Annotated in this window: 82 protein-coding genes and 1 riboswitch (1 of these 83 cut by a window edge); of the genes, 54 read left to right on the forward strand and 28 right to left on the reverse strand. The window is 52.3% G+C overall.

What is annotated here, in order from left to right:
- The 4 genes from WBL83_RS15140 to WBL83_RS15155 all read left to right on the forward strand — a co-directional run.
- Positions 1-304 carry the 3' portion of a hypothetical protein gene (locus WBL83_RS15140; RefSeq protein ID WP_424589921.1) on the forward strand. Its footprint begins 2 nt before the window's first position, so the window shows 304 of its 306 coding nt (coding positions 3-306); only part of the start codon is in view: it crosses the left edge, with 1 base visible at position 1; the stop codon is at positions 302-304.
- Positions 305-325: 21 nt separating this feature from the next.
- Positions 326-1,507: a serine hydrolase domain-containing protein gene (locus WBL83_RS15145; RefSeq protein ID WP_424589922.1), complete on the forward strand. Its 1,182-nt coding sequence runs from the start codon at positions 326-328 to the stop codon at positions 1,505-1,507.
- Between the two features lie 151 nt (positions 1,508-1,658).
- Positions 1,659-2,042, forward strand: coding sequence for a biofilm formation regulator BssR (locus tag WBL83_RS15150; RefSeq protein WP_424589923.1), 384 nt, complete (start codon positions 1,659-1,661; stop codon positions 2,040-2,042).
- A gap of 105 nt (positions 2,043-2,147) precedes the next feature.
- Positions 2,148-3,266 (forward strand): PQQ-dependent sugar dehydrogenase, encoded by a 1,119-nt coding sequence (locus WBL83_RS15155; protein ID WP_424589924.1) that lies wholly within the window; start codon positions 2,148-2,150, stop codon positions 3,264-3,266.
- Between the two features lie 405 nt (positions 3,267-3,671).
- Here WBL83_RS15155 and WBL83_RS15160 read toward each other — a convergent pair whose 3' ends face one another.
- Positions 3,672-4,298, reverse strand: coding sequence for a glutathione S-transferase family protein (locus WBL83_RS15160; protein ID WP_424589925.1), 627 nt, complete (start codon positions 4,296-4,298; stop codon positions 3,672-3,674).
- Positions 4,299-4,547: 249 nt separating this feature from the next.
- Between WBL83_RS15160 and dacC the strand changes: the two genes are divergently transcribed.
- Entirely contained in the window at positions 4,548-5,750 is a 1,203-nt protein-coding gene (gene dacC / locus WBL83_RS15165) for a serine-type D-Ala-D-Ala carboxypeptidase (protein ID WP_424589926.1), read from the forward strand.
- Between the two features lie 134 nt (positions 5,751-5,884).
- On the opposite strand, the gene deoR is transcribed toward dacC, so the two are convergent.
- Together deoR and ybjG are read right to left on the reverse strand one after the other, a co-directional pair.
- The gene (deoR, locus tag WBL83_RS15170) at positions 5,885-6,652 is read right to left on the reverse strand and encodes a DNA-binding transcriptional repressor DeoR (RefSeq protein ID WP_424589927.1); all 768 of its coding nucleotides are present in this window, start codon (positions 6,650-6,652) and stop codon (positions 5,885-5,887) included.
- A gap of 71 nt (positions 6,653-6,723) precedes the next feature.
- Positions 6,724-7,332, reverse strand: coding sequence for an undecaprenyl-diphosphate phosphatase (ybjG, locus tag WBL83_RS15175; RefSeq protein ID WP_424589928.1), 609 nt, complete (start codon positions 7,330-7,332; stop codon positions 6,724-6,726).
- A 200-nt stretch (positions 7,333-7,532) separates the two neighbouring features.
- On the opposite strand from ybjG, the gene WBL83_RS15180 reads away from it, so the two are divergent.
- Positions 7,533-8,753: an MFS transporter gene (locus tag WBL83_RS15180; protein ID WP_424589929.1), complete on the forward strand. Its 1,221-nt coding sequence runs from the start codon at positions 7,533-7,535 to the stop codon at positions 8,751-8,753.
- 77 nt (positions 8,754-8,830) lie between these two features.
- Here the strand turns inward: WBL83_RS15180 and WBL83_RS15185 are convergent, their stop codons facing one another.
- From WBL83_RS15185 to metG, 6 genes are all read right to left on the reverse strand, one after another.
- Complete coding sequence (locus WBL83_RS15185; protein ID WP_424589930.1) at positions 8,831-9,889, reverse strand: ABC transporter ATP-binding protein; 1,059 nt, start codon at positions 9,887-9,889, stop codon at positions 8,831-8,833.
- A 3-nt stretch (positions 9,890-9,892) separates the two neighbouring features.
- Positions 9,893-10,753, reverse strand: a complete 861-nt coding sequence (locus WBL83_RS15190; RefSeq protein ID WP_424589931.1) for a carbohydrate ABC transporter permease — start codon at positions 10,751-10,753, stop codon at positions 9,893-9,895.
- A complete protein-coding gene (locus tag WBL83_RS15195; protein ID WP_424589932.1) occupies positions 10,731-11,636 on the reverse strand; it encodes a carbohydrate ABC transporter permease in 906 nt (301 codons plus the stop codon). The genes WBL83_RS15190 and WBL83_RS15195 overlap by 23 nt, the downstream gene beginning before the upstream one ends.
- 9 nt (positions 11,637-11,645) lie before the next feature.
- Positions 11,646-12,977: an ABC transporter substrate-binding protein gene (locus WBL83_RS15200; protein WP_424589933.1), complete on the reverse strand. Its 1,332-nt coding sequence runs from the start codon at positions 12,975-12,977 to the stop codon at positions 11,646-11,648.
- 22 nt (positions 12,978-12,999) lie between these two features.
- Positions 13,000-13,935: a TauD/TfdA dioxygenase family protein gene (locus WBL83_RS15205; protein WP_424589934.1), complete on the reverse strand. Its 936-nt coding sequence runs from the start codon at positions 13,933-13,935 to the stop codon at positions 13,000-13,002.
- 190 nt (positions 13,936-14,125) lie between these two features.
- Positions 14,126-16,159, reverse strand: a complete 2,034-nt coding sequence (metG, locus tag WBL83_RS15210) for a methionine--tRNA ligase (RefSeq protein ID WP_424589935.1) — start codon at positions 16,157-16,159, stop codon at positions 14,126-14,128.
- A gap of 163 nt (positions 16,160-16,322) precedes the next feature.
- Here metG and apbC point away from each other — a divergent pair, with 163 nt between their 5' ends.
- The 4 genes from apbC (at position 16,323) to WBL83_RS15230 (ending at position 20,584) form a co-directional block, all read left to right on the forward strand.
- Positions 16,323-17,435 (forward strand): iron-sulfur cluster carrier protein ApbC, encoded by a 1,113-nt coding sequence (gene apbC / locus WBL83_RS15215; RefSeq protein ID WP_424589936.1) that lies wholly within the window; start codon positions 16,323-16,325, stop codon positions 17,433-17,435.
- A gap of 198 nt (positions 17,436-17,633) precedes the next feature.
- Complete coding sequence (locus WBL83_RS15220; protein ID WP_424589937.1) at positions 17,634-19,322, forward strand: LytS/YhcK type 5TM receptor domain-containing protein; 1,689 nt, start codon at positions 17,634-17,636, stop codon at positions 19,320-19,322.
- On the forward strand, positions 19,316-20,044 hold the full coding sequence (gene btsR / locus WBL83_RS15225) for a two-component system response regulator BtsR (protein ID WP_424589938.1): 729 nt from the start codon (positions 19,316-19,318) through the stop codon (positions 20,042-20,044). The genes WBL83_RS15220 and btsR overlap by 7 nt, the downstream gene beginning before the upstream one ends.
- A gap of 69 nt (positions 20,045-20,113) precedes the next feature.
- On the forward strand, positions 20,114-20,584 hold the full coding sequence (locus tag WBL83_RS15230) for a DUF1456 family protein (RefSeq protein ID WP_064545093.1): 471 nt from the start codon (positions 20,114-20,116) through the stop codon (positions 20,582-20,584).
- An 89-nt stretch (positions 20,585-20,673) separates the two neighbouring features.
- Here WBL83_RS15230 and WBL83_RS15235 read toward each other — a convergent pair whose 3' ends face one another.
- Positions 20,674-21,642, reverse strand: coding sequence for an XdhC family protein (locus WBL83_RS15235; protein WP_424589939.1), 969 nt, complete (start codon positions 21,640-21,642; stop codon positions 20,674-20,676).
- Positions 21,629-22,219, reverse strand: a complete 591-nt coding sequence (locus WBL83_RS15240) for a nucleotidyltransferase family protein (RefSeq protein ID WP_424589940.1) — start codon at positions 22,217-22,219, stop codon at positions 21,629-21,631. Before WBL83_RS15240 ends, WBL83_RS15235 begins: the two co-directional genes overlap by 14 nt.
- A 202-nt stretch (positions 22,220-22,421) precedes the next feature.
- Here WBL83_RS15240 and WBL83_RS15245 point away from each other — a divergent pair, with 202 nt between their 5' ends.
- The 3 genes from WBL83_RS15245 to WBL83_RS15255 are packed head-to-tail and all read left to right on the forward strand — an operon-like array spanning position 22,422 to position 27,000.
- A complete protein-coding gene (locus WBL83_RS15245) occupies positions 22,422-25,211 on the forward strand; it encodes a xanthine dehydrogenase family protein molybdopterin-binding subunit (protein WP_424589941.1) in 2,790 nt (929 codons plus the stop codon).
- The gene (locus tag WBL83_RS15250) at positions 25,208-25,762 is read left to right on the forward strand and encodes a (2Fe-2S)-binding protein (RefSeq protein ID WP_424589942.1); all 555 of its coding nucleotides are present in this window, start codon (positions 25,208-25,210) and stop codon (positions 25,760-25,762) included. Before WBL83_RS15245 ends, WBL83_RS15250 begins: the two co-directional genes overlap by 4 nt.
- Positions 25,759-27,000 carry a cytochrome c gene (locus WBL83_RS15255; RefSeq protein ID WP_424589943.1) on the forward strand — a complete coding sequence of 414 codons (1,242 nt, stop codon included), beginning with the start codon at positions 25,759-25,761 and terminating at the stop codon, positions 26,998-27,000. The genes WBL83_RS15250 and WBL83_RS15255 overlap by 4 nt, the downstream gene beginning before the upstream one ends.
- Here WBL83_RS15255 and WBL83_RS15260 read toward each other — a convergent pair.
- Positions 26,989-27,219, reverse strand: coding sequence for a hypothetical protein (locus WBL83_RS15260; protein WP_424589944.1), 231 nt, complete (start codon positions 27,217-27,219; stop codon positions 26,989-26,991). The two genes, WBL83_RS15255 and WBL83_RS15260, sit on opposite strands and share 12 nt — an antisense overlap.
- A 142-nt stretch (positions 27,220-27,361) precedes the next feature.
- On the opposite strand from WBL83_RS15260, the gene WBL83_RS15265 reads away from it, so the two are divergent.
- The 3 genes from WBL83_RS15265 (at position 27,362) to WBL83_RS15275 (ending at position 30,127) form a co-directional block, all read left to right on the forward strand.
- Positions 27,362-29,161 (forward strand): carbon starvation CstA family protein, encoded by a 1,800-nt coding sequence (locus tag WBL83_RS15265; RefSeq protein ID WP_424589945.1) that lies wholly within the window; start codon positions 27,362-27,364, stop codon positions 29,159-29,161.
- A 261-nt stretch (positions 29,162-29,422) separates the two neighbouring features.
- Entirely contained in the window at positions 29,423-29,683 is a 261-nt protein-coding gene (locus WBL83_RS15270) for a hypothetical protein (RefSeq protein ID WP_424589946.1), read from the forward strand.
- A 60-nt stretch (positions 29,684-29,743) separates the two neighbouring features.
- Entirely contained in the window at positions 29,744-30,127 is a 384-nt protein-coding gene (locus WBL83_RS15275; protein WP_424589947.1) for a putative T6SS immunity periplasmic lipoprotein, read from the forward strand.
- Positions 30,128-30,183: 56 nt separating this feature from the next.
- Here the strand turns inward: WBL83_RS15275 and WBL83_RS15280 are convergent, their stop codons facing one another.
- Together WBL83_RS15280 and WBL83_RS15285 are read right to left on the reverse strand one after the other, a co-directional pair.
- Positions 30,184-30,675 carry a hypothetical protein gene (locus WBL83_RS15280; protein ID WP_424589948.1) on the reverse strand — a complete coding sequence of 164 codons (492 nt, stop codon included), beginning with the start codon at positions 30,673-30,675 and terminating at the stop codon, positions 30,184-30,186.
- A gap of 236 nt (positions 30,676-30,911) precedes the next feature.
- On the reverse strand, positions 30,912-33,335 hold the full coding sequence (locus WBL83_RS15285) for a DUF3772 domain-containing protein (RefSeq protein ID WP_424590001.1): 2,424 nt from the start codon (positions 33,333-33,335) through the stop codon (positions 30,912-30,914).
- A gap of 419 nt (positions 33,336-33,754) precedes the next feature.
- Between WBL83_RS15285 and WBL83_RS15290 the strand changes: the two genes are divergently transcribed.
- The 5 genes from WBL83_RS15290 to WBL83_RS15310 all read left to right on the forward strand — a co-directional run bounded on the left by WBL83_RS15290 (position 33,755) and on the right by WBL83_RS15310 (position 37,822).
- A complete protein-coding gene (locus WBL83_RS15290; protein WP_424589949.1) occupies positions 33,755-34,249 on the forward strand; it encodes a hypothetical protein in 495 nt (164 codons plus the stop codon).
- A 76-nt stretch (positions 34,250-34,325) separates the two neighbouring features.
- Positions 34,326-34,736 (forward strand): hypothetical protein, encoded by a 411-nt coding sequence (locus WBL83_RS15295; protein ID WP_424589950.1) that lies wholly within the window; start codon positions 34,326-34,328, stop codon positions 34,734-34,736.
- Positions 34,737-35,287: 551 nt separating this feature from the next.
- A riboswitch (TPP riboswitch) is annotated at positions 35,288-35,384 on the forward strand.
- A gap of 34 nt (positions 35,385-35,418) precedes the next feature.
- The gene (thiM, locus tag WBL83_RS15300; RefSeq protein ID WP_424590002.1) at positions 35,419-36,207 is read left to right on the forward strand and encodes a hydroxyethylthiazole kinase; all 789 of its coding nucleotides are present in this window, start codon (positions 35,419-35,421) and stop codon (positions 36,205-36,207) included.
- Positions 36,204-37,013 carry a bifunctional hydroxymethylpyrimidine kinase/phosphomethylpyrimidine kinase gene (gene thiD / locus WBL83_RS15305; RefSeq protein WP_424589951.1) on the forward strand — a complete coding sequence of 270 codons (810 nt, stop codon included), beginning with the start codon at positions 36,204-36,206 and terminating at the stop codon, positions 37,011-37,013. Before thiM ends, thiD begins: the two co-directional genes overlap by 4 nt.
- 62 nt (positions 37,014-37,075) lie before the next feature.
- Entirely contained in the window at positions 37,076-37,822 is a 747-nt protein-coding gene (locus WBL83_RS15310; RefSeq protein WP_424589952.1) for a GntR family transcriptional regulator, read from the forward strand.
- Here the strand turns inward: WBL83_RS15310 and WBL83_RS15315 are convergent.
- From WBL83_RS15315 to WBL83_RS15325, 3 genes are read right to left on the reverse strand one after another with little or no spacing between them, the layout of a single operon-like run.
- Positions 37,796-38,776 carry a PfkB family carbohydrate kinase gene (locus WBL83_RS15315; protein ID WP_424589953.1) on the reverse strand — a complete coding sequence of 327 codons (981 nt, stop codon included), beginning with the start codon at positions 38,774-38,776 and terminating at the stop codon, positions 37,796-37,798. The genes WBL83_RS15310 and WBL83_RS15315 overlap by 27 nt on opposite strands.
- Positions 38,763-39,776 carry an ADP-ribosylglycohydrolase family protein gene (locus WBL83_RS15320; RefSeq protein ID WP_424589954.1) on the reverse strand — a complete coding sequence of 338 codons (1,014 nt, stop codon included), beginning with the start codon at positions 39,774-39,776 and terminating at the stop codon, positions 38,763-38,765. Before WBL83_RS15320 ends, WBL83_RS15315 begins: the two co-directional genes overlap by 14 nt.
- 2 nt (positions 39,777-39,778) lie before the next feature.
- On the reverse strand, positions 39,779-41,056 hold the full coding sequence (locus WBL83_RS15325) for a nucleoside permease (RefSeq protein WP_424589955.1): 1,278 nt from the start codon (positions 41,054-41,056) through the stop codon (positions 39,779-39,781).
- A gap of 275 nt (positions 41,057-41,331) precedes the next feature.
- Between WBL83_RS15325 and fbaB the strand changes: the two genes are divergently transcribed.
- The 14 genes from fbaB (at position 41,332) to WBL83_RS15395 (ending at position 57,346) form a co-directional block, all read left to right on the forward strand.
- Positions 41,332-42,384 (forward strand): class I fructose-bisphosphate aldolase, encoded by a 1,053-nt coding sequence (fbaB, locus tag WBL83_RS15330; RefSeq protein WP_424589956.1) that lies wholly within the window; start codon positions 41,332-41,334, stop codon positions 42,382-42,384.
- A gap of 885 nt (positions 42,385-43,269) precedes the next feature.
- Positions 43,270-44,424, forward strand: coding sequence for a mandelate racemase family protein (locus tag WBL83_RS15335; protein WP_424589957.1), 1,155 nt, complete (start codon positions 43,270-43,272; stop codon positions 44,422-44,424).
- Positions 44,425-44,621: 197 nt separating this feature from the next.
- Positions 44,622-46,256: an ABC transporter substrate-binding protein gene (locus WBL83_RS15340; RefSeq protein ID WP_424589958.1), complete on the forward strand. Its 1,635-nt coding sequence runs from the start codon at positions 44,622-44,624 to the stop codon at positions 46,254-46,256.
- Positions 46,253-47,290 carry an ABC transporter permease gene (locus WBL83_RS15345; protein ID WP_424589959.1) on the forward strand — a complete coding sequence of 346 codons (1,038 nt, stop codon included), beginning with the start codon at positions 46,253-46,255 and terminating at the stop codon, positions 47,288-47,290. Before WBL83_RS15340 ends, WBL83_RS15345 begins: the two co-directional genes overlap by 4 nt.
- Entirely contained in the window at positions 47,287-48,192 is a 906-nt protein-coding gene (locus WBL83_RS15350) for an ABC transporter permease (RefSeq protein WP_424589960.1), read from the forward strand. The genes WBL83_RS15345 and WBL83_RS15350 overlap by 4 nt, the downstream gene beginning before the upstream one ends.
- Entirely contained in the window at positions 48,164-49,030 is an 867-nt protein-coding gene (locus tag WBL83_RS15355) for an ABC transporter ATP-binding protein (RefSeq protein WP_424589961.1), read from the forward strand. The genes WBL83_RS15350 and WBL83_RS15355 overlap by 29 nt, the downstream gene beginning before the upstream one ends.
- 20 nt (positions 49,031-49,050) lie before the next feature.
- Complete coding sequence (locus WBL83_RS15360) at positions 49,051-49,824, forward strand: ABC transporter ATP-binding protein (RefSeq protein WP_424590003.1); 774 nt, start codon at positions 49,051-49,053, stop codon at positions 49,822-49,824.
- 383 nt (positions 49,825-50,207) lie between these two features.
- Entirely contained in the window at positions 50,208-50,744 is a 537-nt protein-coding gene (locus WBL83_RS15365) for a fimbrial protein (RefSeq protein WP_424589962.1), read from the forward strand.
- Between the two features lie 24 nt (positions 50,745-50,768).
- A complete protein-coding gene (locus tag WBL83_RS15370) occupies positions 50,769-51,473 on the forward strand; it encodes a fimbrial biogenesis chaperone (protein ID WP_424589963.1) in 705 nt (234 codons plus the stop codon).
- Positions 51,474-51,496: 23 nt separating this feature from the next.
- Positions 51,497-54,016 carry a fimbria/pilus outer membrane usher protein gene (locus WBL83_RS15375; RefSeq protein WP_424589964.1) on the forward strand — a complete coding sequence of 840 codons (2,520 nt, stop codon included), beginning with the start codon at positions 51,497-51,499 and terminating at the stop codon, positions 54,014-54,016.
- A 12-nt stretch (positions 54,017-54,028) separates the two neighbouring features.
- Positions 54,029-55,375, forward strand: coding sequence for a fimbrial protein (locus tag WBL83_RS15380; protein WP_424589965.1), 1,347 nt, complete (start codon positions 54,029-54,031; stop codon positions 55,373-55,375).
- The gene (locus tag WBL83_RS15385; protein ID WP_424589966.1) at positions 55,347-56,048 is read left to right on the forward strand and encodes a fimbrial biogenesis chaperone; all 702 of its coding nucleotides are present in this window, start codon (positions 55,347-55,349) and stop codon (positions 56,046-56,048) included. The genes WBL83_RS15380 and WBL83_RS15385 overlap by 29 nt, the downstream gene beginning before the upstream one ends.
- A gap of 52 nt (positions 56,049-56,100) precedes the next feature.
- Positions 56,101-56,889 (forward strand): winged helix-turn-helix domain-containing protein, encoded by a 789-nt coding sequence (locus WBL83_RS15390; RefSeq protein ID WP_424589967.1) that lies wholly within the window; start codon positions 56,101-56,103, stop codon positions 56,887-56,889.
- Entirely contained in the window at positions 56,873-57,346 is a 474-nt protein-coding gene (locus tag WBL83_RS15395) for a hypothetical protein (protein ID WP_424589968.1), read from the forward strand. Before WBL83_RS15390 ends, WBL83_RS15395 begins: the two co-directional genes overlap by 17 nt.
- 4 nt (positions 57,347-57,350) lie before the next feature.
- On the opposite strand, the gene yegS is transcribed toward WBL83_RS15395, so the two are convergent.
- The 8 genes from yegS to WBL83_RS15435 form a co-directional block, all read right to left on the reverse strand.
- Positions 57,351-58,250 (reverse strand): lipid kinase YegS, encoded by a 900-nt coding sequence (yegS, locus tag WBL83_RS15400; protein ID WP_424589969.1) that lies wholly within the window; start codon positions 58,248-58,250, stop codon positions 57,351-57,353.
- 261 nt (positions 58,251-58,511) lie between these two features.
- Positions 58,512-59,873, reverse strand: a complete 1,362-nt coding sequence (yegQ, locus tag WBL83_RS15405; RefSeq protein WP_424589970.1) for a tRNA 5-hydroxyuridine modification protein YegQ — start codon at positions 59,871-59,873, stop codon at positions 58,512-58,514.
- A gap of 124 nt (positions 59,874-59,997) precedes the next feature.
- Positions 59,998-60,720: a two-component system response regulator BaeR gene (gene baeR, locus WBL83_RS15410; RefSeq protein ID WP_424589971.1), complete on the reverse strand. Its 723-nt coding sequence runs from the start codon at positions 60,718-60,720 to the stop codon at positions 59,998-60,000.
- Entirely contained in the window at positions 60,717-62,111 is a 1,395-nt protein-coding gene (gene baeS, locus WBL83_RS15415; protein WP_424589972.1) for a two-component system sensor histidine kinase BaeS, read from the reverse strand. Before baeS ends, baeR begins: the two co-directional genes overlap by 4 nt.
- The gene (locus tag WBL83_RS15420) at positions 62,108-63,523 is read right to left on the reverse strand and encodes an MFS transporter (protein WP_424589973.1); all 1,416 of its coding nucleotides are present in this window, start codon (positions 63,521-63,523) and stop codon (positions 62,108-62,110) included. The genes baeS and WBL83_RS15420 overlap by 4 nt, the downstream gene beginning before the upstream one ends.
- Before the next feature lie 86 nt (positions 63,524-63,609).
- Complete coding sequence (gene mdtC, locus WBL83_RS15425; RefSeq protein ID WP_424589974.1) at positions 63,610-66,690, reverse strand: multidrug efflux RND transporter permease subunit MdtC; 3,081 nt, start codon at positions 66,688-66,690, stop codon at positions 63,610-63,612.
- Positions 66,687-69,812: an MdtB/MuxB family multidrug efflux RND transporter permease subunit gene (locus tag WBL83_RS15430; protein ID WP_424589975.1), complete on the reverse strand. Its 3,126-nt coding sequence runs from the start codon at positions 69,810-69,812 to the stop codon at positions 66,687-66,689. The genes mdtC and WBL83_RS15430 overlap by 4 nt, the downstream gene beginning before the upstream one ends.
- On the reverse strand, positions 69,812-71,059 hold the full coding sequence (locus WBL83_RS15435) for an MdtA/MuxA family multidrug efflux RND transporter periplasmic adaptor subunit (RefSeq protein WP_424589976.1): 1,248 nt from the start codon (positions 71,057-71,059) through the stop codon (positions 69,812-69,814). The genes WBL83_RS15430 and WBL83_RS15435 overlap by 1 nt, the downstream gene beginning before the upstream one ends.
- Positions 71,060-71,380: 321 nt before the next feature.
- Between WBL83_RS15435 and WBL83_RS15440 the strand changes: the two genes are divergently transcribed.
- Positions 71,381-71,677, forward strand: coding sequence for a helix-turn-helix domain-containing protein (locus tag WBL83_RS15440; RefSeq protein WP_424589977.1), 297 nt, complete (start codon positions 71,381-71,383; stop codon positions 71,675-71,677).
- Between the two features lie 29 nt (positions 71,678-71,706).
- Here the strand turns inward: WBL83_RS15440 and yegD are convergent, their stop codons facing one another.
- Positions 71,707-73,065 (reverse strand): molecular chaperone, encoded by a 1,359-nt coding sequence (yegD, locus tag WBL83_RS15445; RefSeq protein ID WP_424589978.1) that lies wholly within the window; start codon positions 73,063-73,065, stop codon positions 71,707-71,709.
- 121 nt (positions 73,066-73,186) lie between these two features.
- On the opposite strand from yegD, the gene alkA reads away from it, so the two are divergent.
- The gene (alkA, locus tag WBL83_RS15450; RefSeq protein ID WP_424589979.1) at positions 73,187-74,068 is read left to right on the forward strand and encodes a DNA-3-methyladenine glycosylase 2; all 882 of its coding nucleotides are present in this window, start codon (positions 73,187-73,189) and stop codon (positions 74,066-74,068) included.
- Positions 74,069-74,081: 13 nt separating this feature from the next.
- Here the strand turns inward: alkA and WBL83_RS15455 are convergent, their stop codons facing one another.
- A complete protein-coding gene (locus WBL83_RS15455; RefSeq protein WP_424589980.1) occupies positions 74,082-77,414 on the reverse strand; it encodes a diguanylate cyclase in 3,333 nt (1,110 codons plus the stop codon).
- Between the two features lie 355 nt (positions 77,415-77,769).
- Here WBL83_RS15455 and udk point away from each other — a divergent pair, with 355 nt between their 5' ends.
- From udk to asmA, 3 genes are all read left to right on the forward strand, one after another.
- Positions 77,770-78,411 (forward strand): uridine kinase, encoded by a 642-nt coding sequence (udk, locus tag WBL83_RS15460; RefSeq protein ID WP_064545187.1) that lies wholly within the window; start codon positions 77,770-77,772, stop codon positions 78,409-78,411.
- Positions 78,412-78,560: 149 nt separating this feature from the next.
- Positions 78,561-79,142, forward strand: coding sequence for a dCTP deaminase (gene dcd / locus WBL83_RS15465; protein ID WP_424589981.1), 582 nt, complete (start codon positions 78,561-78,563; stop codon positions 79,140-79,142).
- Positions 79,143-79,165: 23 nt separating this feature from the next.
- Entirely contained in the window at positions 79,166-81,010 is a 1,845-nt protein-coding gene (gene asmA, locus WBL83_RS15470) for an outer membrane assembly protein AsmA (RefSeq protein ID WP_424589982.1), read from the forward strand.
- Positions 81,011-81,185: 175 nt separating this feature from the next.
- Here asmA and WBL83_RS15475 read toward each other — a convergent pair whose 3' ends face one another.
- Positions 81,186-82,766, reverse strand: a complete 1,581-nt coding sequence (locus tag WBL83_RS15475; protein ID WP_424589983.1) for a TerC family protein — start codon at positions 82,764-82,766, stop codon at positions 81,186-81,188.
- Positions 82,767-83,503: 737 nt separating this feature from the next.
- On the opposite strand from WBL83_RS15475, the gene WBL83_RS15480 reads away from it, so the two are divergent.
- The 14 genes from WBL83_RS15480 to cpsB all read left to right on the forward strand — a co-directional run.
- Positions 83,504-84,637: a polysaccharide export protein gene (locus WBL83_RS15480; protein ID WP_424589984.1), complete on the forward strand. Its 1,134-nt coding sequence runs from the start codon at positions 83,504-83,506 to the stop codon at positions 84,635-84,637.
- 6 nt (positions 84,638-84,643) lie between these two features.
- Positions 84,644-85,087, forward strand: coding sequence for a low molecular weight protein-tyrosine-phosphatase Wzb (wzb, locus tag WBL83_RS15485; protein WP_424589985.1), 444 nt, complete (start codon positions 84,644-84,646; stop codon positions 85,085-85,087).
- A gap of 2 nt (positions 85,088-85,089) precedes the next feature.
- Complete coding sequence (gene wzc, locus WBL83_RS15490) at positions 85,090-87,258, forward strand: tyrosine-protein kinase Wzc (RefSeq protein ID WP_424589986.1); 2,169 nt, start codon at positions 85,090-85,092, stop codon at positions 87,256-87,258.
- A gap of 183 nt (positions 87,259-87,441) precedes the next feature.
- A complete protein-coding gene (gene wcaA / locus WBL83_RS15495) occupies positions 87,442-88,278 on the forward strand; it encodes a colanic acid biosynthesis glycosyltransferase WcaA (RefSeq protein WP_424589987.1) in 837 nt (278 codons plus the stop codon).
- Between the two features lie 2 nt (positions 88,279-88,280).
- Complete coding sequence (gene wcaB, locus WBL83_RS15500) at positions 88,281-88,766, forward strand: colanic acid biosynthesis acetyltransferase WcaB (protein WP_424589988.1); 486 nt, start codon at positions 88,281-88,283, stop codon at positions 88,764-88,766.
- A complete protein-coding gene (locus tag WBL83_RS15505) occupies positions 88,763-89,980 on the forward strand; it encodes a glycosyltransferase (RefSeq protein ID WP_424589989.1) in 1,218 nt (405 codons plus the stop codon). The genes wcaB and WBL83_RS15505 overlap by 4 nt, the downstream gene beginning before the upstream one ends.
- The gene (wcaD, locus tag WBL83_RS15510; RefSeq protein WP_424589990.1) at positions 89,955-91,175 is read left to right on the forward strand and encodes a colanic acid polymerase WcaD; all 1,221 of its coding nucleotides are present in this window, start codon (positions 89,955-89,957) and stop codon (positions 91,173-91,175) included. Before WBL83_RS15505 ends, wcaD begins: the two co-directional genes overlap by 26 nt.
- Positions 91,176-91,183: 8 nt before the next feature.
- Entirely contained in the window at positions 91,184-91,936 is a 753-nt protein-coding gene (gene wcaE / locus WBL83_RS15515) for a colanic acid biosynthesis glycosyltransferase WcaE (RefSeq protein ID WP_424589991.1), read from the forward strand.
- A 70-nt stretch (positions 91,937-92,006) separates the two neighbouring features.
- Positions 92,007-92,549 carry a colanic acid biosynthesis acetyltransferase WcaF gene (wcaF, locus tag WBL83_RS15520; RefSeq protein ID WP_424589992.1) on the forward strand — a complete coding sequence of 181 codons (543 nt, stop codon included), beginning with the start codon at positions 92,007-92,009 and terminating at the stop codon, positions 92,547-92,549.
- A 112-nt stretch (positions 92,550-92,661) separates the two neighbouring features.
- Positions 92,662-93,783 (forward strand): GDP-mannose 4,6-dehydratase, encoded by a 1,122-nt coding sequence (gene gmd / locus WBL83_RS15525; protein ID WP_424589993.1) that lies wholly within the window; start codon positions 92,662-92,664, stop codon positions 93,781-93,783.
- Positions 93,784-93,785: 2 nt separating this feature from the next.
- A complete protein-coding gene (fcl, locus tag WBL83_RS15530; protein WP_424589994.1) occupies positions 93,786-94,751 on the forward strand; it encodes a GDP-L-fucose synthase in 966 nt (321 codons plus the stop codon).
- A 2-nt stretch (positions 94,752-94,753) separates the two neighbouring features.
- Positions 94,754-95,224 (forward strand): GDP-mannose mannosyl hydrolase, encoded by a 471-nt coding sequence (locus WBL83_RS15535; RefSeq protein WP_424589995.1) that lies wholly within the window; start codon positions 94,754-94,756, stop codon positions 95,222-95,224.
- Positions 95,225-95,238: 14 nt separating this feature from the next.
- Positions 95,239-96,459, forward strand: a complete 1,221-nt coding sequence (gene wcaI, locus WBL83_RS15540; protein ID WP_424589996.1) for a colanic acid biosynthesis fucosyltransferase WcaI — start codon at positions 95,239-95,241, stop codon at positions 96,457-96,459.
- A gap of 2 nt (positions 96,460-96,461) precedes the next feature.
- Positions 96,462-97,731: mannose-1-phosphate guanyltransferase (gene cpsB / locus WBL83_RS15545; RefSeq protein ID WP_424589997.1), on the forward strand; the 1,270-nt coding region annotated here is incomplete at its 3' end.

Below are 97,731 nucleotides of genomic sequence, written 5' to 3' on the forward strand. Positions count from 1 at the left end.
GCGCAAGATTTTAGCCCTTTGGGGGATGCTGACGGGTGTTCTGTTGGTATCAGCTTGTAACATCATCCCAACACCGCTCAACACGCCGCCAGCCACGGCACAGAAGTTTGTTTGCGGCGGTGAGAAACTCGCTATAGATGGCGATTATGCCTGGTACAACGGCGACCGTTATTCTTACCAACGTATGAGCGGCGGACAGGCATTTTATCGCTACCACAGCAGTAACTTCGGCCTGAAAAAAGTCGGCGAAAACCGCACGATGTTCATCGGACTCGATGCCAAACCTTGTGTGGCAGCGAACTAATTGAGGAAACTTCCCCGTGACATGAGTACGTTGCTGCTCGGTTTTACGCTGGCGGGGTGTGGCACGCTGTCTAACGTGGCCCCCGAGGCAGAAGTGCCGCAAAAAGCACAACGTGTTTGTGGCGCATCAGAATCGCGTGATATTAACCAATGGCTCCCCGCCATGGTTGAACAGCAATCTCCCGGGTTGGTAGTTGGGGTGATTGACGCCAGTAACCAACGCCACTTCTGGCAGTTGGGTGTCACCGATACAATGCACCGTCATCCCGTCAATCAACAGACGTTGTTTGCCGTCGGCTCGCTGAGTAAAGGGATGACCGCCGAAGCGACCGCGATATTAGTGGCGCAGGGGCGGTTGCACTGGTCGGATACGCTTGAAACCTTAATGCCGCCGTCGGTGCCATTAAGTGCGGATGCAAAGAAAATCACGTTGCTGCAACTGGTGACTCATACCTCAGGGTTGCCACGGCAGAATATGGATTTGCCGATGTTAACAGCCTTTATTCGTTATCTGGGCAATGGCGAGAATTTCTATGCGCATCTTGATAGTGACGATGTAGTGGCCGATCTGGCAGATTTTTCCAAACCCCACAGTACCGAGCCCCATTACTCAAACCTGGGCTATGCGGTGCTGGATTATGTTTTGCATTATCAAACCGGCCTGCGTGCCGACCAGTTGGTGCAAACGCTGATCTTCGATCCGCTTGAGATGCACAACAGCAGTTTTACTCCGCAAAAACTCAAAAGTTATCCGCTGCGTGCCATTGGTCATGCGGGCAGCCAGCCGAAGTTTATTCCCCGTGGGCAAGTCGTTCCTGACTGGCAGTTCACCGGCAACATGCTCGGAGCGGGCGGCTTGTATACCGATACCGCTGATTTGCTGACTTTTGCCGCCGCTCATCTGGAAAGCACCGGCCACGCAACGCTGGATAAAGCTATCGTTGATACGATGAAAATCTATTATCCGCGTGAAAAAGAAGCTGCCAATATTGCCTGGGTGACGGACACCTATGGCGAACAAACCATCACTTATCAGGTCGGCTACATTGGTGGGTATTCCAGCTATATTGGAATTGATCGCCAGAATCATTTCGCCGTTGTGGTGCTGCAAAACAGCTTCACCTGGCAAAACAACCTTGGTCACAGTGTGTTACGTCAAATGTTCGAGGAACAGCATCACACCGCCACTTGTCGGGCAACTTAATCAGCCTGACGCCTTGTTTCTGTGTAAATGTTAACGTTTGTAAAACTTGTTGCTGAAGATCAAAAAAGGCGCTGATAAAGCCCGGCCTGTCTAAATTTTATCCATACTTTAAGTGTGTGCTTTTAGTTCTCATCACACGGGGGGTAAATGTATGACCGGGGAGTCACTGAAACGCGAAGTCCTGAAAAAGATGATTATCGCGAAAATAGACGTAGCCGCTTATCTCTCATTGAGAAAAGCCAAAGGCTATATGTCTGTCAATGAAACCGAGCATCTGCGCGATAACTTGTTCGACTTGTCTGCTGAGTATCGTGAAAAGTGTTTAAGCCTCACATCCCGTCTTAGCTCACAAGAAATAGCGAGCCTCAATCAGGGGATCGGCGCGGTATCTGCCGCTGCGGTTTGCCTGATGAGCGGGCCTCACGATTGCCCGCAGTACATCGCAATAGATGCCGATAAGCTTGAAAACTGCTTGCGACAACTTTCTGCCAGCCTGAAAGATCTTATGGGGCACCAACTGGCGTTAGAAAGTTGAAATTCCGAGGGGAGGCGACTCCCCTCTGGTAAAGTTTTTGTAAAACTGCCAGTCCCAATTCCTGGAAAGCTAACCTTATCGGGTAGATCCGAAAAGGAGAGAGCTATGCCACGGTCGTTATTACGTTCATTCATTGCTGCGTCATTACTACTTTCAGCCAGTGTTGCCCAGGCCGCCGAGGTTAAGGTGGAAGTGCTGCAAAGTAAGCTCGATCATCCCTGGTCACTTGCGTTTCTGCCTAATAATCAGGGGTTGTTGATTACGCTGCGTGATGGTCAATTACGTCGCTGGCAGCCTGGTGAAGGGTTAGGTGATCCGATTGTTGGCGTGCCAAAAGTGTGGGCGCAAGGGCAAGGGGGCTTGCTGGATGTCGTTTTAGCACCGGACTTTGAAAAAAGCCGCCGCGTATGGCTGAGTTTTGCCGAAGCGAATAGTGATGGTGAAGCTGGCACTGCCGTCGGTTACGGTACGCTGAGCGACAATATGCAGCGTCTGGAAAACTTCAAAGTCGTTTTCCGTCAAATGCCAAAATTATCGACCGGCAACCACTTCGGCGGACGCATGGCGTTCGATAACAAGGGTTATCTGTTTATCGCGCTGGGTGAAAACAATCAGCGATCAACAGCGCAGGATCTGGACAAACTCCAGGGCAAGCTGGTGCGTCTGACGCAGAACGGCGATGTGCCTCCTGATAACCCGTTTGCTGGCAAACAGGGCGCCCGAAGTGAAATCTGGTCTTACGGTCACCGTAATCCACAAGGTCTGGCGTTTAATCCGGCGAACGGCGAGCTGTGGCTTAATGAACACGGGCCGAAGGGCGGCGACGAAATCAACGTCGCACATCCAGGTAAAAACTATGGCTGGCCACTGGCGACGTGGGGTATTAATTACAGCGGCCTGCCTATCCCTGAAGCAAAAGGGGAAATCGTGGCGGGGACTGAACAACCGCTCTATTACTGGAAAATTTCACCCGCGGTGAGCGGTATGGCGTTTTATCACGCCGACACCTTCCCACAGTGGAAAGGAAAGTTGTTTATTGGCGCATTGAAAGAGAAAAACCTGATTGAGCTGACGCTCAGTGGCGACAAAGTCACGAAACAAACGCGTTTGCTGGACGACCACGGCGAGCGAATCCGTGATGTGCGCGTCGGCCCGGACGGTTATCTGTATGTCCTGACCGACGAATCTGACGGGCAATTGTTAAAAATCAGCCCAACGAGTTAGCGCATAACTCAGTTTTGTAGGGTGGATAAGCGATAGCGTCATCCACCATTTGCGCCAGCATTGCAGGTGAACGTGTCGGAAGACGCTGCGCTTATCCGACCTACTCAGTTTTGTAGGGTGGATAAGCGATAGCGTCATCCACCATTTTCGCCAGTCATTGCAGGTGAACGTGTCGGATGACGCTGTGCTTATCCGACCTACTCAGTTTTGTAGGGTGGATAAGCGATAGCGTCATCCACCATTTGCGCCAGTCATTGCAGGTGAAGGTGTCGGATGACGCTGCGCTTATCCGACCAACTCAGTTTTGTAGGGTGGATACGCGATAGCGTCATCCACCCTTTGCGCCAGCATTACAGGTGAACGTGTCGGATGACGCTACGCTTATCCGGCCTACGGAGCGAGTCTTTAACTTAATGGAATCATAACGATTTTCTTAAACGCCGGGCGCTGGGTCATTTGCTGATACCAGCGTTGCAGGTTAGGGAAATCATTCCATTTGATATCGAGATTGAGCAGGTTGTAGATACTCGGAGCCAGCGCAATATCAGCGGTGCTAAATTCTGCGCCGCCAAGCCACGGCTGCTTCGCAAGTTCAGCATCCACCATGGCAAACAGCGCGTTACATTGCTCGATGCTGTCGGCGATGAGCTTTTCATCACGTTGCTCTGGTGCAACGCGAACCAGGCTGATAAATACACCGCGATGCGGACCCGCAAGCGAGGTCCCCGTCCAGTCCATCCATTTTTCACCGCGCGCACGTGCCGCAGGCTCTGCAATCCATAGAGAATCTTTACCGTACTGGGCCGCCAGATATCGCACGATGGTATTGGACTCCCACAACGTCAGGTCGGTGGTGTCATCGTGAATACACGGCACCAGCGCATTGGGGTTCATCGCCAGATATTCTGCATCCTGGGTTTTGCCAAATTTCCCACCAGCGGGGATTGAGTGATACGCCACGCCTAACTCTTCCAGGCACCACAACACTTTCTTCACATTTGTCGAATTGTCTCTGCCCCAAACAGTAATCATTTTGTTTCCTCATTCATGGATTTACACTTCAGTATGCCGTTTGCCGATGAAGAAAACAGCACGCAGGTTCAACGGTTGGTAAAAAACTCGTCAACGTGGCGGCAACTCGCGCAGTTATCGAATAAACTTAAAAAACTTTACCAACGTTATGTTTCTTTCGATTCTTCCGCGCGTTAGCTTACTGGCAACTTGAAACATTAAGTAACGGCGTGTGTCGTGACTTTTTTAGAATGGATACTGGGTGGTGTTATGAAAACTTTGCAAATCCCTGCTTCGCTACGAGCATTACTCGCAGGCTCGACCCTGCTGCTTCTGGCCGCGCCTGCGATGAGCGCAGAACAGACTGCTGACGCACCGCAAGTGGATGCTAAAGCCTGGATATTAATGGATTACGCCAGCGGCAAAGTGTTGGCGGAAGGAAATGCCGATCTCCAACTCGATCCGGCAAGCCTGACGAAACTGATGACCAGCTATGTGGTTGGCCAGGCCATCAAAGCAGATAAAATCAAACTGACCGATATGGTGACCATCGGCAAAGATGCCTGGGCAACCGGTAATCCGGCGCTGCGTGGTTCCTCGCTGATGTTCCTCAAACCAGGCGATAAAGTCTCGGTTGAGGATTTGAACAAAGGCGTCATCATTCAGTCAGGTAACGATGCCAGCATTGCGATTGCCGATTTTGTGGCAGGCAGCCAGGATTCGTTCGTCAGCCTGATGAACAACTACGCGCAAAAACTGAACCTCACTAACACCACCTTCAAAACCGTACACGGCCTTGATGCACCAGGGCAGTTCAGCACCGCGCGCGATATGGCGTTGCTGGGTAAAGCCTTAATTCACGACGTACCAGAAGAGTACGCCATCCACAAAGAGAAAGAGTTCACCTTTAATAACATCAAGCAGCCGAACCGCAACCGCTTGCTGTGGAGCTCCAATCTTAATGTTGATGGCATGAAAACCGGCACCACCACCGGCGCAGGTTACAACCTGGTGGCGTCAGCGACTTCGGGAGATATGCGTTTGATTTCCGTGGTTTTGGGTACCAAAACCGACCGTGTTCGATTCAATGAAAGTGAAAAATTGCTGACGTGGGGCTTCCGCTTCTTTGAAACCGTCACACCTATTAAACCGGATGCGACTTTTGTCACCCAGCGCGTGTGGTTCGGTGATAAAAGCGAAGTGAATCTTGGCGCGGGCGAAGGTGGCTCAGTCACCATTCCTCGCGGTCAACTGAAGAACCTGAAGGCAAGTTACAAACTTAACGATCCGCAACTGACCGCACCGCTGAAAAAAGGCCAGGTCGTTGGGACAATCGACTTCCAGCTTAACGGCAAATCAATCGAACAGCGTCCGCTGATGGTGATGCAGGCAGTGGAAGAGGGTGGTTTCTTTAGCCGGATGTGGGATTTTGTGATGATGAAGTTCCATTCCTGGTTCGGCAGCTGGTTCTAATCCCTCCTTCATACTTCGAGCCGCAGATGCGTTGGCTGCATTCCTGAACCCCAGTCACTTACTTATGTAAGCTCCTGGGGCTTCACGCTTTTGCCGCCTTTCTGCGACTCGAATTATTTTGGCGGACTATTTTACTATTTCCATTGAAGAGAAAGATTCTCTGATGCCGCAAACGCCACAAACTCGGCGTCGGGTTGTTGGTTGCTGATAAGCAAATCAAACGCAGAAATGGGCCCCATGCAGGCTGAACGCACTTTGCCAAATTTGCTGTCATCTACCACCAGCACGCGCTGCTGTGCCATCGCTAATGCCCAATGTTTTACCGGCAACTCATCAAGATTAAAGCAGGTCGCGCCGTGACGCATGTGAACACCCGCCGCCGAGAAAAAGGCGATATCCGGGCAGAAGTTATTCAGGCATTCCTGGAAATTAATCGGCTTGAAAATCGCATTGCTGGCGTGAAATTCGCCGCCACTCAAAATAACCCGACAGCCGGGTTTGTCCTGCAACGCCAGAAAAGTGTTTAACGAATAGCAAACCCCGGTAAATTCCATCTCGTCATCTAAGGCTTCGATGATGTATGGCGTGGTGGTGCCACAATCAAAAAATACCGTTTGATGCGGGCGCACCAATGCCGCCGCCAGACGTGCTGCATGGCGTTTTTCTTCAATACGACGGGTTTTCTGATCGCTCAACAGATAGTGATTGGCGGTGACGCTACGGGGTTCGAGAACCACATAGCCGCCTAACAGAACCACCGGCCCAGCGTCATTGCTCAGGTCACGGCGAATAGTCATTTCAGAGACACCCAGTAAAGCAGACGCTTCCTTGAGGTGAATTTTGTCGCTGCGTTTAAGCGCCTGAATCAGGCGGTTGATGCGTTCGTCGCGCCGGGTTTCCATATTGCCCTCTGAAGATGAAAAACCCGGCATCGCCGGGTTTCGATAAACGCATATTACCTTTGCAAAATCACTTAGTCACGCACCCAACCTTTGCGAATGAACGGGGCAAAACAGAAACGATAGGCTTGATGCAAGCGGGCGTATATCTGCTCGCCAGACAGGTTCCAGACCATTTGCGAAAGCAGGCAAGCACACAGCCCAACCAGCAAACCGCCGAGCATATCCAGCGGCCAGTGCACGCCGAGGTAAACGCGTGACCAGGCGATGGCGCATGCGAGAGCAAACAACACCAGGCCTGACCACACCCGGTGCCAGGCCAAAAATGCCAGTGAGAAGGTGTAAATCACCGTGCCGTGGTCGCTTGGGTAAGAGTCATCCGGCGCATGGTGCAGGAAGTTATAGCCAAACCCGCTAACAAACGGTCTGTCATGGGGAAACAGATGACCAATAATCCACGATAACGACATGCAAAGAATCAGCGCTATCGCAGTCTTGATAATCATCATGCGTTGGGCGGTCATTTGTTTGCGTTCACCCCACAACCACAAAATGGCAATCAGCAGCGGTACGATATTGATTAAATCTTTGGCGATAAAAATCGCAAATTTTATCAGCCACTCAGGTGACTGCGGCGTGGCATTAATCAGCAAAAAGAGAGCCTGATTGAGTTGTTCGATCATAACAATTTTGGTTCCTTAACCCATCATTTGGAGATGATGCCGTACACCCTGCATCGTGACTATAGGACGACAGACTACTTTGAGCTTATTAAGAAAACCTTAAACAACAGAGCAATCGACTTCGTATCAACAACAATTCACTATCTACCACGCAATCTATTTATTACAATTTGAGCGTTTTCTTCTCTCTTGAGTATCTAATGCAAAATAATAAGCGACTGGGTCGCCAGGCACTGCTATTCCCGCTGTGCCTGGTGCTCTATGAATTTTCTACCTATATCGGCAATGACATGATCCAGCCCGGCATGCTGGCGGTTGTCGAGCAATACAACGCCGGCATCGAATGGGTGCCAACCTCCATGACGGCGTATCTGGCGGGCGGGATGTTTTTACAGTGGCTGCTTGGGCCGCTGTCAGACCGTATTGGCCGTCGTCCGGTGATGTTGACGGGCGTGGTGTGGTTTATCGTCACCTGTCTTGCCACGCTGCTGGCACAGAACATTGAGCAATTTACCTTCCTGCGATTCTTACAAGGGGTCAGCCTGTGCTTTATTGGCGCGGTGGGGTATGCCGCCATCCAGGAATCCTTCGAAGAAGCGGTCTGCATTAAAATCACGGCGCTGATGGCGAACGTGGCATTGATAGCACCTTTGCTTGGCCCGCTGGTGGGTGCTGCCTGGATCCACTACGCGCCGTGGGAAACCATGTTTGTGTTGTTTGCAGCACTCGCGGCTTTTTCGTTTTACGGATTGCATCGCGCGATGCCGGAAACTGCGACGCGCCTGGGCGAGAAACTGTCGCTGCGTGATTTAGGCTATGATTACAAACTGGTGCTGAGCAACGGGCGTTTTGTCGCAGGTGCGCTGGCGATCGGTTTTGTCAGCCTGCCGCTGCTGGCGTGGATTGCACAGTCGCCGATTATCATCATCAGCGGTGAAAAACTCTCGACCTACGAATACGGTCTATTGCAGGTGCCAATCTTCGGCGCACTCATCCTCGGTAATCTGGTGCTGGCGCGTTTAACCTCTCGCCGCAGCGTGCGCTCGCTGATTATTCTTGGCGGCTGGTGGATTGTGCCGGGTCTGGTGGTGGCAGCTGTGGCAACTGTTGCCTCGACCCATGCGTATCTGTGGATGACCGCTGGACTGAGTATTTACGCCTTTGGTATTGGCCTTGCCAACGCCGGTCTGGTACGCCTGACGCTGTTCGCCAGCGACATGAGTAAAGGCACGGTATCGGCGGCGATGGGTATGTTGCAGATGCTGATTTTCACCGTTGGCATCGAGGTGAGCAAGCATGCTTATCTGCATGGTGGCAACGGTTTGTTCAGCCTGCTGAACTTACTGGGTGGCGTTCTCTGGCTCGCGTTAATGTTCGCGTTCTTAAAAGATAAGACGGTTGGTAACAGAACGGATGCGTAATCCTCTGGTGAGCTAAACGGCCACAGCAGATTCGTCACGGTTCAGGGGAAGCAGTTTTGTTCCCCTGAACGCAAACGCTAGTTAATCCGCGCGCCGCTGTGCTCATCAAACAGATGCGCCAGCTGAACGTCTGGCAGTAAGCGCATTTCACTTCCCGGTTTCGTTTGTATCCTGTCTCTGAAAACCGCAATCGCCTTTTGATTACCGATGTTGAGCGCGATCTGTGTTTCAGCACCCGTTGGCTCCACGACATTCACTTCTGCCACCACGCCTCCTTGTGCAACCTGAGAAAAATGCTCTGGCCGCACGCCGTACAAAACGCGCTGCCCCTGCACGACGTCCGGCACGTTGGCTAACGGCAGGCGTAAACCATCATCGGTGACCACCGATTCATGATCGACCTTACCGCTAAGTAAATTCATCGAAGGGGAGCCAATAAACCCGGCGACAAAGGCATTGCGCGGGCGATCGTAGAGCTCAAGTGGCGTACCGACTTGCTCGATGACACCATCCTTGAGCACCACAATCCTGTCGGCCATTGTCATCGCTTCGACCTGATCGTGAGTCACATAAACCATGGTGGCGTTGAGGCGCTGGTGTAGTGCTTTGATTTCGGTTCGCATCTCGACCCGCAGCTTGGCATCGAGGTTTGACAGCGGTTCATCAAACAGGAACACGCGCGGGTTGCGCAAAATAGCCCGCCCCATCGCCACACGCTGACGCTGGCCGCCAGATAGCTGGCCTGGTTTACGCTTGAGCAGCGAGGATAAGCCCAGTGTTTGTGCTACCTGAGCGACGCGTTCATCAATCAGCAGTTTTGCCACGCCCTGCATTTTGAGTGAAAACCCCATGTTCTCTGCCACGGTCATATGCGGGTATAACGCGTAGTTCTGGAACACCATCGCGATGTTTCTATCTTGCGGGGAAATATCGTTAACGATTTCTCCATCCAGCGCAATCTCACCGTCGGTAATGCTTTCAAGCCCGGCAATCATGCGCAACAGGGTGGATTTTCCGCAACCTGAAGGGCCAACCAGCGCGACAAATTCGCCTTCGTGAATGGTTAACTCCAGCCCGTTGATTATCACGTTATCTTCATAACGTTTATGAATATTGCTTAACGTAATCGTTGCCATGATTTAGTCCTTCAGACCGCCAGCAGTCAGGCCGTGAACGAGATAGCGGCGTACCAGCAACGTAAATGCCACCACCGGCAGCATCACCAGCGTGCCGCTGGCCGCTATTTTGCTCCACTCCCACCCCTCGTACTGGAGAAAATTAACGATAGCTACCGGTGCCGTGACAGCCTGGGTGCGAGTCAGGATCAGGGCATAGAAGAAATCGTTCCACGAAAAAATAAAACAGAGAATGGCGGTCGCCGCTAAGCCTGGCGCCACCAGCGGAAGCGTAATGGTCCAGAATGTTCGCCAGATAGAACAACCATCAAGCCAGGCCGCCTCTTCTAAAGCGCCAGGGACTGCTGCAAAAAAGGTCTGCATCAGCCAGATAACAATCGCAAGGTTAAAGGTGAGATAGACAATCGCCAGCCCAATGACCGTGTCCTGCAAACCTAACCAGCGCCAGGCGAGATAAAAGGGGATAGTGAACGCGATGGGCGGCGCCATACGGGTCACCAGGATCCAGAGTGCCACGTATCTGCGCCCGGGGAATTGCCAGCGGGTTAATACCCACGCCGCGGGAACGCCAATCGCCAGCGAAAGTCCGGTTGACAGCGTACTCACCAGCAGACTGTTACCGAACGAGTGGAGAAAATTCCCCTGCCAGAGCGCGCGAAAGGCATCAAGCGTCGGGGTAAACCACAGCGTGAGGTCAAACACCTCGATGGCCGGGCGAAATGCCATCACCACCATCCACAGGAACGGGGAAAGCACGGCCAACAGCAATAGCCAGGTCGCGACTTCCCGACTGCCTCGCAGACGAAAAGGTTTTCTGCGTCTGGTGTTACCCGACACCTGCTCAAGCGCTAGCTTTTCGCTCATCGCTCCACCCCGCTTTGCCAATGATGTAGCTCAGGACAAATACCCCGATCAGAATGACCACCGCGATAGCACTGCCATAGCCCCAGTACGAGAAATTAAACGCCTGAATGAAGCCGTAATAGTTGGTGACTTCGGTGACCGTGCCCGGTCCGCCGTCGGTTAAAATGTAAATCAGCGGGAAGGCTTTGAAGCTGTCGATAAGCCGGAATAGGGCGCAGACCACCAGCACCGGTTTAATGTACGGCAATACGATATAGCGGAAGATATTCCGCGCCGTGGCGCCGTCCAGACTTGCGGCTTCTAGCGGATCACGCGGGATCATCTGCAAAGCCGCCAGCACCATCAACATGGTAAACGGGAACCACTGCCAGATATCCGCCACCGCAATCGCCCATAAAGCCGTCGCGGGATTGGCAATCAGCGAATTGAGGGTGATCCCCCAAAGCTCTAACACTTGATGCAGCGGGCTAATGTCCGGTGTGTAAATGATTTTCCAGATAAGCGCCACGATAATCGGGGGTAGCACCATGGGGATCAAAAATAATGTCCTGGCGGTATGCAGCCACGCAGAGGTGCCATTTAATAGTAATGCTAAACCCAGCCCAATAATTACCTGGAATAACACGCTGACTAACGATAATTTTATTTGCGTAATAATAGAATTAAGAAAACGTGGGTCCTCGAGAAGTTGCCGGTAATTAATTAACGGGTCGCTAAAATTAAATGTTTCTTGAGGATTAGTCAGACTTAACGGTGTCAGGCTGGTAATGATTAATGCCATCGCCGGTAATAACGTAATCACCACCAGCAAAATAATCGACGGCATTAACCCAGCCAGCCAGGCGTTGCGCTGTTGGCTACGCCAGTTGGTTTTACCCTTCATCAAGGCTCCTTAGATTTTCGCACCCGAGCGTCTGAGATCGGCAATCGACGCGGTTTGAGCCTGCTGCATCGCCTGTTTAGCCGAAAGTTGGCCAGAAATAATCAACGCGATAGCCTTATTGAGCTGCTGGTCAACCTGAGGGTAAACATCCACAGTGCGGTATTTCATGTAGCCACCCTGGGCTGCACGTTCAATGGCACTGAGCGAAAGCTGAGACAAATCGACACCGTTGATAATTTGCTTACTGCGATAGGCCTGGGAGTCAATATCGCTACGGCGTGTTGGCGAACCGTACCCCGCCTGAACCGCCCGCTGGGTAGTTTGCTTCGAAAGCGCCCACTGAATAAATGCCCACGCTGCCTCTTTATTTTTCGAACCGGCAGGGATCCCCAGCGCGTGTACCGCCATCCCAGGGAAACGTCCCGCCGGGCCCTGTACCAGAGGACCGAAATTCACGGTTTTTAACGTGCGTGAAGATGCCGGGTCGCCAAGCTGCGCCAGGTAGGGCTGGCTTGAATCGGAGAAATTAACGCGCCCCAACTTCAGTGCCTGGGTCGATTGATCTGCGGTGTAAGTCAGGCCACCGTTCGGGCCAAACTCGCGGATAAGTCGTGCAAAATAGTCCGCTGCGGCGATAGCCTCTGGAGTATCAAGTGTCGGGAACAGATCGTCAGGGGGATTGCGGAACACGTTACCGCCAAACGCTTGCAGATAAGGAATGAACGTCCAGCCGTAATGGCTATCGGTCACGTAAGCCGCCACACGTTCCTTTTTATTGACGGCCTGGAAAACCTTAATCAGATCGTCGGTGGTATCAGGATAGTTAAGCCCGGCTTGTGTCACCAAATCAAAGCGCGAGGCGCCTGACATCATTCCTTCGACTACCCACGGAATGCCGTATAGTTTGCCGTCCCGCCCGGTTTCGGGTGCCAGTCCGCCTTGCAGGAAGTCATGCACGTCCCACTCGGCACTCGTCAGATTTGGGTTGGCGATGAATTCATCCAGCGGTGTTAACCAGCCGGAGTTGATCCAGCGGCTGGTGTAGATAAACGTTACGTTGACCACGTCGTAGGCGGAACCTTTGGTGGACAACTCGAGATCGGCTCGCTGGTTATAAACCGGAAACGCGGGCGTATCGAAGTTCACTTTCGCCCCGGTCAACGCTTCAAATTCCGGTAGCCACTGGCGCAGTAAAGTGGGGTAAGCGGTGCTAAACGTCGAGACATTCAGCGTCACGCCATCATACTTTTTGGCACCGTTAGCGCCGCGTGCAAAAGACGGTACCATCGCATAAACCCCGAAGGCCGCCATCGCTTTCAATAAATCCCGACGTTGCATCATTCTCTTCCTCTTTATTCGTGGCTTAGGCCACTTCGCTGACGGGAGATTGTTCGTCCGGGCGGCTCAAGGTGCGGCTACGGCTGCCATCAACGGCAATGGCGGCTTCGCCCTCAATGGTGACGCGGCGTACGAGGCGCGGTTGCGTACCGTAATCATTGACCGCGTAATGCTGTGTGGCACGGTTATCCCAAATCACCACGTCATCTTGCTGCCACTGCCAGCGCACGGTGTTTTCCAGTTGGATGACACGGTTTTGCAGCAACTCAAACAGGCGCGCTGATTCGCGGCTGCTGAAGCCTGATAAGCGTTTGAAGAAATGACCGAGCAACAGTGCTTTTTCGCCGCTTACCGGATGCACATGGACAACCGGATGCTCTGCCTCATAAACCGCAGAAACAAAGACTTTACGATGATGATCCAGGCGCTGCTGTTCGGCCACAATACGGTCTGCGCCATAGTCATAATCATTGCTGTGCACCGCTCGCAGGCTTTCAGCAAAGCGTTTTAACTCTTCAGGCAGGTTTTCATAAGCGGTCGCGGTATTTGCCCACACGGTATCGCCGCCGTATTCAGGAATTTTTACGCCACGCAAAATGGAAATTTTTGGGAAAGCCTCAACGAAGGTGACATCGGTATGCCAGGAATCCGCTCTGCCGCCGCCTTTAGACGCGTCCAGTTCGAAGAGTTTGGTGCCCGTAGGGGCCGGTACGGTAGGGTGCGCGACCACTTTGCCAAATCGTGCACCAAATGCCTGGTGAGATTCGTCATTTAATTGTGTCTGCTTGCGGAAAAAGAGAACTTTATATTTCACCAGTGCGGCTTCTATTTGTGAAAATATATTGTCATCAATGTCAGGTGTTATTTTGAAGTCAACAATCTCAGCGCCAATATTCCCGGATAAACGGCGAATAGTCAGGTTTTTAAATTCAACGTCAGGTTGTGAAGAATGAATTGTCATCGTGGCGGACCATTAATGGTGAAGTGAGTCCGCAGTATAAAAATTACAAATTGATAACTAAAATAACCATTCTGCATAACTTAAAAATTTGTCGATGGCAAAGCTTAGTTAATTTTTAGATATATACCCCTGGCGGGAAAAAAAATGGCTCCCGGTGATGGGAGCCATTAAAGATTTTACTGGTTGGCGATTACTTAACTGCCATACCCGCTTGCGCACCGCTATCCGGGCTTAACAGGAAGATATCTTTCCCGCCAGGACCTGCTGCCATCACCATCCCTTCAGAGATGCCGAAGCGCATTTTACGCGGTGCCAGGTTTGCCACCATAATGGTCAAACGGCCTTCAAGTGCCGCAGGATCGGGATACGCTGAACGGATACCGGAGAACACGTTACGTTTCTCGCCGCCCAGATCCAACGTCAGGCGCAGCAGCTTGTCAGAGCCTTCTACAAATTCTGCTTTTTCGATTAGCGCAACACGCAGATCCACTTTGGCGAAATCATCAAAAGCGATGGTGTCAGCAATCGGGTCATCAGCCAGTGGGCCCGTTACCGGGGTGCTGGCGACTTTCACTTCTTCTTTTGACGCTTCAACCAGCGCTTCAACCTGTTTCATTTCAATGCGGTTATACAGCGCTTTGAAAGTGTTCACTTTATGGTTCACCAGCGGGGTGTTGATGCTGTCCCAGGTCAGTTCAGTGTTCAGGAACGCTTCAGCACGTTCAGCAAGGGTAGGCAGAACCGGTTTCAGCCAGGTCATCAGCACGCGGAACAAGTTAATGCCCATGGTGCAGATGGCTTGCAGGTCTGCATCACGGCCTTCCTGTTTTGCCACAACCCACGGCGCTTGCTCATCCACATAACGGTTTGCCGCATCGGCCAGCGCCATGATTTCACGCACCGCTTTACCAAACTCGCGGCTTTCCCACGCTTCACCAATGGTTTGCGCCGCATCGGTGAAGGTTTTGTACAGGGCTGGATCGGCAATGTCTGCAGACAGCTGGCCGTCAAAACGCTTGGCAATAAAGCCTGCATTACGGGAAGCCAGGTTGACCACTTTGTTGACGATGTCGCTGTTTACGCGCTGCACGAAATCTTCCAGATTCAGGTCGATATCGTCGATGCGAGAGGACAGTTTCGCGGTGTAGTAATAACGCAGGCTATCCGCGTCGAAATGGTTCAACCAGGTGCTGGCCTTAATGAACGTGCCGCGGGATTTGGACATCTTCGCGCCGTTGACCATCACATAGCCATGAACAAACAGGTTGGTCGGCTTACGGAAGCCGCTGCCTTCCAGCATCGCTGGCCAGAACAGGCTGTGGAAGTAAACGATGTCTTTACCGATGAAGTGATACAGCTCGGTAGTGGAATCTTTCTTCCAGTATTCGTCGAAGCTCTCGGTATCGCCGCGTTTGTCACACAGGTTTTTGAACGAACCCATGTAGCCGATTGGCGCATCCAGCCAGACGTAGAAATATTTACCCGGTGCACCAGGAATTTCAAAGCCGAAGTACGGCGCATCGCGGGAGATATCCCACTGTTGCAGGCCAGACTCGAACCACTCCTGCATTTTGTTCGCCACTTGTTCTTGCAGCGCACCCGAGCGGGTCCAGGCTTGCAGCATTTCGCTAAACGATGGCAAATCAAAGAAGAAGTGCTCGGAATCACGCATTTCAGGCGTTGCGCCAGACACAACAGATTTCGGTTCGATAAGCTCGGTTGGGCTGTAAGTTGCGCCACAGACTTCGCAGTTATCACCGTATTGGTCAGGTGCTTTACATTTCGGGCAGGTGCCTTTAACGAAACGGTCTGGCAGGAACATGCCTTTTTCCGGATCGTAAAGCTGAGAAATGGTACGGTTTTTAATAAAACCATTCTCTTTCAGGCGACCATAAATCAGCGACGCCAGGTCGCGGTTTTCATCGCTATGCGTGGAGTGATAGTTATCATAGCTGATGTTAAAACCAGCAAAATCAGTCTGATGCTCCTGACTCATTTCGGCAATCATCTGCTCGGGAGTAATGCCTAACTGCTGTGCTTTCAGCATGATAGGGGTACCGTGTGCATCGTCTGCGCAGATGAAGTTAACCGTGTTTCCGCGCATTCGTTGGTAACGGACCCAGACATCAGCCTGAATGTGCTCCAGCATATGACCGAGGTGGATTGAGCCGTTAGCGTACGGAAGTGCGCACGTTACCAATAATTTCTTCGCGGTTTGAGCCATAGTAAAAATTGCATCTTCTAAATAGAAAAGGGCTTTAGATGTTAACCGAGTGCCGCCCCGGGGTAAACCACACAAGGCGCACAAGGAAATTTTTATCGCGCCTTATGGGTTCTGGTATGCTTAACACACTGCAATGTCCGATAAAAAAACATAAGGAGTCGGGATGAACTCTCAATCCCAGGCAAGCAAATCCCCCGAGCAGCTGCGCGCTATGGTCGCCGGGACTCTGGCCAATTTTCAGCACCCAACCCTCAAACATAATCTGACCGCGTTAAAGGCCCTGCATCACGTCGCGATGCTCGATGAGACCTTACATGTCGAGTTGCTGATGCCGTTCGCCTGGCGCAGTGGTTTTGAGGCTTTGCAAGAGCAATGCAGCTCAGATTTATTGCGTATCACCGGTGCCAAAGCGGTGGACTGGAAGCTTAGCCACAATATCGCCACGTTAAAGCGCGTGAAAAACCATCCAGGCATCAACGGCGTGAAGAATATTATCGCCGTCAGCTCCGGCAAAGGCGGGGTAGGGAAGTCGAGTACCGCGGTGAATCTGGCGCTGGCGCTGATTGCGGAAGGGGCAAAAGTCGGGATCCTCGATGCGGATATTTATGGCCCGTCCATTCCTACCATGCTGGGTGCAGAACATGAACGCCCAACTTCACCCGATGGCACGCACATGACGCCAATCATGGCGCACGGCCTGGCTACTAATTCGATTGGTTATCTGGTCACCGATGAAAACGCCATGGTGTGGCGCGGCCCGATGGCCAGCAAAGCGCTGATGCAAATGCTGCAAGAAACTATGTGGCCGGATTTGGATTACCTGGTGCTGGATATGCCACCGGGCACCGGCGACATTCAGTTAACGCTTGCGCAAAACATTCCGGTAACCGGCGCTGTAGTGGTCACCACGCCGCAGGATATTGCGCTCATTGATGCGCGCAAAGGCATTGTGATGTTCGAGAAAGTGGATGTGCCGGTATTGGGCATCGTTGAGAACATGAGCATGCATGTTTGCAGCAATTGCGGTCATCATGAAGCGATTTTTGGTACGGGCGGCGCGCAGAAACTGGCGGACCAGTACCACACCAAACTGCTGGGGCAGATGCCGCTGCATATTACGCTGCGTGAAGATCTTGATGCCGGTAAACCGACGGTGGTCAGCCGTCCGGAAAGCGAATTTACATCGGTGTATCGCCAGCTGGCGGGAAGTGTTGCGTCAACGCTTTACTGGCAAGGTGAAGTGATTCCAGCGGATATCGCTTTCCGCGCGGTGTAATTTAAAACCACCCTCATCCCGGCCTTCTCCCTAAGGGAGAAGGAGAAAACCGCTCTATTTTTCCCCCTCTCCTGTGGGAGAGGGCCGGGGTGAGGGCTATTTATTCACTAAATCAAAAATTATTGAATCCCTTCAAAGAAAGTTAAGCCGCATCCCTGTATGTTACGCGCCCATTAATACTTAACGGCCACGGATGCAATGTACGAGTTTAACCTGGTGTTACTGCTGCTTCAGCAGATGTGCGTCTATCTGGTTATCGCCTGGTTGATGAGTAAAACGCGCGTGTTTATCCCGCTGATGCAGGTCACCGTCCGTTTACCCCACAAACTTTTGTGCTACGTCACCTTCTCCATCTTCTGCATTATGGGCACCTATTTTGGTCTGCACATTGACGACTCCATCGCCAACACGCGCGCCATTGGCGCCGTGATGGGAGGCTTGCTCGGCGGGCCGTTAGTGGGCGGGCTGGTCGGGCTGACTGGCGGACTGCATCGTTATTCAATGGGCGGCATGACGGCGTTGAGCTGCATGTTTTCCACCATCGTCGAAGGTCTGCTCGGCGGGTTGTTACATCGTTTACTGATTCGCCGTGGGCGCAGCGATTTATTGTTTAATCCGCTGACCGCAGGCGGGATTACGCTGGTGGCTGAGATTTTCCAGATGGGCATAATTCTGCTGATCGCCCGCCCATTTGCTGACGCCCTGCATTTAGTGAAAAGTATTGCCGCGCCAATGGTGGTCACTAACACCGTGGGGGCGGCGTTATTCATGCGTATTTTGCTCGACAAACGCGCGATGCTGGAAAAGTACACCTCGGCATTTTCAGCCACCGCGCTGAAAGTCGCCGCCTCCACCGAAGGGATTTTGCGCCAGGGTTTTAACCAGGAAAACAGCATGAAAGTAGCGCAGGTGCTGCATCATGAGCTGGATATTGGGGCCGTCGCCATCACCGATAATGAAAAGCTGCTGGCGTTTACCGGCATCGGTGCGGATCACCATCTACCCGGTCGTCCTATTTCTTCTGAATATACCTGGCAGGCCATCGAGCGCGGCGAAGTGGTGTATGCCGATGGCAATGAAGTGCCGTATCGCTGCTCGCTGCATCCCCACTGCAAACTTGGCTCGACGCTGGTTATCCCGCTGTATGGCGAGAACAGCCGCGTGATTGGTACCATCAAACTCTATGAAGCGAAAAACCGCCTGTTCAGCTCCATTAACCGCACGCTGGGCGAAGGCATTGCACAACTGTTATCTGCACAAATTTTAGCGGGGCAGTACGAACGGCAAAAGCAGATGCTGACGCAGTCAGAAATCAAACTGCTGCACGCGCAGGTCAATCCACATTTCTTGTTTAACGCACTGAATACGCTGGTGGCGGTTATTCGCCGGGATAACGAACAGGCGTGTCAGCTGGTGCAATATCTCTCGACTTTCTTCCGTAAAAATTTAAAACGCCCGAGCGAGATTGTGACCCTTGCCGATGAAATCGAGCACGTGAACGCTTATCTGCAAATCGAACAGGCACGTTTTCAGTCGCGCTTAAAAGTGCAACTCAATGTCCCGACGTCTCTGGCGCAGATACGCTTACCGGCCTTCACTTTGCAGCCGATTGTCGAAAACGCGATTAAACACGGCACCTCGCAACTGCTTGGGGTCGGCGAAATCACGATTAACGCCTGTCAGACGGGCGAATATTTACACTTGTCAGTGGAAGACAATGCCGGTTTATATCAACAAAACACGCATGCCAGCGGGTTGGGCATGAGCCTGGTGGATAAGCGCCTGCGCGCCCGCTACGGCGATGACTGCGGCATTAAAGTGGATTTTGAGACTGACCGATTTACCCGCATTACCCTACGTTTACCTCTGGAGGAAACCCCATGTTAAAAGTGCTGATTGTCGACGACGAGCCGCTGGCGCGTGAAAACCTGCGTATCATGCTGCAAAACGAGCCTGACCTTGAGATTGTGGGGGAGTGTGGTAATGCGGTGGAAGCGATTGGCGCGGTGCATCGTCTGCGCCCCGATGTGGTGTTTGCAGATATCCAGATGCCGCGCATCAGCGGGCTGGAAATGGCGAGCATGCTGGATCCGGAACAGCGTCCCTACATCGTGTTTCTCACCGCTTTTGATGAGTACGCGGTGCAGGCATTCGAAGAACACGCTTTTGACTATTTGCTCAAACCGATAGAGAGCAAACGGCTGGAGAAAACCTTACACCGGTTGCGCCATGAACGCGTCGATCAGGACATGACGCTGCTCGCGCCAAACCAGGAAGACCTCAAATTTATCCCGTGCACCGGGCAGAGCCGAATTTACCTGCTACAAATGGAGGAGGTGATGTTTGCCAGTAGCAGAATGAGCGGCGTGTATGTTACCAACGCCCACGGCGCTGAAGGGTTCACGGAATTGACGTTGCGCACCCTCGAAAGCCGTACCCCGCTGGTGCGCTGCCATCGACAATATCTGGTCAATATGGCGCATCTCAAAGAGATCCGCTTTGAAGACGGAGGGCAGGCCGAACTGATGCTGCGCGATGGGCAGTCCGTTCCGGTTAGCCGTCGATATTTAAAAAGCCTGAAAGAGGCACTGGGGCTTAAAGCAATATAGTTTTAGGGTATATAGCGCTATCTCTATATACTGCCCGCTTTCCAGATTTAGAACGAGGGAACCACCACTATGATGAATAACGACGTACTGCGCAGCGTGCGCTACATGCTGAATTTGGGCAATGACGATATGGTGAAAATTTTCGCCCTGACCGACACTGCCGTGACTGCTGAGCAGATCGTAACCTGGACCAAAAAAGAAGACGAAGAGAACTTCAAACTTTGCCCGGACATTCTGATGGCAAACTTCCTTAACGGTTTGATTTACTTCAAACGCGGTAAAGATGAAAGCAAGCCTGCACCGAAAATTGAACGCAAGATGACCAATAACATCATCCTGAAAAAGCTGCGTATTGCGTTTGATTTGAAAACTGATGACGTACTTGAAATTCTGACGACCCAGGAATTCCGCATCTCTATGCCAGAAATCACGGCGATGATGCGCGCACCAGAAAACAAAAACTTCCGTGAATGTGGCGACCAGTTTCTGCGCTACTTCCTGCGTGGTTTAACCGCACGCGTGCACGTCGCGAAGAAGTAAATTTTATTGCGCTTATCCACTCTACGACTGCATTTCGTAGGTCGGATAAGCGCCAGCGTCATCCGACACAAAACCTCGAATCTCCGACGCTATCCCCGCGCTTCGTTTTTCCTTTTTACGATATCCGCCATCACTGCGAGTGCGATTTCTGCTGGTGTTTTGCTGCCAAGAGGTAAGCCAATGGGCGCATGTATGCGTTGCAACTCATCAGGGCTTAACTCCGCCAGCTTCTCTAAACGCTCAAGCCGCCGCGCGCTGTTCTTCTGCGACCCCATCGCACCAATGTAAAACGCAGGTGTATTCACCGCTTCCATCATTGTCAGGTCATCCATACGTGGATCGTGAGTCAGTGCGACAATCGCGGTATTGGCGTGGCAGGACTGCTGCTCGAGATAGTTCGCCGGGAATTGTTTCAGCAGCGTAATGTCAGTTTTAAGCTGGGCGGCAAAATTCTCCAGCGCCTCTGGCCGGTTCTCACAAACCAACACTTCAAAGCCCAGGGAACTGGCAAACTCGGCGCAAAACAGCGCGACGCTCGACAACCCGGCAATCAGCAAACGCGGGGCGGCAGCAATATGCAATGTCACCTGTTGCCCGTGGCGTTCAACCTGGGTCATATCCGCAAACTCTGTTACTTCCAGATGACGGCAAGGCTCAGGGAGCGTAAGGCGTTTTTCCAGAGCAAAATGACCATTTAATGCTTCACTCATTCTTTCGAGATACTGCACATTCCCGGGCGTTGCAGGCAGGTATTCGACCAGAATATCCAATACGCCGCCACAGGGCAGCGCGATACCCGGCTCCAGCCCGCCTTCGCCATAACGCACAATCTGGCTGGCTTGCTGATACTCACCTTGCGCGATGCGCTGCAAAAAATCCTCTTCCACACAGCCACCCGAAAGCGAGCCACAAAAACGCCGATCGGCGGTTGCAACCATTAAGGCTCCCGGTGAGCGGGGCGATGAACCATAGGTATTTAACACCGTACACAGCCAGACCGGTTGTTCGGCAAGCCAGACGCAAGCCGTGCGAATCACACTGATATCAAGATGCTGCATGATTTTTCTCACTTTGTTGTGTCAGCTGTGAAGGAAGATCGATATCGCGTTGTGAGTCGACATCGTTAACATTGATAAAATGAATGGTTTCACCGCGCAGTAATTCACGCGCACCGTTATCACCGCTTAACTGGCAAAGTTGGCGATACCAGCCGGGGGAAAACCCTACCGGATGACCCGGCTGCGCGTTTGCGCAAGGCCGCACCAGCGGGTGAGTTTCCAGAGCCTGCGCCACCTCGACAAACACCGCAGCGCTGACAAACGGCATATCCGCCAGATGAATCAGCCAGCCGTGCCAGTCTGGGGTTGCGTGAACACCGGCAGCAATTGACTCGCCCAATCCGCTACTCTCGATAAGCGTAACCGGAACCTGTTGCGCACTGCACAACGCCTGAATGTGACTGTTTTCCGGGCGAGTCACCACATGAACCGCCAGGCCCGAGGCCAGCGCATGGCGCAGTGTTTGCGCAAACACGCTTTCATCATTGAGCAACGCATCAAGTTTATTGCCTTGCCCACCGGCTTTTTTGAAGCGTTCCGCACGCCCAGCGGCGGCGATAATAATGCCTGCTTTCATATTCAGGACTGATTCCTCAGTGCTTTCTTGATGACGCAATATGATGAAACGTTTGCGCAACAATGTTTTTTTTATGAAAATGAGATGTTAATTCTCACATGATTTAGGTTAAATATATATACTTATATTCAGTGCGGAAATGTATAAGAATCACGCTTAATTGTTTGAAAAAAAGACAATAATAATTTAAACGGGACGTTTTATGAGCAATTTCAATCCATCACGGCGCCGCTTTATCAAGAGCGCCGTGGTCGCAGGTGTCGCGGTCTACCTCGCCCCTCTTTATAGCCGTGCCTATGCCGCGCTATTCGAAGAAAAAATCCTCCAGTCTCCAAACTGGGATGCAAAAAACAAACGCATTCGTTTCCGCATTGATGGCCGTTCTAAAGTCATGGGGCAAAAAGTCTTTGCGCGTGATATCCGTGCCGTCGACATGCCGCACTGGCCGCAAAAACAAGCCCATGCCTTTATCTTGCGTACGACCAAAGCTGACCGCTTGTTCAGCGGTATCGACCTCTCTTTGCTCGGCGATGACCTGAAACCTGACCGCCTGGTCACCGCCGAAGATTTAGCGCGTGATGGCCTGGCCTTCCCGGCGTTTTACGGTGACGACATGCTGTTGCCGACTGGTAAAACGCCAGCGTATCTGGGGCAAGCTGTCGCAATTCTCATCTACCACGACTTTGCCCGCTTCCGCTTTGCAAAAGACAAACTGAAATTTAAAGACGACGTCATTCAGTATGGCGCTGAAACCGGGCCGCTGGAGCGTGATCCGTGGGGAACCTTCCGCTTCGTGCGCGTCGGTGGCGAAACATCGCAAGATGACGACAAATTCTCCAGCCTGAAAGATATGCCGATTTTCCCGACGGCCATGAGAAAGCATTTGCCGGTCTGGCCTGAAGGGCGTGAAGGCGGCAAGCTGGACGAAGAAGGCATGTATTACGCGGGCATGATTGCCGATGAGCTGAAAAGCCCACCGCAAGACTGGCTGGTCATGTCGCGCCGTTACACCACTCAATCGATTGATACCGCAGCCCTTGAGCCGGATAACGCCAATGGCTGGTTCGACGAAACCACACAAACGTTGCATTTAGTCGTACCGACGCAATCTCCGCAGGAAGTGGCGGACGAAATGCCACGCATGCTGGCAAAACGCACAACACCGGTGAAACAGCTGATTCTGCATCCGTGTTACACCGTCGGTTATGGTTCCAAAGATCACTACAACTTCCCGTATTACGGCGCGGTGGCGGCGATGTATGGCGACGGGCATCCGGTGCGTCTGGCCAATGACCGCTACGAGCAGTTCCAGAGTTCGCTCAAACGTCACGCTTTTGATATGAACTACACCATCGCGGTGAACAAAAAGACCGGCATCATGCAGTCATTTTTGGGTGACATGACGGCCAACGGTGGCGGGCGCAGCAACTTTACCCCGTCGGTATCGATGGTGGGTGCTACGGCTGCACAATCTATTTATTACTTCCAGAAAAGCGATTTATCAGCGGTGGGTGTGGCTTCTCGTGCCATCGATGCTGGTTCCGCTCGCGGCTACGGCACACTGCAAAGTATGGCAGCCACTGAAATGATGGTCGATGAAATTGCCGCAGAACTGAATATCGATCCGATTGAATTCCGCATGCGCAACGCGCTGAAATCTGGCATGAAAAACACTCAGGGTGCGATTCCTGCCGGCGCGATTCGTGTGGATGAAGTGCTGGCAAAAGCCGCTAAACATGAGATGTGGCTGAAGCGTGCTGAACGTAAAGCCGAATTTGAAATGAAAAACCCGGGCAAACGCTTTGGCGTGGGCTTCGGTTGCGTACAAAAAGATTTTGGTACCGGGGCGGAAACCTCATTTGCGCGGGTGGAAGTCAGCGCCGATGGACGCGTTATTTTGTATCACAGCGGCGCGGAAATGGGCACCGGCATGTCAACGTCGCAATCGGTACTGTGCGCGCAGTGGTTGGGTAAACCAGCTGACGAATCGCATTTCTCGGTGACGGACTGGACATCGCTGCCGATTATCACCAGTGGTGACCCGTACATTATGTCGCAGGAAGAACAGGACAAACTGGCGGCGAATCCCTCCTGGTCGCCGTCTTATTGCTCGCCATCCAGCGCCAGTAACTCAGCCTATTATTTCTCTCACAGCACGCGAGAAGCCGCACGTCTGGTGTTTGAACAGGGCTTGTGGCCGGCGGCGATGTCTATCTGGACCACCGGCATTGGCGGCGGCCAGGCCGCGCCATTAGTGGTGCGCATCGAAGACGCCCGTTGGGTTGAAGGCGGTTTAACCGCGGCAGGACTGGAAATTCTCAGCCTCGAATTGTTAGCGAAAAAAGCCCATGAAATGGGGCTAATGACCGGTGCGGCGGTACACGTGTTTAACCGCTGGCAGTGGGCAGAAGCCGATTTCACCCTCAACCAACAAACCAGACGCCTGCCGATTGATGGCCTGGCGGTGCGCAATGGCAGCGGTGAATTCACCACGCTTGCACGCAGTAACGTCTATTACCCGCCTACGCAGCGTAATAACGCGTCGGTAACTTATTACAGCGCCGTCGGCACGCTGGCCGAAGTCGCTGTGAGCCTGGCGACAGGCGAAGTGGAATTGTTGAATCACCACTCGATTATGGAGTGCGGCAACTTAATCGTACCTGAGCTGGTGTCCGGACAGTTGCAAGGCGGCCTGGCGATGGGTATCGGCCACGCGCTACACGAATATTTACCACTCTATGAAGACGGACCAGGCAACGGGACATGGAACTTCAACCGTTATCACCTGCCGCGTGCCAGTGACGTTGCGGTCTGGAAACAGACTGGCGATGTACTGCCGGCGCTTTCGGAAACCGACCCGCCAAAAGGTATGGCTGAAGTCGTGATGATCCCGGTCGTCGCTGCGCTGGTTAACGCCATCGCCGATGCCACCGGCCACCGTTTCCGTGATTTGCCTGTCCGTGCTGAAAATATTCGTGAGGTATTACCATGAGCATCAAAACTAAACCTATCACCCTGACTATCAACAACAAACCGTACGGCCCGATGGATGTGCCGGAAGGGTTGATGATGATCGATTTCCTGCACGAATATGTCTATTTGACCGGTTCACGTCTGGGTTGCGGACAGGGTATTTGCCACGCCTGTGTGGCGATTGTCGATAACCCAAGCGGCACCAGCGAAGAAGTGCGCACCTGCATCACTGGCGCCCATTTCTTTAACGGCAAAAAAGTCCGCACCGTTGAAGGCCACGCCAAAGTGGATGAACAAGGCGAAGTGGTTGAGCTTTCCCCCATTCAGCAATCTTTCCTCGATCATTACAGCTTCCAGTGTGGTTACTGCACACCGGGCTTTGTGAATGCCGCGACAATTTTTGTTGAAAAGCTCAAGCGTGAACCTATCGAGCGTGACAACCTGGAAGAGGCGATTTCTCACGCGCTGGAAAACCATATCTGTCGTTGCACCGGATACGTGCGTTATTACGAAGCCGTGCGCGACGTGGTGTTGAAAACGCCGGGCCTGGTGAAGGAGGGGGCGAAATGAAAAAACGTCTCGCGCTCATTGTGCTGGCGATAATCGTCATTATTGTGGCGATCCTTTACTGGCGGGAATACCGCACCTATGACGGTCCGGTGCAGAAAGTGACGGCCAGCAAGGAGCAAATCGAGCGGGGTAGTTATCTGGCGAAAGCCGCTGACTGCGCGGCTTGTCACACTGCATCGGGTGGCGCACCGCTGGCAGGGGGGTATCCGCTGGAATCCCCATACGGTACTATTTACGGCAGCAACCTGACACCGTCAGCGGATTACGGGATCGGTCGCTGGACGAAAGATGACTTCTACAAAGCGCTGACCGAAGGCGTGACCCCGACCGGGCGTCATCTGTTCCCGGCGATGCCTTACACGTCGTACAAAAATATTACGCGTCAGGATTCCGATGACATGTATGCCTATTTGATGACGCGCCCAGCGGTTGATGTGGCAACGCCTGACAACGAAATGGCCTTCCCGTTCAACCAGCGTATCGCGCTGATTGGCTGGAATATCCTGTTCCATAGCAACGATCCTCTACCGGCGATTTCAGAAGGTAATTCCGCCGACTGGCATCGTGGCCGTTATCTGGCCGATGTGCTTGGGCACTGTGGCGAATGCCATACCGAGCGCGGATTACTCGGTCAAATGAAGCTGGATAAAGCGATGCAGGGCGGGGAATTAGGGCGCTTTATGGCACCTGATATTACGCCTAAAGCGTTGGCGCAACGTGGATGGACGCCGCAGGATGTGAGTCAATTCCTGACTACGGGTATGGCCCCGCAAGGCAGCGCGTTTAGTGAAATGCACATGGTGGTTGACCTGAGCACGCAGCACCTGACGCCTGGGGATCAGAAAGCGATGGCGACCTACCTGATGGGTGAAGCGCCTCCGGCTGCGGTTCCGGCACCACTCGGTAAAGGAAGCGAAGCAGGGCGCATGACTTATCTCGACCAGTGTGCCGGTTGTCACGCACGTGAAGGCGAGGGCAAACCGCATGTCGCGGTTTCGATGCTGAACAATGCGACGTTGCGCCAGCCAGATGCCAAAAACCTGATTGTCTCGGTGCTTGACGGACTGCCAGCGCAGAATTTCCCGAACGGGGAAAGCATGCAAAGTATGCCGGGCTTTGGCGATCGCTTGAACGATGAGCAGGTCGCTGAACTGGTGAACTATCTGCGTGTGACCTGGGGTGGTTTGCCAGGGGATGTGACGGCTGAGCAGGTGAAAGCGCTGCGTTCAGAGAAGTAAGGTAAAGCGGCGGATGACGCTACGCTTATCCGCCCTACAATTTTTGATTTCGTCGGTCGGATGGCGCTTGTGCTTATCCGCCCTGGAGTTTTTGATTTCGTCGGTAGGATGGCGCTTGCGCTTATCCGCCCTGGAGTTTTTGATTTCGTCGGTCGGATGACGCTGCGCTTGTCCGCCCGACAATTTTTGATTACGTAGGTCGGATAAGCGCAGCGTCATCCGACAATTCAGCAAACCACTCACTCCCCCTTTCTAACCGCTCACACGCTAATACAACCGCTCACGCAAACTCCCGGCTATTGCCTCTCAAACCCATGCCAGCATATCCCTGAACTTTTTACCTATGGCTCTGGAGTGGGTTATGCAACACGCACTAACTTTTGTTATCGCGACCCTGTGTATTCTTGCTATCTGCTATCGCCTTTACGGGGTGTTTTTCGTCCGTAAAGTGCTGAACGCTGATGACTCAGAAATCACACCGTCACATATTCTTGAGGACGGCAAAGACTACGTCCCGACAAAAAAATGGGTTAACTTTGGCAGCCACTTTGCGGCGATTGCTGCAGCGGGTCCTCTTGTCGGGCCGGTACTGGCGGCACAATACGGTTATCTGCCAAGTTTCTTATGGCTGTTAATTGGCTGCGTGGTAGGCGGTGCGGTACACGATACCGTGGTACTTTTCGCCTCCATGAAGCACCGTGGTAAGTCACTCTCAGAAGTGGCAAAAGCGGAGCTTGGGCCAGTCGCGGGCTGGTGTACCGGTCTGGCCATGTTATTCATCATCACCATAACCATGGCAGGTTTGTCGATGGTGGTGGTTCACGCGCTGGAACGTAACCCGTGGGGTACCTTCGCGGTGTTTATGACCATCCCCGTGGCGATTTGCGTTGGCCTGTGGGAGCGTTTCACCGGCAGTATGCGCGGTGCTACCTGGGTGGGGATTCTGGTGATCTTCGGCTGCGTCATTGCAGGGCCGTATATTCAGGAATCTGCATTCGGTGAATGGCTGAGTTTCCGTGCCTCGACCGTTAGCCTGGTGCTGCCGTTCTATGCGTTTTTTGCCACCGCACTCCCGGTGTGGATGCTACTGACGCCGCGTGGATACCTCTCAAGCTTTATGAAAATCGGCGTGTTTGGCGCGCTGGTGATTGGCGTGGTGTTCATTAACCCGGAAATTCAATTCCCGGCCGTCACCCAGTTTATCCACGGTAACGGCCCCGTGCTGGCAGGCCCGGTTTGGCCATTTATCTCGATAACCATTGCTTGCGGAGCGATTTCTGGTTTCCACGCGTTTATCGGTTCCGGCACTACGCCGAAGCAAATCGATAAATGGAACGATATTCTGCCGGTAGCTTTCGGTGCGATGCTGGCGGAATGCGTGGTCGGCGTGATGGCATTAATCGCCGCGACCGCACTACACCCTGCGGATTACTTCGCCATCAACGCCACTCCGGAAGTCTTTGCTGGCCTCGGAATGGACGTGGTAAACCTGCCGCAACTGAGTGAATCTATCGGCCTGGATTTATACGGTCGTACCGGTGGGGCAGTCACGCTGGCGGTGGGTATGGCGGATATCTTCACCCGTATCCCATGGTTTAGCCATTTAGCCTCTTACTTCTTCCAGTTCGTCATTATGTTTGAAGCGGTATTTATCCTGACGGCGGTAGATTCCGGTACCCGCGTTGCGCGCTATTTACTGCAAGATTTCCTGGGCGATATCTGGTCACCGCTCAAACGCACCAACTGGATGCCAGGCGCGATTGGTTGCAGCATCGTCGCCTGTTTACTGTGGGGCTACCTGTTGAACTCCGGCGATATCAACTCCGTGTGGGCGCTGTTTGGCGTATCAAACCAACTGATGGCCTCCATCGGCCTGATGATCGGTACCACCATTATTCTGCGTATGTCGGAAAAGCGCTGGTACGCACTGACCTGCCTGGTCCCGCTGGCGTATCTGTACGTGACGGTAAACTATGCAGCGTACTGGATGGTGAAAAACGTCTACTTCAATAGCGCAGCCAAAGGCTTCAACATCTTCAACGGTACGATTTCGATTGTGATGGTCGCACTGGGGCTGGTGATTATGGTGGCGTCGATTCAACGCTGGTTTGTACTGTGGCGCGCTCGCGGTAATGACGAGCCGATTGAATTGTTGTCCTGATAATAATCCTTCAAATGCAGAGAGTGAGTATTTAAGCACTCTCTGCATAACGACAATAATACCTCCCCCTCTATTTATTATCCTCTGTCCGAATCTAAACCCCGAAAATTGTCATTTAAATTGATTGCTCATCATTTTGGTGCTCTATTTGATGGGTTTCCATATTTAGTATGCATGTAAAGTTTATATGGTTGTTTGTGAAATATATGCATCGTCTATGGATAAATAATATCGGTGGCTTATGTATAAAGGATGATGCAGATGAAATTCAACAAAGACAGAGGTAGTGAAGGGCGTCTAAGACGGTTATCTGATGGGGAACTAAGATTGGCAAGACGTGTTTTTGGTAACACTATTGCTTATTACCGGGTCTGGGTTCATAAAGAAAGTTATCTACCCTTTTCATTGCAGGGCAATAATTACGGTATGACTCCAAATGGAGAGATGTACTTTCGTGACAAAGAATACAGTGATGATTATTCATTAGAAAGGCCAGCAAGTCAGCATTTTTTTTGTTCATGAAATGGCTCATGTTTATCAGTACCAACATGGCATGATGGTACGTTTGCGAGGGTTTCCAAAATGAAAAATATAGCTGTTATTTTAATATCAATATTATTAGCCGGTTGCCCTATGGGTGATAGATCCCCAAAGTACGCTCAAGCAGACGCTGTGGTTGTGAATGATAAAGTTTGTGTATTTATTAAAAAAGAAAATTTAGTTGCGCAGGAGAAACTTCTCAGAGTTTCAATTATGAAAGCAGGTGATGAAAAGATGAGTTATGAGAAGCAATTTTATTCCCCAGTCATCAGTATCGATTTAAAATCAGGTGAATGTATTTTAGGACTTTCTGACTTCAATTATGAAACAGGCTACTCCTACGATATCAATATACAGACGTCACATAATAATTATCAGACAGGTTTTATTTTATGGAAGTATGGGCAAAGCCTGAAGCTGAAATAGTCTTTTGGGGTTATATAGCAGAAACGAAGGCCGGTCATTCAGACCGGCCTTTTTAATTACTGGAAAACGACAGAGTTAGAATAATCCGCGCGATATTGAATCTTTACGCGCTGGCCGTTAAGTGTGTATTCGGTATACGGATAAACCTCTTTCCAGCCAGCGGCTTTCAGCTTCGCTTCTACTGCGCTGGTGGACAGGCCCATCAGATCTTTTTTCTCGAGTTTCTTCGCACTTGTCACGCTGGTGCTGCTGGCTTGTTGCAATGCGCCATGCTTACGCGATGCAGCCCATTCGCCAGTGGTTTCATTACCGCTGCGGGTGAAACTCAGGGTGTAACCTGCGCCTTTCCACTCGGCAAAATCAGGGTTATTAATGGTTCGGGTCGCTTTTTTACCATTGATGGTTACCGCGTTTTTGTTGACCACTACGTTCACTGGCTCACCTGCACCTTTCCAGCTACCGTTGGCTAAATCCAGTGCCATTGCCGCAGGCGATAACACCAATCCACCCAACATTGCTGCAACTACCACGTTTAACTTATTCATCATTAACTCTCTTATTTATTAGCATCTCTTAATTATTGCCCATCGGGAAAGTTTAAGAGTTTGAATGTCATTTTGTGGCGAAATAATGCTGCCGCGAGGGTTCGCCGTTGTTGATATAAATCAAATTGATGAATGTGTTTTCGGTAAGTATTCTTAAAAAGAATGATTGGTAGCCGGGCGGGGTTTGAAACCTTCATTTGAAGGGCCACTGGCACGAGGCGCACCAGTGGCTTTGTCGATTATGTTTCGCTAACAACCTTCGCCGCAGGTTGTTCCAGCACCATTGTTTGTGTCTGGCTGAGGCTTATTTCCGCCGCACGCAGCATTTTAAGGATCTCATAGAGCAGATCACTGCGGGTCGAACTGACCATGCGCGGGCTGTTTACGTAGCCGGTCACACTCAGCACAATCCCGGTTGGCCCCAGCTCTTTAAAGCTGACGGACGGTGGCGGGTTTTCCAGAATAGATTCATGCAAGTTATAGGCGTCGAGCAGCAAATTGCGCACTTGCTCAGGGTCGATATCGAGCGGGAAAGTCAGGGCGATGGTCGCCACACCTTGTGCATTGCCCATCGTGGCGTTACGTACGTTCTGCGAGATAAGCTGTGAATTGGGCACAATGACCGTAGATTTGTCGCCTAACTGGATTTCCGTTGCGCGCACATTAATGCGGCGAATATCACCTTCAACACCACTGATACTCACCAAATCGCCCACTTTCACCGGGCGCTCGGTTAACAGAATCAGCCCGGAGATAAAGTTCTTCACAATCTCCTGTAGACCAAAACCGATGCCCACCGACAAGGCGCTGACGATCCACGCCAGTTTGTTCCATTCAATGCCGAGCATCGACAATGTCAGCATGATAATCAGTACATAGCCGACGTTGGTAAATAGCGTTACCAGTGAGGCGCGCAGGCCGCGGTCCATATTGGTTTTTGGCAGGAAATCGTTGTCCAGCCAACGGCGTGTGGAACGCAATACATACCAGCCGACAACCAGACACAGCACCGCATTAACCGCGTGAGCAGGGATAATATTCATCCCCTCGAGGCCTTTTCCGCCCCACATCTCGGCGATTTTGATCAGCAATTCCATCGGCGTTGTGGTGCCGAAGGTACCATTCAGCAGCGCAACGGCTGCCATAATCAACAGGCTGGTTTTCCCTAAAGCGGAGAACAATGTCGCGGCAAGGGAAAGATGGCGGTCATTGAGGCTCAGCGTGCTCTTGAGGATTTTCCCGGTCTGAGTGGAAGGGGAGAAGACCGCTTCACACAAATCCACCACGAAATGAATCAGCAGATACAGGCTGCAAACCACCAGGCCAATCCACAGCAATTCGAAAGTGACGAAGCGCGCCAGCGGAATGTAACCAATCAGCAAAGCCAGCAGGATAACGAATGCCGTAAGGCTGATAACCAGATGAATTAGACCAGCAACTGTTGAGCGAGCCTCGGTTTGCTCGCCCTCGGCACTCATTTTACGACGGATCCTGTTCACCCGAATTGGCGCTATCAGGCAGTTGAGCGCGACCAGCAAAGCCGCCAGACCGTTGCCGAAAAGCGTAGCGGCAATACTCGCACCGACCAGCGCATTCAGCTGTTCGATGATGCCAAAGATAAAGATGAAGGTTGCTAACAAAATCGGGAACGAAGACAGCGTTTTCGCCAGTGGATCGGCAATACCCGGCAGGCGCCAGGACGGATGGCTATTCGATAGTAACGCGATACCCATACCGGCTATCACCGCTGAGAAATAGGTCAACTCCACTAACTGTTCAGCAAACTCCATCACCCACTGCGAGGTGTCAGGCAGTCGGGTAAAGGTGTAACACAACAACTGCATGCTGATACCCAGCGTCAGCGTGGTGCTTAACGTGGTAAAGCAGGCGAGGAAACTGCGACGAAAACGCCCTTGCGGCAACCAGCGTGGCAACACCCAGTTCAATGGTTTGTCCAGTGCGCGACGGCCAAAAAGCCCAATCCCTAACGCCAGCAGCAGATAAATGGCGCTTCCTACGCGCCAGTCGTCGCTCCATGCCTGGTGCCAGGCATCGCTAACTTGTGTTCCGAATTCATCAAAACGCACCGCATCTTTATCGCTTGGATCAAATACCGGCGACCAAAAATCCGCGCCCAGAATACTGCCGGTGTTAAGTGCGATTTGTGTTTTCAGCGCGTCACGACGCAGCCCGGAAATTTGTGATGAGAGGTTTTGTGCGCCCACGGCAATGGCTTTCGATTGCTCGATTTGCGTCGTGAGCAAGGTTTTGCTGTTGTTCAATTGCTTGCGCTGACTGACAACCTGCGGTGTTTCCGTCAGCGTACCCGGTGCCGGTGCAGGCCCAAGCACATCCAGTTGCCCCTGAACCTGCGCAAGCTGCGGAGCCAGCGCCACGGCGAGCTTATCCGCTTCGGCAGCCAGCTTTTGCGCGTCGTCATTAAGGGCGGTGAACTGTTTATCCGCTTTTGCAGCAGAGACTCGCTGTTTAAGAGAATCCAGCTGCTTTTGCAGAGCCGGCAGAGCAGTGCTGGCGTTAACCTTAACAGGCGTTTCTGTAGCAGATTGCCCGGTGGCTTCATCTGCCTGAGACAGGAAAGGGGTCATCAACAAGCAAGACAACAATGCCATCAACAGCAGCGGCACTCTTAAAGGGTTACGCATCATACGCATAGAGAAATAATTCCGGTATTTCGAAAAAAATGAAATTGAGGACAACCGGCTAAGGATACCCGTAATTCTCCGGAATCCAACCAGGGTTAGTCTGTTTATGTTGCGTTGTTCGTGTAACGCCACTCAAATTTATCGCCGCTCAGAAACACCAGCGGTTTACAGCGCTTTTTTCTTACGCCTTATCTCAACACCTCAAGCCATGCCAAAAGTTGGCGCAACTGATACCCGGTCAATACCTTGATCTCGATGCCGTGTGGGGAGCACCGAGTTAGCTCTGCTGCATGTTGATCGATGGATGCACCCATCAAAGCGTTTATTGGCTGGTATTCTCGTAAATCAGGCATTCGACCCTACTAATATTCATAGATCGGTTCTTATTTACTTTTTCTTACATAGTCTGGATTATTACCTTGTCTAAGAATGTTCTTATTTTGAGGTTGTCCATGTTAAAAAAATGCGTGCTTTGTCTTGCTGTCTGTTTTTTATCGGGATGTGCAAGAACGGCGGCACCTAACTATTTCAACGGTAACTATTACATGGCTGGGGATGATTCCTGTAAACATTTCAGGCAAATTGATTACGCAAGAATCATGTGCATGGATGATGATTATGTTGAAACTGGCTACCGAGATGCGATGACACAAGGTGACATTCAGATGTACCAGATGCAGCAAATGAATCAGCAGATGCAGATGGCACAATTAAATCAGCAGCTACAGCAAACCGGACAATCATTCCAGAATTCAGGGCAGCAGATACTACAGCAGAGCCAGTCCTACACCGCCCCGCAGGTTCAGTCGTATGGTTCATCGGGATCCACGATTTATAATCGGGTGGGGAACAATGTAATCGGGTCAGACGGCACGTCCTGTACGTATGTAGGTCAGAGTCTTATTTGTAGATAATTAAAGAAGTAGGGGATTCCACTGGCCCCCGTTTCATTCTTATTTTTAATATTCTTTCGTCACCGGGGTAATCTACATGGCGGCTATTCTTTTTATTGCGGCTTTAGTTCTTGCCTGGCCTACAGCAGGCTTGTCAATCGTTGCATATATTGCTTTCCTCGTTTTTCAAGGATACATGAAGGCCAAAACAAGAATGCATCACGCTGATAAGCTCCGGTCATCAAGAGACGTTACCTCAGGGGGAGGACGGCTTCCTTCATGGATGGGCAATCGAGACAAGATTTCTGAATTTATCTATGGAGTCGAGAAGTTAGCCGAGCGAGAAGGCGTACCGATCATTATGTCTTCCCAGCTTATGTTGCATGAGGAGTTACAGAAAAACCTAATGCGATATGCGGGGGCTATGGAAGCGCGAGGTGCGTCATTTTCGGAGCAACAAATGGCTGTAGCTGAAAAACTTGTTGAAATTCACAACAGAGGTCATTGAAAAGGGGGGACCCGTTACTGGCCCCTTTTTACTAACTGTTCATTTCTATTTTAAATACCTCTTTTTCTATTTGGAAAATCTCCGACTTCCAATAAATATTGACAGAATTATCCCCCGTTGATTCGTAAACCCACGGCCTAAATATGCGTCAACGAGAGAACGGATATTATTTTAGTCAGATCTTGGGGCTTATAATCCTTGCGCGGTTACATACAAATATTGATTGCCGTTCTCCATAATTCCATTTCCTCTCCAAAACTCGGAGGTGACTTTTTTAATAATATTACCTCTGACACATTAAGCAGCCCGACCCCCATATTTATCATGGGCAAGTTCTGAAATGATATTGCAAGCGATCCCTGGTTTAGATAACGCGCCGCTGCTGTCGCCAGGGTGAAGTCTCATGATGACACGGGACTGCTGAATGTTTGTACCCTATGCCGAAAGCTGGGACACATTGTGTTTTTATGGGGTTGTGTCTTTGACTTCCCGCTGGCATTATCGCTGAACAGCGATTAACGCATTGTTAATCGCAAGTTTTTGATTTTGAATTAAATGACTCGGGGTGCCCTTCTTTGTGAAGGCTGAGAAAAACCCGTACCACCTGATCTGGATAATGCCAGCGTAGGGAAGTCAGATGCCTGTCCGGTATCCCTTCTTCACGCCGGACAGGAGCTTTATGATGCAACCTGACCTGCTACCCGGCCATACCGCCGCGTCGATTTTACGGCAAATTCGCCGCACTTCCCCTCTTGTTCACTGCATGACTAACGATGTGGTGCAGAGTTTTACCGCCAATGTTTTGCTTGCCATCGGTGCGGCTCCGGCCATGGTGATTGAAGCGCAAGAAGCCGCGCAATTCAGCCCTGTAGCCCATGCGCTGCTGATCAATATCGGCACACTGACCCGCGAGCGCAGTCACGCCATGCTTGCGGCCATTGATGCGGCAAATGAATCTTCCACTCCCTGGGTGCTGGATCCGGTTGCTGTCGGCGGCCTGGCGTTCCGTACTCAATTCGCAAGCCAGGTGCTGGCCCTAAAACCGGCGGCCATTCGCGGGAATGCGTCGGAAATCCTGGCGCTGGCGGGCGGCCATTCCGGTGGGCGCGGCGTGGATAGCACCGACGATGCGCTTTGCGCACTCCCTGCGGCGCAGATGCTGGCGCAACGCACTGGCGCGATAGTCGCGGTAACCGGTGAGCGCGACTACATCACCGACGGAGAAAATAGCTGGAGCGTGGCGGGCGGTGGCGTTTTGATGACGCGGGTGGTCGGTACCGGTTGTGCACTATCCGCTGTGGTTGCCGCCTGTTGTTCATTGCCTGGTTCGCCGCTGGATAACGTTGCTGCGGCCTGCCAGTTTATGAAGCTTGCCGGTCAGCAGGCCATATCCGAAAGCCGTGGTCCCGGGAGTTTTATCCCGGCATTTCTCGACGCGCTTTACGGGCTGAATGCGGAGGCGCTGGCATGAAAGGCTTAAAACGTATTAATGCCCTGACCATTGCCGGGACCGACCCGAGCGGTGGCGCGGGTATCCAGGCGGACCTGAAAACTTTCTCCGCATTGGGGGCGTATGGCACCAGCGTGATCACCGCGCTGGTGGCGCAAAACACTCGCGGCGTGCAGTCGGTTTATCGCATCGAGCCCGAGTTTGTGGCGGCTCAACTGGATTCAGTACTAAGTGATGTGCGCATTGATACCATCAAAATCGGCATGTTGGCTGAAACAGATATTGTTGAAGCAGTGGCGGAGCGGCTGGCGTTTTATCACGTGCAAAATGTGGTGCTCGACACGGTGATGCTGGCGAAAAGTGGCGATCCCTTGCTTGCACCCTCGGCGGTTGACAGCCTGCGACGTAAGCTTTTACCGCAAGTGGCACTGATTACGCCGAACCTGCCGGAAGCCGCCGCTCTGCTGGATGTGCCTCATGCGCGCAATGAACATGAAATGAAACAGCAGGGCGATGCGTTATTAGGCATGGGCTGCCAGGCGGTGCTGATGAAAGGCGGTCATCTTGATGATGCTGAAAGCCCTGACTGGTTATTTACCCGCGAAGGCTCGCAGCGTTTTACCGCACCGCGTGTGCAAACCCGTCACACTCACGGAACAGGCTGCACATTATCTGCGGCACTCGCCGCACTTTATCCGCGCTTTAACAACTGGCCGCAAACCATCAGTGCGGCAAAAAGCTGGTTATCGCAGGCTTTAGAACAGGCGGATTCGCTGGAAGTGGGGACGGGGATCGGGCCGGTACATCATTTTCACGAATGGTGGTAATACCATTAAAAGACCATTGGGTTATACTGCATTTTCACCCAATCTTCCGGACACTTACGCGAATGGAACAGGTTCACACTCAGCTTATTGAACAGCTTATCCAGCGGTTTTCGCAGGCCGATAACATGCCGTTGTATTTGAAATTCGCCGAAACGGTGAAGTCGGCTGTGCGCAGCGGTATTTTGCCGCAGGGCAATATTCTGCCGGGGGAGCGTGATCTCAGCCAGTTGACCGGTGTTTCGCGCATCACGGTACGCAAAGCGATGCAGACGCTGGAAGATGATGGGGTGGTGACACGTTCGCGGGGTTACGGGACGCAGATTAACACCACCTTTGAGTATTCGCTCAAAGAGGCGCGCGGTTTTTCTCAACAGGTGGTTTTGCGCGGTAAAAAACCGAACACACTGTGGGTCAATAAACGGGTGGTGAAGTGCTCGCCGGAAGTGGCAGAACAACTGGATGTGGCGGCGGAAAGCGATGTGTTCTTGCTCAAACGTATTCGTTACGTTGATGAAGATGCGGTATCTGTAGAGGAGTCGTACGTTCCTGCGGAGTTGATCGCCGATGCGGATGACATCGGGGTTTCATTGTATGACTATTTCCGCAGCCAGAACATTATTCCACAGCGTACCCGCAGCCGTGTGAGTGCCAGAATGCCGGATAGCGAATTCCAGTCGCACATCAAACTGGAAACGCCAGTGCCGGTTCTGGTTATTAAACAAGTCGCCTTTGATCCGCAAAACCGGCCTATCGAATACAGCATCAGCTACTGCCGCAGCGATCTATACGTTTTTATTTGTGAGGAGTAGCGTTTTACTGAGTTGTTGCAAGTGCGGCGCACAGTCGCCGCCACGATGACTCACAACATAAGACGCCACCGCATTTCCCAGACAGACCGCATCTGCCAGGCTCCATCCCGCAGCCAGACCTGCAAGAGTGCCGCCCGCATGGCTATCCCCCGCACCGATGGTATCGACGACGATTGCCGGGAACGGTTCAGCAAGCCCAATGGCCGCATGTGAGCCATACCACGCGCCTTGTTTATCGAGCCGCACAATCAGCGGGGCGTCATAACGTTCAAGCCAGGTACGACAAACACCTTCAATGTCGTCGCCTGCCACCTTCAACCATTCGGCGGCAATGGCGGCTTCCTGGCGGTTAAGCGAGACAATCGGTTTACAGGCCATAATTCGTGCCAACAGTGGGGCAGGAATATCGGCAATGCGAGGGCCGAAGTCGATAAATGCGGTGACATCAGTAAGCGATTCGAGCCAGCTCACTAACATCTCCGCGCACGGGCCAGCCAGTTGATAACCCGAAAGCGAAAGCAGGGTGCCAGATGCGAGCTGTAGTTTGTCCAGCCACTGTTGATTCCACTGATGCTCGACGCCACGGAACGACATAAACGTTCGTTCACCATCCGGCTCAACCAACGCCAGACACCAGCCGTTATCGCCGCAGTCAGTGTGGATTTCGCTATGAATGCCTTGTTTATCAAGGCTTGCACGAATGATATCCGCCCAGGTTCCCTGGCCAATCGGCAGCGCATTTTTCGAGGCGATACCGAGGCGTGAAAGGGTCAGCGCGATATTCAGTGCGCAGCCACCGATATTCACGCTTTGCTGTTGCAGTTCGATATCGCACCCGCGCCATGGCAGGGAATAAGCATCGGCGATGACATCAATCACCGCCGAGCCCAGCACACAAACCGGGCGTTGGGCCACCAGTGACGGCAAGCGGGAATGTAACTCACAGGCTTTCATCGTGCGCCTCCCGCTGCTGGCGATACGCCATAAACAGGCGGCTGTAACGCGTAAAGTCGAGTTGATTTACCTCATCAAGCTGTTGTTTTAGCACGCTATCAATACTTTCCACACCGTGGAGTGCGCCGCAAATTGCCGTCGCCATTGCGCCGATGGTATCGGTATCTCCACCGAGGTTGGCGCATAAAATCGCGCAGCGATTGGGGTTAGTTTGCGCAAGTTCCACCATCGCAATCGCCGCTGCCACGGACTCAATGGTGCTGGTGCCGGTACCGACCAGTTGATAAATCTGCTCCATGCCGGACTCCATTCCGTGCGCGTTTCTGGCCACGTTCAGCGCCAGTTCGATACGTGCGCCCAGAGAGGCATTAAAGGTCGTGACGCGTTTTTCCTGGGCATGGCGAGCAACCGAGGGCAGTGCGTCGCAGATGGTTTCCCAGTTTGCCCCTTCGATGGCTTTAGAAATCGCCCAGGCAATCACTACGGCTCCGGCCAGGGCGAGATCAGATTTGTGCGTCGGGCTGGAAGCGAGTGCGACTTCATCAATAAACGCGTCAAGATTACCCGTCGGCAGCAGGCAGCCGAGTGGGGAAGCTCGCATTGCTGCACCGTTGGTTACGCCGTTGTTCTCAAGTTCGCTCACCGGCGTGCCTTGTTTAATGGCATTGAGGGCAATTTTTGATGTCGGGCCGAGAACGTTTTTGTTGAACGCATCAAAGCCTTCAGCCCAGGTTAAAATGTGGCGGCCAATAGTGTCAGCATTAATCGCGCCGTCGTGCTCGATAATCGCATCCGCCAGCGCCAGCGCCATTGAGGTGTCGTCGGTGAACTGCGCACGGTCAAAATAGCAGGCGGCATTATTCTCCGCAGGGCCTGGCAGGAAGCGGTCAATCCAACCGAAGTGCGCTTTCACTCGTGAGCGTGGCCACAACTCCGATGGCATTCCCATCGCATCACCTAACGCCTGGCCGTAAAAGGCTCCAAGAATTCGATTTTCCATTTTTATGCTTCCTTAAATTCTTTTTCAGATTGATTGCCAGCAACGGCAATCGTTGTGATCTCTTTGTCCGACTCGCGGAAAAACACCAGGAACAGCACGGTAATCACCGCGATCATGATGGCGCCGAAGCCCCACATTCCAGCCCAGTTGAATGTCTGACCGGTTACCGGCGCAGGGTAAGCGAACATTTTTTCCATCAGCTGCGCACCAATGCGATAACCGAGCAAACTACCGAAACCCTGACAACACAGCGTGATAAGCCCTTGCGCCGCAGTACGCATATGGACCGGTGTTTTCTTATCCACGTAGATATAGGCGGTGACATAGTAAAAGTCGTAACTCACGCCATGCAGCAAAATGCCGAGGAACAGCAAGCCGTAAGTAAAGATGTGGTCGGCACCCCCGTAGATGAAGAAACCGTAACGGATCGCTGCGGTAATAAGACCAAGCAGTAATACCTTTTTAATGCCAAAACGCTTAATAAAGAAAGGAAGCGCCAGCATAAAGAAGATTTCGGAAAACTGACCCAGCGTCATCCATCCAGTGGCGTTATGCATACCCACTTCGGTCAGATAGCCGTTGGCAAAGATGTAATAAAACGCCAGCGGCATGGCAAACAGGAATGAGCAGAAGAAAAACACCAGGAAGTTTTTGTCTCTGAGCAGCACGATAGCGTCGAGACCGAGCATCACTTTCAGGCTCATTTTGCCGGTACTTTTTGGCGGTGTATTGGGCAGTGTCAGAGCAAACACACCCAGCAGTGCGGAGCTGCCAGCGGTGATAAGCAATGGAACGTTGGTCGCAGAAATATCACTAAAGCCCAGCATTTGCGGCAGGAAACCGCACACCAGACCTGAAGCAATCCATCCTATCGTCCCCATGACCCGGATACGCGGGAAGTCGCGCTCGACGTCATCAACATTGGAGAACGCGATGCTATTGGTCAGCGCAATGGTCGGCATATAAGTCAGGGAATAGGCCAGCAGAAGCGGGAAGAAGTAGACAAACTCCGTTTGCTGCGCGGCCAGATACATCAGCACCGCGCCGACAAACATCAATAGCGCCAGCACTTTTTGCGCGGCAAAGAAGCGGTCAGTCAGCGAGCCGACCAGAATCGGCGACAAAATAGCGGCGATGGCAGTACAGGCGTAAGACCAGCCGATTTCTGTCGGGCTAAAGCCACTTTTACTCAGGAACAGCCACAGAGGAACGAACCAGGCGCCCCAGATAAACCATTCAATAAACATCATGAATGAAAGACTCATTGTTGTACGTTTCATACTTAGAACCTTCATGATTGTGTTGGGTACACCATAACCATACCAATCAATAATACCTTTTAAATACCTTTGCGTTGATTCTTTGACCGCTGTAGCAAAAATAGCGCCGATGGTGGCAAAAGGTTACACCTTAAAAGCAACCAAAAGTGCTCACCGGGTGGCGAAGCAGACCAGTCACGACCAGGCTTAGGACTGCCTGTTTTTATCGACTAGAGCAGGCCAGGACAATCCATTCTCAGTGGGCAGGGGGCTCGCTGAAATAACGGGAGCGAATTATGACTGATATTGCTCAGTTGCTTGGCAAAGATGCCGACAGCTTGTTACAGCATCGTTGTATGACTATTCCGGCAGACCAGCTGTATCTGCCAGGCTCGGATTACGTAGACCGCGTAATGGTGGATAACAACCGCCCACCAGCGGTGTTACGTAATATGCAGACGCTCTATAACACCGGTCGACTGGCAGGTACTGGCTACCTCTCAATTTTACCGGTCGACCAGGGCGTTGAGCACTCCGCCGGGGCATCGTTCGCGGCAAACCCGCTCTATTTTGATCCGAAGAATATTGTTGAACTGGCGATTGAAGCGGGGTGTAACTGTGTGGCGTCGACCTACGGCGTGCTGGCTTCAGTTTCGCGCCGCTACGCGCACCGCATTCCATTCCTCGTCAAACTGAACCACAACGAAACCTTAAGTTATCCGAATACCTTCGACCAGACGTTGTACGCAAGCGTTGAGCAGGCATTCAATATGGGTGCGGTGGCGGTGGGCGCGACCATTTACTTTGGTTCACCAGAGTCACGTCGCCAGATTGAAGAGATCTCTGTGGCGTTTGAGCGTGCGCACGAACTGGGGTTAGTGACGGTTCTCTGGGCGTATCTGCGTAACCCGGATTTCAAAAAAGACGCTGTGGATTACCACGTCAGTGCTGACCTCACCGGCCAGGCGAACCATCTGGCGGCCACGATCGGCGCGGATATCGTGAAACAGAAAATGGCGGAAAATAACGGGGGCTACAAGGCGGTTAACTTCGGTTATACCGACGACCGTGTGTACACCAAACTGACCAGCGAGAACCCGATAGATTTGGTGCGTTATCAGTTGGCAAACTGCTATATGGGTCGCGCCGGGCTGATAAACTCCGGCGGTGCAGCGGGCGGTGAAACTGACCTGACTGACGCGGTCCGTACGGCGGTAATTAACAAACGTGCCGGTGGGATGGGGCTGATTCTGGGGCGCAAAGCGTTCAAGAAATCGATGTCCGAGGGCGTGAAGTTGATTAATGCGGTTCAGGATGTGTATCTGGATAGCAAGGTGAGTATTGCGTGATTGCCGGCTTGACCGCTTGCCGGGGATCGGTGATTTTCCGTTCACCCGAACGTTATTCGATCCCATAGATATCAATGAACGGTGAACGTGCCAGGTGGCTCACGCCAGCCCCCTGGCAACCCCGGCGCCCGGTGATTAAATTGCCGCTGCGCGGTGAACCCCAGCTTATCCCCAACGTTCAGGGTCGCTCGCGATTCGCTCCCGGCGATCGCTCTCTTTCGCTGCTCCCGGCAGCTCAACCCTGACTTATGGGGAACACTGGGGCAATTTATACCGGGACTAAAGTCAAAATCTAAACCAGCAAGGCTTTAGAATTTAGGTTTTGATCTTGATCTTGACCTTGACCTTGACCTTGACCTTGTTCCCGGCTTCAATCGCGCCGGTTTTTACCCTTCAGTCGTGGTCACGTGGTCGGGAACCACGTGAGAGAGCGATCGCCGGGAGCGAATCGCGAACGACCGCGAATGTTGGGTAAAAAACGGTGTTTACCGCGAAGCGGCGATTGACTTGCCGGGCGCCAGGATTGCCAAGGAGAGGGCGTTCTCTCCTTGGCACGTTCACCGTTCACCGATATATGAGGGATCGAATAACGTTCAGGTGAACGGAAAATCACCGTTTCGTCATAGGAACCACACACCATATGAACGGAAAATCACCGCTCCGCCATAGACATCCCCCCATATCCTCAAACGTTCAGGCGAACGTACTCCCCCGTTATCTCCGTCACAATTCCATAACACTTTGTGAAAAACATCACTTTCCCCTGTGCAGATGTCCAAAAAATCACCCCTATTTAGGCACCTTTGAACGAGGCGAAGGTGCTTTTTTACGCATACAGTAGATGGTGAAACGCTGTTTTAAAATCACAAAAGGACACTAACAGCCGTGAAAATAGAATCCGTAAATGTAACCGTTTTTACTTATCCAACCCGCCGTGTCTCTGACAGCGCCGGTCATTCTCATCCCGGCCCTGAGAGTCTCGCAAAAATGGCGATGCTGACGATCACCACCGATGAAGGAGATTGCGGCTACTCTTTCGCGCCGCCAGAAGTGGTGCGCCCTTATGTGGTGAATGCATTCTTTCGCAAAGTACTGGTTGGGCAAGACCCCTTTAACCGCGAACGTATCTGGCAAGATCTGGTGCACTGGCAGCGCGGCAGCGCCCATCAACTGACTGAACGCGCGCTCTCATTTGTTGAGCAGGCGCTATGGGACTTGATTGGCCGCAAACTGAAAGTGCCGGTCTACAAATTACTCGGTGGTTTCCGCGACAAAGTCCCGGCCTATGGCAGCACCATGTGCGGGGACGAACTGGAAGGCGGTTTATCCACGCCGGATGAGTTCGGCCAGTTCGCTGAAAAGCTGGTGGCTCGCGGCTATAAAGCGATAAAACTCCACACCTGGATGCCTCCGGTCGCCTTTGCGCCAGACCCAAAAATGGACGTTAAAGCGTGTGCCGCCGTGCGTGAAGCGGTGGGGCCGGACATCGATTTAATGCTGGATGGCTACCACTGGTACAGCCGCAGCCAGGCGTTATACATCGGTAAGCAGCTGGAAAAACTCAACTTTGCCTGGTTTGAAGAACCGATGGAAGAAGAGAGCATGGCGTCCTACGTCTGGCTTTCAGAGAATTTATCCATTGATGTTGTCGGCCCTGAAAGTCTTGGCGGCAAGCACCATAGCCGTGCTGACTGGGTAAAAGCGGGCGCGTGCGACATCCTGCGTGCCGGGGCAAATGGCGTCGGCGGGATTGCGCCAACCATGAAAGTGGCCGCGCTTGCGGAGTCCTTCGGTATGGATTGCGAAGTTCACGGCAACGGTGCGGCGAGCCTCGCGGTAGTTGGGGCCATCCGTAACTGCCGTTGGTACGAGCGCGGTTTACTGCATCCTTTCCTCGATTACGATGAACCTGCCGCTTACCTGAACAGCATTGTCGACCCGATGGATGCCGACGGTTTTGTGCATCTGCCACAGCGCCCGGGCCTTGGGGAGGATATCAACTTCTCATATATAGAAACGCATACCGTTAGCAAAGATTAACCCGTCATCCCTGGCGCTGTATCTGCGTTGGCTGTGTTTGGTCACCCGAATCACTGACTTATGTAAGCTCATCGGGATTCACAAACTTGCCGCCTTGATACAACACCAATGATTTAGGGTTGCAAGGAAACAAGAAAATAATAAGCCCAGGCTGATAGCGCCTGGGCAAACTCTACCCTACAAAAACGGTAAATATCATGAATCGAAGCTCCCGACTGGGGGCGTGGCTGCTCACGCTCCTGTTCATGTTCGGCAGCGGCTCGGCAGTGGCGAAAACGCCCCCTGACCAGCTGATTATCGGCATGAATATGAATAACTTACTCACCCTTGATCCCGCGGCTATGACCGGCAACGAAGTGGTGGGTCTGGTGGTGAATCTCTATGACTCGCTGGTGGAACTGGACCCGGCGAAACTCACGCATGTGCGCCCGGCGCTGGCAACATCCTGGGATATTTCACAAGACGGCAATCGCCTCACTTTTCACCTGCGCGATGGGGTGAAATTCCATTCGGGTAATCCGCTGACCGCCGATGACGTCGTATGGTCGATGCGCCGCATCCTGCACCTCAATCTGGCGCAGGCATCCGTCTGGAAATCCTACGGTTTTAGCAAAAAGAATGTCGATGAACATGTGAAGGCGCTGGATGCCTCTACGGTGGAAATCACGTTGCCGAAAGCCAACGACCCGCAGCTGGTTATCTACTCTCTTGCCGCTTTGGGGAGCGTAGTGGTGCTGGACAGCAAAACTGTCGAGCAGCATGTACAAAACGATGACTGGGGCAACCGCTGGCTGACGACAAACGAAGCAGGTTCAGGGCCATTTAGCCTCGAAGTGTGGCAGGCAAAAGATGTGCTGCGCATGAAGCGTAATCCTGATTACTGGCGCGGTGAACCGAAACTGTCCCGCGTGGTATTCCGTCACTTCCAGGAATCACAAACCTTACGCCTGATGATTGCTAAAGGTGACCTGGATATTGCCAGCAACATGGCGGTATCAGACGTCAACGCACTGCGTAAAGACCCCGATATGACAGTCGACGCCGTGAAAAAAGGCACCATTTACTATGTTGCCATGAGCATGAAAGAGCCGCATTTCGCCAACCCCAAAGTGCGTGAAGCAGTGCGTTATCTGATTGATTATCAGGGCATCAACAAAGCGCTAATGCCGGGCTACGGCGTGCTACATCAGCGTCCGATTCAGTCTGGCATGCCTGCGACGCTGCCAAACCCGGGCTACTCGCTGGATGTCGAACGCGCCAAAAAACTGCTGGCTGAAGCCGGATATCCTGACGGTTTTGATACCACGTTGCGCGTGCTGGCCGATCAGCCATTCCTCAATATCGCCATCGCCGTGCAGTCCACGCTGATGCAGGCGGGGATCAACGCCAAAATCGTCACCGGAACGGGCAACCAGATTTATGGTGCGATGCGCGAACGTAAGTTCGACATGCTGGTCGGGCGCGGGGGCAGCGGCGTGGAACCGCATCCACATTCAAGCCTGCGCTCGCTGGTCTACAACCCGGACAACAGCGACGCGGCACGTCTGACCAACTTCCAGGGCTGGCGCACCAGTTTCTACGACAAAACCCTGAATCAGCAAATCGATCAGGCGCTGGTAGAACGCGATCCTGCAAAACAACTTGAGGAATATCAGGCGATTCAGACGCGTTACGACCACCTGATCCCGGCGTTATTACCGCTTTCGCAAATGGTGGATTCGGTGGTGGTGCGTAAAGAAGTGCAGAACTACCAGCCGCACCCGTCTGCGACCACTTTCCTGCGTGATGTCTACAAAACCTCAGGCGCTGAAAATGGGGAGAATAAAGGATGAGCATGATTCTGCTGGCACCGGGCAGTCGCGCCCGGCGTTTTTCTAAACGCTTAAGCCAGGTGCTCGTCACCTTGTTTGGGCTGCTGTTGCTGACCTTCTTTATTGGCCGCGTGATGCCTATCGATCCGGTGCTGGCGATTGTCGGCCCGGATGCGGACCAAAGCACCTATCAGCAGGTTTATCACCAGCTGGGTTTTGATAAATCGCTGGCGACCCAGTTCTGGATCTACCTCGGCGGCTTGCTGCATGGGGATTTAGGCAATGCATTGCTGACCGGCAAACCTGTGGTGGACGACATTTTACGCGTCTTCCCGGCGACGCTTGAACTGGCGACGGTGGCGATTATCGTCGGCGCAGGTTTGGGCATCCCGTTGGGTGTCTGGGCGGCGGCTCGCCGTAACAGCGTGGTGGATTACGCGGTGCGCATTATCAGCCTGGCCGGTTATTCAACGCCAATATTTTGGGTCGGGATGATGGGGCTGCTGCTGTTTTACGCCTGGCTGGGTTGGGTGGGCGGAGCAGGGCGCGTGGATTTGGGGCTCGATGGTTTAGTGCCACGTCGCAGCGGTTTGTTGCTGGTGGATGCGCTGCTGGCGGGAAACGCGACCGTGTTCTTCAACGCCTTAAACCACCTGATTCTGCCTGCTTCGCTGTTGGGCTTTCACTCGATGGCCTACATCAGCCGTATGACGCGCAGCTTTATGCTGGCGCAGCTTTCCCAGGAATTCATTATTACCGCGCGGGTAAAAGGGCTGACTGAGCGCCAGGTTATCTGGAATCACGCCTTCCGAAACATTCTGGTGCAGTTGCTGACCGTGGTGGCGCTGGCTTATGGCTCGCTGCTGGAAGGGGCGGTACTGATAGAAACCGTGTTCTCCTGGCCGGGGTTCGGTTCTTATCTCACCGGCAGTTTGCTGCTCGGCGATATGAACGCGGTGATGGGATGCGTGCTGGTGGTGGGGGTGATTTTTGTGCTGCTCAACCTGCTGTCTGACATGCTTTACCAACTCTTTGATCCGAGGACAAAATCATGACTGTCTCCTTTGGAACGCCCCAACTTACCGCGGCTGATGAGCGTTCATTACGCGTAAAACGCGCCGGTCTTCGGGCGGTTGGCTTTATCGGTAAAATGGCACGTAACCCGCTGACGGCCATTGGCGGCGGGATTGTCCTCCTGTTGCTGATTGTGGCGATATTTGCGCCATGGATAGCACCGTATAAGCCGCTGGTACAGGATCTCAACCGTGCGCTGACGGCACCCAACTCCACGCACTGGTTTGGCACTGACGAATTTGGCCGCGATATTTTCAGCCGCCTGGTTTATGGCTCGCGCATCACGCTCTACATCGTGCTGCTGGTGTCGGTCACCGTCGGCCCGCTGGGTTTACTGCTTGGCGTCACGGCCGGATATTTTGGTGGCAAAGTCGATATGGTGCTGATGCGCATCACCGATATTTTCATCTCCTTCCCAAGCCTGGTTCTGGCGCTGGCGTTTGTGGCAGCACTCGGTCCCGGCCTTGAGCATGTGGTGATCGCGATTACGCTCACCGCCTGGCCACCGATTGCCCGTCTGGCTCGAGCGGAAACTCTCTCTTTACGACAGGCTGATTTTATCTCCGCCGTCCGTTTACAGGGCGCATCGCCGGTGCGCGTGCTGTGGCGGCACATTGTGCCGCTGTGCATGCCTTCGGTGATTATCCGTATCACCATGAATATGGCGGGGATTATCCTGACCGCCGCAGGTCTTGGCTTCCTTGGGCTTGGCGCGCAACCGCCGGAGCCGGAGTGGGGGGCGATGATCTCCAGCGGACGCACTTACATGATGGAGTGCTGGTGGGTAGTCACCATTCCGGGGCTGGCGATTTTAATCAACAGTCTGGCATTCAACTTCCTGGGAGATGGCTTACGTGACATCCTCGATCCTCGCAGCGAATAATTCGCCGCATCTGCTTGATGTACGCGACCTGAATGTAACCTTCGTCAATGGTCGTCAGCAAACCCATGCGGTGCGTGGTGTTTCCTTCCAGCTCGGACGTGAGAAACTGGCCATCGTGGGCGAGTCGGGTTCCGGCAAGTCCACCGTTGGCCGCGCGCTTTTGCAACTGCATCCTAAAAAAGCACTGATCACCGCCGACTGTATGCAGTTTGGCGACGTTGACCTGCTCAATGCCACCGATGCGCAGATGCGTGATGTTCGCGGCAAGCGTATCTCAATGATTATGCAGGACCCGAAATACTCGTTAAATCCCGTGATGTGCGTCGGGGATCAGATAGCGGAAGCGTGGCTGACGCACCATCGCGTCGGGCATAAAGAAGCGAAGCAGAAAGTGCTGGAGATGCTGGAAGTGGTGCGGATTCGCCAGCCCGAACGCGTCTACAACCTCTATCCACACGAGGTTTCTGGTGGGCAGGGGCAGCGCATTATGATTGCCATGATGCTGATTACCGATCCGGAAATGGTGATTGCCGATGAGCCGACTTCCGCACTCGATGTGTCGGTGCGTCTGCAAGTGCTGGCGCTGCTCGACGATTTAGTCCAGTCGCGCGGATTGGGGCTGATTTTCATCAGCCACGACATCAACCTGGTGCGCAGTTTCTGTGACCGCGTGTTGGTGATGTACGCCGGACGGGTGGTGGAATCTATCGCCGCCAAAGATCTGGATAACGCCCGCCATCCGTATACGCAGGGGCTTATCAGCGCATTGCCGGATATGGACAAACGCCGGGCGCACTTGCCGGTGCTGCAACGACAGGCCAGTTGGCTAACTGAATAAAGGAGCAACGCATGTCATCCATGATTGAAGTCAGCCAGCTCAATTTAACCTTTGGCGAAGGGGCGAAAACCAACCAGGTGCTGTTCGATGTTAATTTCAGCGTCGGCGAAGGGGAAATTTTTGGCCTGGTCGGGGAGTCTGGTTCCGGGAAAACCACGGTGCTGAAATGTCTGGCGGGATTGTTCACCCACTGGCAGGGCAAGCTGGTGATTGACGCTACTGAGCTGGAGCACAAAATTAGCCGTGAACGTTGCCGCATGGTGCAGATGGTGTTTCAGGACCCCTACGGTTCGCTGCATCCGCGCCACACCATCGGCGATATTCTGGAGGAACCGCTGCAAATTCAGGGCTTCACTGACCGCGACCGACGTATCAATATGATGCTCGATAAAGTCGGGCTCAACCGCGCGTTTCGCAGCCGCTACCCGCACCAGCTTTCCGGCGGGCAACGCCAGCGCGTCGCGATTGCCCGTGCGCTGGTGCTCGAGCCGCAAGTGCTGCTGCTTGATGAACCGACATCGGCGCTGGATGTTTCCGTGCAGGCGGAAATTCTCAATTTGCTTTCGGATTTACAGCAAGAATCGAAACTCACCTATTTAATGGTGACACACGATTTAGGCGTAATTGCACATTTATGTCATCGCGTGGGCGTAATGCAACATGGTCGTATTCTTGAAGCATTAACTACCGATGAATTATTAAAGGGAGCGGCACAAAATCCTTATACACAAATGCTGGTTAACGCCAGTCGTCAATATAGTCGTGAAATGGCAAGCCAGGTCGCTCAGTTTTAATTAATGCAAACCTCCAGTAATACCGCGCGTCAGGTCACCCCTGACGCGTTTTTTATAGTTAAGATAAATAATTCTGCATCACTCCCTTTTCGCGTTCATCTCTCGATAAACATCATAACAGTATGAATTTAATCAGGTCTTGCGTTCTTATATAAGATGTTTTTCTTATATAAGAAAGGCGGAAAAGATTATTCAGAAAACAAATCTAGGAATTTTCCTAAGAAGCAATAACATGACCCTACCTTCAGCAGTGTCTCTGCTTAAGGTTATATATCACTCTCAACTGCTTAACCTTATCTGTTTATTTATCAGGAACAGGCTTATTTGCTCTGGGATTTCGCACTGCACGATAAGGACAAAAGCAACACCACAAGGACAACAAGATGAAAGCTTTATTACCTGTAATATTCGGCACGACAGCTTTATTAAGCGGCGCGTCTTTCGCGGAATCAACAAATACCATCACCTTTAAAGGTGAAATCACCGATCAAACTTGTTCAGTAACCGTTAACGGTTCATCTGCTCGCCCTGTCGTACTGTTACCGACCATCTCTAAAAGTGAACTTGCGGACGCAGGTTCTTCGGCAGGGCTGACCACGTTCACCATGGGCGTTAGTGGATGCAGCGTAGACAGCTCGAATTTAGAGATCAAAACCTTGTTTATTGGCACCAACGTCACCAGCAGCGGGAACCTTGCCAGTAGCGGTACAGCTGCGAACGTTGAGCTGCAATTGCTAACAGATGCCTCGGGCAAGACGGTTATCGATCTGAGTAACCCAACGGCTGTTGCAGGGATCTCAATCCCGGCAGGGGAACATTCCGGTGAACACGATTACGCCGTGCAGTACTACTCACCAACCGGTAATGCTGGCGCGGGTGATGTCGTCGCCGCAGTGCAGTACGCAATTTCTTATCTTTAATCGTGCACCGCGTAGGGGATGAACATGAGTTCAGGGAGAAGTTTGCTGACGTTTGCTCTGCTGGGTGCCTGTTTAAGCAGCCAGGCAAGTGTTGTGATGACGGGCAACCGCGTGGTGTATCCAGCGGAGGCTAAGCAAGTCAGTGTGCAGTTAACCAACCAGGATGACTTTCCGAATGTCATGCAAGCCTGGCTGGACAGTGGCGATGCGCAGTCAACACCGCAAACCGCACGCGCACCCTTTGTGCTGACTCCTCCTATGTTTCGCATGGCCGCGCACAGCGGTCAAACCCTGCGCCTGCAGTTTACTGGCGCGGATTTGCCAAATGATAAAGAGTCGGTGTTCTGGCTCAATACCTTGCAAATCCCGCCAGTGGCTAAAGGGAGTGAAGCCTCCAGTCAGATGATCGTCATGCTGCGCAGTCGTATGAAAGTGTTCTGGCGTCCCGCGGGATTACAAGGCTCGCCGGATACCCTGGACAAAACGACAATCGCTTCGGTTTCAGGCCGCCAACTGAGCCTCACCAACCACAGCGGTTATTTCGCATCGGTTGCCCATGTGGTGGTGACGGTTGCCAGTAAGCCCGTGACGTTGAGTGGCGAAATGATTGCCCCCGGTGCGACAAAATCGTGGCGCTTAGCGGGCACACCTTCGGGCGACAGCGTGAAGATGACATGGATTAACGACCAGGGCGCTTATCTGAGCGGAACACTTCCACTGAAGCATTAGCGGCTTTGCAGGGAAGCAAAATTATGGAAAAACATCACTGGTTAAGCCTTTGCTTACTGGGCGGATGGGCATTGCCATTCGTCTCACAGGCCGAAAGCTATACCTTCGACGATGCCTTATTGTTGGGGAGCGATTACGGGCAAGGGCTTGCACGCTTCAACAGCGAGGCTTCGGTGGCACCGGGTCAGTATCTGGTGGATATCTGGCTAAACGGACGTTTTATCGCCCGTGAAGGCGTGATGTTTCGTAGTGAAGGCGAGGATGTGACGCCTTGTTTGCCGCTGGCTTTTTATGAACAAAATGGTGTGCTGCCATTGAGCACGCCCTCCAGTGAAAACTGTTTAAGCCCCGCAAAACGCGTCGCAGGGGCAAGTTATATCTTTGATAACGCGGTATTACGGCTGGATGTTGCCATCCCCCAGGCTGAAATGGTGCAGGTGCCGCACGATTACGTTGCCCCCGAGCAGTGGCAGGCGGGTGAAAGCCTGCTGTTCACCAATTACAACAGTAATTTTTATTACAGTGACGCGGGTGGAAGCCAGAGCGAGTACGGCTGGTTGGGGCTGACAGCGGGCATTAACTTTGGTTTGTGGCAGATGCGCCAGCAATCCTCCGCAAGCTATAGCCGTTATGGGGATAAAAAACGTTACCAGTGGGATAACTTACAAACCTGGCTACAACGCCCGGTTGCGGCGCTGCAAAGCACCCTGAGCGCCGGGCAAAGTTACAGTGGTGGCAGCCTGTTTAGCAGTATGGCGTTTACTGGCGTCAAACTGGAAACCGACCAGCGGATGTGGCCGCAATCCCGCCAGGGATACGCACCCGAAATTCGCGGTACCGCGGCAAGTGCGGCGCGTGTGGTGGTCAGCCAGAACGGGCGCACGTTGTACCAAACCAACGTGGCGCAGGGTCCGTTTGTGATTAACGATCTTGCCAGCACGGCCTGGCAAGGAGATTTGCAGGTTGATGTGATTGAAGCCAACGGCAGCCGCAGCCAGTTTACGGTGCCGTTTTCCGCTCTGCCGCTCTCTTTGCGCCCTGGCGTCTGGCGTTATAACGCGGTTATCGGGCGAGCGCGTGATTACAATACCGATGACAACTGGTTCGGTGATTTCACTCTTGAACGCGGGATTGCCAACAGCCTGACGGCTAACGGCGGGGTTCGACTGGGGAAAGAGTACGTTTCCACCGTTCTGGGTGGCGTCTGGGCATCGGAACTTGGGGCGATTGGCGCGGATGTGACGGCGTCATCCGCACAGCTCCCGGATGGCAAACAAACCGGCTGGCGAACCCAGCTTTCCTGGAGCCGTTCATTTAGCGCAACCGGCACCAATGTGTCGCTGGCGGGCTATCGATATTCCACCGCCGGATACCGTGATTTCAGTGATGTGCTGGGCGAACGAAATGTCGCTAAAGACAGTGACGTCTGGCGTTCGGATACGCTTTCGCAGCGCAACCAGTTTATCGCCACCGTTAACCAGCAGCTGGGTAGTTATGGCTCGATATGGCTTTCCGGTTCGGTGAGCGATTACTACGGCGAGCGTGGGCGCAATACGCAGCTTCAGTTTGGTTATGCCAATCAGTGGCGGCAAATAAGCTACAACCTGGCTGCAAGTCGCCAGCAAACATTCTGGCGTGATACCACGCGACGGGCAGATGGACTGCCAGGGCAGAATGCCAGACACGGGCAGACGGAAAATATTGTCACGCTGACCTTCTCCGTACCGCTAACGTTTGGTGAACGCGAAGATTATCTCTCGCTTTCCGCCAGCCACAGCAAAAACAGTGGCACGAGTTATCAGGCATCACTGGCGGGCTCCATCAGTGAGGACGATAGCGCAAGCTATGCCGTCTCAGCGGGATACCAGAACAATTCGGGCGAGGCTGCACAAAAGAACTGGAGCGCCTCGCTGCAAAAAATGACCTCATTTGGCACCCTGAATGGCAGCTATTCGCAGGCAGAAAACTACAAGCAATGGTCCGGTGGAATGCGGGGTGCAGCGGTGGTGCATCGCGGCGGTGTCACGGCTGGGCCGTGGCTTGGCGATACCTTCGCGCTGGTGGAAGCAAAAGGCGCCGAAGGGGCTCGCGTCAGTAATGGTCAGGGGGCCGCCATCAACGCTCAAGGCTTCGCGCTTGTGCCGTCGCTAACGCCCTATCGTTTTAACAATGTTCAGTTAGACACCCGTAATATGGCGGCCGACATTGAGCTTGAGGATAATCAGCAGCGCGTTGCGCCGTATGCCGGGGCCGCGGTGAAGATATCGTTCTCAACTATAAAAGGGACCGCGGCGTTGATTGATGTCACATCACGCCGTGGTTCGCTCCCTCAAGGGGCGGAAGTCTTCGATGAAGATAATCAAGTCGTCGGGATGGTCGGGCAGGCTAATCAGGTGTATGCCCGTTTACCGGCAACGCAAGGACAGTTGACCGTGCGTTGGGGCGCGGGCCCTGACGAAAGCTGCGTTTTTCAATATCAGTTAACCGATGACCAACCTCAGCGGGCGATAATCGCGCTGACTGCTCAATGTTCGGATGCGTAAGGAAACCAATAAGTGAAAACCAGGACAACACTCGCGTTCGGCCTACTGATGATGTTAAGCGCCACGGGACAGGCGGCATGTGAATACATTATTGAGCCGTATACCGGTGCGAACAGTCAGTTCGGTTCACATCGCCTGAGTTCGGCCAGTGATGGCAAAACCAGTCGATGGCGCGGTAACGGTGGAGCAGATGGCTGGAACGGGCAACTGACCGGCGTGAGCAAATCGATTGATGTCAGCAGCAATAATATTTTCCAGCCTCCCGGAACGATACTCGCAGCAGGCGGAGGGATCCCGTTTACCCAATATGCGCGCAAAGGTGGATGGGATCCTGAAATGGTATTTTTCCGCTGTACGCCGGATACCGCAGGCCAGCTTTACCAGGCGTTTTCCACCAACGGCGATGACGTCTATGCCGGGTGGTATGAAGCGCAAGATGTGCCGGGGGCTTATCTGACCCATGCCAAAAATGTCGCGCTGCGCATTACGCTAGAAGCGACCGGGCAGGTATTCACGGATATCTGGCAGCAGGTGGCAATGACCAACTTTGATACGGATAAAGACGGTAATTTTTTAATTAAAGCCAAAAATTTTTCGCCGATTCGTGTGGAGCTGATTAAAACAGCGGATACGCGATATTTTGCAAACGCGTATGCGACATACACGTTTGCCGGGGTAAACCCCAATGCTTATGTTGTGTTTCGCGGCCCAGGACTGGAGTCGAATGGCATCAAAGTGGGGCAGGTGCATCGGGGTGGTAACTGGGCTGGCTGGTATGGCGACTGGCCGTCGGTGATAAGCCTTTACAATAATGGGATTACCGTGCGTCGCGGGGCGATTTGCCAGGTGACCCATTTCACGCCTTTTGTGCAATTACCGGGAATCAGTGCCGTGGATATCAGAGCAGGGCGCAGCGTCAGCGCACCTTTTTCGCTGGAATTTGCTTGCGAATCCAACGTCATTTCCGGCGTGGTCACCAACAAGCAGAACGTTGCACTCGGATTTTTGGCTCCGGTGGCGAACGTCCTGGCCGCGCAAAAATATGGCCTGACCAGCGGGAGTGCGGTGACTCATTTACTTGATGATGCTTACGGCGCGCCGGGCCAGGCGCGGGGCGTTGGCGTCAGGATATTGCGCAACGGGACCCCGATGAACTTCCTCACCTCCGATGTTGGTGGAACAGGCACAAGCGCAGGTTGGGTGCCAGTGCTGGGTGGCGCTCAGGTCAAAACCGGAACCCAAAGCGGTGTTGATAGTTACCACGAGACATTTGAAGCGCATCTTGAGCGTTTCTCAAGCGATCAACTGCAAACAGGGAGATATCAGGCTCATGCCCAAATCCTTATGCGTCTGCAGTAGGCTGCTGTTTTTATGGCTTTGGTTAGCCTTGCCCGCTCATGCGGTGGTGAATTTGAGTGCTACGCGAGTAGTCTTTGACAAGGGCGCGGCGACCCAATCCATTACGCTTGCGAACAGTGCTGATTATCCGGTAATGGTGCAGGCCTGGATTGACGATGGCGACCCTCAAGGCATTCCGCAAACGGCCGAATCGCCGTTTGTTGTACTGCCGCCTGTTTTTCGTCTGGCGCCGCTTGAACAGCGTTCTCTCCGGCTGCTCACCAGCGGTAAAGGTTTGCCTGCCGATCGTGAATCGCTGTTTTGGCTCAATATTTATGAGATCCCGCCTAATCAGCCTGTGGCGCAAAGTGAAAAAATCCTGCTGGCGTTTCGTACGCAGCTAAAGGTGTTCTGGCGTCCAGCGGGAGTCGGGAAGTTGACTCAAGAGGCGGGGAAGCAATTACGATTTACGCGCTCAAGTGAGGGGTTGACGGTATCCAACCCTTCACCCTGGAATATCTCTTTGGCGCAGGTGAATATGGCTGGCTATTCTGCTACGGGAATAACCTTAAAACCTTTTTCACAGCAGCCTCTCTTTACGTTTAATAAGGTAGATTTACAGGACGGTGTAGTAAAATTTGTCATAATTAACGATGAGGGAAATCAGTGGGGTTATGCTTTGTCGATTAAGTAAAAGGATCTAATCAGTCTTTTATACCCCCTGGTCTGAATGCGTAAGGAATAACGTGAATAAACAAATTATCCTGAATGGCGTGGCGGCCTTTCTACCTGAAAAACACAGGATTATCGCTATTAATAGCGACCAGCCACCTCTGTCTCTGAGTATACCGGCGAGCAGATGCCTGGCATTATTGATTAATCATCAAGGGGAAGTGGTTCTTCGGGAACATTTTTTCCACGAAGTATGGGTGAGTAATGGAGCCCAGGTGACTAATAATACCTTTTACCAAAACATTTCCCTTTTGCGTCGGGCATTTAAAGAGTTTGGCCTCAATGAGGATTATATCGTTACCGTCCCAAAGGTCGGCGTCAAACTTGAAAATACGTTGAAAATAACCCGCAGTGAAGAAGGTACAAAGATTGTTTCGGAGCAACCACAACTTTCTACGCCTGTGCAAACACCACCGCGTAAGGTGGTGCGCCGTTTGCCTGCTTCGCTGATTAAGGGATGGCCTGGTGCAAGTGCGCTGGTGTTCGTGCTCTGTGTAGGTGGGGCATTTTTAACCTGGCACGCGAGTATGGATAACCGTTTTGCAGAATTTAAACCGTTAATTACTCCGGGTAACTGTAGTTATTTTGTTAATCCCGATACGACTGACTTTAAAAAACATCGCTTATATGCGCGTGATTTTAAAATGAATTGTGAAAATTATAAATATGTCTATTTAACGGCGTATAACAATTTCGCTCGTTTTTCTGCTGTGGCCTGTGAGCGTCCATTTAGTGCCTGGCGAGAAAATCACTGTGTCACACATTATGTTATTACGGAAGATGGCAATGCGATTGACAAATAATAAATCATGGTTATTAACTGGATTGTTACTCATCGCATCCACTATTGCGACGGTTAAGGGTTATCTGTACTGGAAAAATACCCATTTTAGCTGCACCGGGGAATTAACCCTTCAACGTGAAGACAATATTGCCAATGTCACGATGCAATATGTTTTTAATGGTGACACCGGAGCGGTGCTGCTGCGGGGTGAAGTGATATCGAACAATGCTCCGGTTGAACAAGTGAGTCAGAATATCTTTTTTGATTTTCAGCGTAAGGGAAATGATTATTTTCTCATTTCAAAGTCAGTGACGGATTCAACCGGAAATCCAACTGACCTGCCATTATTAAAGAGAACCTTTCCGCTGTTCTATTTAGAACCTGATGCGAAGTTTTTTCTTAATATCAAGCAATTAACCGGCTCCAGCTGGCTTTTTACCACCAGCCGATCGCCTTCATTGTTTTGTAGTAAGTAACCCATCAACCCAATAGCGGGCAGTTTGGCGGCAGACGGCAGCTCAACGCATTGGTGCGAACATCAATGCGGAATTTCTGTCCCGTCAGCGGTTCGCCATCCAGGTTAAAGGTAATGTCGTGTGGGGCGGTGATCTCAAACCATGATGAACGCCCATCAATAATATTCGGGCTGTCGTCCGGGCGCGTCAGGGTATTAAAGATTGCTGGTAGCAGTTCTTCGCCGGTAAAAATGCGCAGCTCCAGCAGCCCGTCATTAATCAGCGCTTGTGGGCAAAGCTCTTGCCCACCGCCAGCCTGGCGGCCATTGCCAATACCAATCACCAGTGCGTCGCCTTGCCACTCGAAACCTTCTCCGCGAATTTCGCATGTATCAGGTTTGAGCGTATCCATGCGAATCAGTCCATGAACAAAATAGGCGATGCCGCCGAGTGCGGCTTTCAGCTTTTCAGGCGTTTCGGTCGTAATACGGGTACCAAAACCGCCGGTAGCCATATTAATAAAGAAGGATGATTCGTTCACCTGCACCAAATCTATCGCCACACCTTTGCCGACAATCGCCAGCTGTAGCGCTTTGTCTAACTCCTGCGGGATCCCGACACTTGTGGCGAAATCGTTAGCGGTGCCTAAAGGCAAAATCCCCAACACCGGGCGGTTTTCAGGAGCAAGCTTTGCCAGCGCGGTGGCTACTTCGTTGATGGTGCCATCGCCGCCACCTGCGACCACTGTCGCCGCACCGATACGCGAGGCTTCTTCGACATAACGAACCGCATCCCCTTTTTCCCAGGTTACACGGATATGCAATGTGTAACCCTCCCCACGCAGGACTTCCACAGCGCTACGTAAGGTGTCGTTTTCTGCACCTTTACCGTTCAGGATAACAAGCGTTACTGGAAACTGCTCCATGGCATACCTCAGGAAATGTAGTTGAATTCAAAGTGTACTGTATGCGTAGAGTTTACGGGTAAGAACGGGATGAGTCTGAGGGGTATAGCAAAAAAGAAGGCCTGCGAAAGGGAGATTTCACAGGCCAATGAGGTGGTTCGTGGATACAGCTAGCATTTATGGGTTATGTTTTTCAGCGCTGAGATAATAACCGCATCAAACGAAGCGGTATGTGATCGGTTTCTAAGAATTATCTCAACGCGAAAAAATAACGTAAATTAACTATTTAGCGTGCGGATCACGCGAAGTCTGACCCGCTAAATTGCGCATTAGCAGAGCATAATCCAGCGATACATCTTCCGGCACAGGCATCCATACCGTATGACCATCACCCGGCGCGACTTCAATCGGCTGCGCTTTGGTATTTTCCAGCACTTCGAGGGTAAACGTGACGTTCCCTTGAGGCGTCATCAACTCCAGGCTGTCGCCCAGCAGAAATTTATTCTTCACTTTTACCGCAGCCAGGTCGCCGCGACGTTCACCGGTAAACTCGCCGACAAACTGCTGAGTTTCCGAAACCGAGTGGCCGTAATCGTAATTCTGATACGCGTCGTGATTGTGACGGCGTAGGAAACCTTCGGTGTAACCGCGATGCGCCAGGCCTTCGAGCGTGGTCAAAAGCGTTGGGTCGAATGGCTTACCGGCAGCAGCATCATCAATCGCACGGCGGTAGACCTGTGCGGTACGGGCACAGTAATAATAAGATTTGGTACGACCTTCGATTTTCAGCGAGTGCACGCCCATTTTGGTCAGGCGTTCAACGTGTTCAATGGCTCGCAGATCTTTCGAGTTCATAATGTAAGTGCCGTGTTCGTCTTCGAACGCGGTCATATATTCGCCAGGACGTTTGGCTTCTTCCATCATAAATACTTTGTCGGTCGGCGCCCCTGCGCCAAGCGTAGGCTCGATGTTCTGCACCGGAATAGGCTCATGAAGATGGACGATATTGCCCACATCATCTTCTTTGCCTTCTTCGACTTTATATTCCCAGCGGCAGGCGTTAGTGCAGGTGCCCTGGTTTGGATCGCGTTTGTTGATATAACCCGACAGCAGGCAGCGGCCAGAGTAGGCCATGCACAAGGCACCGTGGACGAAGATTTCCAGCTCCATATCCGGCACTTGTTCGCGTACTTCTGCAATCTCTTCAAGGGAAAGTTCGCGGGAAAGGATCACGCGGGTCAGCCCCATTTGTTTCCAGAACTTCACCGTCGCCCAGTTTACGGCGTTAGCCTGTACGGAAAGGTGAACATCCATCTCAGGGAAGGCTTCACGCACCATCATGATAAGACCCGGGTCAGACATAATCAGCGCATCCGGGCCCATATCGATAACCGGTTTCAGGTCACGAATAAAGGTCTTCAGCTTGGCATTGTGTGGGGCAATGTTGACGACCACGTAGAATTTTTTACCCAGCTCATGGGCTTCATTAATGCCAAGCTGTAAATTTTCGTGATTGAATTCGTTATTACGTACACGCAGGCTGTAACGCGGTTGTCCCGCGTAGACCGCATCGGCGCCATAAGCGAAGGCGTAACGCATATTTTTCAGCGTTCCGGCTGGCGAAAGGAGTTCTGGTTTAAACATGGGGTTCTCGTTGTCTGATTTCAGGTCAGAAACCACCGCATACTGTGCGGTGGTTTGAAAGCGTGTGACTAAGCCACAATTTTAGGGCGGGAATTATAGCGCCAATAAGTTCCTGAAACCACCTTTACGCAATCCGGCAGGCGTCTGCTTCCCAGCGATAACCCACACCATACACGGCACGGATAAACGACTGTTCTTCGTCGAGAGATTCCAGTTTGCGACGCAGGTTTTTGATATGGCTATCAATTGTGCGGTCAGTCACTACACGGTAATCATCATAAAGCTGGTTCAGCAGTTGTTCGCGTGAAAACACTTTGCCCGGTTCGTGGGAAAGTGTTTTGAGCAGACGAAACTCAGCGGGCGTTAAATCCAGCAGTTTGTCACGCCAGCTGGCCTGGAAACGACTTTCATCGATAATCAGTGGACTGATTTCATCGGCAGGAATGGGATCGCGCTGGCGTTTGCAGCGACGCAAAATAGTTTTGACGCGCGCCACCACTTCACGCGGACTATAAGGTTTGCAGATGTAATCATCGGCACCTATTTCCAGCCCTAACAGACGGTCGATCTCTTCGATTTTGGCCGTCACCATCACAATGGGGATTTCAGAGAATCGGCGGATCTCGCGGCATAATGTCAGGCCATCGGTGCCTGGCAGCATCAAATCGAGCAGGATCAGATCCGGCGGCGTCTGGCGCACAAACGCCAGCACTTTATCGCCGTGGGTGATCAGTTCTGGCGCGTAACCCGCAGCGCGTAAGTAATCAATCAGCAACTGCCCAAGCTTAGGCTCGTCTTCAACAATTAAGATGCGCGGTGTGTTTTCGTCAATGGGTAATTCGGTCATACAGGTCTCAACGATTCTGGCTGCAAGGGTAACTCTACTGTAATGCTTACCCCGCCGAAAGGCGAATGGGTCGCATAAAGCTTGCCGTTATGGGCGGCGACAATGTTCTGGCAGATCGACAGCCCAAGTCCTGAGCCGCCACTGGCCCGGTTGCGCGAACCTTCAGTGCGATAAAATCGCTCAAACAGCATGGTCAGCTGTTCGTCGTTGACGCCCGGTGCGCTATCGGCGAAATGCATCACAAAACGCTGTTGCAGGACTTCACCGGAAATCACCAGTTGCCCGCCGGCATCGGTGTAGCGCAGGCTGTTTTCCAGTAAATTATTGAATAACTGCATTAAACGGTCACTATCACCAAAAATGTTCACGCTGTCTGGTAGCGCAAGGCGGATGGTTAAACCGCGCGAATTGAAACGCTCACGGAACGCACCGGCCGCAATTTCCAACAGATTGATAATATCCAGCGACTGTTTCTGATAGGCCAGCGCCCCTTCGTCAGACATCGACAACTGGTGCAGGTCATCAACCAGCTTGGTCAGCGTCGCCACTTCCATCTGCAGCGATGCGACCGACTCAGGGGTGAATTTGCGCACCCCATCCTGAATCGCTTCCAGCTCGCCGCGTAAAATAGCCAGCGGGGTACGTAATTCGTGAGAAATATCAGCCATATAGGCGCGGCGCATATTGTGGTTTTTCTCAAGCGTGCTGGCGAGTTGGTTAAAGTCTTGTGCCAGTTTACCCAGTTCATCCTGGCTGGTGGAATCGACGCGGGTCGAGAAATCACCCGCCGCCAGTTTATGGGTGCCTTCAACCAGCCTTTTCACCGGAGCCAGTAAACCTCGCGCCAGCAAAAATGTAGCCGCCGCCGCCAGTAGCGAGGAAAGCGCGACGATAATCCAGCTGGTGCGCCGTTGCTGGCGGTCAAAATTAATATCTGTGTTGCGCGTTAGCCGCTCAACGGGCGAGGCGACCACCCAGCCTGCATCGCGTCCATTCACGTTAATGGCGCGGCGCATGCCGTCAGTGGGAACCGGGCCACGCGGGCCGACCAGCACTTTGAAATCCTGATCCACCACCCAGAACTGCGTGCGCCAGCCGTGCGGCGGCAGTTTTGGGTTTTGTTCATCGCCATGCTCAAAGGATTTCAGAATTTTGAACATAAAGCGGTCGTTGTTTCGCAGGAATTGCCAGTTACCGTGCTGGGCATATTGTTCCCCAAGCGCGTCACTCAACAGTTCCAGGCGCTGTTCATTGCCACGCTTGATGTAATCAATAAACCCGTGCTCGAAGCTGAGCCGAACGCCCCAATGCATAATGGCTAACACCAGTAAGCAAGTGGAGAAAATAGCCAAAAACAGTTTGCCGGTAATGCCTGGCCGCCAGAGCTTCATGAGCTCCTCCTTTTACGCCGCGCAATCACGACATTTTTGGTGGTGTCTTTCGGAACACGGGCAAAGATAAACGCCGGAAGGGCGATAACCAGCGCCATGCTCAACCAGGTGTACATAAAGACGCTATGCACCGCCGCGCTATCTGCCGTCAACTGATGATGACCATACAGCCCGAGCAGCAGACCGGCGATGGTGACGCCAATACTCATAGAGAGTTGCATGACCATCGACAGCATACTATTGCCGGAGCTTGCGAGGTCGTCCGGCAAATCTTTCAGCGTCAGGGTATTCATTGACGAGAAGCGCATGGAGTTCACCATGCCGAGCAAGAACAGCACCACTGGCAGCAGGTAGTACCAACCCATCAGGGCGGTGCCCATAAACATCAGGATGACCAGCGCTAAGGCCAGCGTACTGGCGACTAACACATTACGATAACCAAAGCGGTTAACCACCTGCACCACAATACGTTTCATGCCCATACTGCCGAGCACCATTGGCACCATCATTAAACCCGCGTGGAACGGTGAAAATCCCAGGCCAATTTGCAGGAAGACCGGCGTCATAAACGGGATCATCCCACTGCCGATACGGCCGCAAAAACTGCCAAACAACCCAATGGAGAAGGTATGAGTTTTAAACAAATTGAGGTTAAATAAGGCATTGTCATTGGCTTTGGCATGCCATAAATAGAGCGCAATCGCCGCCGCACCACCGCCGACTAATAACCAGAGCGTGGAGGGGGTGATGCCTAAACCTTTTGCGCCATCCAGCGCGATGGTCAGCGCCGCCATGCCAAAGGCAAGAAACACAAAACCCATCATGTCGAATTTACGCGTCTGCATGGTGTAGTTCGGCATCAGCCATAAGGTGGCGATAGCGCCGATAATGCCCACCGGCAGATTGATCAGGAATATCCAGTGCCAGGATGCGTACTCGACCAGCACCCCGCCCAGCGCCGGGCCGAGCAATGGGCCGATTTGCCCGGGCAACGTCACGAATGTCATGGCCGCCATATACTGTTCGCGCGGGACAATTTTCATCACCGTCAAACGCCCCACTGGCACCATCATCGCCCCGCCAATCCCTTGCACCACGCGCGCCATCACCAGTTCGTTAAGCGTTGAGGCGTGAGCACAAAACAGCGACCCGATGGTGAATAACACGATGGCGGTGAAGAAGATATTGCGCACGCCAACCCGGTCAGCCAGCCAACCGCTGGCAGGCAGCATCACCGCCACCGTCAGCACATAGGCAACAATCACCGAGTGCATGTGTAACGGGCTTTCCCCCAGGCTCGCCGCCATAGAGGGCAGGGCGGTGTTGACGATGGTGGTGTCGAGCGACTGCATAAAGAAGCCGAAGGCGACAATCCACAGTTGCCAGCGCACGGCGCTGGGAAGCTCAGTCATGTATTCATTTCCTTCAAAAACGGTGGATGACGCTGGCGCTTATCCACCCTACAACGACAAGTTTTGTAGGGCGGTTAAGCGTAGCGTCACCCGCCAGCGATTGCTGAAGTGGGCTTACGTGCAAACCGCAGGCGCAAACGGTCAAAGAACAGATACACCACCGGCGTGGTGTACAGCGTCAGCAACTGGCTGACCACCAGCCCGCCGACAATCGTTATCCCCAGCGGCTGGCGTAGTTCCGCACCGTCACCGCTGGTCAGCACCAGCGGCAATGCACCGAACAACGCTGCTAAGGTGGTCATCATGATGGGCCTGAAACGTAACAAACAGGCCTGGAAAATAGCCTCTTCCGGTTGCAGATTGCCGTTGCGCTGCGCGTCGATGGCAAAGTCCACCATCATGATGGCATTTTTCTTCACGATGCCGATTAACAGCATGATACCGATAAGCGCAATCAGGCTAAACGGTGCACCAAATAATTCCAGCGCCAGCAGGGCTCCAACCCCCGCCGAAGGCAGAGTCGACAGGATAGTCAGCGGATGAACGTAGCTCTCATACAAAATCCCCAACACGATATACACCGTGGCGATGGCGGCGATAATCAGCAGCACCTGGGATTTCATCGTATCCTGGAAAACCTGCGCGGTGCCGGCGTACATCCCGCGTACGGTTGAAGGCACACCGAGTGCTGTCATGGTGCGGTCAATCGCTTCGCTGGCTTCCGATAACGACACGCCAGTCGGCAGGTTAAAGGAGACCGTCGAGGCCGCAGATAACCCCTGATGGTTGACTGACAACGGCGCATTCGCCGGTTGCCATTTTGCAAACCACGATAGCGGAATCGCCTTGCCGTCTTTATTAATCACGAACATTTGGTCCAACGCGCTGATATCCTGGGTATAGCGCGGATCCACTTCCATCACCACTTTGTACTGGTTAAGTGGCTGATAGATAGTTGAAATTTGACGCTGACCAAAGGCGTTGTTGAGCAAGGCATTAGCTTCTGACACGCTAATCCCCAGACGGGCCATTGATTCACGGTCATAAATCAGATCCATTTCCGCACCGTTGTTCTGGCTGTCGGAGTTGACGTCTGCCAGCTGCGGCAGTTTTGCCAGCGCCTGGCGAATTTTGGGCTCCCAGGTTCGCAGGTCGGCCAAATTATCGGAAAGCAAAGTGTACTGATAACTGGCGTTTGCCTGGCGGCCACCGACACGAATATCCTGAACTGCCATCAAAAACAGGCTGGCTCCCGGCTCTTTCGCCAGCGATTTGCGCAGGCGGTCGATGACTTGTTGCGCGGTCTCTTTACGTTCAGAAAGCGGTTTAAGTGAAATAAACATCATGCCGCTGTTCACCCGCGAACCGCCGGTAAAACCAGTCACATTCTCGACCGCAGGATCATCACGCACAATCTTCATGAAATCCTGCAATTTACCGCGCATCGCCTGGAAGGAAATGCTCTGATCGGCCTGAATATTGCCCATCAAACGGCCGGTATCTTGTTCCGGAAAGAAGGTTTTCGGGATGGCGATATACAACCAAACGTTGAGTGCAATGGTCGCTAACAGTACTAACCCAACCAGTTTGGTATGGTTGAGCACCCATTTGAGCGAGCGCCCGTAACCTTGTTGCATCGCCACTAACAGGCGACCAAATCCACGGTTGCGGGAAGGGGAGTGCTGCGGTTTGTTCTTTAATAGCCAGCCGCACATCATTGGCGTGAGGGTTATCGACACCACCAGCGAAATCCCGATGGCGACCGACAGCGTGACGGCAAACTCTTTAAATAATCGCCCCGGCAATCCACCCATTAACAGCAGCGGCAAGAACACTGCCACCAGCGACAGGCTCATCGACAACACGGTAAAGCCGACTTCACGTACCCCTTGCAGCGCAGCCTGTAAAGGCTTCACCCCCGCTTCGAGATGGCGCGAAATATTTTCCAGCACCACGATGGCGTCATCCACCACAAAACCGGTGGCGATGGTAAGCGCCATCAGCGACAGATTGTTCAGGCTGAAACCACACAAATACATGGCGATAAACGTGCCGATCAGCGACACCGGAACTGCCACCGCCGGGATAAGTGTCGCCCGGCCTGAGCGCAGGAACAGGAACACCACCAGAATCACCAGGGCTATCGAAATAACCAGAGATTGCTCAACTTCAGCCAGCGACGCACGAATGGTGGGCGAGCGATCCTGAGCAATTTGCAAATCGATCGACGCCGGAATGGTTTCGCGCAGTTCAGGGAGTTTTGCCCTGATCCTGTCCACCGTTTCGATGATGTTCGCTTCCTGCGATTTACGGATCATCAGCAAAATGGCCGGTTTCGCATTCGCCATCCCGGCGTTACGTACATCCTGCACGGAGTCGGTCACGGTGGCGACATCGCTTAAATGCACCGCACCGCCGTTGTTGTAATGAATGATAAGCGGCTGATATTCCGCCGCGGTTTTCAGTTCATCGTTGGTTTGTAGCTGCCAGCGCTGGGCGCTATCTTCCAGCGCACCCTGCGGGCGGCGGACGTTGGCATTACTAATGGTTTCGCGTACCGCATCCAGTGACACACCCTGATTAAACAGCGCTTGCGGATTGAGTGCCACGCGCACCGCCGGGAGCGAGCTGCCGCCGATGTCCACATCACCCACGCCATCAATCTGCGCCACGGTTTGCGCCAGTTGCGTGGAGGCAAAATCATATAACTGCCCCTGAGAAAAGGTGTCGGAGGTGAGCGTCAGAATAATAATTGGCGCGTCTGACGGGTTGGCTTTGCGATAGGTCGGGCGGCTTGGCATTCCGCTGGGTAACAGACTTTGTGCGGCGTTAATCGCGGCCTGCACGTCACGCGCAGCGCCGTTGATGTCACGGTCAAAAGTAAACTCGAGAATAATACGCGTGCTGCCCAGAGAGCTTGATGACGTCATCTCGTTGACACCGGCAATACGCCCAAGAGCGCGTTCCAGCGGTGTGGCGACTGACGAGGCCATCGTTTCAGGTGATGCTCCGGGCAGTGAAGCACTGACCATGATCACCGGGAAATCCACCTGCGGGAGCGGAGCTACCGGCAGCAAACGGAAGCCCAACACGCCGCACAGCGTGATGGCGACGGTCAGTAAAATGGTGGCGACCGGTCGATAGATGAACAGTGCGAAGAATTTCACAGCATTTCCTCATCACGACGACCAAAACGGCGACGCACCGCATGGGACAGGTTATCAAACAGTAAATAGATAACCGGCGTGGTAAAGAGTGTCAGCACCTGGCTGACCAGCAACCCGCCCACCATGCCAATGCCCAGCGGACGGCGCAGTTCAGCACCGACGCCCGTTGACAGCATCAGCGGTAACGCACCGAGTAGTGCTGCAAGTGTGGTCATCAGGATCGGGCGAAAACGCAGTAAACAGGCCTGATAAATCGCCTCGTAGGGCTTCATCCCTTGTTCACGCTCAGCCGCCAGCGCGAAGTCGATCATCATGATGGCGTTTTTCTTCACGATCCCGATAAGCAAAATAATGCCGATGATAGCAATCACATCCAGTTCGGCCCCTGCCAGCATTAGTGCCAGCAAGGCTCCGACGCCTGCGGTCGGCAGCGTGGACAAAATCGTAATCGGGTGAATAAAGCTCTCATACAGCACGCCGAGCACGATATACATCGCCACTACGGAGGCGATGATAAGCCAGATGGTATTGCCTGTCGCTGCCTGGAAGGCGAGGGTGCTGCCCTGGAATTGGGTGGTGATATCCGCAGGCATCGCGAGATCTTTTTCAGCCGCCGTAATCGCTTCCACGGCTTCGCCCAGCGAATGATCACTGGTGACGTTAAACGAGAACGTAGATGACGGGAACTGATCGAGATGGTTGACCGTCAGCGGCGCAAAACGCTGCTCGATTTTAGCAATGCTACTTAACGGCACGCTGCCGCCATCGGTACTGGTCAGACGAATATTATCCAGCCCACTCAGGCCTGGCGTGGTGCTGGTATCGTGTTCAAGCACCACGCGATACTGGTTTGCCTGGGTGTAAATGGTGGAAATCAGGCGCTGACCAAAAGCGTTATACAGCGCGTTATCCACATCTGACATCGAAATGCCCAGGCGGCTGGCACTGGCCCGGTCGACATTCACATACGCCACCAGCCCTTGATCCTGCCAGTCGCTACTGACATCAGCCAGTTCCGGCAAAGCGCGCAGTTTTTCGGTTAATTGCGGCACCCAGGTGCTGAGTTCCTCAAGCGATGTCGCCTGCAAAGTGAACTGATATTGCGTGCGGCTGACGGTGGTATCAATAGTCAGATCCTGCACCGGCTGCAGGTAAAGCTCGACGCCAGGCACTTTTGCCACGTTATTTTGCAGGCGATTAATGACCACCGGAATGCGGTCGTCCCGGTCGCTCAGCGGTTTGAGGTTGATTTGCAAACGCGCGCTGTTTAGCGACGGGTTGGTGCCATCCACGCCAATAAACGACGTCAGGCTTTCTACCGCCGGATCTTTCATCACCACATCGGCAACCTGCTGCTGGCGCTGCGCCATGCTGGCAAAGGATACCGATTGCGGCGCTTGTAATGTGCCCTGAATAATCCCGTTATCCTGAATCGGGAAGAAGCCTTTGGGGATGAAAATCCACAGCACGATGGTCAGCGCCAGGGTGCCAAAAGCCACACCTAACGTGAGCCACGGGTGGTTTAATACGCGGGTTAACATGCGCCCGTAACCGGCAATCACCCGGTCGAAAAAGCGCTCGCAGGCCTGGGAGAAACGGTTCTGTTTGCGCAGCGATTCGTGGCTCAGCATGCGCGCGCACATCATTGGCGTCAGCGTCAGTGAGACCACCGCTGAAATCAGAATGGCGATTGCCAGCGTGACCGCAAATTCGCGGAACAAGCGGCCAACAATATCGCCCATAAACAACAGAGGGATCAGTACCGCGATCAGCGAAAAGGTCAGCGAGATAATGGTAAATCCAATTTCACCGGCTCCTTTAAGCGAGGCAGCCAGCGGCTTTTCACCTTTTTCGATGTAGCGCGAGATGTTTTCGATAACCACAATCGCATCATCCACCACAAAGCCAGTGGCGATGGTTAGTGCCATCAGCGTCAGGTTGTTGATTGAGAAGTCGAGGAACACCATCACACCAAACGTACCAATCAACGACAGCGGAACCGCGACAGCTGGAATAATGGTGGCCGGAACGTTACGCAGGAACACGTAAATAATCATCACCACCAGGGCGATGGCGAGCATCAGCTCATGCTGCGTGTCGGTGACGGAGGCGCGGATATTGGTGGTGCGGTCGCTGAGTAATTTGACCTCAACCGATTTCGGCAGACTTTTGGTTAATGCGGGTAACATCGCACGAATGCTGTCGGCGGTGTCGATGATGTTCGCGCCAGGCTGACGTTGCACGTTCATCACAATCGCGGGCTGCTTGTTTGCCCAGGCGCCGAGCCAGGTGTTTTCCGCACCTTGCTCAACCGTTGCCACATCCCCAAGACGAATCGGCGCGCCATTCTGATAAGCGATTATCAGATTGCGATATTCCCCGGCAGACTGCATTTGATCGTTCGCGGACAGTGTTACGGCACGGTCAGGGCCATCCAGACTACCTTTTGCCGAATTGACGTTGGCGCTGGTAATCGCGGTGCGCACGGTTTCGCTGGTTAAGCCAAGGGCAGCAATCGCAGGCGCGTTGAGTTTCACGCGCACCGCAGGGCGCTGGCCGCCAGAAAGCGTCACCAGACCGACGCCGGAAACTTGTGAAATCTTCTGCGCCACGCGCGTTTCCACCATATCTTCAACCTGGGTCATCGGCATGGCGGTTGAAGTCACGGCGAGCGTCATAATCGGCGGATCCGCCGGGTTAACTTTGCTGTAGACCGGCGGGTTGGGCAGATCGGTTGGCAGCAGGTTAGTGGCGGCGTTAATAGCCGCCTGGACTTCCTGCTCGGCAACATCAAGCGGCAGCGTGAGCTGGAATTGCAGTGTTACAACCGAGGCGCCACCGGCACTTTGCGAAGACATTTGTTTGAGGCCGGACATCTGCCCAAACTGGCGTTCAAGCGGGGCGGTGATCGCCGATGTCACCACATCCGGGCTGGCACCCGGATAGAGCGTCACCACTTGAATCGTCGGGTAATCAACTTCGGGCAGTGCAGAAACCGGCAGAAAACGATAACCGATAATCCCGGCAATTAAGATAGCCACCATTAAAAGGGTGGTGGCAACTGGCCGCAGAATAAACAGGCGCGATGGGCCTCCTGTGGCGCCAGGTGGTAATACCTGCATCAGGAAGTCGCTCCGTTACGTTTGTGTTTTGGCTGTGCTTCAGGTGTGGTTGACACGGGGGCTGAGGTCGCCGAATGCGCCTCGACCACTTCCACTTTCGCCCCTTCGGTCAGGCGGTCAATGCCGTCTGTGACCACACGGTCACCGGCTGAAACTCCAGCGGTGATCACCACTTTTTGGCTGTCCTGAATGCCGACGGTCACCAGATGTTTGCTGACCTTATCTTCGCTGTTGAGTACCCAAACGAAGTTGCCTTCATTGCCCATTTGTACCGCAGCGGTAGGGATGACTACCGCGTTTTGTTGAGTGTCCACCAGCATGCGCGCATTCACAAACTGATTGGGGAACAACGCATCGTCTTCGTTATTGAATCGCGCTTTGAGTTTGATGGTGCCGGTTGTGGCATCGATTTGGTTATCAAGACTCAGCAAAGATCCGCTGCTGAGTTTCTGTTTATTGGTGCGATCCCAGGCTTCGACGCTGAGCGTCACGCCGGCTTTCTGCGCCTTCACCACGGTGGCAATGTCGTTTTCAGGCAAGGTGAAAATCAGGTCGATGGGGTGTGTTTGGGTCAGCACCACAATGCCGGTGGCGTCACTGCTGGAAATCTGGTTGCCGACATCCACTTGTTTCAGACCGACACGGCCATCAATCGGCGCGGTGATGCGGCTCCAGTCGAGTTGTAACTGTGCGCTGGCAACCGAGGCTTCATCGGCTTTTATGGTACCGACAGATTCACTGACTAACGCTTGTTGCGCGTCCAGTTCCTGGCGTGAAACCAGGTTGGTTTTGACCAGTTGCTGAAAACGCGCGAGGTCACGGCGAGCATTAGCCAGTGTTGCCTGATCTTTTGCCAGTTGGCCCTGGGCCTGCGCCAGCGCAATTTTGAACTGGCTCGGGTCGATTTCCGCCAGCAAATCACCGGCTTTAACTTGTTGCCCTTCCTGGAAGTGAATGGCCTGCAGTTGCCCGTCCACACGGCTTCGAACCGTTACGGTGTTCGCGGCGGTAATCGTCCCAAGCCCGGTCAGGTAGCGCGGCACCGATTCACTGGTCGCGGTTGCTGCCTGAACTGGCGCAAGTGCCGCGCCACGCATGCCGTGCCGACCGCCAGCAGGGCGTTGTTCAGATTGCGAACCCGGTGTGTCGTTACTGGAACTGGTGGTGCGCCAGTAAAAAACGGCGGCGATAACGACAATGACTGCGGCTGCAATCCATAACCAACGTGCGGTGAACGTGCCTTTCATAGGTGTAAGTATTCTCATCCTGAATTATTTTGAGGCAAGGCCTAATGATACTAGTGTAGTGAGGGAAAGCGGCTGAAAAATGGAGGAAATATGAAGGACTGTATGGATTAATCCTGGATGGTGGATTTTTGCGTAGTAACTCGAAGGAATCCGGTTGAATGCTATCCTGTTTGAATTTTCATCAATAAACTATAGTTTATGAGGTGAGCGTATGACCTGGACAGTAATCTTTACTGAGGATTTTTATCATTGGTATCACGAGCAGCCTTTGAGTCTGCGCAAGAGGTTTTCTCTGCACCTGGCCAAACTGGAGAGAAATAAATGAAAACACTACAGGATGTAATAGCTGAATTTTCACCTGAAGATCAGGCCGATATCTGGAAAATGGCGCAGGTCATGGTTCTGGAAACAGGTTTGCAATTAATGCGAGAAGAGCTTTCGCTCTCACAAAAACAGGTCGCAGAAAAAATGGGGGTGAGTCAGCCGGCGATTGCCGCTATTGAACAACGGGGTCATGACCTAAAAGTACTAACGCTTAAGCGTTACGTCGAGGCAATGGGCGGGCAGCTTTCGTTGTTAGTGCAACTCCCCGAAGGCAATAAAGTCTTCAAGATTTAAAACGCCGTGAGTTTCCCCACGGCGTTGGGTTAATCGCGGAACACCACATCTGCCCAGCGGGCAAGGCCTGCGGTCACCGAGCCGAAATCATCGCCTCCGGCCAACGGAATACCCGGTAATTGCTGAGCCAGTGCCTGTTTGAGCAATGGTGAGCGAGCGCTACCGCCGGTGAGATAAATCACGTCAGGTTTCACGGCGCTGTTTTCCAGTGCCAGCGTGACCTGCTCGAGAATCCGTTGTAACGGCTGGCTGATGGCACTTTCCAGCTCAGGCTGGCTGATTTCACAACCCAACTCTTTACTGATAAATGGCAGCAGCGTGGCAACTTTTTGGCTGTCTGAAAGGGCAATTTTACTCTCTTCAGCAGCACGCACCAGGCGATAGCTCAGACGCTGACGCCAGACTTTTTGCAGGTATGCGACTTTTTCTGGATCGCGCGAATCGCGCACCATTTCATTGAGCATGCGGCCATTGGCGCTGCTGTAAAAATCGTTTTGCGCGGGAACATCGTTGATTGCCACCGCATTCCACCATGGCAATACTGGCAGAGCGATACCTTTCTCGGTCTGGCCACCCATCCCCAGTAATGGAGAAAGCTGCTTAAATGCCAGCATAATATCGAGGTCGTTACCCCCGACACGGCAACCACTGTGGCCGAGCAAACTCTGTTCGCGGTCACGACGGGCGCGCCATTGTGGCCCCATCAGCAATACTGAACAGTCGGTGGTACCACCGCCGATATCCACAACCAGTACCTGTTTTTCTTCGGTAAGTGTGGCTTCAAAATCCAGCCCCGCAGCAACCGGTTCAAACTGGAAGACCACGTCTTTAAAACCGGCACGACGTGCTGCGCGATCGAGGATCCCTTGCGCCTGTTGGTTCGCTTCGTCACCGCCTAATCCCTGGAAGTTAATCGGGCGGCCAATCACTGCCTGAGTGATGGACTCAGCAACCTGGCTTTGCGCCTGATTGCGAATATGCACCATCATCGCGCAGACCAAATCTTCAAACAGCGCGACTTGCTGTGGTTTCAGGCCGGTGGCGCCGAGGAAGGATTTCGGTGATTTAACAAAGTAAACCTCTTCCGGATCTTCCATATACTGGCGCAGGGAACTCAGCCCGAACTGCACGCTGCCTGGCAAAACATCAATGTCTTCTTCGCGGTTAAAAGAGACGGCGCGGCGCAGCAAGGCCTGCGTTTCAGTCCCTGTTGCCGGAACCTCGTGATGGCGATATAACCACTCACTGACCGCTTCACGCGTGGGTGCGCACAACATTGAAGGAAGCAACGTTGAACCGTTTTCCATCTCCAGCGCTTGTGGAACGCCATCGCGCATCACTGCTACAGAGCAGTTTGCGGTACCATAATCAAAGCCTATAAATTGCATAACGCACCCATGCCGGTGAAGAAGGGGGGCGACTTTAGCGGAATGTTTCCCTTCGGGCAATAGAATTACCCTGCATAATTCAAGCTGTATCAATGGCGCGACTCAACGACAGGACGAAAAAATGTATCAGTTGGATTACCACCCGCCTTATGACTGGAAGTGGATGTTTGGTTTTCTCGCAGGCCGCGCCGTCACTGCAATTGAACAAGTCAGCGAAACTCGTTACTGCCGGAGTTTTGCGCTCGATAACTGCCAGGGATTAGTGACGCTTGAGCCCGACGAAGCAGCTTGTCAGTTGAACGTGACCTTAAGTGCCGGGTTACAACCGGTCGCCGGTGAAGTTTTACAGCGCATAAAACAACTGTTGGATCTCGAATGCCAGCCGCAGAGCATTCTTGAAAGCCTGGGAGATTTATCGGCGGCACGTCCAGGCCTGCGCTTGCCGGGCTGCATGGATACCTTCGAGCAGTCAATCCGCGCAATTTTAGGTCAGCTGGTCAGTGTGGCGATGGCGGCAAAGCTCACCAGTAAACTGGCGCAAGCCTTTGGTGAGACGCTTGCAGAAGACCCGGAGTGGAAGATTTTCCCGACGCCCGAACGCCTGGCATCGCTAAACCCTGAACAACTCAAAGCACTGGGAATGCCGCTGAAACGCGGTGAAGCGATTATCCATCTGGCGCGTTTAAGGGTGGCAGGGGAATTTCCGCTAACCCCGCCTGCGGATGTGGAACAAGGGGTTAAGGCGCTGACCACTTATCCGGGCATTGGCCGCTGGACGGCAAACTACATAGCCTTGCGTGGCTGGCAAGCAAGCGATGTGTTCTTACCCGATGATTACCTGATTAAGCAACGGTTTCCTGGCATGACGCCGGCGCAAATCCGCCGTTATGCGGAGCGCTGGAAACCCTGGCGCTCCTACGCGTTATTGCATATCTGGTATAGCGACGGCTGGCTCCCAGATTTAACCCATGGCATTCCGATTCCCAATGCACCCGCAGCGTGAAAGACGAAGGGAATTAGTTAATCGCGAAATAACTGGTATTCAGTAACATTTCCAGCGGAACCGGTTGGGTGACGGCTTCACCATAAATCAGGTCGAAACCGATACCGGAGAGCGTATCCATCACCATTGGCATATCGGCAGGGCCTGCGATGGTTTGCAGGAACTGACGCTGGGCATGGCCATGGATAATCGTCACCATCATTTCGTCCATCAGGTTGCAATGCACGTTCTGAATCAGTTCATCATCGACAATGATGTAGCTGAACTTCTGGCGGGAAATGCGTTTAAAGATGTCGAGGTCACGACCGACCTGGCTGAGGATTAAATGGCAGCCATTATCCCGCAGGCGTTGCAGGTTCTGGTCGATCTTTTCATCTTCACTGTGCAGTGCGGTATCCGGGATAATCAGGTGTAACAGACGTGCAGGCAGCGAACTTTCCGCTAAACGTTCCAGAATTTCGTCGATAACTTTCTCACTGGCCAGTCCGTGAGAGGAGAGGCCAAGGGCTACGCCAAAACCTTTATTGGTCACCTGCTGGGCAAATTTGTTGAAGAATTCATTGAAAATACGCAGGTCGAGGGTGCATTGCAGCTCTCTGTCGGTCACCGCCGCGCGGAACATCGCTTCGTCCAGCACCACGTCGTCACTTCCCCAGAAACGCAATGACAGCAGATAGAAACTGGTCGATTCCGGAATACGCGGTGGCGCAACGGCTTTGGCGATCATCAGGATAGGGTTTTCGTTGATGATACGTTTTTGCTCGTCCAACGGCAGATGTTGGTTCTCTTTGCGAATGGCATGCTGAGAAGATTCAAACACGGTCACCCGACCACGGCCACCATTCTTCGAGGCGTAGCAGGCAATATCCGCCTGAGACAACACTTCAGAGGCAATGCGGTTATCAGCATCAATTTGCGTGATACCCGCACTCGCACCAATACGATGTAAACGTCCGTTCCACGTAAAGTGATAGTCGTTAATGCTCTGGATGATACGTGTAGAAATATGGCGAGCATTATCTGACGAGCAATCCGGAAGCAGCAGACCAAATTCATCGCCACCTAAGCGCGCGAGGAAATCGCCGGTGCGCAACATGCTGAGCATCAACGAGGCCAGCTCCCGCAGTAATGCATCCCCGGCGGCATGGCCTGCGGTGTCATTAACCGCTTTAAAACGGTCAAGGTCGATGAACACCAGAGCGTGGCGCTGACGGTTTTCTCCGGCACTTTGCAGTAAACGTTTGAGATGATTTTCGAAACTGACGCGGTTTGCCAGGTGGGTCAGCCCATCGTGCGAAGCGCTGTAACTCAGCTGTTTGAGCATTTTACGCGATTCGGTCACATCCTGAATAACCAGCACCGAGCCAATACTTTGCCCATCGAGGGTGGTCAGTTGCGTAATGCTGTAATGGATATCGTAGCTGCCGCCGTTACGGCAATGCAGCACCACATCATGTTCAATAGTGGTGCGTGAATAATCACCGCTATGAATGTTTTCCATCACCGGCCCGGTGTCGCCAAAGGTGATATGGAGGATCGTCAGAATGTGTTGTCCGATAGCCTGTTGTTGCGGCCAGCCGCTGAGCTTTTCCGCTATCGGGTTCATAAAGGTGACATTCATATCTACGTCGGTACAAATCACCGCTTCACCGATGGAGTCCAGCGTGATGTGCAGGCGTTCTTTCTCCTGATACAGCGCTTCGTTGAGCAGTTTGACTTCCGTCATATCCATGTTGATACCGAGCAAGCGCTCAACATCCCCATTTTTATTCAATACGCGGTTGGCAAGGGATCGAATATGACGAATGCCTTCTTTAACATGAATCCGGTATTCCAGCTTGAAGGGAACACGGGCTCGCAGGCCATCGCGAACGATTTTATCAGCGGCTGCCGCGTCCTCAGCAACGATAGAATTGAGCCACAAAGCATAGGTCGGTTTCACATGTGCCGGGACTTCGTAGAGATCGAACATGCGTTTATCCCAGCTGATGACATCGCTCACCAGATCCCATTCCCAAATGCCAATCCCGCCGGCTTCATTGGCAAGCGTGATGCGTTCCATCAGCCGCTTATTTACCCATTCGGTATGTTTGAGGTCGTTAATGTCTTCTACTTGTGCGATCAAATAGAGTGGCGAAGCGTCGATGTCGCGCACGATAGAAACCGCCAGTAACGCCCACACCACATCGCCTTTACTGGTGTAATAGCGTTTCTCCATCGAATAACTATTAATGCTGCCGCCTATCAACATATTGAGCTGCTGTAAATCGGCGTGCAAATCTTCCGGATGGGTGATTTGTTGAAAGGTCAGTGAACGGAGTTGTTCGGGTGTATATCCGAGGAATTTACTCAGCGATTTATTGACTTGCAGCCACTGGCCGTCAGTCGATACCAGCGCCATACCGATGGCGGAATATTCCATCGCATTACGAAAACGCGCCTCGCTTTCCGTAATGTGCTTACGCTCTTCACGGAACGAATACATCACCATCGTCATGACATTGGCAGGCAATAAAATCATCAGGAAGGGGAGCCACGGCGCATTATTCATGACCGTGGTATGGGGCTCCATCACGACCTGACCGTCTGTTGCCATCATTAATGAGACAACCATTAACGTTCCGAGGAAAACAACAAAGGCTTCGAGGCGCGGCAGGCGAATCGCGCTCCACATTAAAAAGACAATAATAAAGGTGAATGGCCACGGCATATAACGCAGTGTCAGCCAGGAAAGGGTCAATGTAATGACTAAAGTGAATAGTGTTTCGAGTAATAATTTCGGGTGTTTATGACGCAATAAATAATCGGGTTTAAATAATAATGCAGTCGGTACTAATGCCAGTGTCCCGATAGTTTCGGATAGCACCCAGACAAAAAAGGTTTTTGCCAGGCTTCCGCTATCCGGGCCCGCCAGCCATACCGCCAGTAAGCCGCCTATAATCGGTGGGATCAGGGCGCTACAAAATACTAACTTAACCCAATTACTCAGGTTTTGCAGGGGGTTATGACCCGGTAGCATGCGGCGCATTAATGACGCACCAATCAGCGCTTCAATAATATTGATTAGGGTGTAACCGAGATTAATATCGTGTACGGGCTGTAAAACTGCGGAAGCGCACAAACTTCCTAGCGCACAGACCACAATCACCATTGGCCATTGACGCAATGGATTACGGAATAATGCCACCATCATGATAGAGGTAGGGAACCACAACGGCGCGAAAACAGTACCAACCAGTGATAATTTAAGAGAGTAACAAGTAAATATAAAACTTAAAAAACCCAACCCCAGAGGCAGTACAAAGGAAGGCATCGCGAATAACTCTTTTGTGCTTTGTTTGGTCATTACCGCAAATCCGTTAAGGCGTGCCGCCAGGTGCCATGCCCGGATGCAAATAAAAAGATAAGTTTCGGTTTATGCTAGTACAAACAATTTACATTTCCTATGCAGGAAGAACTTAAATTAACATTAAGAAGTCACAAAAAGTGATATTTGACCGACTTATTTACCGCGCAGGTAACAGATTTGTCTTAAGGCCAGGCAATCGCTGGTTTCGTTTGGCTTAACCATCTGTCAGCTTAAATCACCCGCCACAGTGCATTACTCTGGTATCAGCGAGCGGATCTCCCTATAATTGCCGCGTTTGACGCATGTAGCGTCGCCCTTCCTCAACATTTAAGTCAACAAGGCTCGTTACAACATGACTGACAAGTCCCATCAATGCGTCATCATCGGGATAGCCGGTGCGTCGGCTTCAGGTAAAAGTCTTATAGCCAGCACACTGTATCGCGAACTGCGTGATCAGGTTGGTGATGAACACATTGGTGTCATTCCAGAAGATAGTTACTACAAAGACCAAAGCCATCTTTCGATGGAAGAACGAGTTAAGACCAACTACGACCATCCTAATGCGATGGACCACAACTTGCTGTTCCAGCATCTTCAATCTCTGAAAGCCGGTAATCCGATTGAACTGCCTGTTTACAGCTATGTGGAACACACCCGTACTGGTAATACCGTTCACTTAATGCCGAAGAAAGTCATCATTCTGGAAGGGATTTTGTTGCTGACGGATGCCCGTCTGCGCGAAGAGATGAACTTTTCTATTTTCGTTGATACGCCGCTGGATATTTGCCTGATGCGCCGTATGAAACGTGATGTTAACGAACGTGGCCGTTCAATGGACTCTGTCATGGCCCAGTATCAGAAAACCGTTCGTCCTATGTTTTTACAATTCATCGAACCGTCCAAGCAGTATGCCGATATTATCGTGCCGCGCGGGGGCAAAAACCGTATCGCCATTGATATTCTGAAGGCGAAAATCAGTCAGTTCTTTGAGTAATTGTCAGGCGTAACTGCCATCGGCGAGCCTATTCTTCTGGCTCGCTCGCAAAAAATAATGTAATCCCGGTATTTACCCGTCGTAGCGTGGCTATCTCTGGCGCGCTGTGGCAGGGTAAACAAAACTGAGCTTGATAAGGAGCATCAACGATGCGTTTGTGTGACCGCGATATAGAAGCCTGGCTTGATGACGGGCGCTTAACGATTACCCCTCGTCCGCCAGTTGAACGCATTAGCGGTGCGACCGTTGATGTCCGTTTGGGTAACAAATTCCGTACTTTCAGCGGTCATACCGCACCGTTTATTGATTTAAGCGGGCCTAAAGATGAAGTCAGTGCCGCGCTGGATCGCGTGATGAGTGACGAAATCGTCCTCAACGAAGGCGATGCTTTCTACCTGCACCCTGGCGAGTTGGCTTTGGCGGTCACGCTCGAGTCGGTTACGCTGCCTGCCGATTTAGTCGGTTGGTTAGATGGCCGTTCTTCTTTAGCGCGTTTGGGGCTGATGGTTCACGTCACCGCACACCGCATTGACCCAGGCTGGCATGGCTGCATCGTGCTTGAGTTCTATAATTCCGGTAAGCTGCCGTTAGCCTTACGCCCGGGCATGATGATTGGCGCACTGAGCTTTGAGCCACTCTCCGGCCCGGCTGCACGTCCTTATAACAGCCGCCAGGACGCGAAATATCGCGATCAGCAAGGTGCGGTTGCAAGCCGTATTGATAAGGACTGAGTTCCCATCTGTATGAGGACTGTATGAAACGATTTTTAACCACGCTGATGATCTTGCTGGTGGTACTGATAGCCGGCCTTTCTGCGTTGGTGCTGTTGGTTAACCCCAATGACTTTCGTGAATATATGGTGCGCCAGGTTGAATCCCGCAGTGGCTATCAGCTGAAGATAGATGGTTCACTGCGTTGGCACGTCTGGCCGCAGCTCAGTATTTTATCAGGTCGTATGTCGCTTACCGCACCAGGGGCCAGCCAGCCGCTGCTTAGCGCTGAAAACATGCGCCTTGATGTAGCGTTAATACCGCTGATATCCCACCAGTTACAAGTTCATCAGGTGATGCTTAAAGGGGCGGTGATTCAACTCACCCCGCAAACGGAAGAGCGACGTCCGAAAGATGCCCCAGTTGGGCCATCAAGCAACATCCCTACAACTGACGATACGCGCGGCTGGTCTTTCGACATCGCCAAATTGAAAGTGGTTGATAGCGTGCTGGTGTTCCAGCATGACGGCGACGAACAAATCACGGTACGTAATATCAATCTGCACATGGAGCAGGATGATAAAAAACAGGCGCACATTGAACTCAGCAGCCGGATCAATCGCGACCAGCGCGATATGAATCTGTCGCTGGTGGCCGACCTGAATGCCGCTGATTACCCGCAGCAACTTAGCGCCAAAATCTCTCAGCTCAATTATCAGATTCAAGGGGCCGATCTCCCTGCAAAAGGAATTTCTGGCACCAGCACCATGACGGCGCGCTGGCTTGAACCCGAACGGCGGGTCGAACTCAGTCAGTTGCAATTGACGGCAAACGATAGCGATTTGCAAGGCAGCGCGAGCGTCGTGCTGGAGGATAAACCTCAGTGGGTCATTGATCTGCACGCCAATAAATTGAATCTCGATGGTTTGGTTGCGGCAAATGCTGTCACCAATTCTCAAACGGTCCAGAAGGCGCAGCAGCAACCGACACTGGCACGTCCGGTGATTGCCTCGGGCACCGAAGACAACAGTTATCAGAATCTGCGTGGCTATAGCGCCCAGGTTAAAATTGCCGCTTCCAATGTGCGCTGGCGCGGGCTGGACTTCACCGATGTGCAATCGGCGATAAATAACCAGTACGGCCTTCTGACGGTTTCTGAACTGATGGGGAATCTGGGCCATGGCAGCATGTCGTTCCCGGGCCAACTTGATGCTCGCAAGGGCGAGCCGCAATTAACCTTCACGCCGAAAGTCGATAACATTGAAATCGGGCAGATCCTCACCGCTTTCGATTATCCCATTGCGTTGTCTGGCAAGCTGTCGATGGAAGGGGAGTTTAGCGGCGACAGACTTAATGCCGAGGCTTTCCGCCGTAGCTGGCAAGGGGATGCGAGCATTACGATGTCGCACTCCACGATGAAAGGGATGAACTTCCAGCAGGTGATCCAGCAAGCGGTGACTCGTAGCAATGGCGATGTGCAGGCCAAAGATAATTACGACAACGTGACGACGCTGGATAGCTTCTCGGCACAGGCAAATCTCGACAACGGTGACCTGATGCTCAAGAAGATGGAAGGCAAATCTTCGATGCTTGAACTGACGGGGCAAGGTTCACTGGATTTGGTCAAACAGCTTTGTGATACCCGATTTAATGTCACCGTGCTGGGTGGTTGGGAAGGGGACAGTAAGCTGATTGATGTGCTGAAAACCACGCCTATCCCGTTGCGCGTCTATGGCCCCTGGCAGAAGCTGAACTATTCATTACAAGTTGACCAGGTGTTGCGTAAGCAATTGCAAAACGAAGCGAAACGTCGCCTGAATGACTGGTTAGATAAGCATAAAGACAGCAGCAAATCGAAAGATGTGAAGGAGTTGCTGAATAAGCTGTAGTTGTTTCAGGCTTCGTGTAACGGTGGATGACGCTGCGCTTATCCGCCCTGCAACGGCTATAAATCGCTGCGCTTATCCACCCTACAACGGCTATAAATCGCTGCGTTTATCCACCCTACAAAATCTGAATCGTAGGTCGGATAAGCGTAGCGTCATCCGACTTTATCCTCTCGACTCACACCTCGTAATCCATCTCATCATCGACTTCCAGCGGTACAATCTGCACTTTCTGCACCCGGTGGCTCTCCACTTGCAAGGTGCGTAACAGGAAATTCCCCACCTCAACCGTTTCACCGGTCACCGGAATATGCTGTAGCGACTCCATAAGCAACCCGGCAATGGTGTGATAGTTGCGCTTGTCTTCCAGCGGCAACGGCACGTACTGGACTAAATCATCAAGCGGCATATGGCCGTTTGCCGTCCAGCTACCATCCGGGTTTTTCTGGATATCATGGCGCGCGTCGATCTCTTCTACTTCATTGGGCAAATTACCGGCGATGGTTTCCATCACGTCACTTAATGTCACTACCCCTTCGACTGAACCAAACTCATCCACCACAAAAGCAAAGTGCGTTCTGGCGTTACGGAATTGCTCGAGTGCAGCCAGCAACGTCAGTGTCTCAGGGAAGATCAACGGCTGGCGTATCAACACTTCAAGATTAAGCGGCTCAGCTTTCAACGTTTGCTGCAGTAAATCAATAACGTGCACCACACCCAAAATTTCGTCGCCGCTGCCGGTGACCACTACACGGGTATGTTGGTTTTTATCCAGGAGTGCGCGGACTTCATCGTCCGCGGCGCTCAGGTTGATGTATTCGACGTCATGACGCGAGGTCATGATGCTGCTCACTGTACGCTGGTTGAGATTCAGCACCCGTTCAATCATCAGTCGCTCGACCGGATCAAAGATCTCATCTTGATGCGAGTGATCGGCAATCAACGATGCGGTCTGTGCATCCAGTTCAGCTTCTTCCTTTTTACCGTTCAACAAACGCAGCACGGCTTCGGCTGTACGCTGGCGTAACGACTGATCCGCCGATAAGAAGCGACGGCGATTAAATATGGCAAGTTGATTCAGGCTTTCAATCATCACCGAGAAGCCAATGGCGGCGTACAAATAGCCTTTCGGAATGTGGTAGCCAAAGCCATCTGCCACCAGGCTAAAACCAATCATCAGCAGGAAGCTCAGACACAAAATCACAATCGTTGGATGGTTGTTCACAAAGCGAGTCAGCGCTTTGCTCGCCAGTAGCATCAGGCAGATTGCGATAATTACCGCCGCCATCATCACGGCCAGATGGTCCACCATCCCCACGGCAGTAATCACTGAATCGAGAGAAAACACTGCATCCAGAATCACGATTTGCGTGACAACAGGCCAGAACCGCGCACCGCGCCGCTGGGACTGTGTTTCGCTGTCTTTACCTTCAAGGCGCTCATTCAACTCCACGGTGGCTTTGAATAACAGGAATAAGCCACCGAAAAGCATGATCAGATCCCTGGCGCTAAAAGCGAGTTCACCTACATGAAACAGGGGACGAGTCAGTGTCACAAGCCAGGATATTGAAGCCAGGAGCAATAAGCGCATCAACATGGCGAGGATAAGGCCGGTGACACGGGCGCGGTCGCGTTGCGCCGGAGGCAATTTTTCGGCAAGGATGGCGATAAACACCAGGTTATCGATACCCAGAACCAGCTCAATAACCACCAGTGTTATGAGGCCTGCCCAGATAGACGGGTCGGCAATCCATTCCATAATTCTTTCAGAACCTTTTACAGGATGACAAATGTCACAATGAAATGATGGATAAACAGGGGAGGAATTGCAATGTCGTGGACGGGATAAATGCTGAACCGCTTAAATGCCAGGAGTTCCTGCATTTATATCCTTTTAATTGCCAGGGTAAATAATTAATTCTTTAGCTAAATAAGGAGTCATTATTTTCTCTGTCGTTAAATTCACATGAGATATATCTGTATATTATCGTCAGACGTATCAGTTATTCATTTTCTGTCAATATAAAGAAATTCCTAAAGCTGTGTAATTGTGCTGTTAATATTATTCTTAAAAGTCCCGGGATTGCTCAGTGGTACCTTGCCTGATATAGGGTTAACTGCAACAATCCGTATCGGTATCTGATATTAGATGTATTTTTTTATATTCGCTGAAGCCGTGATATTTAACCTGGTGGCGCGGGTTTATGTTCCTAAGATAATTCTTGGGATTTAATCTCCGCCAGCGCTACTCCTTATAAATTGTCTCTTTTCAGTAGGTTGGTGACTGCAAGCCAGGGGCGGTAGCATGCTCAAAGGCCAGAGAATAAGCCTTAATTATTCTGTCAATAGGATGTCGGGAAATAAGCGTTTTTTTAGGATTGATGCCAGTTATTTTTAAAGGCAACCAGGTTTCAATTCATGCCTCATTCAAAAACCTAACGAGTCTCTTATTTTATTCGTTCAGGATAATTACTCTGCCATAGTGATAAATACTCAATGATAAAATACAAACTTAAATTGATGCCTTTATTGGTGTCGGTAACCCTTATGAGTGGTTGCACCATCCTCCCCGGAAGCAATATGTCGACGATGGGGAAGGATGTCATCAAGCAGCAAGATTCAGATTTTAATCTGGATCGCATGGTTAACGTCTATCCGTTAACGCCGCGCCTGGTTGAACAATTACGCGTTCGTCCAGCAGTCGCGCAGCCAAATATGTCTCTCGACCAGGAAATTTCTGCCTACCAATATCGTGTGGGTCCAGGCGACGTGTTAAACGTCACGGTCTGGGACCACCCTGAACTGACAACCCCTGCAGGTCAGTACCGTAGCTCAAGCGATGCCGGTAACTGGGTACAGTCGGACGGCACCATGTTCTATCCGTATGTCGGCAAAGTTAAAGTCGCAGGTAAAACCTTGTCTGAAATCCGCAGTGATATTACTAGCCGTCTTGCGACGTACATCGCAGACCCGCAGGTGGACGTTAATATCGCTGGCTTCCGCTCTCAGAAAGCCTATGTCTCAGGCCAGGTCAATAAATCCGGTCAGCAGGCTATTACCAACGTACCGCTCACTATTCTCGATGCTATCAACGCCGCAGGCGGCCTGACTGATGCGGCCGACTGGCGCAACGTCGTGTTGACTCACAACGGCCAGGAAAAACGGATTTCCCTGCAAGCGTTGATGCAAAACGGCGACCTGAGCCAGAACCATTTGCTCTATCCCGGCGACATTTTATTCGTGCCGCGCAATGACGATCTGAAAGTGTTCGTGATGGGCGAAGTGAAGAAACAGACCACCCTGAAAATGGACTTCAGCGGCATGACGCTGACCGAAGCGCTTGGCCAGGCCGAAGGTCTGGATATGACGGCCTCCAACGCCAGCGGCATCTTCGTTATTCGACCAATCAAAGATAAGCAGGGCGGCAAAATTGCCAACATTTATCAGCTTGATATGTCCGATGCGACCTCGCTGGTGATGGGTACCGAATTCCAGTTGCAACCTTATGACGTGGTGTATGTCACCACTGCACCTGTCACGCGTTGGAATCGTCTGATTAACCAACTGCTGCCAACCATCAGCGGCGTTCGTTATATGACGGATGCAGCCAAAGATATCCATACCTGGTAAGGCGCTATGTTCAACAAAATTTTGGTTGTCTGTGTGGGGAACATTTGCCGTTCCCCAACCGCTGAGCGGTTACTAAAAAGCTATCACCCGCAGTTAACCGTGACGTCTGCGGGACTCGGGGCGCTGGTGGGGAAAGGGGCTGATGTCGGTGCCGTTCGTGTGGCGCAACAGCATAACCTCTCCCTTGAGGGGCATTGTGCGAAACAGGTCTCCGGCAAAATGTGCCGCGAATATGACCTGATCCTCGCCATGGAAAAGCGCCACATCTCCGCAATCTGCGAAATGGCTCCAGAAATGCGCGGCAAAGTGATGCTGTTTGGTCACTGGGATGCGGAACGGGAAATTCCCGATCCGTATCGTAAAAGCCATGACGCTTTTGAAGCGGTTTACGGTCTTCTGGATCTCAGCGCCCAAAAATGGGCTCACGCACTCAACGCTCATCAGGGATAACAATGACAGAAAAATCACGCCGTTCGAGCGCCCCGACTGAGGGCAATGATGAAATCGATATTGGCCGATTGTTTGGTACGGTTCTCGAAGCCCGCTGGTGGGTTTTGGGGATCACAGCAATCTTTGCGGCACTGGCGACGGTGTATGCACTGTTTGCCACCCCCATCTATAAAGCCGATGCGCTGGTGCAAATTGAACAAAACGCCGGTAACTCGCTGGTCAATGATATTAACTCCGCACTCTCCAACAAACCGCCAGCGTCTGCTGCTGAAATGCAGTTGATTCAGTCGCGTCTGGTATTGGGGAAAACCGTCGACGATCTCAATCTCGATATCGCGGTTGAGAAAAACAGTTTCTGGCTGCTGGGCGCAGGCTGGGATCGCCTGCAAGGTCGTCAGAATGACACCGTGGTGGTCGATACCTTTTCCCTTCCAGCCGGTCAGGCCAAAAATGTCTTTACCGTGGAAGTGCTGAGCCCAACGCAGTATTTGCTGACCAGCGATAACGGATTTAGCGCCAAAGGGCAGGTCGGCCAGACGCTGAATCAGGGCGGCATCACCCTGAAAGTGAGCGCTATCAAAGCGCAGGTCGGGGATACCTTTACGGTCACCAAATACTCGACGCTTGGCATGATTAACCAGCTTCAGGGCAACCTGACGGTAGCCGAAAACGGCAAAGATACCGGCGTTCTGAGCCTGTCTTATACCGGTGAAGACCGCGACAAAATCCGCGATATTCTCGATAGCATCACCCGTAACTATCTTGAGCAGAACGTTCAGCGCAAGTCGGAAGAGGCGGCGAAAAGCCTGAAATTCCTCGCCGAACAACTGCCAGATGTGCGCTCCCGTCTTGATGCGGCTGAAAATAAACTGAATGCCTATCGCCAGCAGCAGGATTCGGTAGACCTCTCTCTTGAAGCCAAGTCCGTTCTCGACACCATGGTCAATATTGATGCGCAGCTCAATGAGCTGACCTTCAAAGAGGCTGAAATCTCCAAGCTGTACACCAAAGTTCACCCGGCGTATCGCACGCTGCTGGAAAAACGCCAGACCCTCGAAGAAGAGAAAGCTCGCCTTAACGGGCGCGTGACGGCGATGCCGAAAACTCAACAGGAAATCGTGCGGTTAACCCGTGACGTGGAATCCGGCCAGCAGGTTTATATGCAGCTGTTGAACAAACAGCAAGAGCTGAAAATCACTGAGGCCAGCACGGTCGGCGATGTGCGTATTGTCGATGCCGCTATTGCTCAGCCTGGCATGGTGAAACCGCAACGTGCGCTGATTATCCTCGGCAGCATTATTCTCGGTTTGATGTTGTCAGTGATGGGCGTGCTGTTACGTTCCTTGTTCAACCGTGGCATCGAAAGCCCGGCGGTACTTGAAGAGGCGGGAATCGGGGTTTATGCCAGTATCCCACTTTCTGAATGGCAGAAATCCCGTGATAACGCCACGGTGCGGAATGTCAAAGGGGCGCGACGTAACAAGCAAAGCCAACTGTTGGCTGTCGGCAACCCGACAGACCTGGCCATCGAAGCGATTCGTAGTCTGCGTACCAGTCTGCACTTCGCCATGATGCAGGCGTCAAACAATGTCCTGATGTTAACCGGCGTGAGCCCGTCTATCGGGAAAACCTTTGTGTGCGCCAACCTCGCGGCGGTCATCAGCCAGACCAACAAACGCGTGCTGCTTATCGACTGCGATATGCGCAAAGGCTATACCCACGAACTGCTGGGCACCACCAACACCAATGGCCTGGCGGATGTGTTATCGGGTAAGGCTGAAATCAGCCATTGTGCACAAAAAACCTCAGTGCCTAATTTTGACCTGATACCGCGTGGGATGGTGCCATCCAATCCGTCAGAACTGTTGATGAGTGAGCGCTTTGCCGAACTGGTGGCATGGGCCAGTAAAAATTATGACCTGGTACTGATTGATACCCCACCAATACTTGCGGTAACAGACGCCGCTGTGGTTGGGCGTCATGCAGGGACCACATTGATGGTGGCGCGCTACGCGGTGAATACGCTTAAAGAAGTGGAAACCAGCCTCAGCCGCTTTGAACAAAATGGCATCAACGTACGCGGCGTGATCCTCAACTCTATCTTCCGCCGTGCAGCGGGATATGAAGATTATGGTTACTACGAGTACGAATATAAATCTGACGCGAAATAATCAGACACCACCCGGCGGATGACGCTTCGCTTATCCGCCCTGGATTTCTGATGCGAAATAATTGAAGGTTACGCCCTCACCCTAACCCTCTCCCCCGGGAGAGGGGACGGTACGGTTTTCTCCTTCTCCCTCAGGGAGAAGGGTGGGATGAGGGTTGTTTCATAACAACACTTGGGGTATGCCATGAATAACCCGCTTATTTCTATTTATATGCCGACATGGAACCGTCAGCAGTTGGCGATCCGCGCCATTAAATCGGTGCTACGCCAGGATTATGAACACTGGGAAATGTTAATCGTGGACGACTGTTCTTCCTCGTATGAGCAGTTGCAGCGTTTTGTTGATGAACTGGGCGATGCGCGCGTGCGCTACGTCCGCAATGAGTTCAACTCCGGTGCGTGCTCGGTGCGTAACCAGGCCATCAGCCAGGCGACGGGGGAGTTGATTACAGGTATTGATGACGATGATGAATGGACCCCCAATCGTCTGTCGGTCTTCCTGGAACACAAACATCAACTGGTGACGCACGCCTTTTTGTATGCCAATGACTACGTTTGCGAAGGTCAGGTTTACTCCCAGCCCGCCAGTTTGCCGCTCTACCCGAAATCACCGTTTTCTTTAAAGCTGTTTTATAAGCGCAATATTATTGGCAATCAGGTATTTACCTATGCCGACCGTTTCAAAGCCTGCCTGTTTGATACCACACTGGCGGCCGCTCAGGATTACGACATTTTCCTGCGCATGGTGGTGGAGTACGGCCAACCGTGGAAAGTGGAAGAAGCCACGCAAATTCTGCATATCAATCACGGCGAAATGCAGATAACTAAATCCCCGAAAAAGTTCGCCGGTTACTTCCACTTCTATCAAAAGCACAAAGACAAATTCGACCGGGCCAGTAAGAAATACCAACTGTTTACCCTCTACCAGATCCGTAACAAGCGCATGTCGTTGCGCACGTTGTTAGCGCTGTTGAGTGTGCGCAACACCAAACGCCTGGCTGATGGATTACGGGGGAAATAACGGTGCTTGAAGATCTTCGCGCAAACTCCTGGAGCTTACGACCGTGCTGCATGGTGATGGCTTACCGCATCGCGCATTTTTGCTCGGTGTGGCGCAAAAAAAGCGTCATCAATAATCTCTGGGCGGCTCCGATTATTTTGCTGTATCGCTTTATCACCGAGTGCCTGTTTGGCTATGAAATCCAGGCAGGAGCCACTATCGGTCGGCGTTTCACCATTCATCACGGTTATGCGGTGGTGATTAATAAATTCGTGGTCGCCGGAGATGATTTCACTATCCGTCACGGCGTCACCATCGGCAATCGCAGCAAAAGCAATGATTGCCCGGTGATTGGCAACGGTGTGGATCTGGGTGCCAACGTAGTGATTATTGGTGATATCACGTTGGGTAATAACGTGGTGGTTGGTGCGGGTAGTGTGGTGCTGGACAACGTGCCGGACAATGCGCTGGTCGTCGGTGAGAAAGCGCGAGTTAAGGTAATTAAATGAATATTATGCAATTTAACGTTCGCCTCGCCGAAGGAGGCGCTGCGGGTGTGGCACTCGATCTCCACCAACGTGCCCGGGCCGCGGGTCTGCGCTCACGTTTTATCTACGGTTACGGCAAAGGCGGGAAGAAAAGCGCCAGCCACGATAAATTCGAGGGTGTTGAAAAACACACCCCGCGTCTGACGGCTATTGCCAACATTGTGTTATTTCGCTTTTTTAACCGCGACCCGTTTGGCAACCTGAATAATCTGTACCGCAAAGTGACCCGCGCTGCGGGTCCGGTGGTTCTGCATTTCCATGTCGTCCACAGCTACTGGTTGAATCTCGAAGAGATGGTGACCTTTTGCCAGCGCGTGAAGGCGCATAAAGCGGATGTGACTTTTGTCTGGACGCTGCACGATCACTGGAGCATCACCGGGCGCTGCGCGTTTCTCGATGGTTGTGATGGCTGGAAAACAGGCTGCCAAAAATGCCCGTCTTTAAATAACTATCCGCCAGTAAAACGAGACCGTGCGCATCTGCTTATCGATTCCAAGCGCCAGTTGTTCCGTGAAATGCTGGCGCTGGGTTGCCAGTTTATCTCCCCAAGCCAGCATGTGGCCGACGCCTTTAACCGCATTTACGGGGCAGGGCGCTGCAAAATCATTAATAACGGCATTGATGTAGCAACCGAGGCGATCCTCGCTGAACTGCCTCTTACCCATACGGCGAGCGAAAAACCAAAAGTGGCGGTGGTCGCCCATGACCTGCGCTATGACGGCAAAACCAATCAGCAACTGGTGCAGGCAATCATGGCGTTGGGGGATGAAATCGAATTGCACACCTTCGGTAAGTTCTCGCCCTTTAACGGCCCGAACGTCGTTAACCACGGCTACATGACGGATAAAAAAGCGCTGATGAGCCAGCTTAACCAGATGGACTCGTTAGTGTTTAGCTCGCAGGTGGATAACTATCCGCTGATTTTGTGCGAAGCATTGTCGATTGGCGTGCCGGTTGTTGCCACTCAAAGTGAAGCGGCAGATGAAGTGCTGCGAAAAGTGGGCGGCAAAACCTTTAACGATGAGCGCGTGCTTGAACTGGTGAAAATGCCTAAAGAGCAGTTGGCGCAGCAGGTGTTTGGCAAAGAGTTGCAGGCGTTCAAAAGCGCCAGCCGCCAGGCTTTCAGTGGACAACAGATGCTGGAGGAGTATGTCTCGTTCTATCAAAATCTGTAGTTATCTGCTGTTACCGTTCATCTATCTGGTGGTCAACGTCAAGTTGGCCTCATTGGGAGAAAGCTTCCCCATTACGATAGTCACCTTCTTGCCGGCAATCCTCTTTTTGTATATTGAACGCATCAGCGTCAAAAAATTGATGATTGCATTGGGCATCGGTGCGGGGCTGACAGCATTTAACTACATCTTCGGCCAATCGCTTAATGCCAGCAAATATGTCACCTCGACATTATTGTTTGTCTATATCGTGCTGATTCTGGCGATGACCTGGAGCTGCCGCTTCAAAACTATTTCACAACGCAATCACCGTAAAATTTTAAGGGTATTTTATTGCGTCGTAGGTATTGTGGTTATGTTGGCCGCGGCGGAAATGGCTCAGATTATTCTGACGGGCGGCAGTAGCCTGATTGAGAAAATTTCGAAGTTTCTTATATACAGTAATAGCTATGTTCTGAACTTTATTAGCTTCGGTGGTAAGCGAACAACAGCGCTCTATTTTGAGCCGGCATTTTTTGCTCTGGCATTAATCTCAATTTGGCTCAGCATCAAACAGTTCGGTATCAAAACACCAAAAGTTGATGGTATGATTCTGTTAGGGATAGTTCTTTCAGGATCATTTTCAGGGGTAATGACTTTTATCCTGTTTTATCTTCTGGAATGGGCATTTCAGTACCTTAATAAAAATGCCATCAAGAAGAAGTTGCCACTGGCGATTATCTCTCTTTCCGTATTTTTAGTAGGGTTAGTATTCGCGTTTCCTTATATCGCTACACGTCTGGGTGATTTGGGAACCGAAGGCTCGTCGTCGTATTACCGTATTATTGGTCCGCTCGCGATGGTTGGATATTCATTAAGCAATATCGACGGGGTAGTGCGTTTCGGATCTTTATATGAATATGTCGCATCATTCGGAATCTTTAACGGTGCGGATGTCGGTAAAACAGTAGACAATGGTTTGTATCTCCTGATTATTTATTTTTCCTGGTTTGCTGTAATACTGACAATTTGGTATATGTCGAAAGTCATTAAAATGATGCGCACGGCGTTTGGTAATAATGAAAATTACCGTGTGCAACTCTGGCTGTTTATGCCGATGTCACTGTTTTTTACCGGCTCGATTTTTAGCCCTGAATATGCGTTCTTAATTGTGTGTCCCTTTATTTTACGCAAGGCACTCAATATTACGAACACCTGAGGTCCATTATGTTATTAAGTGTCATCACCGTTGCTTATAAAAATCTCGCCGGAATAGAAAAAACCTGGCAGTCGCTGGCTCATCTTGCGAAGGCTTCAGGTATCACATTTGAGTGGATTGTGGTGGATGGCGCTTCAAACGACGGTACGGCAGAATTTCTGCAAAATCTCAATGGACAGTACAACTTACGTTATGTCAGCGAACCAGATAACGGCATCTATGATGCGATGAACAAAGGAATTGATATGGCCCAGGGCCGTTATGCCTTGTTCCTCAATTCAGGTGATATCTTCCATCCGGAGATAGCAGACGTCGCCCATCAGCTTGCTGCCATGCCCTTGAGCGATAATGCGATGGTGATTGGCGATGCATTATTAGACTTCGGTGACGGGACAAAAATCGCGCGTCGTGCCAAGCAGGGTTGGTATATTTATCACAGCTTACCTGCCAGCCATCAGGCGATTTTTTTTCCGGTAACCGGGTTACGCAAATACCCGTACGACCTGCAATATAAAGTTTCATCAGATTATGCTTTGACCGCGAAAATGTATAAAAGTGGTTACGCTTTTAAACGTGTCAAGGGCTTCGTCTCTGAATTTTCAATGGGCGGCGTATCAACGTCGAATAATATTGAATTGTGCCATGATGCAAAAAATGTGCAGCGTAAAATATTAGGCGTTCCTGGCTTTATTGCAGAGTTATCTTATAAGTTGCGTTTGCGTACCACCGGTAAAGCAAAGGCCATGTACAACAAGGCGTAGTTTCGTAAAGGACAGGTTTCGTAGGTCGGATAAGCGCAGCATCATCCGACAATAAAACGAAGGGAATATCATGCAGGAATTAAATGGCTTCTCGGTGCCGAAAGGTTTTCGCGGGGGCAATCCTATTAAAGTTCAACTGTGGTGGGCAGTTCAGGCAACATTATTTGCCTGGTCACCACAAATATTTTATCGCTGGCGTGCATTCTTATTACGTTTATTTGGCGCACGAATTGGTAAAGGTGTGGTGATTCGTCCCTCAGTCAAAATTACCTATCCATGGAAATTAACGTTAGGTGATTATGCCTGGGTTGGAGATGACGCGGTGTTGTATACGCTGGGCGATATTACGATTGGTGCCAATTCTGTGGTGTCACAAAAGTGTTATTTATGTACCGGTAGCCACGATTATATGAGCAAGCATTTTGATATTACCGCCACCCCGATCGTTATTGGCGAAAAATGCTGGCTGGCAACCGATGTATTTGTCTCTCCCGGCGTCACTATTGGAAATGGCACCGTCGTCGGTGCACGTAGCAGCGTTTATAAATCATTACCGGCTAATGCCGTATGCCGGGGTAACCCAGCAATAAAAATACGAGATCGAGCTTTGTAGACATGTAGGTCGGATAAGCCTGCGTCATCCGACATTGCGGTGGATGACACTTCGTTTATCCACCCTACGGACTGACAAATCAGAACCTGGTTTTTAAAGAGGAAAATCTATTATGACTAAAGTAGCTCTCATCACGGGTGTTACCGGACAAGACGGCTCTTATCTGGCGGAACTGCTGCTGGAAAAAGGTTACGAAGTTCATGGCATCAAACGTCGTGCATCTTCATTCAATACCGAACGTGTTGATCATATTTACCAGGATCCTCATTCAGGTAATCCAAAATTCCATCTGCACTACGGTGATCTGACGGACAGCTCCAACCTGACCCGTATTCTTTCCGAAGTGCAGCCGGATGAAGTGTATAACCTGGGGGCAATGAGCCACGTAGCGGTTTCTTTTGAGTCACCGGAATACACCGCCGATGTTGATGCGATGGGCACTTTACGTCTGCTGGAAGCGATTCGTTTCTTAGGTCTTGAGAAGAAAACCCGTTTCTATCAGGCATCCACTTCTGAGCTGTATGGCCTGGTGCAGGAAACTCCGCAGAAAGAGACCACACCTTTCTATCCGCGCTCCCCGTATGCGGTCGCCAAACTTTATGCCTACTGGATAACCGTAAACTATCGCGAATCCTACGGCATGTATGCGTGTAACGGTATTCTGTTCAACCACGAATCCCCACGTCGTGGCGAAACCTTCGTGACCCGCAAAATTACCCGCGCTATCGCCAACATCGCACAGGGCCTGGAAAAATGCCTGTATCTGGGGAACATGGATTCCCTGCGTGACTGGGGCCATGCCAAAGACTACGTGAAAATGCAGTGGATGATGCTGCAACAAGAAACCCCGGAAGACTTCGTGATTGCCACCGGTGTGCAGTACTCCGTACGCCAGTTCGTGGAAATGGCGGCCGCTCAACTCGGTATCAAACTGCGCTTTGAAGGCACCGGTGTTGAAGAGAAAGGCATTGTTGTTTCCGTGACCGGCCACGATGCACCGGGTGTGAAGCCAGGCGATGTGATTGTTTCTGTCGACCCGCGTTACTTCCGTCCTGCTGAAGTGGAAACCCTGCTGGGCGACCCAACCAAAGCGCACGAAAAACTGGGCTGGAAACCAGAAATCACACTGCAAGAAATGGTCGGCGAAATGGTTGCTAAAGACCTCGAAGCGGCGAAAAAACACTCGTTGCTTAAGTCACACGGCTACGAGGTTGCCATCGCGCTGGAGTCCTGAGCATGAATAAACACCGTATCTTTGTTGCTGGCCATCGTGGGATGGTCGGCTCTGCCATAGTCCGCCAGCTTGAGCAACGTGCAGACGTTGAACTGGTGCTGCGTGGACGTGATGAACTGAATCTGCTGGATGGTGCCGCGGTTAACGCGTTCTTCGCCGAAGAGCGTATCGATCAGGTTTATCTGGCAGCGGCGAAAGTGGGCGGTATTGTGGCGAACAATACTTATCCTGCTGACTTCATCTACGAAAACATGATGATTGAGGCCAACATTATTCACAGTGCCCATACGCACAACGTGAATAAGCTGCTGTTCCTCGGTTCATCGTGCATTTATCCGAAGATGGCCAATCAGCCAATGGCGGAAAGCGAGTTGCTGCAGGGCACACTCGAAGCGACCAATGAGCCGTATGCGATTGCCAAAATCGCGGGCATTAAACTGTGCGAGTCATACAACCGCCAGTTTGGTCGCGATTATCGTTCGGTAATGCCAACCAATTTGTATGGCCCGCACGATAACTTCCACCCGAGCAATTCCCACGTCATCCCGGCGTTGCTGCGTCGTTTCCATGAAGCGACTCAGCAGAATACGCCTGATGTGGTGGTGTGGGGCAGCGGTACGCCAATGCGCGAATTCCTGCACGTTGATGATATGGCGGCAGCCAGCATCCACATTATGGAACTGGCGAGCGAAGTGTGGCAGGAAAACACCCAGCCAATGCTTTCGCATATCAACGTCGGTACCGGTGTCGATTGCACCATCCGCGAGCTGGCGCAAACCATCGCGAAAGTGACGGGTTATCGCGGTCGCGTGGTGTTCGATGCCACCAAACCTGATGGTACGCCACGCAAATTGCTGGATGTGACGCGGCTGCGCCGCCTGGGCTGGTATCCGGAAATCACCCTGGAGCCGGGTCTTGCGAGTACCTACCAGTGGTTCCTCGAAAACCAGCAACGGTTCCGGGGGTAGGCATGTTCCTGAGTGCTGAAGACTTCGCAACGGTCGTGCGTTCCACGCCGCTTATCTCCATCGACCTGATTGTTGAAAATCAGGACGGCGAGTTTCTGTTGGGGCAACGCACTCAGCGCCCGGCGCAGAACTACTGGTTCGTGCCGGGTGGCCGGGTACAGAAAGATGAAACGCTGGAGCACGCATTTGCGCGCTTAACCGAAGTGGAATTAGGTCAAGCGTTCACCCTCGCAGACGGTGAGTTTTACGGTGTGTGGCAGCATTTCTATGACGACAACTTCTCCGGGACGGATTTCTCCACCCACTACGTGGTTCTGGGGTTCCGTCTGCGAGTAGAGGCAAGTGTGCTGCAACTGCCTGATGCGCAGCACAGTGCTTATCGCTGGTTAACGCCAGCGGAATTGCTCGAACGTGATGATGTGCATGACAACAGCCGGGCTTACTTTCTTGCGGGCAACGCAGAAGCAGGCTGAAGGATAATGTGCAAATGAAGATTCTTGTATACGGCATTAACTACTCACCGGAGCTGACAGGCATCGGTAAATATACCGGTGAGATGGTTGAATGGATGACGCGCCAGGGTCATGAGGTGCGGGTCATTACCGCACCACCTTACTATCCGGTCTGGGAAGTGCATCCAGATTACTCCGCCTGGAAGTACAAAAAAGAAGTGGGTGCAGCCACCGTCTGGCGCTGCCCGCTGTATGTACCAAAACAGCCTTCAACGTTAAAGCGCCTGATCCATCTGGGCAGCTTTGCGCTGAGCTCATTCTTCCCGCTGCTGGCGCAACGTCGCTGGAAGCCGGATCGCATTATTGGCGTAGTGCCAACGCTGTTTTGCGTACCAGGCATGCGCCTGCTCGCAAAACTGAGTGGCGCGCGCACCTTGCTGCATATCCAGGATTACGAAGTCGACGCGATGCTCGGCCTGGGCATGGCGGGCAAAAAGCAGGGCAAAGTCGCCCGACTGGCGACCCGCTTTGAACAAAGCGGGCTGCACAACGTTGACAATGTTTCGACCATTTCGCGTTCGATGATGAACAAAGCGATGGAAAAGGGCGTCGATCCGCAAAAAGTGATCTTCTTTCCTAACTGGTCGGAAGTTGAACGTTTTCGCGGTATCTCCCATGAAGATGTACAAGCGGTGCGCACCCGTTTACAGCTGCCTGAAGATAAAAAAATCATTCTTTACTCCGGCAATATCGGAGAAAAGCAGGGGCTGGAAACCGTCATTGAAGTGGCGCAGCGTATGGAGAATCAACCGTATTTATTTGTGATTGTCGGGCAGGGCGGCGGAAAAGCGCGTTTGCAAAAACAGGCGCAGGAGAAGGGATTGCACAACGTGGTGTTCCATCCGTTGCAGCCTTACGACGCGTTGCCAGCATTACTGCATCTCGCGGATTGCCATTTGGTTATCCAGCGCCGGGGCGCGGCGGATGCGGTTCTGCCATCCAAACTGACCAATATTCTTGCCGTGGGCGGTAATGCGGTGATTACCGCAGAACGTGATACCGAACTCGGCCAACTTTGCGATGCCTGGTCCGGAATTGCCGTGTGTGTCGAGCCGGAATCGGTAGACGCGTTAGCCGATGGCATCGAGCGCTGCCTGCAATTGCCGGAACACAATACGGTGGCATGTGAATATGCCGAGCGTACGCTGGAGAAAGACAGCGTGCTGAACCAGTTCATCTTAGATATTCGGGGTTAATTATGGCTCAACCACAACTCTATCCGGTCATTATGGCGGGTGGTAACGGTAGCCGCTTGTGGCCGTTGTCCCGCGTGCTTTACCCGAAACAGTTCCTGTGCCTGAAAGGGGAACTGACGATGTTGCAAACCACCATTAGCCGTTTGAACGGCGTGGAGTGCGAAAGCCCGGTGGTGATTTGCAACGAAGAACATCGTTTTATTGTGGCGGAGCAGCTACGTGAGCTAAACAAGCTGACGGAAAATATCGTTCTCGAGCCTGCCGGACGTAACACTGCACCGGCTATCGCGCTGGCAGCGCTTGCGGCCGTGCGTAATCAGCCGGAACAAGATCCACTGATGTTGATCCTCGCGGCTGACCATGTGATTCAGAACGAAGAGGCATTTCGTGAAGCGGTACGTAACGCGCTGCCGTATGCCAACGCAGGGAAACTGGTGACCTTTGGTATCGTTCCTGACCTGCCAGAAACCGGTTATGGCTATATTCGTCGTGGCGAAATTGCTAATTCCAACACGCCTGATGTTGATGCCGTTGCATTTGGCGTCGCACAGTTCGTGGAAAAACCAGATTTAACTACCGCGCAGGCTTATGTTGCCAGCGGTGAGTATTACTGGAACAGCGGCATGTTCCTGTTCCGCGCTGGCCGTTACCTCGAAGAGCTGAAAAAATTCCGTCCGGATATTCTCAGCGCCTGCGAAAAAGCGATGGCGAACATCGACCCGGATCTGGATTTTGTCCGTGTGGACGAAGCGGCATTCCTCGCCTGTCCTGACGAATCTATTGATTACGCGGTAATGGAAAAAACTGCGGATGCGGTTGTGGTGCCTATGGATGCAGGCTGGAGCGATGTCGGTTCATGGTCATCGTTGTGGGATATCAGCGCCAAGAATCAGCAAGGTAATGTGCACCATGGCGACGTTATTAGTCACGATTCCGAAAACAGCTATATCTATGCGGAATCGGGTCTGGTCACCACCGTTGGCGTGAAAGATTTGATCGTTGTCCAGACCAAAGATGCGGTACTGATTGCCGACCGCGACCACGTGCAAAGCGTGAAAAAGGTGGTTGAGCAGATCAAATTTGATGGCCGCCATGAACACCACAATCACCGCGAAGTGTATCGCCCGTGGGGCAAATACGACTCCATCGATGAAGGCGAACGCTACCAGGTGAAACGCATTACCGTGAAACCGGGCGAAGGTCTTTCACTGCAGATGCACCACCACCGCGCCGAGCACTGGATTGTGGTGGCGGGGACCGCGAAAGTCACGC

The organism is Buttiauxella sp., assembly GCF_049686335.1.
Taxonomy (GTDB): Bacteria; Pseudomonadota; Gammaproteobacteria; order Enterobacterales; family Enterobacteriaceae; genus Buttiauxella.

What these genes read in the sequence shown, in the direction of transcription:
- WBL83_RS15145 (WP_424589922.1), top strand. Translation starts at nt 326, where the DNA reads ATGAGTACGTTGCTGCTCGGTTTTACGCTGGCGGGGTGTGGCACGCTG.
- WBL83_RS15150 (WP_424589923.1), top strand. Translation starts at nt 1,659, where the DNA reads ATGACCGGGGAGTCACTGAAACGCGAAGTCCTGAAAAAGATGATTATC.
- WBL83_RS15155 (WP_424589924.1), top strand. Translation starts at nt 2,148, where the DNA reads ATGCCACGGTCGTTATTACGTTCATTCATTGCTGCGTCATTACTACTT.
- WBL83_RS15160 (WP_424589925.1), bottom strand. Translation starts at nt 4,298, where the DNA reads ATGATTACTGTTTGGGGCAGAGACAATTCGACAAATGTGAAGAAAGTG.
- dacC (WP_424589926.1), top strand. Translation starts at nt 4,548, where the DNA reads ATGAAAACTTTGCAAATCCCTGCTTCGCTACGAGCATTACTCGCAGGC.
- deoR (WP_424589927.1), bottom strand. Translation starts at nt 6,652, where the DNA reads ATGGAAACCCGGCGCGACGAACGCATCAACCGCCTGATTCAGGCGCTT.
- ybjG (WP_424589928.1), bottom strand. Translation starts at nt 7,332, where the DNA reads ATGATCGAACAACTCAATCAGGCTCTCTTTTTGCTGATTAATGCCACG.
- WBL83_RS15180 (WP_424589929.1), top strand. Translation starts at nt 7,533, where the DNA reads ATGCAAAATAATAAGCGACTGGGTCGCCAGGCACTGCTATTCCCGCTG.
- WBL83_RS15185 (WP_424589930.1), bottom strand. Translation starts at nt 9,889, where the DNA reads ATGGCAACGATTACGTTAAGCAATATTCATAAACGTTATGAAGATAAC.
- WBL83_RS15190 (WP_424589931.1), bottom strand. Translation starts at nt 10,753, where the DNA reads ATGAGCGAAAAGCTAGCGCTTGAGCAGGTGTCGGGTAACACCAGACGC.
- WBL83_RS15195 (WP_424589932.1), bottom strand. Translation starts at nt 11,636, where the DNA reads ATGAAGGGTAAAACCAACTGGCGTAGCCAACAGCGCAACGCCTGGCTG.
- WBL83_RS15200 (WP_424589933.1), bottom strand. Translation starts at nt 12,977, where the DNA reads ATGATGCAACGTCGGGATTTATTGAAAGCGATGGCGGCCTTCGGGGTT.
- WBL83_RS15205 (WP_424589934.1), bottom strand. Translation starts at nt 13,935, where the DNA reads ATGACAATTCATTCTTCACAACCTGACGTTGAATTTAAAAACCTGACT.
- metG (WP_424589935.1), bottom strand. Translation starts at nt 16,159, where the DNA reads ATGGCTCAAACCGCGAAGAAATTATTGGTAACGTGCGCACTTCCGTAC.
- apbC (WP_424589936.1), top strand. Translation starts at nt 16,323, where the DNA reads ATGAACTCTCAATCCCAGGCAAGCAAATCCCCCGAGCAGCTGCGCGCT.
- WBL83_RS15220 (WP_424589937.1), top strand. Translation starts at nt 17,634, where the DNA reads ATGTACGAGTTTAACCTGGTGTTACTGCTGCTTCAGCAGATGTGCGTC.
- btsR (WP_424589938.1), top strand. Translation starts at nt 19,316, where the DNA reads ATGTTAAAAGTGCTGATTGTCGACGACGAGCCGCTGGCGCGTGAAAAC.
- WBL83_RS15230 (WP_064545093.1), top strand. Translation starts at nt 20,114, where the DNA reads ATGATGAATAACGACGTACTGCGCAGCGTGCGCTACATGCTGAATTTG.
- WBL83_RS15235 (WP_424589939.1), bottom strand. Translation starts at nt 21,642, where the DNA reads ATGCAGCATCTTGATATCAGTGTGATTCGCACGGCTTGCGTCTGGCTT.
- WBL83_RS15240 (WP_424589940.1), bottom strand. Translation starts at nt 22,219, where the DNA reads ATGAAAGCAGGCATTATTATCGCCGCCGCTGGGCGTGCGGAACGCTTC.
- WBL83_RS15245 (WP_424589941.1), top strand. Translation starts at nt 22,422, where the DNA reads ATGAGCAATTTCAATCCATCACGGCGCCGCTTTATCAAGAGCGCCGTG.
- WBL83_RS15250 (WP_424589942.1), top strand. Translation starts at nt 25,208, where the DNA reads ATGAGCATCAAAACTAAACCTATCACCCTGACTATCAACAACAAACCG.
- WBL83_RS15255 (WP_424589943.1), top strand. Translation starts at nt 25,759, where the DNA reads ATGAAAAAACGTCTCGCGCTCATTGTGCTGGCGATAATCGTCATTATT.
- WBL83_RS15260 (WP_424589944.1), bottom strand. Translation starts at nt 27,219, where the DNA reads ATGACGCTGCGCTTATCCGACCTACGTAATCAAAAATTGTCGGGCGGA.
- WBL83_RS15265 (WP_424589945.1), top strand. Translation starts at nt 27,362, where the DNA reads ATGCAACACGCACTAACTTTTGTTATCGCGACCCTGTGTATTCTTGCT.
- WBL83_RS15270 (WP_424589946.1), top strand. Translation starts at nt 29,423, where the DNA reads ATGAAATTCAACAAAGACAGAGGTAGTGAAGGGCGTCTAAGACGGTTA.
- WBL83_RS15275 (WP_424589947.1), top strand. Translation starts at nt 29,744, where the DNA reads ATGAAAAATATAGCTGTTATTTTAATATCAATATTATTAGCCGGTTGC.
- WBL83_RS15280 (WP_424589948.1), bottom strand. Translation starts at nt 30,675, where the DNA reads ATGATGAATAAGTTAAACGTGGTAGTTGCAGCAATGTTGGGTGGATTG.
- WBL83_RS15285 (WP_424590001.1), bottom strand. Translation starts at nt 33,335, where the DNA reads ATGCGTAACCCTTTAAGAGTGCCGCTGCTGTTGATGGCATTGTTGTCT.
- WBL83_RS15295 (WP_424589950.1), top strand. Translation starts at nt 34,326, where the DNA reads ATGGCGGCTATTCTTTTTATTGCGGCTTTAGTTCTTGCCTGGCCTACA.
- thiM (WP_424590002.1), top strand. Translation starts at nt 35,419, where the DNA reads ATGCAACCTGACCTGCTACCCGGCCATACCGCCGCGTCGATTTTACGG.
- thiD (WP_424589951.1), top strand. Translation starts at nt 36,204, where the DNA reads ATGAAAGGCTTAAAACGTATTAATGCCCTGACCATTGCCGGGACCGAC.
- WBL83_RS15310 (WP_424589952.1), top strand. Translation starts at nt 37,076, where the DNA reads ATGGAACAGGTTCACACTCAGCTTATTGAACAGCTTATCCAGCGGTTT.
- WBL83_RS15315 (WP_424589953.1), bottom strand. Translation starts at nt 38,776, where the DNA reads ATGAAAGCCTGTGAGTTACATTCCCGCTTGCCGTCACTGGTGGCCCAA.
- WBL83_RS15320 (WP_424589954.1), bottom strand. Translation starts at nt 39,776, where the DNA reads ATGGAAAATCGAATTCTTGGAGCCTTTTACGGCCAGGCGTTAGGTGAT.
- WBL83_RS15325 (WP_424589955.1), bottom strand. Translation starts at nt 41,056, where the DNA reads ATGAAACGTACAACAATGAGTCTTTCATTCATGATGTTTATTGAATGG.
- fbaB (WP_424589956.1), top strand. Translation starts at nt 41,332, where the DNA reads ATGACTGATATTGCTCAGTTGCTTGGCAAAGATGCCGACAGCTTGTTA.
- WBL83_RS15340 (WP_424589958.1), top strand. Translation starts at nt 44,622, where the DNA reads ATGAATCGAAGCTCCCGACTGGGGGCGTGGCTGCTCACGCTCCTGTTC.
- WBL83_RS15345 (WP_424589959.1), top strand. Translation starts at nt 46,253, where the DNA reads ATGAGCATGATTCTGCTGGCACCGGGCAGTCGCGCCCGGCGTTTTTCT.
- WBL83_RS15350 (WP_424589960.1), top strand. Translation starts at nt 47,287, where the DNA reads ATGACTGTCTCCTTTGGAACGCCCCAACTTACCGCGGCTGATGAGCGT.
- WBL83_RS15360 (WP_424590003.1), top strand. Translation starts at nt 49,051, where the DNA reads ATGATTGAAGTCAGCCAGCTCAATTTAACCTTTGGCGAAGGGGCGAAA.
- WBL83_RS15365 (WP_424589962.1), top strand. Translation starts at nt 50,208, where the DNA reads ATGAAAGCTTTATTACCTGTAATATTCGGCACGACAGCTTTATTAAGC.
- WBL83_RS15370 (WP_424589963.1), top strand. Translation starts at nt 50,769, where the DNA reads ATGAGTTCAGGGAGAAGTTTGCTGACGTTTGCTCTGCTGGGTGCCTGT.
- WBL83_RS15375 (WP_424589964.1), top strand. Translation starts at nt 51,497, where the DNA reads ATGGAAAAACATCACTGGTTAAGCCTTTGCTTACTGGGCGGATGGGCA.
- WBL83_RS15385 (WP_424589966.1), top strand. Translation starts at nt 55,347, where the DNA reads ATGCCCAAATCCTTATGCGTCTGCAGTAGGCTGCTGTTTTTATGGCTT.
- WBL83_RS15395 (WP_424589968.1), top strand. Translation starts at nt 56,873, where the DNA reads ATGCGATTGACAAATAATAAATCATGGTTATTAACTGGATTGTTACTC.
- yegS (WP_424589969.1), bottom strand. Translation starts at nt 58,250, where the DNA reads ATGGAGCAGTTTCCAGTAACGCTTGTTATCCTGAACGGTAAAGGTGCA.
- yegQ (WP_424589970.1), bottom strand. Translation starts at nt 59,873, where the DNA reads ATGTTTAAACCAGAACTCCTTTCGCCAGCCGGAACGCTGAAAAATATG.
- baeR (WP_424589971.1), bottom strand. Translation starts at nt 60,720, where the DNA reads ATGACCGAATTACCCATTGACGAAAACACACCGCGCATCTTAATTGTT.
- baeS (WP_424589972.1), bottom strand. Translation starts at nt 62,111, where the DNA reads ATGAAGCTCTGGCGGCCAGGCATTACCGGCAAACTGTTTTTGGCTATT.
- WBL83_RS15420 (WP_424589973.1), bottom strand. Translation starts at nt 63,523, where the DNA reads ATGACTGAGCTTCCCAGCGCCGTGCGCTGGCAACTGTGGATTGTCGCC.
- WBL83_RS15430 (WP_424589975.1), bottom strand. Translation starts at nt 69,812, where the DNA reads ATGCAGGTATTACCACCTGGCGCCACAGGAGGCCCATCGCGCCTGTTT.
- WBL83_RS15435 (WP_424589976.1), bottom strand. Translation starts at nt 71,059, where the DNA reads ATGAAAGGCACGTTCACCGCACGTTGGTTATGGATTGCAGCCGCAGTC.
- WBL83_RS15440 (WP_424589977.1), top strand. Translation starts at nt 71,381, where the DNA reads ATGAAAACACTACAGGATGTAATAGCTGAATTTTCACCTGAAGATCAG.
- yegD (WP_424589978.1), bottom strand. Translation starts at nt 73,065, where the DNA reads ATGCAATTTATAGGCTTTGATTATGGTACCGCAAACTGCTCTGTAGCA.
- alkA (WP_424589979.1), top strand. Translation starts at nt 73,187, where the DNA reads ATGTATCAGTTGGATTACCACCCGCCTTATGACTGGAAGTGGATGTTT.
- WBL83_RS15455 (WP_424589980.1), bottom strand. Translation starts at nt 77,414, where the DNA reads ATGACCAAACAAAGCACAAAAGAGTTATTCGCGATGCCTTCCTTTGTA.
- udk (WP_064545187.1), top strand. Translation starts at nt 77,770, where the DNA reads ATGACTGACAAGTCCCATCAATGCGTCATCATCGGGATAGCCGGTGCG.
- dcd (WP_424589981.1), top strand. Translation starts at nt 78,561, where the DNA reads ATGCGTTTGTGTGACCGCGATATAGAAGCCTGGCTTGATGACGGGCGC.
- asmA (WP_424589982.1), top strand. Translation starts at nt 79,166, where the DNA reads ATGAAACGATTTTTAACCACGCTGATGATCTTGCTGGTGGTACTGATA.
- WBL83_RS15475 (WP_424589983.1), bottom strand. Translation starts at nt 82,766, where the DNA reads ATGGAATGGATTGCCGACCCGTCTATCTGGGCAGGCCTCATAACACTG.
- WBL83_RS15480 (WP_424589984.1), top strand. Translation starts at nt 83,504, where the DNA reads ATGATAAAATACAAACTTAAATTGATGCCTTTATTGGTGTCGGTAACC.
- wzb (WP_424589985.1), top strand. Translation starts at nt 84,644, where the DNA reads ATGTTCAACAAAATTTTGGTTGTCTGTGTGGGGAACATTTGCCGTTCC.
- wzc (WP_424589986.1), top strand. Translation starts at nt 85,090, where the DNA reads ATGACAGAAAAATCACGCCGTTCGAGCGCCCCGACTGAGGGCAATGAT.
- wcaA (WP_424589987.1), top strand. Translation starts at nt 87,442, where the DNA reads ATGAATAACCCGCTTATTTCTATTTATATGCCGACATGGAACCGTCAG.
- WBL83_RS15505 (WP_424589989.1), top strand. Translation starts at nt 88,763, where the DNA reads ATGAATATTATGCAATTTAACGTTCGCCTCGCCGAAGGAGGCGCTGCG.
- wcaD (WP_424589990.1), top strand. Translation starts at nt 89,955, where the DNA reads ATGTCTCGTTCTATCAAAATCTGTAGTTATCTGCTGTTACCGTTCATC.
- wcaE (WP_424589991.1), top strand. Translation starts at nt 91,184, where the DNA reads ATGTTATTAAGTGTCATCACCGTTGCTTATAAAAATCTCGCCGGAATA.
- wcaF (WP_424589992.1), top strand. Translation starts at nt 92,007, where the DNA reads ATGCAGGAATTAAATGGCTTCTCGGTGCCGAAAGGTTTTCGCGGGGGC.
- gmd (WP_424589993.1), top strand. Translation starts at nt 92,662, where the DNA reads ATGACTAAAGTAGCTCTCATCACGGGTGTTACCGGACAAGACGGCTCT.
- fcl (WP_424589994.1), top strand. Translation starts at nt 93,786, where the DNA reads ATGAATAAACACCGTATCTTTGTTGCTGGCCATCGTGGGATGGTCGGC.
- WBL83_RS15535 (WP_424589995.1), top strand. Translation starts at nt 94,754, where the DNA reads ATGTTCCTGAGTGCTGAAGACTTCGCAACGGTCGTGCGTTCCACGCCG.
- wcaI (WP_424589996.1), top strand. Translation starts at nt 95,239, where the DNA reads ATGAAGATTCTTGTATACGGCATTAACTACTCACCGGAGCTGACAGGC.